97 protein-coding genes and 9 pseudogenes are annotated in these 96,514 nt (G+C 45.7%); 37 read left to right on the plus strand and 69 right to left on the minus strand.

From position 1 onward, the window contains the following. Positions 1-215 precede the first annotated feature (215 nt). The 4 genes from H6F66_RS17060 to speD all read right to left on the minus strand — a co-directional run bounded on the left by H6F66_RS17060 (position 216) and on the right by speD (position 3,726). Positions 216-626: an EamA family transporter gene (locus tag H6F66_RS17060; protein ID WP_190423470.1), complete on the minus strand. Its 411-nt coding sequence runs from the start codon at positions 624-626 to the stop codon at positions 216-218. Positions 627-746: 120 nt separating this feature from the next. Continuing rightward, a complete protein-coding gene (locus tag H6F66_RS17065) occupies positions 747-1,745 on the minus strand; it encodes a cache domain-containing protein (protein ID WP_190423471.1) in 999 nt (332 codons plus the stop codon). A gap of 30 nt (positions 1,746-1,775) precedes the next feature. Continuing rightward, positions 1,776-3,263, minus strand: a complete 1,488-nt coding sequence (locus H6F66_RS17070; protein WP_190423473.1) for an SET domain-containing protein-lysine N-methyltransferase — start codon at positions 3,261-3,263, stop codon at positions 1,776-1,778. A gap of 61 nt (positions 3,264-3,324) precedes the next feature. Next, entirely contained in the window at positions 3,325-3,726 is a 402-nt protein-coding gene (gene speD / locus H6F66_RS17075; protein WP_190423475.1) for an adenosylmethionine decarboxylase, read from the minus strand. Positions 3,727-4,178: 452 nt separating this feature from the next. Here speD and H6F66_RS17080 point away from each other — a divergent pair, with 452 nt between their 5' ends. Next, positions 4,179-6,458, plus strand: coding sequence for an ATP-binding protein (locus H6F66_RS17080; protein ID WP_190423477.1), 2,280 nt, complete (start codon positions 4,179-4,181; stop codon positions 6,456-6,458). Here the strand turns inward: H6F66_RS17080 and H6F66_RS28965 are convergent. The 5 genes and pseudogenes from H6F66_RS28965 to H6F66_RS17095 form a co-directional block, all read right to left on the minus strand. Beyond that, on the minus strand, positions 6,442-6,573 hold the full coding sequence (locus tag H6F66_RS28965) for a hypothetical protein (RefSeq protein ID WP_277873944.1): 132 nt from the start codon (positions 6,571-6,573) through the stop codon (positions 6,442-6,444). The two genes, H6F66_RS17080 and H6F66_RS28965, sit on opposite strands and share 17 nt — an antisense overlap. A gap of 18 nt (positions 6,574-6,591) precedes the next feature. After that, positions 6,592-7,167, minus strand: a complete 576-nt coding sequence (locus tag H6F66_RS17085; RefSeq protein ID WP_190423479.1) for a hypothetical protein — start codon at positions 7,165-7,167, stop codon at positions 6,592-6,594. 300 nt (positions 7,168-7,467) lie between these two features. Further along, positions 7,468-8,040 (minus strand): GNAT family protein, encoded by a 573-nt coding sequence (locus H6F66_RS17090; protein ID WP_190423481.1) that lies wholly within the window; start codon positions 8,038-8,040, stop codon positions 7,468-7,470. Positions 8,041-8,261: 221 nt separating this feature from the next. Continuing rightward, positions 8,262-8,366 (minus strand): annotated as a pseudogene (locus tag H6F66_RS28460) (TetR/AcrR family transcriptional regulator); the annotation flags it as partial. A 57-nt stretch (positions 8,367-8,423) separates the two neighbouring features. Then, a pseudogene (locus tag H6F66_RS17095) lies at positions 8,424-9,026 on the minus strand (TetR/AcrR family transcriptional regulator); the annotation flags it as partial. A 52-nt stretch (positions 9,027-9,078) separates the two neighbouring features. Here H6F66_RS17095 and H6F66_RS17100 point away from each other — a divergent pair. Further along, on the plus strand, positions 9,079-10,071 hold the full coding sequence (locus tag H6F66_RS17100) for a Rieske 2Fe-2S domain-containing protein (RefSeq protein ID WP_190423485.1): 993 nt from the start codon (positions 9,079-9,081) through the stop codon (positions 10,069-10,071). Between the two features lie 230 nt (positions 10,072-10,301). Here H6F66_RS17100 and H6F66_RS17105 read toward each other — a convergent pair whose 3' ends face one another. Then, the gene (locus H6F66_RS17105; protein WP_190423487.1) at positions 10,302-11,165 is read right to left on the minus strand and encodes a neutral zinc metallopeptidase; all 864 of its coding nucleotides are present in this window, start codon (positions 11,163-11,165) and stop codon (positions 10,302-10,304) included. Between the two features lie 353 nt (positions 11,166-11,518). After that, positions 11,519-12,772, minus strand: a complete 1,254-nt coding sequence (locus H6F66_RS17110) for a glycoside hydrolase family 10 protein (RefSeq protein WP_190423489.1) — start codon at positions 12,770-12,772, stop codon at positions 11,519-11,521. Between the two features lie 409 nt (positions 12,773-13,181). On the opposite strand from H6F66_RS17110, the gene H6F66_RS17115 reads away from it, so the two are divergent. Then, complete coding sequence (locus H6F66_RS17115) at positions 13,182-13,448, plus strand: type II toxin-antitoxin system ParD family antitoxin (protein ID WP_190423491.1); 267 nt, start codon at positions 13,182-13,184, stop codon at positions 13,446-13,448. Further along, complete coding sequence (locus tag H6F66_RS17120; protein ID WP_190423493.1) at positions 13,445-13,744, plus strand: type II toxin-antitoxin system RelE/ParE family toxin; 300 nt, start codon at positions 13,445-13,447, stop codon at positions 13,742-13,744. Before H6F66_RS17115 ends, H6F66_RS17120 begins: the two co-directional genes overlap by 4 nt. Before the next feature lie 142 nt (positions 13,745-13,886). On the opposite strand, the pseudogene H6F66_RS17125 reads toward H6F66_RS17120, so the two are convergent. Further along, positions 13,887-14,072 (minus strand): annotated as a pseudogene (locus H6F66_RS17125) (hypothetical protein); the annotation flags it as partial. A gap of 143 nt (positions 14,073-14,215) precedes the next feature. On the opposite strand from H6F66_RS17125, the gene H6F66_RS17130 reads away from it, so the two are divergent. Together H6F66_RS17130 and H6F66_RS17135 are read left to right on the plus strand one after the other, a co-directional pair. Next, entirely contained in the window at positions 14,216-14,527 is a 312-nt protein-coding gene (locus tag H6F66_RS17130) for a CU044_2847 family protein (protein WP_190423495.1), read from the plus strand. Between the two features lie 27 nt (positions 14,528-14,554). Further along, positions 14,555-16,231 carry a serine protease gene (locus H6F66_RS17135; RefSeq protein ID WP_190423497.1) on the plus strand — a complete coding sequence of 559 codons (1,677 nt, stop codon included), beginning with the start codon at positions 14,555-14,557 and terminating at the stop codon, positions 16,229-16,231. Positions 16,232-16,562: 331 nt separating this feature from the next. On the opposite strand, the gene H6F66_RS17140 is transcribed toward H6F66_RS17135, so the two are convergent. From H6F66_RS17140 to H6F66_RS17155, 4 genes are all read right to left on the minus strand, one after another. Further along, entirely contained in the window at positions 16,563-18,227 is a 1,665-nt protein-coding gene (locus tag H6F66_RS17140) for an FAD-dependent oxidoreductase (protein WP_190423638.1), read from the minus strand. Between the two features lie 165 nt (positions 18,228-18,392). Continuing rightward, a complete protein-coding gene (locus tag H6F66_RS17145; protein WP_190423499.1) occupies positions 18,393-19,487 on the minus strand; it encodes an alkene reductase in 1,095 nt (364 codons plus the stop codon). A 433-nt stretch (positions 19,488-19,920) separates the two neighbouring features. After that, positions 19,921-20,319 carry a transcriptional regulator gene (locus H6F66_RS17150; protein WP_190423500.1) on the minus strand — a complete coding sequence of 133 codons (399 nt, stop codon included), beginning with the start codon at positions 20,317-20,319 and terminating at the stop codon, positions 19,921-19,923. Beyond that, on the minus strand, positions 20,303-20,602 hold the full coding sequence (locus H6F66_RS17155; protein ID WP_190423503.1) for a type II toxin-antitoxin system HigB family toxin: 300 nt from the start codon (positions 20,600-20,602) through the stop codon (positions 20,303-20,305). Before H6F66_RS17155 ends, H6F66_RS17150 begins: the two co-directional genes overlap by 17 nt. Before the next feature lie 260 nt (positions 20,603-20,862). Between H6F66_RS17155 and H6F66_RS17160 the strand changes: the two genes are divergently transcribed. Beyond that, on the plus strand, positions 20,863-21,498 hold the full coding sequence (locus H6F66_RS17160) for a Uma2 family endonuclease (protein WP_190423505.1): 636 nt from the start codon (positions 20,863-20,865) through the stop codon (positions 21,496-21,498). A gap of 75 nt (positions 21,499-21,573) precedes the next feature. Here H6F66_RS17160 and H6F66_RS17165 read toward each other — a convergent pair whose 3' ends face one another. The 5 genes from H6F66_RS17165 to H6F66_RS17185 form a co-directional block, all read right to left on the minus strand. After that, positions 21,574-21,912, minus strand: a complete 339-nt coding sequence (locus H6F66_RS17165) for a XisI protein (RefSeq protein WP_190423507.1) — start codon at positions 21,910-21,912, stop codon at positions 21,574-21,576. Next, positions 21,897-22,316: a XisH family protein gene (locus H6F66_RS17170; RefSeq protein ID WP_190423509.1), complete on the minus strand. Its 420-nt coding sequence runs from the start codon at positions 22,314-22,316 to the stop codon at positions 21,897-21,899. Before H6F66_RS17170 ends, H6F66_RS17165 begins: the two co-directional genes overlap by 16 nt. Before the next feature lie 32 nt (positions 22,317-22,348). Continuing rightward, entirely contained in the window at positions 22,349-22,543 is a 195-nt protein-coding gene (locus tag H6F66_RS17175) for a hypothetical protein (RefSeq protein ID WP_190423511.1), read from the minus strand. Positions 22,544-22,796: 253 nt separating this feature from the next. Further along, on the minus strand, positions 22,797-23,153 hold the full coding sequence (locus H6F66_RS17180) for a hypothetical protein (protein WP_190423513.1): 357 nt from the start codon (positions 23,151-23,153) through the stop codon (positions 22,797-22,799). 147 nt (positions 23,154-23,300) lie between these two features. Beyond that, entirely contained in the window at positions 23,301-26,519 is a 3,219-nt protein-coding gene (locus tag H6F66_RS17185) for a hypothetical protein (RefSeq protein WP_190423515.1), read from the minus strand. Between the two features lie 298 nt (positions 26,520-26,817). Here H6F66_RS17185 and H6F66_RS28970 point away from each other — a divergent pair, with 298 nt between their 5' ends. After that, complete coding sequence (locus tag H6F66_RS28970; RefSeq protein ID WP_277873946.1) at positions 26,818-26,940, plus strand: hypothetical protein; 123 nt, start codon at positions 26,818-26,820, stop codon at positions 26,938-26,940. 26 nt (positions 26,941-26,966) lie between these two features. Here the strand turns inward: H6F66_RS28970 and H6F66_RS17190 are convergent, their stop codons facing one another. From H6F66_RS17190 to hflX, 3 genes are all read right to left on the minus strand, one after another. Continuing rightward, positions 26,967-27,923: a hypothetical protein gene (locus H6F66_RS17190; RefSeq protein ID WP_190423517.1), complete on the minus strand. Its 957-nt coding sequence runs from the start codon at positions 27,921-27,923 to the stop codon at positions 26,967-26,969. A gap of 290 nt (positions 27,924-28,213) precedes the next feature. Continuing rightward, positions 28,214-28,504, minus strand: coding sequence for a hypothetical protein (locus H6F66_RS17195; RefSeq protein ID WP_190423519.1), 291 nt, complete (start codon positions 28,502-28,504; stop codon positions 28,214-28,216). 321 nt (positions 28,505-28,825) lie between these two features. Beyond that, positions 28,826-30,538, minus strand: a complete 1,713-nt coding sequence (hflX, locus tag H6F66_RS17200) for a GTPase HflX (RefSeq protein ID WP_190423521.1) — start codon at positions 30,536-30,538, stop codon at positions 28,826-28,828. 321 nt (positions 30,539-30,859) lie between these two features. Here hflX and H6F66_RS17205 point away from each other — a divergent pair, with 321 nt between their 5' ends. From H6F66_RS17205 to H6F66_RS17230, 6 genes are all read left to right on the plus strand, one after another. Continuing rightward, positions 30,860-31,756, plus strand: coding sequence for a poly(R)-hydroxyalkanoic acid synthase subunit PhaE (locus tag H6F66_RS17205; protein WP_190423523.1), 897 nt, complete (start codon positions 30,860-30,862; stop codon positions 31,754-31,756). Between the two features lie 7 nt (positions 31,757-31,763). Continuing rightward, positions 31,764-32,819: a class III poly(R)-hydroxyalkanoic acid synthase subunit PhaC gene (phaC, locus tag H6F66_RS17210; protein ID WP_190423525.1), complete on the plus strand. Its 1,056-nt coding sequence runs from the start codon at positions 31,764-31,766 to the stop codon at positions 32,817-32,819. A 196-nt stretch (positions 32,820-33,015) separates the two neighbouring features. Continuing rightward, entirely contained in the window at positions 33,016-33,303 is a 288-nt protein-coding gene (locus H6F66_RS17215; protein ID WP_206755800.1) for a hypothetical protein, read from the plus strand. Positions 33,304-33,376: 73 nt separating this feature from the next. Continuing rightward, positions 33,377-34,090: a Crp/Fnr family transcriptional regulator gene (locus tag H6F66_RS17220; RefSeq protein WP_190423528.1), complete on the plus strand. Its 714-nt coding sequence runs from the start codon at positions 33,377-33,379 to the stop codon at positions 34,088-34,090. A gap of 143 nt (positions 34,091-34,233) precedes the next feature. Continuing rightward, a complete protein-coding gene (locus H6F66_RS17225) occupies positions 34,234-34,941 on the plus strand; it encodes a Crp/Fnr family transcriptional regulator (RefSeq protein ID WP_190423530.1) in 708 nt (235 codons plus the stop codon). Between the two features lie 220 nt (positions 34,942-35,161). Beyond that, positions 35,162-37,333, plus strand: a complete 2,172-nt coding sequence (locus tag H6F66_RS17230) for a P-loop NTPase fold protein (protein ID WP_190423532.1) — start codon at positions 35,162-35,164, stop codon at positions 37,331-37,333. 20 nt (positions 37,334-37,353) lie between these two features. Here the strand turns inward: H6F66_RS17230 and H6F66_RS17235 are convergent, their stop codons facing one another. Together H6F66_RS17235 and H6F66_RS17240 are read right to left on the minus strand one after the other, a co-directional pair. Further along, the gene (locus H6F66_RS17235; protein WP_190423534.1) at positions 37,354-38,832 is read right to left on the minus strand and encodes an MFS transporter; all 1,479 of its coding nucleotides are present in this window, start codon (positions 38,830-38,832) and stop codon (positions 37,354-37,356) included. Between the two features lie 181 nt (positions 38,833-39,013). Continuing rightward, positions 39,014-40,546 carry an MFS transporter gene (locus H6F66_RS17240; protein ID WP_190423536.1) on the minus strand — a complete coding sequence of 511 codons (1,533 nt, stop codon included), beginning with the start codon at positions 40,544-40,546 and terminating at the stop codon, positions 39,014-39,016. 826 nt (positions 40,547-41,372) lie between these two features. Between H6F66_RS17240 and H6F66_RS17245 the strand changes: the two genes are divergently transcribed. Continuing rightward, on the plus strand, positions 41,373-41,915 hold the full coding sequence (locus tag H6F66_RS17245; RefSeq protein ID WP_199295350.1) for a Crp/Fnr family transcriptional regulator: 543 nt from the start codon (positions 41,373-41,375) through the stop codon (positions 41,913-41,915). 446 nt (positions 41,916-42,361) lie between these two features. Here the strand turns inward: H6F66_RS17245 and H6F66_RS29405 are convergent. The 13 genes and pseudogenes from H6F66_RS29405 to H6F66_RS17310 form a co-directional block, all read right to left on the minus strand. Beyond that, a pseudogene (locus H6F66_RS29405) lies at positions 42,362-42,526 on the minus strand (recombinase RecQ); the annotation flags it as partial. Between the two features lie 585 nt (positions 42,527-43,111). Beyond that, positions 43,112-44,536: a cation:proton antiporter gene (locus H6F66_RS17255; RefSeq protein ID WP_190423538.1), complete on the minus strand. Its 1,425-nt coding sequence runs from the start codon at positions 44,534-44,536 to the stop codon at positions 43,112-43,114. A 94-nt stretch (positions 44,537-44,630) separates the two neighbouring features. Beyond that, positions 44,631-44,810: a hypothetical protein gene (locus tag H6F66_RS17260; RefSeq protein ID WP_190423540.1), complete on the minus strand. Its 180-nt coding sequence runs from the start codon at positions 44,808-44,810 to the stop codon at positions 44,631-44,633. Positions 44,811-44,957: 147 nt separating this feature from the next. Then, the gene (locus tag H6F66_RS17265; RefSeq protein ID WP_190423542.1) at positions 44,958-45,290 is read right to left on the minus strand and encodes a hypothetical protein; all 333 of its coding nucleotides are present in this window, start codon (positions 45,288-45,290) and stop codon (positions 44,958-44,960) included. Between the two features lie 93 nt (positions 45,291-45,383). Continuing rightward, positions 45,384-46,517, minus strand: a complete 1,134-nt coding sequence (locus H6F66_RS17270; protein ID WP_190423544.1) for a sodium-dependent bicarbonate transport family permease — start codon at positions 46,515-46,517, stop codon at positions 45,384-45,386. 134 nt (positions 46,518-46,651) lie between these two features. Next, positions 46,652-46,862: pseudogene (locus tag H6F66_RS17275) on the minus strand (SulP family inorganic anion transporter); the annotation flags it as partial. Positions 46,863-47,649: 787 nt separating this feature from the next. Next, positions 47,650-48,309: a Na(+)/H(+) antiporter subunit B gene (locus tag H6F66_RS17280; RefSeq protein ID WP_190423546.1), complete on the minus strand. Its 660-nt coding sequence runs from the start codon at positions 48,307-48,309 to the stop codon at positions 47,650-47,652. Further along, positions 48,306-48,899 (minus strand): DUF4040 domain-containing protein, encoded by a 594-nt coding sequence (locus H6F66_RS17285; protein WP_190423548.1) that lies wholly within the window; start codon positions 48,897-48,899, stop codon positions 48,306-48,308. The genes H6F66_RS17280 and H6F66_RS17285 overlap by 4 nt, the downstream gene beginning before the upstream one ends. Beyond that, positions 48,892-49,170: a monovalent cation/H(+) antiporter subunit G gene (locus H6F66_RS17290; RefSeq protein ID WP_190423550.1), complete on the minus strand. Its 279-nt coding sequence runs from the start codon at positions 49,168-49,170 to the stop codon at positions 48,892-48,894. Before H6F66_RS17290 ends, H6F66_RS17285 begins: the two co-directional genes overlap by 8 nt. Continuing rightward, entirely contained in the window at positions 49,167-49,418 is a 252-nt protein-coding gene (locus tag H6F66_RS17295; RefSeq protein ID WP_190423640.1) for a hypothetical protein, read from the minus strand. Before H6F66_RS17295 ends, H6F66_RS17290 begins: the two co-directional genes overlap by 4 nt. Positions 49,419-49,426: 8 nt before the next feature. Further along, the gene (locus H6F66_RS17300) at positions 49,427-49,816 is read right to left on the minus strand and encodes a Na+/H+ antiporter subunit E (RefSeq protein WP_190423552.1); all 390 of its coding nucleotides are present in this window, start codon (positions 49,814-49,816) and stop codon (positions 49,427-49,429) included. Then, positions 49,813-51,246, minus strand: coding sequence for a cation:proton antiporter (locus H6F66_RS17305; protein ID WP_190423554.1), 1,434 nt, complete (start codon positions 51,244-51,246; stop codon positions 49,813-49,815). Before H6F66_RS17305 ends, H6F66_RS17300 begins: the two co-directional genes overlap by 4 nt. Continuing rightward, complete coding sequence (locus H6F66_RS17310; RefSeq protein ID WP_190423556.1) at positions 51,243-51,578, minus strand: NADH-quinone oxidoreductase subunit K; 336 nt, start codon at positions 51,576-51,578, stop codon at positions 51,243-51,245. The genes H6F66_RS17305 and H6F66_RS17310 overlap by 4 nt, the downstream gene beginning before the upstream one ends. Before the next feature lie 312 nt (positions 51,579-51,890). Between H6F66_RS17310 and H6F66_RS17315 the strand changes: the two genes are divergently transcribed. The 3 genes from H6F66_RS17315 to H6F66_RS17325 all read left to right on the plus strand — a co-directional run bounded on the left by H6F66_RS17315 (position 51,891) and on the right by H6F66_RS17325 (position 55,045). Beyond that, on the plus strand, positions 51,891-53,000 hold the full coding sequence (locus H6F66_RS17315; RefSeq protein ID WP_347269398.1) for an AAA family ATPase: 1,110 nt from the start codon (positions 51,891-51,893) through the stop codon (positions 52,998-53,000). 114 nt (positions 53,001-53,114) lie between these two features. Continuing rightward, positions 53,115-53,633 (plus strand): DUF29 family protein, encoded by a 519-nt coding sequence (locus H6F66_RS17320; RefSeq protein ID WP_190423560.1) that lies wholly within the window; start codon positions 53,115-53,117, stop codon positions 53,631-53,633. 65 nt (positions 53,634-53,698) lie between these two features. Further along, a complete protein-coding gene (locus H6F66_RS17325; protein ID WP_190423562.1) occupies positions 53,699-55,045 on the plus strand; it encodes a pentapeptide repeat-containing protein in 1,347 nt (448 codons plus the stop codon). Here H6F66_RS17325 and H6F66_RS17330 read toward each other — a convergent pair. The 5 genes from H6F66_RS17330 to H6F66_RS17350 form a co-directional block, all read right to left on the minus strand. After that, positions 55,011-55,208: a hypothetical protein gene (locus H6F66_RS17330; protein WP_190423564.1), complete on the minus strand. Its 198-nt coding sequence runs from the start codon at positions 55,206-55,208 to the stop codon at positions 55,011-55,013. The two genes, H6F66_RS17325 and H6F66_RS17330, sit on opposite strands and share 35 nt — an antisense overlap. A 129-nt stretch (positions 55,209-55,337) precedes the next feature. Further along, a complete protein-coding gene (gene gorA / locus H6F66_RS17335) occupies positions 55,338-56,678 on the minus strand; it encodes a glutathione-disulfide reductase (RefSeq protein WP_190423566.1) in 1,341 nt (446 codons plus the stop codon). 214 nt (positions 56,679-56,892) lie between these two features. After that, positions 56,893-57,288, minus strand: coding sequence for a hypothetical protein (locus tag H6F66_RS17340; protein WP_190423568.1), 396 nt, complete (start codon positions 57,286-57,288; stop codon positions 56,893-56,895). 116 nt (positions 57,289-57,404) lie between these two features. Then, positions 57,405-58,436, minus strand: coding sequence for a hemerythrin domain-containing protein (locus H6F66_RS17345; RefSeq protein WP_190423570.1), 1,032 nt, complete (start codon positions 58,434-58,436; stop codon positions 57,405-57,407). 247 nt (positions 58,437-58,683) lie between these two features. Continuing rightward, on the minus strand, positions 58,684-59,481 hold the full coding sequence (locus H6F66_RS17350) for an alpha/beta hydrolase (RefSeq protein ID WP_190448008.1): 798 nt from the start codon (positions 59,479-59,481) through the stop codon (positions 58,684-58,686). A gap of 435 nt (positions 59,482-59,916) precedes the next feature. On the opposite strand from H6F66_RS17350, the gene H6F66_RS17355 reads away from it, so the two are divergent. The 3 genes from H6F66_RS17355 to H6F66_RS17365 all read left to right on the plus strand — a co-directional run bounded on the left by H6F66_RS17355 (position 59,917) and on the right by H6F66_RS17365 (position 61,313). Further along, a complete protein-coding gene (locus H6F66_RS17355; protein ID WP_190423573.1) occupies positions 59,917-60,450 on the plus strand; it encodes an HAD-IIIA family hydrolase in 534 nt (177 codons plus the stop codon). Between the two features lie 15 nt (positions 60,451-60,465). Next, positions 60,466-60,711, plus strand: a complete 246-nt coding sequence (locus tag H6F66_RS17360) for a hypothetical protein (protein WP_190423575.1) — start codon at positions 60,466-60,468, stop codon at positions 60,709-60,711. A 230-nt stretch (positions 60,712-60,941) separates the two neighbouring features. Continuing rightward, positions 60,942-61,313: a nuclear transport factor 2 family protein gene (locus H6F66_RS17365; RefSeq protein WP_190423577.1), complete on the plus strand. Its 372-nt coding sequence runs from the start codon at positions 60,942-60,944 to the stop codon at positions 61,311-61,313. 269 nt (positions 61,314-61,582) lie between these two features. Here H6F66_RS17365 and H6F66_RS17370 read toward each other — a convergent pair whose 3' ends face one another. The 3 genes from H6F66_RS17370 to H6F66_RS17380 all read right to left on the minus strand — a co-directional run bounded on the left by H6F66_RS17370 (position 61,583) and on the right by H6F66_RS17380 (position 62,899). Then, the gene (locus tag H6F66_RS17370) at positions 61,583-61,936 is read right to left on the minus strand and encodes an ester cyclase (protein ID WP_190423579.1); all 354 of its coding nucleotides are present in this window, start codon (positions 61,934-61,936) and stop codon (positions 61,583-61,585) included. A 202-nt stretch (positions 61,937-62,138) separates the two neighbouring features. After that, entirely contained in the window at positions 62,139-62,594 is a 456-nt protein-coding gene (locus H6F66_RS17375; protein WP_190423581.1) for a DUF4383 domain-containing protein, read from the minus strand. 98 nt (positions 62,595-62,692) lie between these two features. Next, positions 62,693-62,899 (minus strand): chlorophyll a/b-binding protein, encoded by a 207-nt coding sequence (locus tag H6F66_RS17380; RefSeq protein WP_190423583.1) that lies wholly within the window; start codon positions 62,897-62,899, stop codon positions 62,693-62,695. A gap of 727 nt (positions 62,900-63,626) precedes the next feature. Between H6F66_RS17380 and H6F66_RS27790 the strand changes: the two genes are divergently transcribed. The 4 genes from H6F66_RS27790 to H6F66_RS17395 all read left to right on the plus strand — a co-directional run bounded on the left by H6F66_RS27790 (position 63,627) and on the right by H6F66_RS17395 (position 65,127). Beyond that, positions 63,627-63,971: a hypothetical protein gene (locus H6F66_RS27790; RefSeq protein WP_199295352.1), complete on the plus strand. Its 345-nt coding sequence runs from the start codon at positions 63,627-63,629 to the stop codon at positions 63,969-63,971. Next, the gene (locus H6F66_RS17385; RefSeq protein ID WP_199295353.1) at positions 63,928-64,521 is read left to right on the plus strand and encodes an alpha/beta hydrolase-fold protein; all 594 of its coding nucleotides are present in this window, start codon (positions 63,928-63,930) and stop codon (positions 64,519-64,521) included. The genes H6F66_RS27790 and H6F66_RS17385 overlap by 44 nt, the downstream gene beginning before the upstream one ends. A 39-nt stretch (positions 64,522-64,560) precedes the next feature. Further along, the gene (locus tag H6F66_RS17390; protein WP_190423585.1) at positions 64,561-64,863 is read left to right on the plus strand and encodes a hypothetical protein; all 303 of its coding nucleotides are present in this window, start codon (positions 64,561-64,563) and stop codon (positions 64,861-64,863) included. A gap of 78 nt (positions 64,864-64,941) precedes the next feature. Next, positions 64,942-65,127, plus strand: coding sequence for a hypothetical protein (locus H6F66_RS17395; RefSeq protein WP_190423587.1), 186 nt, complete (start codon positions 64,942-64,944; stop codon positions 65,125-65,127). 14 nt (positions 65,128-65,141) lie between these two features. On the opposite strand, the gene H6F66_RS17400 is transcribed toward H6F66_RS17395, so the two are convergent. From H6F66_RS17400 to H6F66_RS17445, 11 genes and pseudogenes are all read right to left on the minus strand, one after another. Beyond that, positions 65,142-66,434: a hypothetical protein gene (locus H6F66_RS17400; protein ID WP_190423589.1), complete on the minus strand. Its 1,293-nt coding sequence runs from the start codon at positions 66,432-66,434 to the stop codon at positions 65,142-65,144. A gap of 340 nt (positions 66,435-66,774) precedes the next feature. Continuing rightward, a complete protein-coding gene (locus tag H6F66_RS17405; protein ID WP_190423591.1) occupies positions 66,775-66,963 on the minus strand; it encodes a hypothetical protein in 189 nt (62 codons plus the stop codon). A gap of 30 nt (positions 66,964-66,993) precedes the next feature. After that, positions 66,994-67,956 (minus strand): annotated as a pseudogene (locus H6F66_RS29410) (aldo/keto reductase). A 323-nt stretch (positions 67,957-68,279) separates the two neighbouring features. Then, a complete protein-coding gene (locus H6F66_RS17415) occupies positions 68,280-69,308 on the minus strand; it encodes a chemotaxis protein CheB (protein WP_199295354.1) in 1,029 nt (342 codons plus the stop codon). A 429-nt stretch (positions 69,309-69,737) separates the two neighbouring features. Continuing rightward, a complete protein-coding gene (locus H6F66_RS17420) occupies positions 69,738-71,330 on the minus strand; it encodes a DUF262 domain-containing protein (RefSeq protein ID WP_190423592.1) in 1,593 nt (530 codons plus the stop codon). Positions 71,331-71,480: 150 nt separating this feature from the next. After that, entirely contained in the window at positions 71,481-71,714 is a 234-nt protein-coding gene (locus H6F66_RS29415) for a hypothetical protein (RefSeq protein WP_347269399.1), read from the minus strand. Beyond that, positions 71,651-71,791 (minus strand): hypothetical protein, encoded by a 141-nt coding sequence (locus tag H6F66_RS28475; protein WP_242019262.1) that lies wholly within the window; start codon positions 71,789-71,791, stop codon positions 71,651-71,653. Before H6F66_RS28475 ends, H6F66_RS29415 begins: the two co-directional genes overlap by 64 nt. A gap of 144 nt (positions 71,792-71,935) precedes the next feature. Next, on the minus strand, positions 71,936-72,604 hold the full coding sequence (locus tag H6F66_RS17430; RefSeq protein ID WP_190423595.1) for a halocarboxylic acid dehydrogenase DehI family protein: 669 nt from the start codon (positions 72,602-72,604) through the stop codon (positions 71,936-71,938). Next, on the minus strand, positions 72,528-72,773 hold the full coding sequence (locus tag H6F66_RS17435) for a halocarboxylic acid dehydrogenase DehI family protein (protein WP_190423597.1): 246 nt from the start codon (positions 72,771-72,773) through the stop codon (positions 72,528-72,530). The genes H6F66_RS17430 and H6F66_RS17435 overlap by 77 nt, the downstream gene beginning before the upstream one ends. A gap of 15 nt (positions 72,774-72,788) precedes the next feature. After that, the gene (locus H6F66_RS17440; protein ID WP_190423599.1) at positions 72,789-73,970 is read right to left on the minus strand and encodes an SDR family NAD(P)-dependent oxidoreductase; all 1,182 of its coding nucleotides are present in this window, start codon (positions 73,968-73,970) and stop codon (positions 72,789-72,791) included. Positions 73,971-74,449: 479 nt separating this feature from the next. Further along, entirely contained in the window at positions 74,450-74,983 is a 534-nt protein-coding gene (locus tag H6F66_RS17445; protein ID WP_190423601.1) for a vitamin K epoxide reductase family protein, read from the minus strand. A 27-nt stretch (positions 74,984-75,010) separates the two neighbouring features. On the opposite strand from H6F66_RS17445, the gene H6F66_RS17450 reads away from it, so the two are divergent. Then, positions 75,011-75,175 (plus strand): hypothetical protein, encoded by a 165-nt coding sequence (locus tag H6F66_RS17450; protein ID WP_190423604.1) that lies wholly within the window; start codon positions 75,011-75,013, stop codon positions 75,173-75,175. A gap of 204 nt (positions 75,176-75,379) precedes the next feature. Further along, positions 75,380-75,787 (plus strand): response regulator, encoded by a 408-nt coding sequence (locus H6F66_RS17455; protein WP_190423606.1) that lies wholly within the window; start codon positions 75,380-75,382, stop codon positions 75,785-75,787. 46 nt (positions 75,788-75,833) lie between these two features. On the opposite strand, the gene H6F66_RS17460 is transcribed toward H6F66_RS17455, so the two are convergent. Both H6F66_RS17460 and H6F66_RS17465 read right to left on the minus strand, forming a co-directional pair. After that, positions 75,834-77,060, minus strand: coding sequence for a sensor histidine kinase (locus tag H6F66_RS17460; RefSeq protein WP_190423608.1), 1,227 nt, complete (start codon positions 77,058-77,060; stop codon positions 75,834-75,836). 426 nt (positions 77,061-77,486) lie between these two features. Further along, positions 77,487-77,768, minus strand: coding sequence for a hypothetical protein (locus H6F66_RS17465; RefSeq protein WP_190423611.1), 282 nt, complete (start codon positions 77,766-77,768; stop codon positions 77,487-77,489). 379 nt (positions 77,769-78,147) lie between these two features. On the opposite strand from H6F66_RS17465, the gene phaA reads away from it, so the two are divergent. The 5 genes from phaA (at position 78,148) to H6F66_RS17490 (ending at position 83,926) form a co-directional block, all read left to right on the plus strand. Further along, positions 78,148-79,338: an acetyl-CoA acetyltransferase PhaA gene (gene phaA, locus H6F66_RS17470; protein ID WP_190423612.1), complete on the plus strand. Its 1,191-nt coding sequence runs from the start codon at positions 78,148-78,150 to the stop codon at positions 79,336-79,338. A gap of 494 nt (positions 79,339-79,832) precedes the next feature. Further along, the gene (locus H6F66_RS17475; RefSeq protein ID WP_190423614.1) at positions 79,833-80,870 is read left to right on the plus strand and encodes a hemerythrin domain-containing protein; all 1,038 of its coding nucleotides are present in this window, start codon (positions 79,833-79,835) and stop codon (positions 80,868-80,870) included. Positions 80,871-81,081: 211 nt separating this feature from the next. After that, the gene (gene phaB / locus H6F66_RS17480) at positions 81,082-81,810 is read left to right on the plus strand and encodes an acetoacetyl-CoA reductase PhaB (RefSeq protein ID WP_190423616.1); all 729 of its coding nucleotides are present in this window, start codon (positions 81,082-81,084) and stop codon (positions 81,808-81,810) included. A gap of 83 nt (positions 81,811-81,893) precedes the next feature. Then, a complete protein-coding gene (locus H6F66_RS17485) occupies positions 81,894-82,748 on the plus strand; it encodes an alpha/beta fold hydrolase (protein ID WP_190423618.1) in 855 nt (284 codons plus the stop codon). 158 nt (positions 82,749-82,906) lie between these two features. After that, positions 82,907-83,926: an SDR family oxidoreductase gene (locus H6F66_RS17490; protein WP_190423620.1), complete on the plus strand. Its 1,020-nt coding sequence runs from the start codon at positions 82,907-82,909 to the stop codon at positions 83,924-83,926. Here H6F66_RS17490 and H6F66_RS17495 read toward each other — a convergent pair. Continuing rightward, complete coding sequence (locus tag H6F66_RS17495) at positions 83,910-84,059, minus strand: hypothetical protein (RefSeq protein WP_199295356.1); 150 nt, start codon at positions 84,057-84,059, stop codon at positions 83,910-83,912. The genes H6F66_RS17490 and H6F66_RS17495 overlap by 17 nt on opposite strands. Positions 84,060-84,299: 240 nt before the next feature. Here H6F66_RS17495 and H6F66_RS29420 point away from each other — a divergent pair. After that, positions 84,300-84,546: pseudogene (locus H6F66_RS29420) on the plus strand (SDR family NAD(P)-dependent oxidoreductase); the annotation flags it as partial. A 38-nt stretch (positions 84,547-84,584) separates the two neighbouring features. Here the strand turns inward: H6F66_RS29420 and H6F66_RS29425 are convergent. Next, a pseudogene (locus H6F66_RS29425) lies at positions 84,585-84,758 on the minus strand (IS5/IS1182 family transposase); the annotation flags it as partial. A gap of 290 nt (positions 84,759-85,048) precedes the next feature. On the opposite strand from H6F66_RS29425, the gene H6F66_RS17505 reads away from it, so the two are divergent. Together H6F66_RS17505 and H6F66_RS29430 are read left to right on the plus strand one after the other, a co-directional pair. Further along, positions 85,049-87,511, plus strand: coding sequence for a hypothetical protein (locus tag H6F66_RS17505; RefSeq protein ID WP_190423622.1), 2,463 nt, complete (start codon positions 85,049-85,051; stop codon positions 87,509-87,511). 465 nt (positions 87,512-87,976) lie between these two features. Then, positions 87,977-88,078 (plus strand): annotated as a pseudogene (locus H6F66_RS29430) (IS5/IS1182 family transposase); the annotation flags it as partial. A 54-nt stretch (positions 88,079-88,132) separates the two neighbouring features. Here the strand turns inward: H6F66_RS29430 and H6F66_RS17515 are convergent. Then, on the minus strand, positions 88,133-88,360 hold the full coding sequence (locus tag H6F66_RS17515; RefSeq protein WP_190423624.1) for a hypothetical protein: 228 nt from the start codon (positions 88,358-88,360) through the stop codon (positions 88,133-88,135). A gap of 136 nt (positions 88,361-88,496) precedes the next feature. Beyond that, a complete protein-coding gene (locus H6F66_RS17520; protein ID WP_199295357.1) occupies positions 88,497-88,985 on the minus strand; it encodes a DUF6335 family protein in 489 nt (162 codons plus the stop codon). A gap of 511 nt (positions 88,986-89,496) precedes the next feature. On the opposite strand from H6F66_RS17520, the gene H6F66_RS17525 reads away from it, so the two are divergent. Continuing rightward, positions 89,497-90,504 (plus strand): SDR family oxidoreductase, encoded by a 1,008-nt coding sequence (locus H6F66_RS17525; RefSeq protein ID WP_190423626.1) that lies wholly within the window; start codon positions 89,497-89,499, stop codon positions 90,502-90,504. Positions 90,505-90,841: 337 nt separating this feature from the next. Here H6F66_RS17525 and H6F66_RS17530 read toward each other — a convergent pair whose 3' ends face one another. Continuing rightward, positions 90,842-92,557 carry an NAD(P)H-quinone oxidoreductase subunit 4 gene (locus H6F66_RS17530; protein ID WP_190423628.1) on the minus strand — a complete coding sequence of 572 codons (1,716 nt, stop codon included), beginning with the start codon at positions 92,555-92,557 and terminating at the stop codon, positions 90,842-90,844. A gap of 108 nt (positions 92,558-92,665) precedes the next feature. On the opposite strand from H6F66_RS17530, the gene H6F66_RS17535 reads away from it, so the two are divergent. After that, positions 92,666-92,839, plus strand: a complete 174-nt coding sequence (locus tag H6F66_RS17535; protein WP_190423631.1) for a hypothetical protein — start codon at positions 92,666-92,668, stop codon at positions 92,837-92,839. Between the two features lie 79 nt (positions 92,840-92,918). On the opposite strand, the gene H6F66_RS17540 is transcribed toward H6F66_RS17535, so the two are convergent. From H6F66_RS17540 to H6F66_RS17555, 4 genes are all read right to left on the minus strand, one after another. Beyond that, positions 92,919-93,311, minus strand: a complete 393-nt coding sequence (locus tag H6F66_RS17540; protein WP_190423632.1) for a hypothetical protein — start codon at positions 93,309-93,311, stop codon at positions 92,919-92,921. Positions 93,312-93,625: 314 nt separating this feature from the next. Then, positions 93,626-94,162, minus strand: a complete 537-nt coding sequence (locus tag H6F66_RS17545; RefSeq protein ID WP_190423634.1) for a nuclear transport factor 2 family protein — start codon at positions 94,160-94,162, stop codon at positions 93,626-93,628. A gap of 118 nt (positions 94,163-94,280) precedes the next feature. Next, a complete protein-coding gene (locus H6F66_RS17550; RefSeq protein ID WP_242019265.1) occupies positions 94,281-95,237 on the minus strand; it encodes an SDR family oxidoreductase in 957 nt (318 codons plus the stop codon). A 139-nt stretch (positions 95,238-95,376) separates the two neighbouring features. After that, positions 95,377-96,219 (minus strand): AraC family transcriptional regulator, encoded by an 843-nt coding sequence (locus H6F66_RS17555; RefSeq protein ID WP_190423636.1) that lies wholly within the window; start codon positions 96,217-96,219, stop codon positions 95,377-95,379. Between the last annotated feature and the right edge of the window lie 295 nt (positions 96,220-96,514).

The following is a 96,514-nucleotide window of genomic DNA, read 5'->3' on the forward strand; positions in this document are numbered from 1 at the left end:
AGAACGGGGAAGCGAACCTTAGCCAATGCCACAACCAAAATCAACCTTTGCTTCATCAGGTTAATGATTAAGAGGCTTTCAGCCACTTCTTAAGATGTCAAATGGGTTCTATAGGCGCTAGGGCGCGATCGCGCCCTAGCAATTAACTTAAAGTTCCCGCCTTTTATTAATAACTAGCTCAAAGACTCGTTACAACTAGCTATTTTGATAAATCCCTAAGCCGTCACTAAAATCATTGCTAAAATAGCCAGCGCAATTCCCACGCTCTGCTGGAGTGTGACTGATTCATGCAATATAAATACCGCCAGAAGGATGCTGATAACGGGGTAAAGAGCAGACATCGTTGCTACCAAAGTAACTGGGCCTTTAGAAACTGCCATGAGGAAGCAAAAAGCACCTAGAAAACCCAGCATCCCCGTGGTTATAGCAAATGCAATCCCTTTAGGATGTACATCCAGTTGGAATCGTGAAGAAACGAGGACGATTATTCCTAATATTAAAGCGCCTACTACTTCGTAAACAATCGCGCTTTTGGGCTGCAAATAGGTCGTGGTCAGTTTAGGAATAAATCCCCAAAATCCCCACACGACTAAAGCGCCTAATGTTGGTAAGATCCACCCTTGCATTATTCAACAACCTCACATTCAAAGAATAATTAGACCGTTTAATCTTTGTAGAGACGTGCCATGCCCGTCTCTACAAAAGAAATGTTACTGCTCACATTAAAGCAGGATGGCTATCCGCAATCAAATCAAATCAGATTTAGGTACGCCAACAACCACAAGCCAGTTCAATCCATATTCCTCTTGCCAAGGAGTTACATAAACAAACTGATGATCACCGTTTAATGAGAAATCAAACTGTTGCTCCTGAATTGTTTGAAAGTTGTTAAACCGTTTTTGCAACTCTTCAGCAATGGAACGAATTGCTAGATTTGGCGTGTTGAGAGCATTAAACCGTTCCAATCTGCCATCCACTCTATGCACAATGGAATGCTCATCACCGCTGCCGACTAACATTCCATCGCGCTCCATAATAAAAACTTGTCCAGAAGGAGTAACTTTCAGGGTACCCAGAAACTTGCTGATTTCGCTTAGCAGCACATCAACAATTGCTAACCCAAACAGCTTGCCATCTTTGTCATAGAGTGGACGTTCGGCATTAACCGCAACATAATTTTGATAACCGACATTAGAAGAGGTATCTTCAGGTTGCACAGACTGTTCATCAGCAACTTCTACATCATCAATATCAGCCGTGAAGATGTGAGTCCAAATCGGTTTACCTGCCTCAAGTGCCTGCTTATGCCAAGGCTGCGACAGAGCATCATAATCATAGCTTTGGATTAGATGGGTGCGGTTTCCTTGTTCATCGGTTGCATAATCGCAGCCTTTGAAATTCCGATTTTCGTAAACCGACAATTGTGTTCTCTCAATCCATCTTCCAGCGCCTGATTCTTTACTGCCGTCAGTTAAGGCAAAACCAATATAGCTAATACTGGGAAAGATTTTAGCAAGCCTCCATAAATGTTGCTCGCAAGCGATCGCATCGTTGAGATCCAGTTGACCCGCAGCAACTATGTCTGCATTCAGTTGATTCAGTTGGTGGGGTAGCGCCATATACGCGGTCAATCGTTCGCTGACACGCTGACCAGCTTGGCTGATTAATTGATATGCCAAGTTATGGACTGCTTGGGTCAATTCCACTTCGGCTGAGTTTGTTTGATGTTGATCTGTCATTTGCATACAGAATTTTGTTGGTATCATTGACAACTATCAAGGCTGAGTGGAAGCTTCCAATACCCGTTGTGCAAGCATTTCTGTCTGCATCAGATTTAGGGAATAGGTGGAATTTTTTCTCGGTTTGCAACAAGATGCGAATTGAATGTCTCCGCGACATTTAGGAGATCCACACATACACTGAAATCCTTCCATGTCTTCACCGCAGAATGCAGCAAAGTCTACGGTCAATTCCTCACCCGCTTTGATATCCCGTAGCGCAATCAGATCGAGTCCCTGATACCCGGTGTTGGGGTCACAAGAGTGGTTTTGTAATATCCAGTTCCCAGGATTTGAGTCACGCAAAACCAGAATATCTTCACCCAAAGGATAAATATAACGCAATAGAGATCCTTGCTCTGCTTCAGTCCAGCGAGATTGAACGTGAGAACGGGTGACAATGCGTTGTGTTCTTGCTTCTCCTGGCACGATCGCATCGCCAGTTTTGAAATCCTGAGTCGCAAAAATGCCATAAGTTGCGATCGCACTTTTTCCTACGCGATATTTCTTTTGACGGCGCTGGTGTCCAGTAATTCCCTCTGCAATTATCTGGTTGAAAAATCCCGCGTGACCTGCTGGCTCAAATTTCAGAATATAATCCGCTACCGTTTCATGACCCTGAGTACCAAAAACAGCGCAAGGAGAATTGACTTCTAAGAAAAAGATTTCTCCATTCTCGTCAACTCTCAAGTCAATCGAAGCATAACCACCCTGATTCATTTCCAAAAATAGCCGTCTAGCCGCATCTCGCAAACTTAATTCAAGCTGCGGATCGTCACAAGGAACATAGCATTCTGGATGACTTTGGCGGAGTTTTAGATCGTAAGATTGAAAATGCTCATCCTTGGGCGGAACAAACTCGATTGGTTGATACACAATAGGCGAACAAGCATCGTCTGGGTTAGCAACCAAAAGCACTGTGAACTCGCGTCCAGCAATGTACTCTTCAATCAGGATGGTGTCGAAGTCAGCAATTAATTCAGTGGCTTTGCTTAACAGAGCCTCTTTTGTAGTTATATGCGATCGCGCATCAATTCCCAGACCATCTCCGGATGCTGCTGGCTTGACAAACAAAGGGAAATTTAGTTCAACAGAGGCATTCTCTACATCAGTCAGCGTTTCGGCAACCCAAAAGGCTGGCGTATCAACTCCTGCAAAATAAGCAATATGCTTCATTTCCTGCTTAGGAGAATCATACAAAGTTGCCGCAGAACCCGTGTACGGAAGTTTCAGCGCTTCCAATGCGCTCATTACCTCATGGCAAGAAGGAACATCCCAATGTCTATAACCTCGGCAAAGATTGACAAAGATATCGTAACCCTCTTTCTTCAACTCTTTTAACTGACGGTAGATCGTCGCTTTATTGAGAAATACAGAGTTTACTTCATCTTCTGGTTTTAGATTGGGAAAATAACTCGGTGAAGTGTAGGAGTCAAAGTTTACCGTTGCTTGAGAATAGTCAGGTTGCAGAACGCATACTTTCATTTTGGAAATCTCGGAGAGTTGTTTGGTTTGTGGAGTTCTCAAAGTTGGCGCTACTTGACTTCTAAGCTACAGACTGAAGCAAACAAGCTGAAGTGCTTGTCGAGACTTTTAAATTGCGACCTCGTGTAGCCTCAGCATAGGAAAACTGAGATGGCTCAAAGTGAAGCTTTAGATAGTCCATCAGGCGTAACACTTGAAGCGAACCATCTGAACAATGAAAGATATCAATTGAGGCATGACCCGTCTCAGGATAGGTATGTATCGAAACATGAGATTCGCTGACGATCGCCACTGAAGTCACCCCAATTGGATAAAATTTATGGCTGAATAGTTGCACTAATGTAAAATTGGCTACTTTCAATCCTTCTCGCATCAGTTCTTCTATTTTGTTTAGATCATCTAGAAGTTCTGTGTTACGGCAATCACTGAATTCCACAAGAAGGTGAGTTCCACAAAATTCCATACCTAATTACCTACGACTTTGCTTGCATGACCCTGATTGAATTAGCCCCAAAATCCCCGCCCAGCACTGAATAACCTGGAAGTACGTTCACCTAGGTCTAACGGTATAGCCACGTTATCAGTGCCAGCAGCAGAAAATCTTGTGACCTTATTAGTAGTTTTCCCAAATCAGCAATCAAATTCACACTAACTTCACAATATTTCAATTTGTTTTCCCAAATCAGCAACCAAATTCACACTAACTTCACAATATTTCGATTTGTTAAGCTGCAAGGACTGAATCCTCACCTTGGCTTTGTTGGGGTAGAATGGGGTGTTTTGGCATTGCTGCATGATTAACTTGACAATGCCATTCAGCCTAAAATTGAACGATATCTTCAAAAGCCGTTAGGAAACTAACCTATTTGGGAACTCTAAAATTATGTATAACGTTGTGTTCTCTGAGTAACGCCAATGAATGCCAAACCTGGCTATGCTGCTAAGGCTACTCAACAGTTCCCCCTGCGGCTGATTGTGATAGTTCCCTTTTTATTACAAATATTTGCAGCGGTAGGGCTAGTTGGCTATCTCTCATTTAGAAACGGGCAGAAAGCAGTCAATGACCTAGCTAATCAACTAATTGACAAAGCCAGTCAGCAGGTTGACGAACACTTGGATACTTATTTGGCACTGCCACAGCAGTTGAACCAAATCAATGCAGATGCGATCGCTTCTGGACAATTGAATCTGAACGACCCCAAAGCTAGCGAGCAGTATTTCTGGAGTCAAGCTAGAGCATTTGAAACCCTTAGCTATATTGGCTATGCTCTACCGAATGGTGCCGAATCAGGCGCTGGGCGTTGGGTTAATGGCGTGAATCTCCTGGTTTATGAAAATCTCCCTGGAAATGGTGCAGCATCGGATTACACCGCCGATCAACGGGGAAATCGGAAAAGCCTTGTGCAGAGTTATCAGGCTGATCCTTTATTGCCACCAGGAGTGAAAGACATTATCAAAACAGGTAAGCCAGCTTGGGCTGCTATCTACACATACGCATTTGAGAACACGGTACAGATTACGGAAGCAGGCAAGGCAATACAAAACCAAAATGACACTTCGGATGTTGGTCTTAATTACTATGTTGCAGTTCCTGCTAGATATCCGATTTATGACGAGAAGGGCAAGCTACGCAGCCTTTTGATGGTAGATTTGCTGCTAACGAATGTGAGTGAATTTCTTCGCAACCTGAAAGTTAGCCCTTCCGGACAAATTTTTATCATGGAACGCGATGGCTTGCTGATTGGCAGTTCTAGCACTAAACCAGTGGTACACAAAGTCAATGGTGAGACAAAACGCCTGAGTGTGCTAGAAACCCCAGATCCGTTGATTCGTGCCGTAGCAGAAAAATTAAAACAACAATTTAATAATTTTAAAACCCTTCAAAATACTCAAGAAATTGAGGTGAAATTCAACGGGCAGCGTCAGTTTATTCAGGTAACTTCCTGGCGCGATCGCTTTGGCTTAGACTGGCTGGTGGTTGTCACCGTGCCGGAATCTGATTTCAATTCCCAAATTAATGCCAACACTCGCACAACTATTGTCCTGTGTCTGGGAGCGTTGGCAGTAGCAACGATTTTAGGAATCTACACATCACGCTGGATTACTCGTCCGATCTTAAAGTTGAGCCAAGCATCCGAAGCGATCGCTACTGGGCAGTTAGACCAAACGGTGGAAACTACCAACATCAAAGAGTTAGATGCGGTGGCACAGTCCTTTAACCACATGGCTTCTCAGTTACAAGATTCCTTTAACGAACTGGAACAGACTAACGCCGAATTAGAAAATCGAGTTGAAGCAAGGACGGCAGAACTCTCACAAACCCTTACTGATTTGCGGCGTACTCAAGCACAAGTAATCCAAACCGAAAAAATGTCCAGTTTGGGGCAATTGGTCGCTGGAGTAGCGCATGAAATTAATAATCCGGTCAACTTTATTCATGGCAATGTCACCTTTGTCGATGAATATGCTCAGAATCTTCTAGAGTTAGTGCAGCTTTACCAGCAGGAATATCCCCTTCCCACACCTGCAATTGAAGCCAAAATTGTTGATATAGATTTAGAGTTTATCAACCAAGATATGTTGAAGTTACTCTCATCTATGAAATTGGGGACTGAACGCATACGAGAAATTGTTAAATCGCTAAGGACGTTCTCTCGATTGGATGAAGCGGACATGAAAGAAGTGGATATCCATGAAGGAATTGAAAGTACGCTGCTGATCTTGCAACATCGGCTAAAACCAAAACCAGACCGCCCAGCGATCGCAGTGATTAGAGACTATGGAAAGTTGCCCCTTGTGGAGTGTTATCCGGGACAACTCAACCAAGTCTTAATGAATATCGTGGTAAACGCGATTGATGCACTCGAAGAAACCAAAGCCAATTGCACATATCAGGAGAAAAAAGACCATCCCGATCAAATCACTATCTCCACTTCAGTGATTGATTCGCAATGGGTGCAAATAGCGATCGCGGATAATGGAGTTGGTATTCCCCAAGACGTTCAGCAACGCATATTCAATCCCTTCTTCACAACTAAACCGATTGGGAAGGGAACGGGGATGGGGATGTCCATCAGCTATCAAATTATTACGGAAAAACATGGCGGTAAATTGGAATGCTTCTCCACTCCTGGTGAGGGAAGCGAGTTTGCGATTCAGATTCCCATCCGTCAACAAGTTAGCGTTGCTGTCTAACGGCATTCAGGGGATGCGAGACGGACTGAGCAGTATAACTATGAATGAGTGCCAGTGCGATCGCTCTGGCTTGATCAAGAATGCGATCGCATAAGTGAGTTTTTGCTGCACGCACTCCTATACTTCCCAACCTCTAGTCGGGTAATGCGAGTCCAGTTCGAGGATCGCGGATATAAAGCCCTAAAACTAACGATTCCATAACCGTATCCCACACGGGGATTAAGCGATCTGCATCGTCCACCCAGTAGTCAAAAGTAATCAGACACTGAACACCAGAACCTAGTCCAATACAGATTCGCGAATAAGCTTCGCGCTTTTCTTCAGGGTCAATAAATTTGAATTGAGTCCAAACGATACGAGCAGTTTGACGCTTGAGTTGAATAATTTCCCCTGGCGCTAGAGGCTGACGCTCATCATCTTTAACCACCTTCTTTAATAGGGGAACCAGGGGAAAATCTGCCCAGTTGCCAGGAGGCAATAAATTAAAGGAAGCTTCTAAACGAGCATCATCATTCGGTGGCTTTTTGTCTAGAAACCGGAATGACTTCTCATCCGGTTCAAAATGCCAATCCTCAGGGACATCGAAGCGCAACGCTCCTCGTCCTGCTACAAAGATCCGAGTTCCGGGCTTTGACTTCCAGTTGTGGTCTTCTTTTAGCTCTAGGGTTTCCTTGAGCCATTGGAGATTGTGCTTTTTCTTCTTAGACATAGCCGCCCCAGTGTTGACCTCCCTTTTATTTTGCCGTAGGTTGGTTTTAACTGTAGATGTTTGTTGGTGCCATGCCTGACGACAAGCCGCTCAAGCGTCTACGGTCATCAACCTACCCTAAGCCATCTAAAGACCCGCTCAACGTGGAAATTGCCGTGTTTCGGTGCGACTGTATCCTTGAATATAGGGCATGGCTCCTGTTGCTCCCACACTCGCTCCTAACTCCTCCACCGATGGCGGCACACATGAACGTTGGTATCTAAGTCAGAGTCCTAATGAGAATTAGGTTAAGGTCGCACGCTAACACAACCCCTTGTTCGCCTGCTGTTCTTCAACCTTTGCTTCCCATTCCTGCTTCAAGATGCCGTATACGAGGGTGTCGTGCCACTGTCCCCGGATGCTCACATTCTCTCGCAACCGACCTTCTTGGCTCATGCCAAGCTTCTGCGCCAATGACACCGCCCCTCTATTTTCAGCGATACAGTGTGCGTAAATGCGATGCAGGCCAATCTCTGTAAAGCCAAAGCGCAGTAGCAGGCGACCCATCTCAACCGGATAATTCCGGCCCCAATGCTCAGGAGCCAATTCACACCCAATTTCTGCTTCTGGGGCATCGGGATGGCTCTTACGGATGCCGCAGTTACCAATCAGCTTGTCCTGTTTTTGTAGAGCTATTGCCCACTGATACCTCCATCGGGGCTTCTCCTGCTGCCACTGGAGGAAGCGATTAACGAAGGCACGAGCGTCCGCCTCAGTGCGCCCGGACTCTGGATAAAAGCGTTGGTATGCACGGGTGGATTGATATGCTAAAACGGCTGGCCAGTCGGCTTCCGTAAATTCGCGCAGCAGCAGGCGATCAGTTTGAAGAAGCATGACTAAATTCCGAAGTTAAAACCAACTTCAACTTCAGTTTACCTACCACAAAAACCTACTGCACGGCTCAACGCAGTACCCAGTGGACTAATTCTTATTTACGCGATCGCAACCATGAATAAGAGATAGCGATCGCGCTTTGGGGATTGCGATCGCTTTTTTTGGTGTGTGGCGTAAGGGCGATTGATACTGCTAGCTAACGAGGGTCAGAAACGCTGGAAATTCTCCACAAACTGTTTCCCGCATTCCTTACAGAGATAGCATTGCTTCCCCCTTCGATACCCGTTTTTAGATAACTGCTCAGATTGACAAAGCGGACATTTCATTACTTTCATTACATCGCCCAGCCGACCGTCCCCTACATACGGCTCTAAATATGACACCAACAAGTCCTCAATCTGCTGCACCAACTGTTGACGATGCTGTTGCTCTGGGTTGCGAAGTGCCGACAGAAGAACAGCATTACTGCTGTGGACGCAAACCTCTGCCAGTAGACTACATTGCGCTTTACTCAATGCCGAATTTCTTTGCTTTAAGAGACCAGCCATGAAGTCAATTGCTTCTTGAGTCATGCTTTCATCGATCGACTGGAAAATCTGGCGAGATATAAAAAACTGCACAAACACCACCCGTGACACAGGCTGTTCAAACATCTGTGCGATCGCGCTGACCAATCCATGAATCATCTGTCGAAGTGGTAATCGAACCATCTCTGGCGTATCTGCCCTCGACCACATGGCCTTAACACTCTCGGTATGGCGTAATTCCATCGCATTAAAAATGGCAGCTTTATCGGGAAAAAACTGATACACAGACCCAATCGCCGTCCCCGCTTTGGCTGCAATCAAATGGGTGGTTGCAGCTTCATAGCCCACCTCGTCAAACACTGCCGCCGCTGCATCCAAGATTTTTTCGACCCGTTCTTTACCTCGCTGCTGTTTGGGTTGACGGCGCAGACTGCTTGACGAATGTGAATATTCTGTCATATTCTAAAAACACGACGGATTTCTCACAATTTTATCTCTACCGGAGAACATTATGCAGTCTATGCTTTTCGGTGCGCCCTGGTTGTTGGCGCACAAGTCGATGTTGGTAGTGAACCAACCTCGGAAAATTTCTCTGTATGGTAATGATTATGTAATGTGGAAAGACGCTGCTGGAGCAATCCATGCCCTGCCGAATGCCTGTCCTCACATGGGAGCAATGTTGTCAGAAGGATGGTGCGAAACACACATTGATGGTACGAGTACGGTCGTCTGCCCGTTTCATGCCTTGCCGTTTGATTCAGAAGGATGCACCGTTTTGCCGGGATCGGAAAAGAAAACGTTGCCTCAACTGAAACCTTTAGAGTTAACAATTCAAGGAGATTTCATCTGGTCTTACGGCGGATACGAGCCAAAAGTGCCGATTCCCACAGTGCTGAATGAGATTGCAGATACCTACTACTTTGTCGGGCATACCGCAGATACAAGTGTAGAGACTGATTTGCTGACTATGTTGCTGAATATGCACGACTATAATCACCAAAACGGTACGCACCGGGAATTATTCCGGGTTACTAATGTGGAATTTCATCAATTCATTGACAATGGGCATCATTCCCATGCGTTTTATGATATGCCCACTGCCCCTTATAGCTTGGCAGAAAAGCTGAGAAAACCCGATTTATTTCTACTCCCGACAAGCATCAAAGCCCACCTGGAAAACTACTTCCCATCTATCGTGATTTTTCATGGTGAAATGCCATTAGGTAAAGCAGTCCAGTGTCACATCTTTGTCCCAGAAGCCGAGAACCGCACAAGGACTTACATTTTGCTATTTGGTCAAGCCAAACACCCTGCCTTTAAGCTATTTGGCAGGGCATATCTCAAGTTTGGCAAAGTGGTAGTTGATCAAGATGCTGATATTTTGGGTAAAATTTATCCGAATACGCCTCAGAAAATTAAACTCAATAATGAGGTGGGTATGGACTGGGTGCGGCGCAATTTTCAAAGTTTCCCAAATGTTGTGGAACCTAATCTTTCAAAGTAGACGGCGCATACCTCTTCAATATTATGGTAGTTGTTCGTTTCAGCATCACCTCATTGTGATAGCAAGCAGAAGTCTAGAAGCGATCGCATTTATCTTGTGTTTGTTGAGTGCGATCTCACACATTGATGCATTATCACTCATCACCCTACCCTAAGCCATCCAAATATCCAATCAACGCTTCATTAAGAATGCGATCGCTTCCTACTAAAATTCAGAACACCATAAAACGTTTAAGGATTTGCTGCTGCAAAGGTGTTGCATTGTGCAGGATCTCCCGTCTGAATACCCTGCTTAAACCAGCGGACTCGCTGCGCTGAACTACCATGCGTAAAAGAATCCGGGACAACACGCCCTGTGGACTGACTCTGCAAGCGATCGTCGCCAATACTGCTAGCAGCATTCAGCGCCTCTTCAATGTCGCCTGCTTCCAAGATTTGCCGGGAACGATTGGCATGATGCGCCCAGATCCCAGCAAAACAGTCTGCTTGCAACTCCAACCGGACTGAAAGTTGATTCGCCTCAGCGCGACTAGCTTGACGCTGTAAGGTACGAACTTTACTCGAAATTCCCATTAAATTCTGGACATGATGCCCAACCTCATGAGCAATTACATACGCCTGGGCAAAGTCTCCGGGTGCGTTGAGCTTATACTTCAAATCCTGATAAAAACTTAAGTCAATATAGACTTTTTGATCGGCGGGGCAATAAAACGGCCCAACAGCAGAATTTGCAGAACCACAAGCCGACTGTACCGAATTTGAGAAGAGAACTAACTTCGGCTCGACATAGTTTTCTCCGTTTTGGCGAAACAGGTTCCCCCATGTATCTTCTGTATCTGCCAAGACAACCGAAACGAAATCAGCCATGCGATCGTTCGCAGCCGTTGATTGTGTTCGAGGAGACTGAGAAGAGGTGCGATCGCTCGGTACTTGTTCTTGTCCCTGCTGCAACACTGCACCGGGATCGCCCCCCAAGAGGGCAACAATCACCGCCAGAACGATTGTCCCAATGCCACCCCCAACTAGAGGGCCAGAAACCCCACCCCCGCGCCTGTCCTCAACGTTGCTGCTTTTACGACCGAATTCCCAGCGCATAGCTTCAAGTCTCCAAACTACTCAACCCAGCAGAAGTAAGTAAGGTGCTATTTCACCTAACCCAAATTTTTCGATAACCCAATAAAAATATTAGCGATCGCCTTCATCTAGATCCTCTGCCAGAGGGACGGCTCTAATTTATAGTTAGTCTTACTTAGGGAAGGCTGAATCGTGGTCAAACAGTAGGGGCATGGCACTGACGGGGTGACAACCCCGTCAGGTAATCAGCTTTATTGATAGGTTGAGAGCAAAAAGCGATCGCTTGCTTCATTCACGCAAGCGATCGCTCGTATCGGTGGATTTTGACTGCATGGAGGCAAAGCAAGCAATAGCTTGCTTACAAGATTGCCAGGTTATCTAATTGCAAAGCGGGAAGCCGGGAAGTTGAAGAGACTTTGAAAATTAGATTGCCGTTCAGCTATGGGTTCTGGTGCATCGTCCCAAAGGCTTTCATAATAGAAGAAAGTTACACCCAAACCGCGATCGCGAGCTGCCCGCACTTTAGCCTGAATCAGTTGCATCGAAACAGGCTTCCTTCTTAAGCCTGTGAGGACACCAACTCCAGTGGGAATTTTTTGTTGCACTTCTTGAATTTCCGGGCGGATGAGCTGGTCGAGAAAACTTTGCAGATTGGGACGATAAACTTGCACAATTAACTCATCCACGATATCTTTTCGCACCCAAGTCAGCCAATCTTGCAGATAAGTATTGTAAGCAGTGACGTAGGGATTAGGCGCAACGGAGAAAATGGCGTTGGGTTTTCTCTCTTTTACGGCTTTATTGAGCTGTGTCATGAATGCTGTGATTTTATCTGCACGCCAGCGCACCCATGCAGGATCTTTAGGATTGGAAGGCGCATTTTTCTTGGTTTCCTGTTTATACAAAGCAAGCGTGTAGCGATCGTAGCCAAATTCATTGGGCAAACTGGTGTGATCGTCAAACTGAATACCATCGGCATCATATTTAGTGACGACTTCCAGCACCAGATCAGTGATAAATTGCTGCACCTCTGGATGGAACGGATTGAGCCACACAACTTCACCCGCAGCGCCAATCCAAGTTTGGCTACCATCACGGCGTTGCGTAATCCAATTAGGATGTTTTGATGTCAGTTCCGATATCGGGGGAGCCATGAAACCGAACTCAAACCAGGGAATCACTAGCAAGCCTTGGCGATGGCCTTGGGCAATCAAGTCAGCGATGATATCTTGTCCCTGTAAACCTTTGCTGACAAAAGATTGAATGCCTTCCCGTTCTGCTATGGCACTCTCGTAAAGCGTATAGCCAGAATTCCACACTACAGGATAGATTGTGTTGAAGTTTAGCTGCGCCAGTTGACTTACAGCATTTTGCAGTTTGGGGCGATCTCTGAGGATTTTAGTGTCATTGTTGGTCATCCAAACGCCGCGAATTTCCTGAAAATGTTTCTGAGGGGTGGCTTCTGGTACTGGGCTTTGCTCGATTGCTTCTAGTTCTGGCATTGGGCTTTGCGCGATCGCAGAGATGGGGTGGCCAGCCAGCAATACGGCGATCAATGATGCCAGAAACATTAACAAGAGATACTTGAGCGATCGCCACCAACCTTTAGGGATGAAATGCAATTTCATAAGTTTGAATGATATGTTAGCTACCCGATCGCTTAGCCTAGTGATGAAATTAACGATTAATAGTCTACAGGTATTTATATATACTAAAAATTTGATTATTAACAGGAATCATTCAATCAGTAATCTGGAATTGTTGTATTAGGAAAACTGAGGCATCAGGGTATTTTAAGTATAATTACGGACTACGCTCTATCAAACATTATTAGCGATCGCCTTCATCTAAATCCTTTGCCAGAGGCAGTTGGAGCTATCATTTTTATTCCAACTCGCTCCGTCAGTGCGATCGCACCTGCTGTTCACCTTACCCTTGCCTTACACGATCCCGCTAGAAAGGCGAGTGAGGGTTAATGTGCGATCGAAAGCAATCATGTTCGACTTAAAATAGTGGATAGCTTGATAGAGGTTTTTTATGAGCATCAGCCTCACACCCAACCAAGAGCGCTTTATTCAAACCAAGCTTCAAGCTGGAAAATACCGCTCCGCAGAAGAAGTTCTTGAAGTGGCCCTACGCTTGCTGGATGAGTACGATCGCGCTGAAACTGAATGGGTGGAAGATGTGCGAGAAAAAATTGACGCGGCAATTTCGGCATCAGACCATACACCACCGATTGACGGTGAAACTTTTGTAACCCAAATTCTAGAACGGTTTCAACAAGCTCGTCAGGCACAAGAATGAGTCGCTACGTTATCAATATCCTCGCTAGTCGCGATCTCAGTGAGATTGCCGATTACTTTGCCGAGACTAGCATTGAAGCGGGTGAGCAATTTTTCCGTGAATTCAACCGTAAGTGTCAGCAATTAGTTTCTTTCCCAAATAGTGGTAAAAGCTACGCAAAAGTCCGCGCTGACTTGCGAGGATTGCCTCTTGAAGGTCATATCATTTTCTACAGAGTTTTGGATGATGGCATTGAAATTTTGCGTGTTGTGAGTGGTCGTCGCAACTTTCCGTCTCTTTTTGAAGAGTCCGATTAAAACACTCTCTCCAATAGCTGTAGAGGTAGGTGATGATAAACCTTGTTGGAGACGCGATCTCACTCACCACACCAACAAGAGCGATCGCTTCCTCTGTTTGCTTTCTTTACCTCAACCAGGTACTTACAGCGATTGCGTGTACCAGCAGATCGATTGGTAGTTGCCCCATCTTGTTGTCAGCACCCCGCCGCTTGAAGGAAAAGACTGATTGCATATCCTCCACCTTCATCAACAGGAGTTTATTATTCAGCCATGCAGATAGGTTTAAAGCCTATTCTAGGGACGTTTCTTACGCGACATCGCATACAAAATGCCGGATGGAGTCCAATGTTACCTATTCTGTGGACACTGTTGGTCAGCGCTTTGCTTGAATAGAATCATAGAGACAAGGTGTTTCTATGATTCCAGCGTTGCCTGAATGCAAAATTTTGATTAGCCTGGAATATGATGGGTTTTTACACAGGTAAATGAATGCGTGAAAGCGAGATGACAACAGAAAAAGTACCTGTAGAGCTTCCTAACGGTGCAGTGATTAATATAGAAGTTTCGGAATCAGGTAGGATAGATGTAGCTTTTGATACTTTTCCTTTCAATGATATTGCTACTGCATTAGAAGGAATTACAACTGCCCTTAAAGACACCTTAGAGAAAGCTAAACCTCAAAAAGCAAGTGTTAAATTTGGACTTGAGATGAGTATTGAATCTGGAAAACTAACTGCTGCTATTGTTAAAGGCTCTGGAAAAGCCAATCTGGAGATAACTTTGGAGTGGGGGAATCCGTAGAAACTTAAATACTCTGATGACCTTTATATGTCTTTAAGGTTAGATCAGCTACTGAAAGCTTGCACAGTAAAAGTAGAAATATCGAAAGGAAAGAGTTATGGTACTGGTTTTTTCTTTGCACCTAAACTTATTTTAACCTGTGCCCATGTAATCAAGAAGTCTGTTGGCGAGTTTGTTGAGATTTTTCCTGATGGTTACGCTCATCCTATTCAGGCACAAATTAAGCATTGCTTCTCTAAAGAAATTGATTTAGCAATCCTTCAAACTTACGTAGAAGATAGTTTTCCTTGCGTCTACTTAGGAACAGGAATTCAACCACGGGATTTATGCTACACGTATGGCTACACTGATGATAAGGAAGGTTTCCCTGAAGGTGACCCGGTCACTCTTGAGTGCGAAGGACTTACAGGAGGTTCAATTCAGCGAATTAAGCTAAAGGGTGGTCAAGTTCGACCAGGATTAAGTGGTTCACCTTTACTAAACCAGAGTAGTGGTAAAGTCTGTGGAGTTATTAAATTTAGTCGTGGACTAAGCTCTGATTTGGGAGGTGGAGCAGTACCAGTAGATTTAATCTTCTCTGAATTACCAGCTCTTGAAAAGCTTCATAACGATTTTCACAAATCTGATACACGCTGGTCAGAACTTTTAGATTATGATGCTGAAGCTTTTGACTCAGATTGGACTTATTTAGATTGGGGTTGGCAAAGATTTGGGAATTACTTTAAAGCGCTGTGGTTTCTCTTAAAGGTAGCTTTCAAATGGATTATTTTAGGCTTGAAAGCTCCAAGAGCCTTTCCACTAAGAACAATAACATCACTTATAGAGCATACATTCAAAGGTGATTTAGGGCAGGAAATTAAACGCCAACGCAAAGAACTCACTCACAGATTAAATTTGGAAGTCGATCTAGAAGGTTGTGGACAGGCTAAAATTCTGAACGAGCTGGACTCCCAAGCAGGAGTTCTTACTCAACTAATTGATATGTTAATTAGCGAAGATCAAGATTTAGCAAGTACATCACGCCTGCTGTGGGTTACAGAAGTGCTATACGAACAAAGAAGTTTGATTAGAGAACTCAAGAAAAATGACGGGAATTCTTATCCACGGCTTGAATCTTTTAAAAAGCGGTTCAAGATATTTAATGAGGCAGAAGATAATAATTATATAATTGCCGATAGAATTGTAGGTAAGTTGGTAGTTCGGCATACCAATAGTAATTTTATCTTAGAACACTCTTTTAAATCTTTCCTTATTGAGTTACTAGAAAGGATTAAAGATAATCCTAAATTAACTTTAATGTATACTGAAAAAATATTTATTTTTTTAATCCCAAAGTTCAGGGATTTAACTCCAAATGCTGCATCTTCAATAGAAACAATTTTAAGTGATTTAGAAGAAGAGATTAAGAGAAACCCTAAGCTAAAAATTATAAAAAAGATTCAATTGCTTTTGGAAGCTGTTTCCGGGGAGTTAGTTCAAGGTGGGCCCTTCAGGGCATTGAATCAAACAGGTGTTTATCACTTTAGTAGAAAATGTAATCGTTACCCTGAAAGAGTAAAGCCAGAGGAAATGAAAGAAATCTTGTGCTACAACACTCGTAAGGAAGCAGAGCAAAAACATAGAGCCTGTAAAATTTGTTTGAGCTTTGAGAGTTTATCAAGCAACGATATTGAGTTTATGGGAGAGGAGCCAACTGCATATTGAGCATAAATATTGTCCTCTTCCTCACATTTATCTAACTCCGGCAATGATAAATGCAAAATTAGCATTTGAGCATCTGGAACGTAGCATCAAGAAAATCTTGAAAGAAGCTAGAGTATGGTTGCCCTTCAGTGAGAAGGCAATCACCTCCAGTACGCTAAGTGATCGCTAACCTCTCAACCGCTATCTGTAATTGTCAAGCGATCGCTTTCCCTTAATCAACAAAGCGATCGCTTGTATGGTTTATTTTAGGGCGTTGATGAAAGGGTGAACACGTTAATGCTTCCCTGAATGCCTGGAAAAGCATTACTTTTTCGAGCCAGCCAATTTTCCATCACACAACTTTACTCAAATATTGATGGACAAACTGAACGCAAATTGAACCTTCGCCCACTCCCGAAGCTACCCGCTTCACCGAACCATGACGCACATCGCCCACTGCAAAGACACCGGGAATATTCGTTTCCAGCAAAAACGGATCGCGCTCCAGCGTCCATCCCTTCGGGCGGTGTCCATCCTGTTTCAAGTCTGGCCCAGTGATGATAAAACCGCGCTCGTCTCGCATAATGGTGCCATCTAACCACTGAGTTCGCGGTACTGCGCCAATAAAAATAAACAGGGAAGTGGCCCCAACAGTTTGCATTTCCTCAGTCATAGTATTGGCGATAGTAAGACCTTCTAAACTCGTCTCGCCTTTTGCCTCAACAACGCTGGAATGCACCTGTACTGTGATGTTCGGTGTCGCCTCAATCTGGTCAATCAGGTACTGAGACATACTCTTAGTTAGAGAGTCGCCCCGCACCAACATCGTCACCTGGCGGGCGTACTTAGAAAAGTGCATCGCCGCTTGTCCGGCTGAGTTTGCCCCACCAATGATGTAAACATCTTCATCCTGACAAGATAGCGCTTCTGTCTGGGCTGCACCATAGTAAACACCTGCCCCGGTCAGACGGTCAAGCCCCGGCACATCAAGCCTTCGCCACGACACGCCAAGCGCCAGAATCAAGGCGTGACAACTGATTTCGCTACCATCTGCGAAGGTAATAAAACGATACTGGTCTTGGACGCGAATGCCTGTTACTTCTTGGGGTGTGAGAATTTCCACGCCAAAGCGTCTCGCCTGTGTCACTGCACGCCGCGCCAAATCGCTTCCACTTAAACCGACTGGAAAGCCGAGATAGTTTTCAATCCGGGAACTTGTCCCAGCTTGTCCGCCTGGGGCTTCTCGTTCCACCATGACGGTGTGTAGCCCTTCGGATGCGCCGTAGACTGCTGCCGCTAGGCCTGCGGGGCCGCCACCAACGATAATTAGGTCATAAAATGGCTTTCCAGCTTGCGTCTGTAACCCAATTTTCTCGGCAACTTGTATGTTTGTTGGCTTTTCGATTTTCGTACCGTCGGGGAAGAGGACAAGGGGCAGGTGTCGCTGATGACAGTCGGCGTAGGTAATGAGTTGTTGTGCTTCTTGTGATAACTCGATATCCAACCATTCAAAAGGTACTTGATTTCGAGCCAGGAAGTCTTTAAGTTGATGGGAATGGGGCGACCAGCGGTTCCCAATCACGCGAATGCCTTCAAAGGGCGGCCGGAAGCTTGCCAGCCAGTCATCGAGTAAATCGTCTAGAACTGGGTACAGGCTTTCCTCTGGCGGGTCCCAAGGCTTCATCAGGTAGTAATCGATCTGGGTTGTGTTGATGGCGCGAATGGCTGCATCGGTGTCTGCATAAGCGGTGAGCAAGGCGCGTTTTGTGTTTGGGAATAGTGAGAGTGCTTGTTCGAGAAATTCTACCCCGGACATTTGCGGCATTCTTTGATCTACTAGAAACAGCGCCACCCCTTGGTTGCGGAGTTTCAGTTGTTGCAGTGCTTCGAGTGCTACTGCTCCCGACTCGGCACGCAAGACGCGAAAGCGATCGCCATATTCTCGCTGTAAGTCGCGGGCGATCGCTCTGAGGACTTCCGGATCATCATCAACTGTCATAATTACGGGTTTAGCCATAGTGCGATCGCTTTCTCCCTTTCCCTTGTTGGTGGCGTATCCGTCAGTGCTTTCGCTGTCGAAACAAGCGATCGCTCTCGTCCAGTTTTTACAAGTTAGATGAAACTGCGTCAATACTTCTCACGGTAGAGATTGGGCTTCCCCGATGTCATCCTTACCCTTATGTTAATTGTGCTGAAGTTCTAAGAATGGGTAGTCGGTGTATCCTTTTGCATCTGGGGCGTAGAATGTCTTCGGATCTGGCGTATTTAAAGCCGCGTTCACTTCAAAACGTTTTGGTAAGTCAGGATTTGCCAAAAACAATTTGCCAAAGGAAACCAAATCTGCACCTTTGCTGGCAAGAATACTATCTCCTTTCGGATGATCGTAGCCGCCATTGGTAATCAAAGTTCCTTTGTAAATCGGGCGGAAGATAGGTGTTATCGGGTTCAGAACATCGCGGCTTGCCAAATCAGTTTCATTTGCTTCCATCAGGTGGAGATAGCCAAGATTAAAGCTGTTGAGGGCATCTATTACATAACCGAAGGTTGCTTTTGGGTTTGAGTCGTACATCCCGTAAAATGTGTTACTCGGTGAAAGCTTAATCCCCACTCTATCTGCACCCCAGACACTTGCGACGGCTTCGACAACTTCTAGAACAAATCTGGCGCGGTTTTCAATTGAACCCCCATATTCGTCTGTGCGCTGGTTGGTGCCATCTTGAAGAAACTGATCGATCAGGTAGCCAAAAGCACCGTGAAGTTCAACTCCATCGAATCCAGCAGCGATCGCATTTTCAGCACCTTTGCGGAATTGTTCTATAATCTCTGCAATTTCGGGCGTTTCCAATGCGCGGGGTGTTTCCATTGGCACCTTGCCTATAGGGGTGTGCAGTTCTCCGACAGGTGCGATCGCGCTTGGTGCAACTGGCAACTCCCCACCTAGCAAAGAAGGATGGGAAATCCGTCCACAGTGCCACAGTTGCAGAAAAATTCTCCCTCCTTTCTGATGTACCGCATCCGTAACCAGCCGCCAACCCGCAACTTGTTCTGAGGAGTAAATGCCCGGACAGTTCATGTATCCCAGGCTAAGGGGCGAAACCATTGTACATTCGGTAACAATCAGTCCTGCACTCGCCCGTTGTGCATAATATTCGGTCATCAGCGAGTTTGGGATGCTTTCAATTGCCCGTAAACGAGTCATTGGTGCCATCACCATTCGATTTGCAAGCGTGTAAGGGCCAAGCTTTACAGGTGAGAAAAGATTGATATCTGAATTCACTGGCTTAATCTCCCTAAATAGAGGCAACTATTAACTCTAAGAGCAGCTTCAGCGATCGCAACCTCATAAAGATGAAACTCATTCTCAGCAATCTCTGCATAATATTTATAACTGAGTTTCAATATCCAAAATCAGGAGATTTTGTTAAAGTACGCCATGTACAAGTTTTATTAGCCCTCCTTAAAAAGGGAGGACAACAAGTGCGATCGCATATCGCCCGTAGGTTGTGGTTGACCAAGGAAACCCACCAGTTTTATACTTCGTCATCGCTGGTATCATTAATGCGATCGCTATCCTCGCCAATCCTGAAATGCGATCGCAGTTAAGTTAAACACACCCAGCAAGCAAGATTTTGGGATGATGGATAGTATTTTTCCAATGGTTCAGAAAGATTTATCCGTCGAACATCAAGCTCAATAATTTGACAAAAGCATCAGATAAACAGCGTCGGCGATACTTTAAAGTAATCGCCTAGCGCCTTGGCTTGTGCCTTACTAATTGAGCGCTTGCCATTCACCACCTCGGACACTACGCCACTCGATCCAATAACACCCACCAAGTCAGCTTGACGAGTACCACTGGATTCCAGAATGTGTTGGAGGATTTCATGAGGCGAAGATTTATCTATTGGATACTTCTGTGACTCATAGGCTTCAATCAGCGTCACTAGCAACTTATGCAAAGCTCGCTCCTCTGGAGTCCGATTTTTTGCAAACGTAAGCCGTTCTGTCACTGCCAAGATGCGATCGTACTCCTCTTGTGTCTCAATCACTTTGGGAGCGACTTCAGCTAGTAGATTGCAATAAGCAGCTTGATCAAAAGTAAGGGTCATTTTTCCAGTTGCCCTTGTCGTATTCGGCATGAGTTAAAAAGTATTTGTAGTAAACCGTTTGGTTTTCGTAGTCGATACCGACAATTAAGCGATAGTCATTGCCTTTGATGTTGAAGACAGTGAAGTTGCCAACGGCTTCAGCATCTCGGTAAATCTTACGAACGTCCTCCAAGTTTTGCCATTCTGCCTTGTTGACGGTTGCGTACCATGCGTCGATTTGCTTTTTGACATCGGGGTACTGGTCAGCATCAGCGCGGAGGTTGCGAACCGAAATTAGGTGCATTTGTCTTTACTTTCATATGCGATAAATATATAAATTGTTCTTTTATACTCTCGTTTTGAGAGGCATCTGTCAAGATGCGATCGCTCCATCTAAAAGTTGCTGAGATCGGGTGCAAGGTGGATAGTGGGTGAGCAGTATAGTGCGATCGCGATAGTAAAGCCAAGCAGATCAAATATCGCCTGTAGGCTGGGTTGTGCATTGCGAAACCTAACATCTACTAAAGAGCGATAATGATTCTTAAGTGATCGAGCAGGCTGGCGATGATTAAGGTGATCGTTAAACCAAATGCTATCGAACTGCCAGCAGGGGCAGTGGTAAGAGTCCCTGGAACTTGGCAGGATTATCAAGCAATGCTTGAACATTTAGGCGATCGCACTTCCCCTCGCATCAAGTACCGCGATGGAGAACTATTACTCATGGTTCCTTTGCCTGAACATGGTAAGCAACTCGACATTATCATGGACATGGTAAAGGTGTTGCTACGCCATCAGGGGCTGAGGTTCGACTCTTACCATGAAACCACGATGGATTTGCCTGAGCATAGTGGTGTCATCCCTGACCATTTTTTCTATATCGGTGAGTTACCAGTAGTGGGAAAACGTCGAATTGACTGGAGTAATGATCCGCCACCCAATTTGGCAATTGAGTGTGATATTACTTCATTCACCAGCGTTAATGATTATCTGCCCTATCGAGTCAGTGAACTTTGGATCATCCGCCGACAGAAAATTGAAATTTACCAGTTTCAGGATGAGCGCTACATTTTAGTTCAGCAGAGTCAATTTTTCCCTGGATTTGACTTGAATGCCATCTTTACCGAGTGCATTTCCGATGCTTACCAATTAGGATCTGGCGCGATTGATAAATTAAGCGATCGCTATCCTCGCCAATCCTAAAATGCGATCGCTGCATTTGGCGTTGATGTTGGACGGGAGTAGATGTTGGGTTTCCTGGGTTAACTGAATCTACAATCAAGCCACTGCAAAGCCTGTATACTCCCGTATTTTGGGATGGCGAAACCCAAGTACAATATCTTCTTTAGGAACGCCTGCTTCTAGTAAATCGGTAGCAATACCTTCTTCGGTATCATCATATTGAATCCAGATTTTATCATCAATTAAATCTAGGTGAATCGGCGTAGTGTGTAGATACTTGTCGTCATTCCAGCCAATATCCAAGACTAAGTAGCGTCCTCGTTCATCATCAAATAGAACTTGAGAGTTATAACTGTCAGGCAGGGAAGCTCGATATTGGGCGTGTTCTTGTAGTATTTTTTTAATGATGTCTCGGTAGTTCAATCGGGTATCCATTGCGCGATCGCCTCACTTTCATCATCAAAGACAATCAACCTAATAATTTGGTTCTTTAGCAGAACTTGTCCTAATTCTATGGTAAATACGCTGTTGAAGGTAGGACGAGAAACGGCAAGATAGAGAATTCGCTCTATACCCATTTCATTAAGGATTTGGCGATAGAGGACATACTGCCCCAAAGCTTGCTCCAAATCTTTGACATCAGACTGTCCGACAAAACTCTTGACTTCAACAACAATTTTTTGGAGTCCTTTTTCGGCACTAATGAGGCGTTCTGCACCGAGGTCGGCAGATAAGCGCTTCTTGCCTATTTGCAATGGAAATGGATCATGGGTAATTGTCCAACCATCCTTTTGTAAGGCACGCTTAACTGTATCGTGGTAGATGTCTCGCCTCGCCATGCTGAATTTATAGGGTTTGCTATCTTCCTAGCTTAGTGCGATCGCTGCATTTGGCGTTGATGTTGGACAAGAGTAGATGTTAGGTTTCCTGGCGTTAACCAACCTACGGTGATGAGCGATCGCACTCCGCAGCGATCGCAGATGTCCCTCACGGTAATTGGCGCGTCTGATGGGTTGATGATTCCGGTTGAATCTTCGGTAAAGGGCTGAGAGTGGTTGATTGGCACTCTAGATTGATTAGCTTCCTCAAGGAAGAGGATGAGACATTTGGGGGAGGGTTTTGGCTGTAGTTCAGTTTCGCGATCACTGGGTGGGGTTACAGGTCGTCATCATATGATTCCAACTCGTGGTTGACTCTGGCTATCGCTAAGAGGAATTTGCAAAAAATTCTTACACTATAAGCGCTTGAGACTATCAAACTAACCACTTTGACTACAAAGTGCGGCTTTTATTTGGGGTATGGGATTAGCTATGAGTGTGTCAACGTTGCTGGAGCTTGACGCAGCGCTGCTGGTAGCTGAACATCCAGCAACTACTAAAAGGAATCTCGATGAGTCGTCTCAAGACTTTCTGTTGATTTACATAACTAACTGGTGTGTGTTTCTCAGTCCGTATGGCAGTGTGGTTCAAAGCTCCATCCTCATCGAGGCGGTATAGGTCGAGCGTACCATCAGACTTATACAAACCAGCAACCATTACGGGTGCTATATGCGCGAGCCTCAGCAAGGCATCGGCTTTGCTTTCGTCGATGATAGCCGACGTGAACCTACCGCAACTGGTCAGTCGCACCGATGAGTTGATGATGGCGACGGTTTCACCACTGGCGCTTTTGACCATACCCCAAATATATGCAGGATTTTGTAGTCAAAATGAAGAGTCAAACGCAGCGTAAGCTTTATCTATCAATAGCTTGGGCGAAATCCACTGCACTGATTTAACTTTCGGTAGTGTAACTGTCTGGTCGTCTGTATCTATTGCCCTCGATCAGGTTGAGCTTTTAAGGGACTTACCCTTAACCCTCACCGATATGCTCCCATCACTCATCAATGAGAATTCCTCACTGTACGACTGTTCATAGTCAAACAGCCGACGAGATTCTTCATTCAATTTATCCTTCTTTTGTTTCGGTGTCTGAGCTGGCAGCAAAGATCCATACTTCCGCAAGCGAGTGCGGTTTTTCCCATTTTGATAACTGCGGTAAGTAGGATATAGCTTTGAGTCAGAAGACCTTTTTACTTTCTGAGGACATAGCGCACTGTCATACTCTTCCAGCATTTGTTTGTAGTTGATATGACAGTTATCATTATCCACTTCACCGTTCTCGCCTAAGCACAAGTGATATCGCTCTGCCGACAAACCATATTTCTTTCTGGCTTTTCCATGTTCTTTTCTGAATTTTTCGTATTGATCGTGCGTGCGGAAGGTGAATTGATAGAGTTGGAAGGCTTGAAAACTCTTGACCTTTGGCTCATAGTCCCCAGGTATTAATATTGAATACTTGTAATGAGACTCGTATCGCTGTTTATAATCTCCACACGATACCATCTCATAGTCGGTATAAGGCATCGGAATTGTAACGCGCTCTGGATTATGGCATATATCTTGCAGGTAGTATTTTGTAAATACTTCCTTTCCTTTTCCTTGTTTAGTCTTATGACTTCGACGCTTAATAATTGGCTCGTTGTCTGGTTTTGGGTATGACTTCGGCGGCGTCAAGAGATAGTTTGCTGCCCCATCGGTAGTAAGGCTGGTGTATAAACCTTTAGATTCAACTTCAAATTTAAGCTTATCTATAAATTTTTCGATAAAATCTTTGGGGAAACAAGCTTTAATATGTTTTGGAATTAACTCTTCATCTATACATTTAAGTAGAGGATGTCGTTTAGGTTTGCCATCATCGTCATACATCTGGCAGTGTTCAATGAAACTTGATTCACCTTGACGTAACTCTAGAATATCAGCATCGCGCCATTGATAACTCTTTGCATTCCCTATAGCCGCCCAATTCCAGCCTTGGCGGCAGCGCTCTTCAGCAGTCTGACAAGGTAAGCGATGAACTAAGTGGTGGCGTGAGTGAAGAGGTTGAGGTTTATACCGTGTGTTTCTTCCCACCAGCACACGATTCAGACACCAGGACACTCCATCAGTTATCGTTTGAAAGCCTCCCAAAGCCGTTTCCAAACACCAAACCATCAAGCGAACATCGCTGGTTACATTGTTGGCTACGATGGGATTACAAATGTCGAAATTTCTGCTGGAGAACGCACCGTAAATTGTGTTGTTCATCAGCTTGTAAAGATTATTCATTGCTTCGCTTTCATCCGTACCTCCCTGACTTTTCTTCTTATTTTCGCTCCGTAATTTGATAAGTTTATTAACAAGTATTTCTCCTAGTGCAACCTTTGTCCATTTTTGCTCTTCATCGAAAGTATCCAAATTTTCGGCTAAATTTTCTAAAGGTACAAATTTGTCTTTGGGATAGTAACCTCCGATTAAAACTTTCCCATTCTCTTTGATATACTTTCTAAGTTGAGGCGTAGCAACGTAATCTAACCAATAAAAAGTAGAAGTTGTAAAGGGCGATTGAATAACTTGATGAGTATAAATACGGGTGTCGCTAGGCTCTATACTCTCCTCTTCATTCAAATATTTTGACGTTCTGTATGTCACTGATGGAAGAAAGTTTTGCGACTCTGGTAGTTCTCCCCCTTCAACAGTTACATAAACAAGTTCTAAATTTTCTGCTGCATTCCCGCGATGTTTTTCTATGTATTCTTTAAGTGGTATGTCTCTAACTACTTCTAAATAACCCAGTGGAAGCTCACGCTGTTTTATAACTGTTGGATAAGCTTGCTTAATATCTGAGTCGCAAATAACTTCCTTCTCATCAAACTTAGAAATATATAAAGGTTGCCCACAGCAAGTTCGCCCGCCAATTACTTTTGTCAGCAAAAGCTTTTCATTTAGCCTATTTTGTTTTTCTTTTTGGGATTTTCTGTCTTGCTTGCCTCTAAATTTTTCTGATACTTCATTTTCAAATAATGCTTGTAAGTGCTTAGAAGAACCATACCGCATTAATTTTTCGACTAAATCTTTAATTTTTATTGGAGCAATTTCTGGATTAACTTGTTTAACTTTATTAATAACAGCAGATTTTAGTAAATTTCTAACTGTAGCACCAATTGTCAGCTTCGGAGGTTTAAAATCTGGCACAGACAAGTCATGATAGACTGTTTGCATCTTTTCATTGTATTTCACCAAAATGTCATAATAGATACATTTTGATTTGGCAAACCCTAAAAAACGCTCCCAGTCACGCTCGTAAATATCTTGGATGTTATCTTCATCTTCTTTGTTAATTTTGGGTATGTATATTGATTTAACATTAGAGGCAACTTCTGATAAATCTTTGCCATTCCCGTGAATAGCACATACATCTATAAATTCGACACTGACTTTAAACTTTTGTCTAATTGAGGAACAACCGGAGTCCGTCGAAAAAATTGGTGCTATTAACAGGTAGGGAAGTTCAATAGATTGATTTAACCAGGTCTTATTACCTGCGTGCAAGTATGAGTTTGATTCATTGAGAAATCCACTTTTAACTTGCTTTAAAAGTTCTTGAAGTCCAGCCCCACCTACTCTGGATTGGCTCTTAGCCTTATCTAGTGTGTAGCGACGGAAGAGCTTAAAGATACTTTGTTTTCCCGAAAAGCAATAAATGACAATGTTGAGCGTTGGGTAATGTTTCGTCTTTGCCTCATACCAATCTCTTCCATGCAGAATTTTTACTTCAAAGTCAAGTTCTTCTATAAATAACTGTAAGGGTATGAAGTCTAATTCTGCTTTAATTAGCTTTGCTTCTGGTTTTGGAGTAATTGAATAAACTAAAGTTTTCTCAGGAGAATCCATGCTTAGCAGGCACATCTGAACGGTTAGAAGTTTCGATGGAATCTCATCTCCCTTGAGAGGTGTATTTATTGAAATTGTTTTTGAAATTGGCTGAAATTCAGCAGCTAGATTGATTGGAAAATGAATAACAACATCTTTGGGTGACTTTTTATTTTGAAGCGAAATATATTGATTAATAACGTCTTTATAAGTCATCCCTTTATTGAGATCAAATAAATTGTCTACCTTATCTGCTTTACAAAAGAAATTTTTATAATCATTGTTTCGGCAAGATTTTTCTCGATTCAGCATAAGGAATAGGAATTATATGGTCTTTGCAGTTTAATCCCTTACTGCCTTTGTGGCAGCCAAGCTCGCATAAAGGGGATCGCGCTCTCCCAATTGACAGCTTATCAGTAGGTTGGTTTGAGCGTTGGAAACGCAACACTAGCTATGTAATGGTGTTTGATGGCTCCTCGCTCTAGCTCATCACATCCTATAGGAAAGAAACCTAGTTGATCGTGCCTTGGTAAAAGCTCTAATCAATTATAGTGCGATGATCGCAAATCGCCCGTAGGTTGGGTTTCCTGCGTCAACCCAACATCTAATTTTGTTAAAATCCAACCCTTCTAGACCCACCAAACCCACCAGTTTTATACTTTCTCATCGCTGGCGACATCAATGCGATCGCTCCCCTGGTGCGCTTTGTGCGATCGCACTCGATAAGCTTTGAGAGAATAAGGAGCGATCGCGCTCTCGTTAGTCTTTCTTTTTTTTATCTTTTTTCTTTTCCTTTTCTTTTTCCTTGTGCTTTTTCTTTTTGTCTTTACCTTTAGTTTCTTCTGCTGCTCGTAAAATCAAATTTCGAGCCACAGTTTGGGTACCCGTATGCTCGTAGTAATTAGTGGACATATCCAGAAAGGCAGCTAGATAATCCAACTTACTATCAGCAGTATTCATAAACTGTTGTAAGTGAGTAACAACGTTTTCTGGCGTTAACCCATGAGATGCAACAAAGTTACTCATCCAGCCGTTAACTGAGGCAAAACTCTCACCAATGAAGCCTAATTTACCAGCCGTAGTACCGCCAGGAATTGCAGTGTTGATACTTTGATAGGCTGTATTTCCTTCTAATTGCGAAGGATTGAGCTGAGCGAGAATTGATTGAGCTTTGAGGATGAAGTCAGGGCCAAGAGGAATCAATCCATCAACGGCAACTAGCGCCGCCATCCGCATTATGGATTCATTGTGATAGTTTCCTAAAGAAGTTCTAAATGCTTCAATGCTGGTAGGAATTCCGTGCAACCGACAAAAGGCAATCAACTCTACTACCAGCTTTAGGGACAAATCAATGGCTTGTACAGTATCAGGTTTGGGAGTAAGCTGGTTTAAAAAATTCAAGAAGCTGATTTTCTCGCCAACTTTGTTCGCCAGTGCTGCTGCACCGATAGCGCTATCGGCACGGTCAATTGTTTGGTAAAGCCATAAGGTTTGTTGATAAACTTCCGTTGGATCGTTGTACAGCGCGATCGCTCTGTCGCCAATCTCCTCAATCAAGTCTCTGTCGGTAACACCTGTCACCGCACGGATGGTGTTTTCAAACCCCACGACGTTTTGCCACTCACCAGGAACGACAAAATCGAGCGATCGCAGCATATAAACGGTCATGCTGCTAGTTGGCAGGGTATCCACCAATTTAGAAATAGATTGACTCACGATAGCTCCTTTTTCTAGTAGATGTTTACCTCTCTATAGCAATCCTATTTGCGTTGTGAGCCAGCCCTTCAGATCCCGGACTTCTTAGAGAAGTCCGGGATCTCGCATTCACGAATCATTTAGGACTGCTATAACCTAATTTTTAGGAGTAAGTGCCTTTTACAAAAAGTTACAGAATTAATCTTAACTTGCCAGCGCGATCGCAACAAAGCCCATAGATTGGGTTGGGCGTTGGAAACGCAACCTCTGTTTTGTTCAACTGCTGTCGGAGCGCAAATTATTTGTTGTTACTACCGTTGGTGAATGAATGCTCGGAGTGAAAACCAAGCAACGGCAGCAAGGGGAAGGACAATACTGATACCAATGGCGGCCCCTTTCAATCGTTGTAGCGAGAGTACAGTTAATTTGATACCAAACACTGTCACTACAGTGTTTGTCCATTCTTCTAGTTGATTTGGAGAACTGGTAGGAACCAGAACCATAATCGAAAAAAACAGTGCCAGATAGAAAGCTAAAAACGCTGCTCCACCACCAACTAGCGCCAGAGTGACTTTTTTGACTATCTGAAGAATTTCTTCCATCGCCTAAATACTTGAAATAAATCGGAAATTCGTCACGTCCCCTAGGATAGCGAAGAATGCACAAAAGCGATAGCGAAGCGATCCGCCGCAAGACAGATCGCCCTTGATAAATTTCGGGAAGATTAAGCAGAGTGCGATCGCACTCTGGTTCATCTTTCTTTTTTTCCTTTTTCCTTGTGTTATTTCTTTTTGTCTTTGCCTTTACTTGTGCTGGTCGTAAAATCAAATTCCTCGCTACAACTTGCCTAGCCGTATGCTCGTAGTAATTGGTTGACATATCCAGAAAGGCAGCTAGATAATTCAACTTACGAGCAGCAATATTCACATTTTCATAAGTGGAGTCTGTGAACCAGCTTCGTCAATTAGTTGCACCAATCGCTGGCGTAGCGTCTCTAAACCTAAGCGTCCAGTTGCGGAAATAAACACGGCTTCAGGAAACTCTTGTTGAGCTAAAGCCAAGTTTTCGCTATCTACTTTATCGACCTTGTTAAAAGCAATCAAAGCTTTACCAGGAAGAGTAGGCATTTCTGCTAGCACATCCATCACTGAACGGATATGGCTTTCCCAAGCTGGATGGGACACATCGACCACATGAAGCAACGCATTCGCCTCAGTTACTTCCTCCAGGGTGGCGCGGAAAGCATCCATTAGAGGTGGCGGGAGTTCGTGAATAAACCCTACCGTGTCTGTAAGCAGAAGAGACCTCCGATCTTGAGTGTTTGGATCTGTAATTACCAGTTTTCGCGTTGTCGGGTCGAGGGTGGCAAATAGTTGATTTGCTGTATAAACTTCGGCATGAGTCAACGCATTTAGTAGCGTCGATTTACCCGCATTGGTATAACCGACTAACGCAATAGAGGGAATTTCTTGCTGTTGTCGTTGTTGTCGCAACCGGGAGCGATGGGCTTGTAATTGGTTAACTTCCTGCTGAAGTTGGGCGATTCGGCGTTGAATCGTTCGCCGCTCAGTTTCTAGTTTGGTTTCACCCGGCCCTCTGGTACCAATTCCGCCTCCAAGCCTGGACATTTCCCGACCTCGACCCCTGAGCCGAGGCAGCATATATTCCAGTTGCGCCAGTTCCACTTGCAATTTACCCGCTTGGGATTGAGCGCGTTGAGCGAAGATATCCAGAATTATTTCAGTTCTGTCTACGACTCGGATGTTAATCTGCTCTTCCAGGTTTCGTGCTTGGGAAGGAGAAATATCTCGGTCAAAAACGATTAAGTTGGCTCCTAGCTGATAAGCACGTTGGGCAATTTCTTCAATTTTTCCTTGACCGACAACCGTTTGAGGATGGGGGCGACTTCGCTTTTGTTGTATTGTTTCTAATACCTCTCCTCCAGCACTATCAACTAATCGAATCAGTTCTTCAAGTCCATCTTGAAACCGTTGGGGAGACACGTCCTCGGTCATCAACCCAACCAGTAACACTTTGTCAGAATCGGATTCAATTACTTGGAATTGCGATTTTCCATCGCTTGATTCAGAGAACTCGATTTCCCATTCATCAACTAAGTCGTCAAAGTCTTGTTCGTTCAGCTCATCTAGGCTGAGGGGAGGAGAAACAATCCAAGGCGTTTCTTGTTCGGGTACAAGGTGAGCTAGGTAAGCTTCCTTGACTAAGCCTGTGGCTTCACCGTCCCGTCGTCCCGCTCCGTTGCCAGTGGGGATTAACACCAAAGCGTCTAAGCGCTGCCGTGCCATTGCTGTCAGTGTGGCTGGGTCAGGTGGCTCTAATTTAAGTTGAGTGGCAATGCAGCGAATCCCACTCAGGCGTTCCGCGCTATGCCGGGGAAGGTCTTGGGGCGGGATTTGAGTTTGGCTTGGCGTACCGACTGCAACTCGGATTACTTGCCCACGCCGATTGAGGTAGCAGCAGACGGGGTGGTGAATCTCTGTACTGATTGCTGCTAGAGTTTGGGCGAATTCGGGAGTAGTTAGGCTATGGGAGGGTTGCCGTTGCTCGTACAGGCGCTGTAGTTGCTTGATGTAACTAGATTTTACTCCTTGTATATTCCCGTAAATGGTTTCCATAAGATCGGCTAGAAAACTAGCGCATTAAGTTCATTGATTTAATAATTACTAATTTTTTTTATTGACTAAATCTTCCCTTTGGACTAAGTAGGGGTATGAATCGGCGGCTGACCAACATAGGATTAAGTTAAGCATTCTACATCTAGGAAACAGAAGGTCGCCGAACTCTATCTAACCAAGCCGAAGTGGAAGGCTGAAGACGTTATTTTTGAGATTGGCCAACGCTGTTGGCAATCCGGTTATAAGGCAATAAATGGTGATGAATAGCACAATTACACACGTACCAAGCTGCGTGCTGATTCTCACAACGAGAAATGGGCTATGCAAGTAATATGCGATCGCATTCCCACTAATCATACCTACGGTGACGAACTTGCCACAGGAAAAAATCTAAGATTAATTTTGCCCACTTACGTCACCAATAGTTCAGCAACAATGGAAAAAGACGCTACTTACTGGGTCGAACAGACTGAGAATCTGGTGAAAACGTGGGCTGAGACTCAAAAGAAAATTCGGGAAAGCTGGATTGATTTTATTAAACCTGTGACAACTCCCGAAACGCCTGCTACAGTCAACGGTATTCAAAATCAGGTCGAGTTATGGCTTCTTTATGCGGAGGGGCTGCAAAAGTTAGGTCAGTGGGTAGAACCACTGCGCCAGTCACTAGAAATGGTAACTCAGGCGATGGGCGGCGATGTTGCATCAATAGAGCTGAACAACCTCTACTGGGACTATCAACAGACTGGCAACTTACTGCAAAGCCCAAGTCTGGGATATACCCGTGAGTTCAACAACAAACTGCTTAAAAGCTTTGATGCCTGGACAAACTTCTATAAAGCGAGCTTTGACTATCAGCTAGTGCTGGTCGATGTCTGGATGAGAGCCTTTGAGCAGCTGATGCGATTGGCATCCTCCCAGGAAAAGGGCGAAACGCTTCAGAACTGGCGGCAATTTCAGCAAGTCTGGAGTAGGGTATTTGACCAGGCATTCGCACAGACGTTCCGTTCAGAGAATGCCCTTGAGATTCAGGGGAAATTCTTGAATGCAGCCATGACCTACAGGCTCCAGCAGCAACAGCTAATGGAAGTGTTTCTGAAGATGAATAACTTACCAACTCGCAGCGAAGTTGATGAAATTCACCGCAACGTCTACGAGCTGCGTAAGGAAATCAAAAGCCTTAAAAAAGCTTTAGGAGAATCCCAACGCAGCGAGTCTTGAGGATGCAATGCACGATTTTACCGAGCTAACCCAAAAACTGTTTAAGGGTGTCGAGAGCTTCAGCCGCCTGCGCGAGGAGGACATTCAGATTGGGGTGACACCCAAGGAAGAAGTTTATCGGGAAGATAAGGTGGTGCTGTACCGCTTCACACCAAAGGTGGAGCATTCGCTGAATATTCCTATCCTCATTGTTTACGCTTTAGTCAACCGTCCCTACATCGTCGATTTGCAGGAAGGGCGATCGCTTGTTGCCAATTTGCTCAATCTTGGCATGGATGTATATATAACTGACTGGGGTTATCCCAGTCGAAGCGATCGCTTTTTAACTCTTGAGGACTACATCAATGGTTATATCAATAACTGTGTGGACGTAGTACGCGATCGCCACAACTTAGAGCAAATCAACCTGTTAGGCATTTGTCAAGGGGGCGCTTTTAGTCTCTGCTACAGTTCCATTTACCCAGAGAAGGTGAAAAACCTGATTACTATGGTCACTCCGGTTGATTTTCACATCCAGGAGGGACTGCTCAATGTTTGGGGTGGAAGCACTCTAGGATCACAAGCGCTAGACGTGGATCTAATGGTAGATACTCTGGGTAACATCCCCGGCGACTTCATGAACTTAGAGTTTTTGCTGCTGAAGCCGTTCCAGTTAGGAATTCAGAAGTATATTGACCTTTTGGATACTATCGAATCAGAGGACAAGCTGCTCAACTTTCTCCGCATGGAAAAGTGGATTTTCGATAGTCCTGACCAAGCTGGAGAGGCTTATCGACAGTTTATGAAGGATTTCTACCAGGGAAACAAACTGATTAAAGGTGAGGTCGAGATTGGAGAGAAGCGAGTGAATCTGGAGAATATTCGCATCCCGATTTTGAACATTTACGCCGAGCAAGATCATCTAGTTCCCCCAGCATCTTCCTTGGCTCTTGAGAAGTACATTGGGAGCGAAGACTACACCGTGCGTTCCTTCCCAGTTGGGCATATTGGGATGTACGTCAGCAGTAAAGTGCAGCGAAACCTTCCTCCAACTATTGTCGATTGGCTTAAGGTGCGAACCTAGAATAGTTGACGCTATCTAAGTTTGCGATCGCGAGTGCATTCCAATGCAAGCAAAAATATCTGGCGATTGAAAAGATGTTGTTGGTCTAGCGAAGGTTGTGACCCCTCCCCTTGATCGGAGAGGGGCTTCCGGACTCCCCCTTCCCTTGCAGGGAAGGGGCTGGGGGGTTAGGTCTTCCGAATTCGCCAACAACATCTTGAAAATCGCAGCTATACAAACGAAGTCTGTGGGCAATTTACTTTCATTGGGATGCTCCGCGATCGCTTTCCAGAAAGCTGCGCTAACGCGATCTACTGTAAGCAGCAGCCCCCTTGCTAACGCCTCGCTGACGCTAACGCGATCGCAACCCTTTATAATCCCACCTCTTGGCTCTGTGCCGCCTCTACCGCTTGCGGTAGAGGCGGCACAGAATTTCAGTTTGCTACAATATAAGAGCCAGGTTCTAACTTACTGGTCATCAAACACCTCAAGACATTCGGACTAGGGTATAAATTCCTCTCCCCGTGCCGTCAGTTGTTTCTTGCAACGGGTTAACCCTAGGAGATTCGTAATACCCAATGTCTAACGCTTCACCCCAAGCAGTCAATCGACTGCTTGCTGCTCTGCCTCTGGCTGAGTACCAACGCCTTCTTCCCAATCTAGATCAAGTCTCGCTTTCTCTTAAGCAAGTCCTTCAAGAGGTTGGTGAACCAATTGAATATGTCTATTTCCCCCAGAATGCAATAGTTTCTGCGCTCACAACGATGGCAGATGGCTCGATGATCGAAGTGGGCTTAGTGGGTAATGACGGAGTTACAGGTATGCCCGCCGCTTTGGGAGACAACATCGCAACTACAACCGCGATGGTGCAGCTAGCAGGCGCTGGCATGAGGATGAAGGCAAGCGTGCTTAAAAGCGAGTTTGGGCGGGGTGGTGTACTGCAAAGTCTGCTGCTACGGTACATACAAGCACAGCACGCCTTCGTCACGCAAAGCGCTGCCTGCAATCGCCTCCATTATCTGGAGGGGAGACTTGCTCGTTGGCTACTGCTCGTCTGTGACCGTGTAGGGTCAAACGAGTTGCAGCTCACTCATGAATTTCTCGCCCAGATGCTGGGTGTACGACGTGCGGGTGTCACGGAAGCGGCTCACACGCTTCAACAGTCAGGACTGATTCGCTACACCCGTGGCAATGTTACCATCCTGAATCGGGAAGACTTGGAAGCGGCTTCGTGTGAGTGTTATGAAATCATTAACGGCGAGTACGCTAGGTTGCTAGGCACAGACGGTTAATTATGCAGCATACAAGAGCCAAGTTCTAACTTACTGGTAAATAAACACCTTTTGACATTCGGACTAGAGTCTAAATTCTTCTCCTGATACTGTTAGTTGTTTTTTCTAAAAACATTCAAGGCGAGGAAATTCCTCGCGACCTCATGCCCAAAGTTCCACTCAAACCAGTCAATCGGCTGCTAGCCACTCTGCCAAAAGCTGAGTACCAGCGCCTTGTTCCACATCTAGAAAACGTTCCGCTTCCTCTCAAGCAAGTCCTTTACAAAAGAGGCGAATCAATCGAATACGTCTATTTCCCCCATCGTGCAATAGTTTCTTTGATTGCGACTACGGAAGAAGGCTCGAACGTCGAAGTCGGCATAGTGGGTAATGACGGAGTTACAGGTATGCCCGACCTTTTGGGAGACAACATCGCGACCATAACCGCACTCGTGCAGCGAGAAGACTCAGGCATGAGGATGAAGGCAAGCTTACTTAAAACTGAGTTTGGACAGGGTGGTGTACTGCAAAGCTTGCTGTTGCGGTACACGCAAGCCCTGTACGCTCTAACCTCACAAAATGCGGCTTGTAACCGCCTGCATCAAATCGATGAGAAACTTGCCCGTTGGCTACTGCTCGTCTCTGATACTGTAGAGTCAAACGAGTTGCAGCTAACTCAAGAATTTATGGCTCAAATGCTGAGTGTACGACGTCCGGGGGTCACGGAGGCGGCTAGCCGCCTTCAACAGGCAGGACTGATTCGCTACCACCGTGGCAGAATAAGCATCCTGAATCGACAGAAATTAGAAGCCGCTTCCTGTTCGTGTTATGGAATCATCAAAAGTCAGTACGCTAGGTTGCTAGAACACTGACAATGTGTTCCTTCTACACAACCAGCCTTAATGCTAATGTCCATCGAACAGTAGACAAGAGCAGAGCTTCATTGATGATACTTTATGGGCATTGGTATAAAGATAAGCGATCGCATAATTAGGACGTAATGCAACACCCCACACTCAGCACGCCAGGGGGGTGTTAATTAAACGAACGTTCAATGGCAAGGACACCTTAGTTAACAAAGAGAGAGACTGCATGGCTCAAACAAAGAACGATTCAAAGGTCTTGCCAGAGGATTTTAGTGACCCATCGGCAGACAACGCCTTAATCGAGCCGAAACAAGACCGATTAGGATATGCACCCTTTGCCAAACATCTTGCAGACAGTATTTGCCAAATGAACTTTCCTGAAGGGTTCGTTATTGCAGTTTACGGTTCCTCAGGTTTTGGCAAATCGACACTATTGAACTTCTTAACGTACTATCTCCAGCAAAAGCCAAAGAACGAACAACCTATTATCGTCCCTTTTAATCCCTGGTTATTTTCAGGGGGCGAAGACATCACAAGGCGCTTTATTAACGAATTACAGACAGTTTTGAGCAAATTCAAAGCTGTCCCCAAAGGCTTCATAAGTCGAATAACCGATCTTGCTAAAGTTGTTTCTGAAATTCCTCTTCCTTATGCTCAAGCTAGTAATGCACTCGTAAGATTATTTGACGATAAAGAAAAGGAGACTTCTGACTTAAAAGAAGAAGTCGAAGATACACTCGAACAGCAGCATCCGCGAATCGTAGTAACCATTGACGATATTGACAGGCTCTCCGCTGAAGAGATTAGTCAATTATTTTATCTTATTAAATCAATTCCCAACTTTACTAACGTTGTCTATTTGCTTGTTTTCGATCAAGAAGTTGTCATCAAAACCCTTGGAAATACACAACCTATACCTGGAGAGACCTACCTTTCGCAGATTGTTCAAGCTTCTTTTGAGTTACCCCTCCCAGATAAAACCTCACTCCGCAGGCTACTTTCTGAAAAACTCAATGGCATACTGGCTGACACGCCAAAAGAACTATTCAATCAAAATCGCTGGGGCAATGTTTACTTACAAGGGATAGACCACTTTATTACCAATCCCCGCGACATTGTTCGCCTGACCAACCTCTTAACTGTGACATATCCAGGGGTAAAAGGTGAGGTAAATTCAGTTGATTTCATTGCTATTGAGTCCCTGCGAGCCTTTCGCCCAATGATATATGACATAATCCGCAAAAATCCTACATTCTTTGGGGGAACCGCAAAGACCAAAGGTTATCTAATTCCGACATTAGACGAAATCAAAGATTTTCACCATTCGTGGCTGGCTCAGTTTGAAAATGAGGATAAAGAACCAATCAAACTGCTGCTATTGCACCTTTTTCCTAAATTAGAAGCCGTTTGGCGTAATACCTCCTCCCCTGCACAAGACGAGTCAATATGGCGCAAGCAATTACGTATTTGTAGCTTAGATATATTTCCCAACTACTTCCGCCTGGTACTAACACAAGATGAATTCTCTGATGCTGAGATTAAAGCAATCTTTGCCTTGGCAAAAGATGCAAACGCATTTGGGGAAATTCTTGTAGAACTCGCTCATCAAAAACGCTCTGATGGCACGACGCAAGTTCGGGCATTTCTTGAACAGCTTGAGGATTACACTGAAAAAGAAATTCCTACCCATTGCATTCCTTCAATTGTGAAAGCTTTGTTGGATGTCGGCGACCAGCTTTTACCTCCGGAAGACGAACCGCAGGGGATGTTTGATTTTGGCAATGACATTAGAATTGAACGCCTTATCTCTCAACTGTTGCGTCGGATTGACGAACAAGCACGGTTTGAAACCTTGAAAGAGGCAATGTCAAACGGTAACGCCTTATCCATAATTGTGCGCGAAGTAGCAACCTTGGGTCAGGAACAAGGTAAGTATGAAGCCGATGAATCTATCCCCGAAGAGGAATGGCTCCAGAGCGTAGAACACCTTAAAGAACTTGAAGAAATAGCCTTGAAGCGGCTGCGAGATGCTGCACAACAAAACTCCCTGCTGGAAGCCCCAAAGCTATCTGAAAAATTACACTATTGGCAAAGTTGGGCAGGAGAAGAGGAAGTCAAGCGATGGGTTGAAAAGATTATTGATAATGACGAAGGGCTAGTTAATTTCTTGGAGAAGTTCCTGCAAAAAGATTGTAGTGAGTATGGGTCGGACGGGACGCAGAAAACAGGCTACAGACTTGACCCTAAGTGGGTTGAACCCTATCTCGAACCATCCTTGATCCTTGAGAGAATTAGCCACCTCGATGAAACAAGCGAGTTAACAGAAGATCGGAAAAATGCGATCGCGCAATTTATCCGAGAATGTGAGATGCGGCAGCAGGGACAAGACCCGGATTAGGCAAGGGTTTAGGAGCAAACTTATTCCTTTGCTGCAATCAGCTTTGTTGGCTGTGTGACTGGGAACAGGACTCGCATTAGCTGACCCAGAGGCATAGAACGCTGCTCATGAACAAAAACTAAGGGCAGCAGGGCAAACAGGCGCAGGACGGCTGACAGAGCAAACACCATTGGTAAGCCACCCAAATTAGTCACAGTCGCGACATAGCCACCAATGCTAATTCCGATTGCTCCAGTGATACCAGGAACCGCCGCCGCAACAGCAAAATAAATTGACTGATTGCGTAGCGGTGTCACCGACATCATCAGATTACCACTGCACAGGTCAATCGCCGCCCACGTCGCACCGCCGAGTATGTGCAACAAGGGGAACCAAACCCAAAGGAAAATTGGAGCAGTTCCAGCTTCTAGCCACAGTAGAGGTGTCAAAGCCACCAAAATTCCTACCATTATCATCAGCGGGCGATTGCCGATCCGGTCAGCCAGTCTACCCCAGAACATCAGCATCAGCAAGTTAGCACCAGCTCCCAAGCTGCCATAAAGCGTTACCACGCTCACATCTAGCTTGAGATCGCCCAGCAAGAAGAGGTTAAAGAAGGGAGCGCTGACATTAACCGCGAAACTCCACAAGCCTGAGTAAAGAAGAAACCTCAAAAAATTGGCATCCTTGAGGAAGCTAAAAACTCTCTCCCCGGATGCCCCTTGCTCTGTATCCTCAGCGGCGGCGTGTACTAGCTTTGGGTTCACATCAGTCATCAAGAAGTGAAAGCCGAGACTGATTATCCCCAGCACAATTCCCACAACCAAGACCACACCGAAGCCAGAGAGCGCTCCACCGGGCCACTTCGATACCGCTACACCCAGCAGCGGCACGCTGATGAGATTGGTCAAGTTCACAACACTATTGCGGAAGCCAAAATACCGCCCCCGCAATCGCTCTGGTACTAACACAGCTACCCAGGTGAAAAAGGAAGCACGACCCAAAGCTTCCAAGATATTAGCCACCCAGATAATTGCCAATGTCAACAGCACCAACTGGTGCGGCTGGATACGAGATGTGCTGACCAACCAAATCCCTGGCACAATTAGCAACCACAGCAGCCGCGAGGTGCCGAAAATCAACAGGGAATACCAGTTGCGGCTGTTGATGCGGTCTCCCAGATAGGCTCCCAGGGGTTGCAATAGATTCGTCAGCTGGGCAATGGAGGCGAACATACCAATTTCAACGGCACTGGCACCAAGATCCAGCAAGAAATTACTGAGCAACGCGCCGCCGATAATACTGTAAAAGACCGTAGCCAAGGCTCCTTCGGTCGTTAATGCCCGCAGGCTTGTCCGAATTTCTGCCTTGGGAATTTTAAAGGGCGGCTTTGCAGGAAGTACCGTCTCGGATAATGCCTTATCCTCTGGTTGGACTTTTAATCCTAAATCTTTCTCGGTTTGTTGAAATTCAACTACTATTCCTGCCCCGTTTAGTAATCCTGTAGATAGAGGATTCATGGGTATATTTCTGTAACATACGCTACATTATACCCGAAATAGAAAAATTTACTTTTTTTGTTTCTTGAAACATCCCCACTAAGATAGATTTCGTGACAGGTTTGGGTATCAAAGAAGGCGGCTCTCCTCCCATCTCTTTTAAAATATGGGAGGAGAGCCGCCTAGTTCATAGTTCATCATCTTAAGACTGAGCGGATGAGCTTGCAGGTGAACCTTCCTTTTCAGATTCTATTAATGGTAATGGTTTCAAACTGGTGCGTCCTGCTTGAATTGCTCCTGCTTGCCGCTTGAGTGTTGGGATCAGGACTTTCATTAGCTGACGCACACGCACAGAGCGCCGTTCGTGAACAAAAACTAAGGGCAGGAGGGCGAGAAGCCGCAGGACGGCAGACAGAGCAAACGCCGTAGGCAAGCCACCAAAATCAGTCACAGTCGCGACATAGCCGCCAGCAGCGATTCCCATTGCTCCAGTAATACCAGGAACCGCCGCCGCGATCGCAAAGTAAATCGACTGATTGCGTAGCGGTGTCACTCCCATCATCAGATTACCGCTGCATAGGTCAATCGCCGCCCAAGTCGCACCACCCAAGATATGCAACAAAGGAAACCAGGCCCAAAGGAAAATTGGAGCGGTTCCAGCTTCTAGCCACAGTAAAGGCGTCAGAGCCACCAAGATTCCCACACTTATCATCAGTGGGCGATTGCCAATCCGGTCAGCCAGTTTGCCCCAGAACATCAGCATCAGCAAGTTAGCACCAGCTCCCAAACTGTTATAGAGCGTTACCACGCTCACATCTAGGTTGAGGTCTCCCAGCAAGTAGAGGTTAAAGAAGGGAGCGCTGATGTTAACCGCAAAGCTCCACAAGGCTGAGTAAAACAAAAACCTCAAAAAATTGCCATCCTTGAGGAAGCTAAAAATTTTCCTCCAGGGCGAGCTGTGGTCTGTATCCGAATCGGCGGCGTGTACTAGCTGCGGATTGACATCAGTTATCCAGAACTGAAAGACGAGGCTGAGTGTTGCGAACACAACTCCCAGAACCAAGACTGCACCGAATCCTTGGAGCGAACCACCGGGCCACTTCGATACCGTTAGACCCAGCAGCGGCACGCCGATGAGATTGGTCAACGTCACAACACTATTGCGTAAGCCAAAATACCGCCCCCGCAATCGCTCTGGTACTAACACAGCCATCCAGCTGAGAAAGGAAGCACGACCCAAAGCTTCCATGAAATTACTCAGGCAGATAATTGCCAATGTCAACAACACCAACTGGCGCGGCTGGATACGAGATGTGCTGACCAACCAAATCCCTGGCACAATCAGCAACCACGGCAGCCGCGACGAGCCGAAAATCAAGAAGGAATACCAGTGGCGGCTCTTGATTCGGTCTCCCAGAAAGGCTCCCAGCGGTTGCAGCAGATTTGTCAGTTGGGGAATCGAGGCGAGCAGACCGATTTCTACTGTACTGGCACCGAGATCCAGCAAGAAATTACTGAGCAACGCGCCGCCAATGATACTGTAAAAGACCGTAGCGAAGGCTCCTTCGGTAGTTAATGCCTTGAGGCTTGTCCGAATTTCTGCCTTGGGAATTTTAAGATCCGGGGTTACAGTTGCAGGCAGTTTCGTCTCTGTTAATGCCCTATCCTCTGGGATTTCCTGAATCGGGAGAGGACTCGCTTCTACTAAAATCTGATCTTCTTGTTGCCCGAACATACTGTATAGCAATATTAAAAGAGTTAACGGGAACTAAATCGCTACCTTCATCTGAGAGCATTTCCGACAACAAATCTCTTAAAAAATGCTTTGTTTAAATCCTATAATGGCAACTTTTTTCCTATAGGGCTAATTACTAAACTCTATAGTTTCATAACTCTACCAAAAGGTGTACCAAAGCAGCCAAAAGTTTGATTTTATACGCACTTTTAATGAGGTTTATTATTCATTAAAAAATTGATGTTCTAGATTAGGTTAATATACTGTGGTCTATCAGGCATCCTTCTATAGAATTATTATTTTAATGAATCAATTTTTAGTTTTAAATTAGGAGGGTTGCTTGAACTATTCTAGCGTTAATCATTAGATGTCATTTCTCAAGAGTGCTTTCTTTAAGACCTCCCTCCAACGATTGTCGATTGGCTTAAGATGCGAGTCTGGAACAGTACCCCCACCTATTAGCGCGGTGCCGCGTCTACCGCTAGCGGTAGACGCGGCACCGACTTTCAATTATTTAGCATAAAAGAGCCATCTTTTCAGTTCCTAGTGAACAAACCCCTTTTGACATTCGGACTAAAACCTAAATTCTTCTCCTGATGCCGTAAGTTGTTTTTATAACAACGATTCCATGAAAAAATAGGAGATTCCTAATACTCGATGTCCGAAGCCTCACCCCAGGCAGTCAATCGACTGCTAGCTGCTCTGCCAGATGCTAAGTACCAGCGCCTTCCCATCTAGAGTTCGTCTCGCTCTCTGGGAGGCAAGTCCTTCACAAGAGGGGTGAATCAATTGAATACGTCTATTTCCCCATCGCGGAATAGTTTCTTTGCTGTCCACTCCCGAAGAAGGCTCGACGGTCGAAGTCGGCTTAGTGGGTAATGAGGGGATAGTGGGTATCCCCGCCGCTTTGGGAGACAACATCGCGATCACAACCGCAATGGTGCAGCTAGCAGGGTGTGGCATGAAGATGGAGGCAAGCTTACTTAAAACCGAGTTTGACCAGGGTGGCTCACTGCAAAGTTTGCTGCTGCGGTACACGCAAGCGCTGTACGCTCTAGCCTCACAAAACGCTGCCTGCAACCGCCTCCATCAGTTCGATCAGAGGCTTGCCCGTTGGCTACTACTCGTCTGTGACTTTGTAGGGTCAAACGAGTTGCGGCTGACTCAGGAATTTATCTCTAAGATGCTGGGTGTAAGACGTTCGGGTGTCACGGAGGCGGCTAACCGCTTTCAACAGGTAGGGCTGATTGGCTACAACCGGGGCAGAATTACCATCCTGAATCGGCAGAAATTAGAAGCCGCTTCCTGTTCGTGTTATGGAATCATCACAAGCGAGTATGCTAGGTTGCTAGGCACTGAGAAGAGTTGAGAGCTGTTGTTAGATGGAGATGCGATCGCGATCGCATCTCCGGCGCTCTGGGCGTTCCCTTACTCAATGCTGATCAAAGTCGTTGTCTCACAATCTGTTCAGAGCTAGATGAGCTTACTTGTGTTAGACACTCGCGCCACCAGTACCTCTAACCCTAAGGCTCCCAGTGCTGTCGTCATAGCGGTAAGCGAAGCTATGCCGAAGGCTATCGCACCCCACTTTGCCATAAGGTGAGTTTCCAGCCAGGTAGAGTAACTGTTAGCCCGTGACTGCTTGCTAAAATCCCCCTCAACTTGATCGAAGCCTGCGATCGGCTCAAATAAATTATCGGGAGCATCTTCAGACTTCGGCTCACTCGTTTCCTGTAGCTTAAAGCCTGCTCCCGCTTGCAGCAGCAAGGTATCCAATAGACCTCCTGCATGACTCATGAGCCATGCAGGAGGTCTAGTAGAGTTGACCACAGCCGCCTCACCCACATCTTGCCGTGCGATTGACTCAATCTGATCGCGTTGCAGAGCAATCAGCGGTGAAATCACCACAGTCGAACCGGGAATTAAAAGACCTGCGATCTGGTAAATTGCTGATTTCCCGGAACCCGCAGATTCAGTCATTCAGTCCGCGCAGGCGGACTTCGTTGAATAGAAGTCGCAACTTCTGCCCCCCTTCTTCTTGTTGGCGAAGCCTGCGCGTTGGCTTTAGCCTCGCGTTAGCGATAGCGCATAGGGGGGTAAGGGGGGTTGGCGTAGCCGCGATTTTCAATCGCCAGGTATTTTTGCTATGCAAATTTCTCACTCTGTGGAAGAATGCTATCTTTACTAATCGCAAACTCCTAGGAGAATTTTCCACCCTTCTAAGCAGAATAATTGCTACGGCTTCATCCAACTTCTACCCAAAGCCTAGCTCTAGTATTAAGTCAGTCGGTAATCGTAAATACAAATAACTTCTAATATACGCTCTTTGACTAAGTTTCCTTTTTATCTAATAATTTCTCATTTTATTTACAGATTCTAGTGAATCTCATTTTTAGATATCTTGCATTTATAGGCATTCGCAGGATTCACACAAAGCATTATGGCTGATCTGATTAAGCTGCGTAGCAGCATAGTTCATAGTTCATGGTTCACTGCGTAGAACGCCATGAACTATGAATGGCGAATCCCACGTATTTCAGTCGTGGGAGGCGCTCAAGGCATAGGCTAAGATTTACCCGCTAAAATTGGTTCCTCACTCGAAGGTTCTCCTGTGCTTGGGGGTTCCACTGGCTGACCAAAAGCGATCCGCAGAAACGGTGGTGCCAGAAATGTGGTCAGAATCACCATGACAATAATAGATACCTCCAACGGCTTATCCAGAACTCCACTTGCAGAACCGATTCCGGCAAATACTAACCCAACTTCACCCCGTGGAACCATGCCAACCCCAATCGCTAATCGATTGATTCCGGGCTGACCAAACACCACCCAACCTGTCACCACCTTGCCGACGATGGCAACCACCATCAAAAATGCGGCAATCAAGAGTCCGGCACGATTTTCAGGCAGCGTCGGATTCAACACGCCCAGATCGGCCCGCGCTCCCACAGTCACAAAGAAGATTGGCACCAGTAGATCGGCGATTGGCTTCACCAGTTCATCCAACTCATTGCGGGCATCGGTTTCATCCAGAACCAAGCCAGCGGCAAAAGCACCCAAAATCGCTTCTAGATGAATTGCGCTGCCCAGAAATGCCATGAAGAAGGCAAAGATAAATGCTGGCATGACAACGTTGCCACGGGTTTTAAATTTCTCCACAATCGCAACGAAGGTTTTGTTGAAGATGCCACCTAACAGAATGGAACCAATCAGAAACGCTGTTGCACTCACAATCAGGTAGATGACATTAGAAACATCAATCTCACCCGTTTTGGCTAAACTGGCGACAACAGCCAGGACAATGATTCCCAGTACATCATCAATAACAGCAGCACCAACAATGATCTGACCTTCTTTGGATTTAAGCTGTCCTAATTCAGACAATACTTTGGACGTAATGCCGATACTGGTTGCCGTCAAAGCAGCACCTGCAAAAATTGCTGGAATTGCGGGAACATTGAATAACATCATCAAGCCAACGGTGCCAGCAGCAAAGGGAACTACCACCCCTACACAGGCGACGATCACAGCTTGAGTACCCACTTCTTTCAGCTGTCTGAGATCCGATTCCAGACCAATTTCAAACAGCAGAATAATCACGCCCAATTCAGCCAGCACTGAAATGACTTCACTCTGAGACTCATATACACTCGTGAGGGCTGCGGGAGACAGATGATTAATCCATTGCAGCACGGTCATAACCGCTGAGTCTGCGGCGGAAAGTCCACTTTCGGGAAAGATGATCAGGTGTAAAGCAGATACCCCGACAATCACCCCTGCCACCAGTTCACCCAGAACTGGTGGAAAATCTAATCGTTTAGCCGCTTCTGCGCCGAGTTTACTGGCGAGATAAATCACCACTAAACTCAGCAGAACTCCAGCCAGAACAATCGGTGAATTTTCTGCCTCGACAGTTGCCAACAAGGGCATGGGAACAATCAGGGATGCCATCCCAGAACTTAAAGCTGTCATTGTATGGTTCAAAAACATGATTAGGTTGTGGTGGTAAAAACGATTTAAACCTGATTTGAATTAGAGGCAACCGATTGCTTACGGCACGCTACGCGATCGCCAGCTATCAGCCCTACCCGAAATCGCAATTGGGCTGTTGCCGTATGCGCTCCAGTTTAATCAAGCGTTCGCCATCTGCTGACGTAGGAAAGAACGAGGCTGCTGCATGAGAGGATAAGCTTGATTGTCGGTGCTTTCTGACTCTCGGTTCACAGCGTCCAGGACGTTCTGGAACGGGTTTGTGTACAATCATGGCGAGTAAAATGCGATAGATTTTAGGACAAAGGGAGCCAGAGATACCAAACCATTTGGGCATCATCTAAATCGACTAACGTTTTGAGTAACGGCCACCAAAACGCCGGGGTCATGCCCCGGCTTTTTAGGTCTGTGTCGTCTCGATTCAACAGCCGTCTGGTCCACAGAAACTGTGCCCGTACAGTACCTCCGCGTCACAGATATAGATCATGCCCGCAAAATCGAGGAAAAACTTTATTGCGACCTGATCCGCAATATTCTCGGCCATATCCCGATCCGGGGTGAGCACCTCGAATTTTATATTCGCATTGGTGTCAGAAACGCTTGGTTGTCCCGACGAGCGCACGTTGCGACTGCCTTTACCGCCGGTTTCCAGAACCGTATAACCGGTTGCCCCGGCTTCTTCGATGATATCGGCGATCTTTTTCAGCAGAATCTTTTCCGTGACGATGACGAGCTTTTTGGCTGGCTTTGCCATGTTGGTTACCTCCTTACCGTAATTGATCTTATATATTGAGTCGCTTGGTCTGCCGGGTCAAGGGAGGGTCGACAGACCGCGACCCGTCTGGGATTAGCTGCCGCCGATCGCCTGGGCAAGCCCGAGGAAGAGCGGTATTGCCAAGCCAATCGCAATGGGTGTACCGATGGCTGTGGATGCGCCGATGTAGGCGGAGGGATTGGCCGACGGAATCCCGGCTCGCAACGTGGGCGGACCTGAGATGTCTGAACTGGAGGCGGCGATGACGGCCAGGATCACAACACCGCCCAGGCTGAATCCCGTGGCGTAGTGGGCAATCATGCCGAGACCGAAGGCGATGAACCCATGCACCAGCGGTGCCACAACGCTATACACGACGTACCACTGGGCTACCTTGCGCAGTTCGCCAAGTCTTGACCAAGCCTCCATACCCATGACCAGCATCAAGATCGAAAGCAAGCCGCGGAAGAGGGGGTCGTAGAAGCTTTTATAGACACTTTCCGGCTGGGTGAACAGGCCAAGAGCAATGCCGAGCAACATTGCCGATAGGGCAGGACCCTGGAGGCTTTCCTGCACGATCGGCCATATTTTGACCCGATTATCCGCAGACTGCTGCTTTCTGAGATACTCTTGCCGGCTGCTGGGATAATCTTCCTGATTGGGATAATCGCCTGCTGCAACGGGCTGCTTGCTGAGATACTCCTGCTTGCTGAGAGACTCGCCTGCTGCCCTACGCTTCTTCTTGTGGTTGAGATAAATGTTGGCCACCACAATCGCCGTTACGAGCGCTGGGATATCCATGAAGGGATAGAGTGCGGCAGCCCATGCCTCGTATGGCATTTTTTGCTCTTCCAGGAGCGTCAGGGCGGCAGCCATGGTAGAGCCACTCACAGCACCAAACAACCCCCCGGTCGCAATCGCATCCACGGTGTTGACCTTCGGCAGCTTGGCTAACGTATAGCGTGCGATGAATACAACAAGAATCCCTACTGCTACAGCAAACGCTGCGGGTAAAATCATCTCCGTTAGGTTGGAATTGCGGATCGCCTGACCACCGGTCAGACCGATTTTCATGAGCAGCATAAAGACGATGATCTGATTAATCGCCTCTGGAATTACCAATTCGCTACCAAGGGCGGCAATGACCATACCACCAATCAAAAACCCGAGTGTTGGGGACTGCAACTGCTTAACGAAGTCCATTAAAAACAAGGAGAAAAAATCCATGAATACTTCCTTCTCCTCTGATGAGGAGTATTGCAATAAATGAACTAAATGAACTTTAGAGGGTTAAAGAGAGTAAGAGTGAGGCGCTTCACCCCTACAACACAGGTGTTGCACGAGAACCTATAGACAGGGCTTACGGTCATTGCCCCGGTCGGTTCAGAGATCAACGTTGGGATACCGCCAAACAGGGCGGCAAAAAAGCCGCCACAAACTGCCCCATAGAGTCCGCCGAGGGCCCCCACCCCCAAAGGCCAGAGCCAGGGGTAATGAGACAATGGCAGCCGTGACACCTCCGAAGATGTCACCCCGCAGGTTATTAAAACGAATACGATTGGTAATTGACATAGAACAGTGAATGAATAGTAGGGCAGTACAGACTTTGAACAATTGAGCGATCGCAAGACAAAAATTTTGGCTTTTTAATGGAATCAGCAATAGTAGAACCGAGCAGATTTAAATAAATATCTGCCTCTATGCCCTTAGCAATTCCAATCTTGTAAATCATTTAATTCTTCAATGTTTTTTAATTTACTCTAAATAGGCATTCTTTAATCAATAAGGAAGCCAATTATCCATTGAAAAATCTTAGCTTTCCTATAGATTAGAGCCACCAAACCATCGGTTGATGATTCTCTGTATACAGGGAGATGTACTGAATGATGATTAATAATGTGAAATCTCCTGTCATTGATGCGGGGAATGAGCTTAATCTCCGATAGCACAATTTCATACTGAATGCATCAGTTCTACATACTTCTTCTAGTTATATATTTCTCTTATCAAACCAACATATTATTAATATAGGTAAAGCTGCTTTGCTGAAAACTATAACAGCAGTAAGTAAGTCAAAAGAATCAGCCCTATAAGAAAGATTAATTAAAAAGGGCAACGCCAGTAACATAGCCACTGAAGCGGTTACTAATAATCCCCCACTTTTACAGCATCAACTGATACTCATCCTAATTCTCTGTAAAGATGCGCTTAATAAATCAGTAAATATTTTGCGGTTGCTGACTTTGTTTTTGCAAAGCTCACTCCCACCCAAACTTAAAATGATGGTCGGAGATGAGAGTGAGCAGGGTCTGCACTCACTATTTTGTTCAAAATGATAATTGCTGGAGTTTAATTCCCCTCACAACAATCCCCGATAATGAATAAAAACCAAAATCGCCGCCCAAGAACCCAACGCAACTTTTACTGCGACTAGGATGTTCAGCAGGGGGATAACCCCGCCGCTAAAAAGTGCGCCCAACTCTCCGTGCGGTAATTCTAATCCGGCTAGAGTTATCACAGACAGGACGATGAAAATCAGAACCGAAACCTTCTCCCATATCGCGGCGTTCCAGCGCTTGTAGATGTCCTGCATCCACTCCGTTGATGAGGTAATCGCCACAAGTCCGATCGCGGTTCCGCCTGCCACTCCAGCTGCAAAACCACCGCCCGGACTCAGATGCCCCCGAATCGCCAGTTCGATACCCACCAACGCAGCAATTGTTGCTCCCAGACGCGCCATAACAATCGATGGTTCATCTGTAAACTGATAGATTGTGCAGAACGGCTTTTCATCCGCCAGCAGAAACTTTGCACCCATTACCGCGATCGTAAATACCACCACTTCAAAGATCGTGTCATACAGCCGATTCCTGAGAATGACAGCCGTAACTGCATTAGGTACTCCACTCTCTTGTACAAGCGTTTGGACGATCGAGAGCGATAAGTCCGGTGCCGGATTGGGCATGATCAGGAATTTGACGAACAGCGCTATTCCCGCTGCAATGTAAACCCATTTCATTTATGTTTCTCCCCTGAGTCTGGTGCATTTACAAAGGTCAGGCTTGTCGCTGGTGATGAAAGTTCGGTTCGCATGATGTCATAGAGGCGTTGAACCCTAGTTGTGGTGTGATAGGGTTGCTTTTCGTCCTCAGTCGCTACGGAGTCTTGATTATCGTACTCTCCTCTGGCACACGTTGCATGGACTTCTTTCTCCATCAAGGCTCGATGCAAAGCCTGTGTATTCGTGTACGGGACTACCTCAAGACGCATATAGTGTTTGCTAAAAATTGTTCTTAAGTCATCCATCAGTTGCCCAAAATGGGACTCGTCATCTGTCTCAATTGCCCCATCTTCAAGTACACCAAGACGCATCACCAGCGATGAACGCACAGCGATCGCATAAAGCGTAATCGCCAGCAGAGTCCCCATCAAGGCTTGCGTCAAAGCCACATCCGCCGCACCCAAAACCGCAAATACTAATGCTGCCACCGCTCCCAGTATTCCCTGCACTACCAGAGCATGGTAAGGATTGGTCTGAAGTACCAGCATCAACGCGGACAACGGCAGCAGGGCGGTTATGACATAGATATAGATATAGCTATCATTCATGGCTACCTCCACTGCTGGAACAGTAAGCTAACACATACCCCAGCACAGTATTCCAGATTGCCAAGGTGATAATGCCAAGGATGAGCAGAGGCCATTCGCTGGGTATCTTTAGGAGCAGTCCGACGATAATGATCATGCTCCCTAGGGTATCGGCAACCGAAAGAGTATGCAGCTTGAATAATACCGATCGGTGACCGATCAAGGGAAAGGTTCCCCAAAACCAGAAGAAAATTCCTATACCTATGCAGGTATAACTAAGTCCGTTGATCATAGTTCATTGATTCGTTTCAGGACTTGTGCCAACAACATTAATCCGGCATTACCTACGCTCAGAATGATTACCCCTGTAACACCGAGCATCCAATCATCCTGTAAGACGGATACGACTAGAATCATGATTGATGTTTTGGTCGCAATACTGGCAAATGCCAACATTTTTTGCCAAATATCATCATCTTGCCAAGCCTCGTACATGGGTATGAGCAGAGCCAGAATCATTGCAATCAGTGCCCAGTTCAGTGCCAAGTTCATGCCTTTCTCCTCCGTCGTACCCAGTGGACTTCGTACCAGCCATTTTCGTGGTATTTCAAGACAATGGTTGTGGGCGTAAAGGTGATCAGAAAGATATCCAGGAAGATGAGTCCAGGTGTCCGTCCAGGTTTGACTCGTTCCATCGTCACCTCTTCGTAATTGTGGGGACGGAGGATCATTTCAAAGGCTTCCTTATATGCCTGCGGAATCGCCACGAGGGTTTCCCATAACGCCCGCAGCCAATCCTGTAATGCTTCCGGGGTTTTGGGGCGTCCCGGTAATAGGAGTGCGACACTTATGCCGATGATGATATTTGCCACGCTCAGATTAGCAGTGAGCAAAAACCAGATGGCTAGTCGCAATATCAGATTCAGATGTCCTATCATGCCATCACCATCCAGAAGAGCAGGAGCAACATTAGGCTCATTCCACCGATTAAATGCTCAAATTGCTCCACAACACGGGGCAGCTTGAGTACGACTCGTTTAAAAATCAAAAGATACGCCAACCAGCCAAGACCGATGGTTGCCAGTGGTTTCACGATATTCGCAATGGTATAAGCCTCGTAATAGGCAATGTTTGCCACAAACAGACCACCAAGCAGCAGGATCGCCGCTGGCCAGAAACCGGGCTTTACGACCTCCTCGCCGTCTGCTTTATGGGGCAAGAATATGAATTTGGCAAATGAGATGGCTGTTCCCAAAGCCGCAACGTTCATAGCGATCGCTTGCTCCGGTAGAAGATTCTTCGTCGTCAACACCTTCGCCCCAAAGCCAGACAACAATGGAAAACCTGAGATCGAGAAGCTGGCGATGACCAAAGCAATCCAAAGCGTTGTATTGAGCGGCTTATGTTGCAACTCCTTGAAATTGCGGCTCGGTAAAGCACCTGCAATCAGGAAAAGTGCCGATTTGACCAAGCCGTGTGTCAGCGCATAAAAGCCACCTACCACTGGGGCCGCGAGGATAAAGCCCAACTGCGAAATCGTGTGAAACGCCAGCATCCGCTTGGTATCTTTTTCAAAGACGGCATAGAATACGCCTAGCAGCGCTGTCCCCACTCCGAAAATCCGGATGAGTGGATCGAGTTCATCCACCATCAGCGCACAACGCACTAGGGGATAGACTCCAGCTTTGACCACAACTCCCGACAGCATCGCAGACACTGGTGTCTCCGATTCGGAGTGGGTCAATGGCAACCACAATCCCGATACAAAAATTCCCCCCTTAACCAATAGTCCCAGAAAGATCAGGGCAAGCGCCTCCGGTGGTGCTCCGCGCAAACTGGCAAAACTAAACGAATGATTGGTCTGATAGGCTAGCACCGCACCCACCAGATAAAACAGCATTGCCGTGTTGCTGATAAACAGATAGCGCAAGGCAACCCAAATCGAGCGATCGGTGCGGGGATAGGCAATCAAGAGAAACGCGGCAATCCCACTGACCTCTAACGCCACGTATAAACTGATAAAGTCCGCACAGGCGAACGCGGCATTGATGCTGCCATGCAAGATGATGGCTTGTGCATAGAAAAAAGCTGTTTTATCGCTGTGCCAACAGTAGAGAATGACTGCGGCTGTTACTAGCGCATTGGTCAATATAAAGTAGCCGCTTAACTGATCGACGATTAATGTGACGCCGAAATGATCTAGTAACTGTAGTGTCAGTGGCGACTGAGTGACAAATAGCTGCAACGCATATGCAGCCGAAGCAAAAGCTGTAAACAGTGCGAGAGTTTTGTCAAGTTTGGGGAACAGATAAATGGTGAACCCCAAAAAAAACGGTAGTGCAATCCATGCGATCGTAATGGTATTCATGGCGTATTGCTCTTCTCGATCTCGTTGGTTTCCAGGGTGGGATTATCCCGTGCCAGCTTCATGACACCGACCAGCATTACGCACTGAATTGAAAAGCCGATCACAATCCCCGTCAATATCACTGCCTGGGGAACCGGATCAGAGTAAGGGACATTTGTGCTGTCTGAAATAATAGGCGTGAATAAGCCATCTCGCGATGCAACCAGTACGTAATAGGCGATAACCCCCGTACTCATGACATCCATAGAGATGATCTTCATAACCAGGTTCTTTTTAAGGATGATGCCGAAAAATCCGCAGAATATTGTTGCGAAGACGAATGCTTCTAACACGGGAATTGCCTATGAGTAAATGCCTGTCAAATGGTGCTAAAACATATATAGCACTTTTCAATAGTGCTAAAGAACATTAACACTATTGAAAAGTGCCAGGGTAAACTATAGACTCATGCCACACTAACTTGTTGGTTTGAGCTTGAGATCGGGTAGGATAAAACACGCAGCAATAGCCGGATGAGAGAATCGATTGGCAAATCAATGCTTAACCTCAGCCCTGACTCGCCCACCGATACAGTGGGCGGCTTGCCAACGAGTCAAGGCGTGCCGCCGGAAGGTTTCTACACTTGGGATCGGGACGCTAAAGCCGTGAATCTTGTGGATTTATCAGCACCGTTTCAATTGATCGGGCGGCAAGCGCAATTCCAGCGAATTACCCAAGTTTTAGCCCGTGATGGCGACCTACTAATTGCTGGAGTGCCGGGAAGCGGACGGCGGACTCTGGTACGGCGGGCAGCTCAGGAAGTTGGAGTTAAAATCGTGGAGGTTGACTGCATCCGGGTTACTGATGGTCAGCGCTTCGTGCAACTGCTGTGCGAGAGTATAGACCAGACATTTCAAAGTGCAACGGCTCAAGCTTTCATGCGAGAGTGGATTGAACGCAAAGCAGATGAATTATTTGTCCTGCAAGACGAAGGGAATGGCAGAGAGCGGCTGAAACCCGTTCGGGTAGAAGATCAGCAGCAGCAATGGAGCGCATTTGAGGTATTACTCGATCTCCTGCAAGGGTTAGCCGAATCTTCGGGCGGACGGGTGGTGCTGATTTTGGAAAGCTTTCCCCATATCCGCTCTTGGGATCGCAATGGGGTGTGGGAAACATTTTTGCGGAAAGAAATCGAGCGCCAGACTCAGGTGAGTTATGTACTGGTGGCAACGATTGCAGAAATCAGTCTTCATGCGGATGAACCGGGGAATCATTTGGAAATCGTGAAGCTGGCTCCCTTAGCTAATGATGTTGTTGCTGCTTGGGTTCAGGAAGTTTTGCATGGCGAAGGGTTGACATTCGATCCGCGATCGCAAGCGCTCGAACTCTTTGTCAATGCGGTGCAGGGACACTTAGGCGATGCTTCGGCACTGGTGCGCCGCCTCAAGTCGGTACGAGTGTCTGACGGGCTAATTCGCGATTGGCACGTCCAGCAGGCAATCCAAGAACTGCTAAGCGACCTATCGATGGTCTTCGAGTCATTACTGATGCTGCTTCCAGCTAATCAGGCGCATCTGTTGGAGTCTCTGGCGTTAGACCCTACTGACAAGCCGCAAAGTCGAGATTACATTAACAAGCATTACCTTTCGAGAGGGGGTAGTCGGCAAGGTGCGATCGCGGGATTGCAGCACAAAGGCTTGATTTATGGCTCCGAACAAGGCTATCGACTGGCTCTACCTCTGTTTGCATTGTGGCTTCGCCAGCGCTTGAGTTGATACCAAATTTAGTAGACCGAAAAATGAGAGCGATCGCGTAGGGGGTAGTGCGAGATGTGAAGTGACTGAATGCTATATTCAGCCTATCAGCGCCTATCTGTGAAGGTAGCAATTATGACTCAGGAACTAATCGACCTAAGAACTAGCATCTTAGAAGGACGCTATGCAGATGCTTTGGCGATTGTGGATGAGCTGGAGGGGATGAGTAAACAAGCAATCCTCCGTAATATCGAATCGTTTCTTGTCAGGATGCTAGTTCACTTGATTAAAAACCAAATTGAGCAGCGTTTAACCAATTCCTGGGTAGCTTCAATTTCAGATTCTCTCCGACAAATTCAAAAATTAAATCTCAAAGAAAATAAAACCTCTTACTACATCAAGCAAGATGAATGGGAGGCTTTTCTAGAAGAGGCAATTGAGGCGGCAATTCGTCCGGCAAGTGTGGAAGTTCTGGATGGTGCTTATAATTCCTTTCAACTCTCAGAGTTGGTGGATAGAACAGAGATAATGATGACGGCTCAGAGATTGCTCGATCTAACGTATGAACATTCAGCAAAGACTTTACCAGCAATCATTGATGAGAATTTAGTTCAGCTACTAGGTGGGGAAGAGTGGAAAGAGGGTAGGCGATAAAAGTGGCTCTCTTGCTGCTTTGTTTAGGGTTTACGGCTGATATAGCTAAAGTACAACACAAGGTTATGGGTTGGAATGAAAACAAAACAGGCGAACAAAGTAACGGATTGAAGATTGAAGTAGCAATATTTATTCTCCTTATTATTGGAGCTATAGTTATTAGTGGATTTTGGTTAGGCGTAGGTTGGCCTGATGAGCTGCCAGATAACTTCTCTAATCTACTAACAGTAGAAGCAGTAAAGGAATATCTTGATTACAAAGAACGACTCAGGGCTGCTCGGCTACAGTTCCTCACAACTATTGCGGCAAGTTTGGGTGCGATAGGAGTTGTCTTTAATCTTTATTACACGGGAAAGCGGGAGGAAGCTTTTAATAAAAGTGCGATCGCTGCCAATAAAAGTGCCGAGGCTGCTTTAGAGAATGCAAAGGCTGCCAATAAAAGTGCCGAGGCTGCTTTAGAGAATGCCAAGGCTGCACAAGATAAACAAATTACAGAACGCTTTACTAAGGCAGTTGAACAGCTTGCCAGTCAAGAAATTGCAGTCCGTCTGGGGGGGATTTATGCCCTAGAGCGAATTGCTAAGGATTCGGATAAAGACCACTGGACAATCATGGAAGTTCTAACGGCTTTTGTGCGAGAGCCGCCTCCTTTAAAGGTTCCTTTAGAAGAAGAAAAACCACTCCTAGAGCTTCCTCCTCATATTCAAAAGATAAAAGATGACAAGCCCCCCAAAAAACTTCGCATTGATATTCAAGCTGCTCTTACCGTTATCGGAAGGCGTAATTGCAAGAACGAGGAAGAAAATCAGAGACTTGATTTACATAATACCGATATTCGAGGGGCAGATCTCAGTGGAGCCAATCTCAAGAAAGCAAACCTTAATGCAGCAATTCTGGAAGGTGCGATCCTTGTTAAAGCTGACCTGGAGGAAGCATACCTCATGGGAGCCAACTTAAAGAAGGCAGACTTAAATACAGCAATCCTCGACAGTGCGATCCTTACTCAAGCCAATTTGGAGGGAGCATACCTTACGGGAGCCAACTTAAAGAAGGCATGGCTGGAAGAAGCTATCCTCAAAAGAACCGAACTCTCTTTTGCTGACCTAAAGGAAGCACAACTCATTAAAGCTGACTTGGAAGGCGCAATCCTTATTGAGGCTAAGCTGGAGGATGCAAAACTGAAAGACGCTAACCTACAAGGGACAGACCTGAGTGAAGCCAACCTGCAAAGAGCAAATTTCATCCAAGCTAACCTACAAGGGGCAAACTTGAGTGATACCAACCTGCAAGGGGCACGTCTCAAAAGAGCCATAAACCTTGAATCTGATCAGATTGAAAGGGCGAACGGAGATAATAAGACTTCCCTACCGGACCATCTTAAAGCGCCGGAACATTGGATAGAATCTGATTGATACACAGCAGTAATGCCAGCAGAAAGCGATCGCATCTCCTCTCTTCAGTAACGAAAAGAACGATCGCTGCTACAGCACATCGAATATTGTAGGAAGACATCTCACATGGGCTGGCAGAAGCGATCGCATCTCTCCTCCTCTGCAACGAAAAGAGCGATCGCACTTTGTCTAACACTCTATTGAAGGGAAGCGATCGCCGTTTCGGGTTGGTGGATATAATAGCGATCGCTCACAAGCATTACTTGTCCACAGGGGGAGTCTCCAAGGTGTGATCGCAGGATTATCGGTAGGATTAACGCAGAGTGAGAAACTCTTCGGCAATTGAAGGATGAATGCCGATGGCTTCATCGAAATGTTTCTTGGTTGCGCCTACGCGGAGGGCTAAAGCCAGACATTGAATAATCTCTATCGCCCCTTCACCGACCATGTGAGCGCCTAGCACCCGATCTGAGTGACTATCTACCACTAACTTGACGAGGGTTTTCTCATCCCGGTTCGTCAGACTGTGTAAAAGAGGGTGAAACCTGGAGCAATAGCATCGTACATCACCCAGTTTTTCATGGGCTTCGGCTTCACTCAAACCAACCGTAGCCGCCTGTGGGTGGGAGCTAACGGTTGATGGAACGTATTCATAGCAAACTGTGTGGGGGTTGTTTCCAAATTGACTATCAGCAAATGCTCGACCTTGAGCGATCGCAACCGGAGTAAAATTAATTCGATTGATACAGTCCCCAACTGCAAAAATATTCGCTTGGGTCGTTTGGTTGTACTCATCCACCACAATTGAACCGCTTTGGAGCTGAATACCAGCTTTCTCCAGACCCAAGCCACTGTTATTAGGGGTACGACATCGAGCAAACAGGACAGTATCCACGCTTAATATGTTTGCGTTTTTTCCTGACAGGATCAAATCCAGCTCATCGCCCACACGTTTAACTTCTTTTACCGCAGTGTTTTCGAGAATCTGAATCCCTCGCTTGGTCATCCCCTCTTCCACCGCTAAGGCAATATCTTTATCAAAAGCAGATAAGATATGGTCTTCAAGAAATATCTGAGTAACTTGGCATCCGAGATTATTCAGAATCCCCGCTAATTTCACGGGAATATAGTTACCGCCGATGACTGCAATATGCTTGGGTTGCTGCTTGAGATTAAAGAGTTGGCTGGAAGTGATGATATTTTCACTTCCCGGTATCTCTGGTTTTACGTCTTTTGCTCCCACCGCAATCAAAATTTTGTCAGCAGTAATTTTGCGTCCTGCAACATCTAAGGTATGAGCATCTACAAAGGTGGCTTTACCCTTAATCAGCGCGACTCCTGCTTTCTCAAGTTTTTGATTGTGTACCTGGCTCAGACGATGGATTTCCCGCTCCTTAGCGGCAATGAATTGCTGCCAATCAAAGGCACATTCGGCTTGATTCCAGCCATAGCCTGCTGCAACTTGAGAATTATCAGAAAACTCAGCAGCAAAGGACATTAGCTTTTCAGGAATACAGCCTCGGATGACACAAGTACCCCCGACTGAATCCTGTTCTGCGATCGCAACACGAGCGCCATAGCCAGCCGCCCGTTCGGAAGCAGCCAGTCCTCCGGGCCCCGCACCAATTACAAGAAGGTCATAATCAAATTTCATAACTCAATCGGCTTATATTTACCGAACTTATGCTAAAGGTTTGTTTCTAAGAGGATGTCTGAAAAGTCATAATCGAGACGCTTCTAGGGTGGAGATCCCCCATTGAAAAGGGGAGCTGGGGGGGATCAAAAATTGTGGCACTTCTGGGACATTCTCTAAGGTTCAATCACCTCTAAGCCTGAATAGAAAGTTTCTTGTTAGCCCTTCTGAATATTCACTCCAACGCTGGTTTATTCTGAGCGTAAGAGTATAGAAATATACTGAAGAGAATCGCAAAAGTAAGGTCAATGACACCTGGAATTAGATAAAGTGGGTGAACATTGCCTATCAAAGTTTGATAAGCCAGCACACCGAAGACAGAATATTGCGCGTAAGCTCCAAGTTTTACAATTTCACGATTACGGGAAATGTCCTGACTGACCCACCAATATCCAATTCCGATCACAAATACCAACACGACAAACAGTTGTAAATACTCAGGATTGGTGAGGGGTTTCTCACCAATCAACTCGCGAATCCATCGGTCAGCAAATAGTAAAGCCAGAGATTCAATCCAATTGATCACCGCTTTGATTTGAAATATATACTTCCACGTCGTCGGATTATTCATAGTTGCACAAATCCCGAAAATGCTTTTTGATAAAAAGGTCTTAGTTGATGGTTAGAAGGGTCAAGATATAGCTAAGTTTTCCTTAGCTATCCACTTCATTTTTGATTAGCTTGCTATTAAGCATTGGCAGCAGCCATCTGGTCTTGTAGCTGGCTTTTAGCCGTTTTGAACTCGGTAGCCATTTGCTTTTGCTGCTCGTGGCTGAAGTTTTCTTTGATTAGGGCGAATACATCTTTTTCTTCTTGATTTATGTGATTTCGCGTCGCAGTTCTTAACTGCTCAATTTTGGCTTTAAACTCAGATGAAGCAGGATCTAGAGGCTTAATTTCATCTAACATCTCCATCACTTCATCGGTTTGCTCGTATATTTCCTGCGTATGTTCGTAATACGGACGAATTGCCGGGTAGAGAACTTGTTCTTCGGCTGTACCATGAACCTTTATATCTTTGTACAGTTGTCCAAAATACTCTTGAATTTTTTGAGGATCGTCAGCACCTAAAATTTCCGCGAATAAGGTATCGGCTTTAGTATGATCCATGCGGAGGAGGTCGCGGATACTCATCTCATCGTCGGTGCGCGTCACCACACTACCAGCAACGCCTGTTAAGGCTGCAACCGCATCTTCAACCCGCGCCCACAGTCCCTGCTTTGCGTCTTGTCCTGTGAGTTCGCGAACACCCAGAATCTCTAGAACCCCTTTCAGTTGCTCTTGATGAGCGCGGTTTTCAAAGTTAACTGCATTTAAAGGAGCGATCGCAGCTTCAATATCAGCACCAACAACTTGAGCAGCTTTGTGGATTAGCAGCCCAGTCATGGTTTGCTTATGCTTGAGCAATTCTTGCTCAAATACTTTTTCAAACAAAGTTAGCTCAGAGCCTTCGATTAATTTCTGAACTTCCTCTATGAGCTTCTGGGTTGTTTCCTTAAGCTCACTCTGGACACCGTACTGAACGATCGCAGTATCGATAACACCCAGGTTTTTGCGATCGCTTTCGAGCATATCCTGTAGGCGCTTGCGAATATCATCATCAGTACAATCCTGAATTAATTTCTCTTCGTTGTTAATCAGCAAATTTTGTAGCGCTTTCATATCCGCCAGTTTTGTGGCAATTGCAAGGCGCTTGGTGTCATCAAGAGTGGATACCATTTTCATTACTCCTTTACGTTATGACCTGCCCCAATAGTTACAACGTCGTAAGATTGCATTTGGGAGGCTCCTTCTCCGGAAGAATCTCTTAGTCTTAAAGCTAAAAAGTATTCAAAATTACAGCTTCATCCTTAGAGCCTGTCTTACCTTGACCGAAGGAATAGTTTTGGGTTAAGCCTGGTTGTTACTATCACTACAACTCAGATTTCATCATTTATTTAATAATCTCGATTGAAAGAACTATTTTTCAAGCAATCCCAGGAGTTTCCATCTTCTCAACTTCAGTTAAAAAATCAAAGATAGTTGGTACAAATCTTTCTGGACGAAACATCGCCCATTCATGATGTTCCCCTTGAGCAGCGATCAGCCTAGCACCTGGGATGCCTTGTGAAAACTCATAAGCTAATTGCACGGGAATAAAGCGATCGCTTCCTCCCCACAAAACCAAAGCCGGAGATTTAATCTGTGGTAAGAGCGGTCGTAAATCCTCGTTGAGTGCAAGCCGCGTGCATTGAATCATATTCTGAGTATTAAATACCCAGTTGTGAAGCATAGCTCGGTAAAATCGCAGCATCGGGATAACTCTTACCTTTGGAGTTTGCATCACCATGTCAATCGATCTCCCAAGTGCCACCTTTGGTAATGTGCCGAGCGGAATTCCCGTACTGTCTGAGATGATGAGGCTACTAACCAAAGATGGTCTTGTGGCGGCTAGGGCGATCGCTATAGATCCTCCCCCTGAGTGTCCGATTGCATGGACTTTTTGAATGTTCAATGCTTCTAGAAAAGAAACGATGCAATTGACATAGCTAGCGGAATCACGAGCGCATTTCGGATAAGTGCATTTTCCAAAACCCGGTAGATCGGGCGCGATCGCGCGATACCGTTGGCACAGAAATTTTAAGCTTTCGCGATAGGGTGCAGTGGAAATTGTCCAGCCATGCAAAAACAGGATGGGATCTGAGTTTGATGCCTCTCCCCCCTCTAAATAAGTCGTCCTGTAGTCTTCTAAATCGATTTGCTTTTCGCTCAAGTCACAATTCACTAAACAGTCCCCTTGCTCAAAGGATTTAGCCAACCAACATCACTTCCGTTTGGTTTACGGGTGACGGGGTTGCTGTCAATACTTCGTCAGCGGAATCAACCAGCACTAATTCCAGCTTGCGCCGCACATCTTCCACTAGCTCAAGTTAACCCTATAGCACTTAATCGATGCCTACCTTCATCTTTGGGATGATTTTAAAAATTTTTTCAGATAATTTGTAGGTGATAAAATGTGCTGATGTCACCGTTTAGATGATTACAAGAAAATAGTTTCTCCATTATTTGTATTTTTAATTACACATTAAATTAATAGTCTAATCATGAGGAAGATAGGCTGATAGGTCGAGCGCCTCAGCAGTGCATACCATTAGCTAGAGGAGAAGCAATGGAGCGCCGTATAGGATGTTAATAAGACAGGGAATTTCATCAAGGAACGATGAGCTTATTACTAATAGACCTAGACGGCACGCTCCGCGAACCACTCAGCGGACATCAACACTTCCAACATCCCAAAGATCAACGCATTATTGCAGGTGCTGATATTGCTCTTCGCACCTACAAAGACGATTGGATTATTGTTGGCATCACCAACCAAGGTGGAGTTGCCGCTGGTCATAAGTCTATGCAACAGTGCATCAAGGAACAGCAATACACGCTTGAGTTATTCCCATTGAGAGAAATCTACTTCTGTCCCGACTTTGAGGGCAGAAAATGTTTCCGCGTCACTCATCACAATGTTCATAACCACAGCCAAACCAAGTGGTCTGGACAGTACCGCAAACCGCAATCGGGTATGTTGCAACTAGCAATGGTTAGACACAAACACACCCCGCAAAATTCTTTATATGTAGGCGATCGCCCGGAAGATGAACAAGCTGCCCAACGGGTAGGTGTAAGCTTTCAATGGGCATGGGACTGGATCGAGCAACATCAAGAAGCGATCGCTCCCAACCTTACACAAGTAAAGTAACAAGAGAGAATACTCATGGAACGAGAGATTACAGATAGCGACGGCATTACCTGGACGTGTATTCAAGCCTATTCTGGGCTTTCCAACAACGCAGAAAAGCAGGATGCGGCTCAGGTTAAAGGACAGGAGGATAGCTACTGGGTAGTCTGTACGCCTAGTGGCGGCGCAAAGTCGGTGCGGCTCAAACTTGAGGGCGAATGGGAAAAATCCTACTCTGATGAGATGTTGCTGGATGAAATTCAAGCACAGCAGGAGGTATGACCACCGCAAAACCAAGTAGTCTGGGCAGTACCGTAAAGCGCGATCGCGTATGTTGCAACTGGCAATGGTCAGACACAAACACACCCCGTAAAATTTGCTGTATGTAGACCATTGGTGGCAAATTAGTTAAGCCTGTATGCCATTTGTCAAGGGGATTTTATAAGGCTAAGCTGAATGTCTCTTGAGAGTAAAAACTAAATTTTCCTCAATGTGTAGAGGAGAAATCTTCAATGGAAAATATCACGATTGAAAACCTGGAAGAAAAACTACGGCAAGCCATGCTAAGCAGTGATGTTGCTGTGCTGGATGAACTGATTGCCGACGACCTGGTTTGGACGATGCATACAGGGAAGGTGGTCAACAAGCAATTCGATCTGGAAATGCACAGCTCAGGAATATTTAGGTTCACTTCGTTGGATATTAGCGATCGCCAAATCCATTTTTATGGCGATTGTGTCGTAGTTACTCTCAAAATGGACGCTGCTGGAATTTACAATGGTCAAGCTTTCTCAGAAAACTTTCGCTTTACTCGCGTCTGGGTACAGCGACAGAACCGTTGGCAAATCGTAGCAGGTCATGTCAGTCAAGTGATTCCTCTTTAATCCAATCCCCTTGACAACTGCCACAAAGGCTTAACTTGTCACCCATGTATGTAGACGAGTTTTTGGCTGGTCTGGATACCTAACAATACCCAGTATTAAGCCGTGGTTTCTAGGTCTAGCACAACAAGGTACATGACTGACGAGTGACTGAGTTCAGCAAGCTGCATTGAACTAGACCAACTAACGAATTGTACAGTTGCACAACTCGAAGCTTACGATATGGGTAAACCAAGCTGCATGAACCAAGTGTGCTTGTCTAGGTAGCCGCGTTAAAAATGGATTTTGCCATTAACCACATGAAAGAAGCCACAGCCACGCAGCGTAAAACTTTTGCCAGTTGGTAGGTTGCCACCAAGCTCGCCTAGAAATGTGCCGCCACCAGTCCACTCGATGATTGCCCAGTCGCCATCCTCAAACAGATTCTCAACGTGCGTGTAATTGTCTGGAAAGGCTTGGAAGAAGGTAACAAAACTCTCAAGCAATGCCTCACGCCCACGAAGAGGATCGCCAAAGGCAACTTGATGGTTCTGTGCGTCTTCATGATAAAGCTCGATAAGGGCGTGAGGGTCACGAGCGTTATAAGCAGCAACCCAGTCTTGGAGAACTTGCTTGGGTGTTTTCATGTTTGGTTCCTTAATGCCAGCTATCATGTAACCATATAAGGCTTCCAACACGTATCTGAGCCACGCGCTAACGATCGCAAAAAAAAGTAGTCCTTGTTAGACTACTTCTGCATCATATAATAAGTGCCAAAGAGCGCAGATGAAAGAATTTTCAACGTAAGCAGCATTAGAACACTTTCTCTGGTTTGAGAAGGTATTCTTGTTACACGCTAGGTTGAGCATTCGATGAACTCGACATACCGATTTCTGCTGACTTCACAAATCCGAAGTAGAAAGCGATCGCAGCAGTAAGGGCATTGAGCCAGATATTATTTCCAAAAAGTGGTGTAAGCCCAAACAGAGTATTTGCAAAAGGCAGCAATCCTAAAATAGCACCTGCTGCATAGAGGAGAGCGAAGATGCGATTGAACACAATTGCTCCGCTTAAGCTAGTAAATGCAGCAATTCCCCAAACACCCACTAAAATGCCAATTGCATTATGAAAATAGTTGGTGGGGAATACACCGAATATATAGCCAAAGCCTGGTTCGGAGGTAAACTCAGGAGAAGCAGTGAAAAAACTAGGCACAAATCCAGCTAAGCCAAGTAACAAGAAAAGGGAACCTAAGCATAGAGCGCTGTAACGAATTGAGGAATCTGAAGATTTTGATGTTTGCATGGCAATATTTTGATTTTCAAAAAATTTAGTGTGGACTAAAAAAGTGTTTTACTGCTGTTAGAGAAACAAAAGACAGCTTGTAACTGACAATTCAAGTTCTAGCGAACCAAGTGGAGTACATCCCGAAGAACGCTATAACCAGCCATATCCCAAAGAAGATAGGCAACAAAACCAAGCATTGCTAGGCGACCGTTCCATAGCTCTTGCTGTGGGTTCCAGCCAAAAATCCAGGCATTGCGATCGGCACCGTTGTAAGCTGGAGCGACCGTAGGGGTTTTAGCAGTATTGATGGTTGAAGTCTTCATAATGAATAGTTCTCAATGACGTTGCTTCAATTTCATGCTATCGAGTAGATTTGCTGGTATTGTCTACCATTAGGATTGCATCCTATCTATATCTAAAGATTGGATTTGTAACGCTCAAATGTTAATATCGGCACAAGAAAAAGTATTCTTAATTTACGGACAACATCTCGATTACTGTTGTTACCTCATCCTACTGATGACACAAGCTATTATGAAGCCAGTTTGTAAAAACGAATACAGTCGCCTTGACTTTACGCTCCTACCTGAGAAAGGCGTTGCAAAAAGCCCTAGCTGTTAATCTTGTTTGGTAGAGACAATAGCCATCGTTATCTAACTTTTAATAACATTTTAAAACCATTATCTGGACTGCGAGCTGTTTTGCTCAGCCGCTTTAGGGGAAAGGCGAACAGCCACCACGCTTCCATCTGAAACATTGCGCGCACTACTACTGCCACGGGAGAGAGATTTGTTGAAATTCTTAATCCCCTGAAGAAGCAAATTTAGATACCCCATCAAGCGACTTATGAATATCAAAAAAATCGCCTCTAGGTTATAGCCGATTACCTGAAAGCTTATCAACCTACAGTTATTTATTTTCGTATTTTCAGATCAGCTTGCGATCACAGTTTCTTGCCGTCCGGCATACCCCCGAAAGCATTTTCCTTTTTTACCTTACAAGGAACGCTAACTATGGCTAATCGAGAACATTTTGCTTATCTAGTGCAAGATGTCATTGGCTCTCATTGGTGCCGGGAGAAAAATTCACTTTTCACAACAGGAGAAGCAAGGGCATCATGCTGAAGCAGAAAACCGACATCGGTTCGCGATTAAGGCGAAGGCACCTACTTGGAATGTTTTTGGTAGGCATCACTGGCGCGATTGGATCAGCCTGTACCACCAAATCTATGGAGAGAATTACATCAATGAGAACAGACAAACCACAGAATCAGGATCAGGCATCTATAAACGGACGCCTGCTGGCGCGACCAACGCAGCCGACGGGAACGGCACCAAGCGGTCTGCAACCATTGGGACTTTCCACCAAGCGCGACGGACTCCTCTACGTGCCTAAAAATTACCAAGCTTCCCGACCCGCACCACTTGTGGTGATGCTGCACGGCGCAGGCGGCGACGCACGCGGCGGTCTGACTCCGTTCCAAAACCTTGCCGATGCCACTGGACTCATCCTGCTGGCACCTGCCTCGCGCCGCCAGACGTGGGATGTGCTGGTCGGTGGGTACGGCCCGGATATCGCCTTAATTGACCAGGCGCTGGCGCAGACGTTCAGCCGCTATGCTGTAGACCCCACGAAGATTGCGATCGCGGGCTTCTCCGACGGGGCTTCCTATGCCCTAAGTGTCGGCATCACCAACGGCGACTTGTTCAGCCATGTCATAGCGTTCTCGCCCGGTTTTATGGCACCCGCTTCACAGGTTGGCGAACCGCGGCTGTTCATCTCGCACGGCACGGGAGACTCTGTTTTACCGATCGATGTTTGCAGCCGTAAGATAGTGCCGCAGGTGCAGCGTGCTGGCTACGATGTGGTTTATCGGGAGTTCGACGGCCCCCACACAATTCCTCGTGCGATCGCAGACTCTGCACTGGATTGGTTCACCACGTAGCGGGGCATTCTCGTAGAATTCTAGATTTATCAACCCTAAATGAACACGAAAGGCACCGTAGTATTCGACATCATCGGCACCTGCTTCAGTTTGGACAAGCCCCGCCAGAGATTGGTAGAGCTAGATGCTCCCCCTCATGCTCTGGAACTGTGGTTTGCCCAAACCTTACGAGATGCTCGCCCTCTCCCATGCAGGCAGCTACCGGACGCTCAAGGTGCTGCCTGCGCTGTGCAAACTGCTTTCATTAATAAGGAAGAGAAGGACTATCTCGGTGTTTACCCGCAACCAGAGATAATCGCTAGTGATTTAGTCGAAGCAGCGAACCGGATCGTGGAGGAATGACACGCCCGTTAAGGTGAATACGGTTGGCTATTGTCAGGAATTTATAAGACTTTCCTCTTCAACTGGTGCTTATCGAGAGTGCCATTGGGCTATTGTGGTACGGATCAAGTATGTGTTGATGTGTTGGGTTTCCTCCGTCAACCCAACCTACAAGATTTGCGATCGCAGACATGGTATAAATGTTGGCAAAAAGCAGATGTTGGATTGACGCAGGAAACGCAATTTACAGGATATGCGATCGCACTAACGCCTAAACTCCCGTAGCAAACAATTCAAATCTATCTCTTCCTTACACTTAATTTCAATAAAATTAGCTGACCCTCATGCTTAACAGCAAGCGTTTGGCTATCTGGACTAAAAACATAACTGTCATATCCATTTTCATCTGGAGTCCAAAGTTCTTGTCCGTCTCGGCTCCACAACCTCAGCCCATCTTTGAAAACACCAGGACTGAAAACACCAGTACCAGGAAATTTACATATAGCAGCAATTATCTGGCCATTAGAGCTAAAAGAAACAGCCTCGCAAGAGTGATGGTCTATATTCTCAAGAATATTCCACAAGGATATTCTAGGCAAAGTTTGAATTCTCTTTCCATCTTCTGCATTCCAGAGCGTTACCCCGCTTGACCCAGCCGTAGCAACTATCTGGTTATCCGGACTCCAACTTATACCCCGACTATAAGACATATCAAGATGTTCAAAGAAATATAGCAGTTTCCCCTGATAATTCCACAGTCTAGCCCCTTGAGGATGCAAGGTTAAGATAGCAGTATTATTTGAATTAGGTGCGACATCGGCAACCATTAAAGTTGATAAATTTCTAAGCAACTTTCCTTCTTGGCTCCATAAGTTTACGTTGCCACTATCGATAGTAATGATTGTTCTTCCATCTGGGCTAAAATTAACGTATTCAAACCAGCCATAACCTTTAGTAGAAACTCTCAAAGGAGTAGTCAGACCGCTTCTCTTAAGAATCTGAAGCTCCTCCCCAGAGCGACTCCAAAGCTTCACCTCTTGAGGACTAAGCGTAGCAATAGTTTGTCTGTCTAAGCTAAATCTGAAAGCCTCAATTGTTTCTTTGTGGTGAAGAGTCTGAATTTCCTCACCGTTAAGATTCCAGAGTTTCACTTCCTTGTTGCCACGAGCAACAATCATCTTCCCATCAGGATGAAAATCTACAACAGGAATATGATAATAATCCTGAGTTATGAAGGGTGATGTCCACAATTGCTTTCCTTGAGTGTTCCACAAAGTCACCCCAGTATTACTAGCAGTTACCATCAGTTGCCCATCTGGACTAAATACGAAACTCTTGATTTTAGCTTTTGTTGTATCAGATGATAATGTCCGAATTTGTTCCGCTTCAAGATTCCATAGAGTCACTTTGCGGTCATTATAAGTAGCAATTATTTTTCCATCTGGGCTAAATAGGAAGCCGTTAATCACAGACTGATGTATTCGCCCAAGCTCAATAACTTTCCAAGTTTCACGAGTTTTAAAGTAAATCGTAGCAGCGATCGCAACTAGCGAAACTATAAATATAATTGAATTTTTTTTACAATTAAGCATTACAACAACACCCGGTTACAACTATAAATTGGTATTAGATTAATACCAATATAGACTTTTCTCGGGCTTGCCTCTGGATTTTTGGGAGCAACTCTGGAATCTTTACGAAAACTTTACCGGAGTGGTGCGATCGCTAAGCTTGCAGTGTATATCAGTGGAATGTAACACATCAGACCGATTTGAAGATAAAGCAATGAGCGATCGCCCCACTCATTTCAAGGTGAATAGACTAAAACATTTGTATCCCAGGAAATCCTGTGCCATAGCGATTAGAAAGTCTAGGCTGATGCACCGCTTTAATCTCGGCCCGAAAGCCTGTCTAACTTCTAAACACCGTCGTTCATTTAGCAGTCTCTTGAACAAAAAAATCAACCACATCCTCCAACGAACCAGTGCGCTTGTACAGGTCACGTTGCCGTGCAGCACCGTTCGCTTGCTGCATCGTTTCCTGTGCGATCGCATAGACTTCATCCCATTCCCCAAATTCTTCGATGGTGTTGATGTCGATTAGCGATCGCGGACTCCGCACTAGACTGGTTCACCGTAGAGTGTTCTGCGATTACGTTGGCATCAGTTGCTGGACGCGCTGTGGCTCCTCTCCCAGCCAATCTAGATTCTGGGCGGTGCTGTCGAAAATTGATGAAGTTTTGAATGGCTCAAACTCGCCGCGTGATGCGGCTTCTGCCGTTTTTGCTAACAGCGATCGCACCTGCTGGTCATTCATTGGCTGGAACGTCCGCACCGTCTCAAACGCTTGATCTAGAATCTCCATGCTGTCAATTCCCATAACCACAACCGATGTAGGTAGATTCAGCGCATAGTGCAGACACTCAATTGGCGTTACCGTATTTGACCGCAACAAAATCCCGTTTGCCATGCTTTTCATGCCAAGAATGCCGATGTCCTGTTTAACCAGTTCTGGCACAACCAGCTTCGCAAAGCTTCGGTAGTGTGCATCCATCACATTGAGGGGCAACTGAGCTGCATCAAATTTAAACCCATAACTGGCTGCAACTTCCAGCATATGCAAATGAATCTGGGGGTCTTTGTGTCCGGTGAAGCCAATATATCGGAGTTTGCCAGCTTCCCGCGCCTCAATTAAGGCGGCATTTGCCCCTTCTGGATCGAAAACTCAATGCGGGTCCTCGAACCGAAGAATTTCATGGTGCTGGACGAGATCGATGCAATCAACCTGCAGGCGTTGCAGTGATTCGTCTAGCTGTCTTGCGGCATCTTTCTTGGAGCGACCGTCAATTTTCGTCATCAGGAATACTTTGTCTCGGTAGCCATCGCGGAGAGCTTTTCCCATGCGAATCTCGCTGACTCCACCGTTGTAATCCCAACTGTTATCCATGAAGGTGATGCCGCGGTCGATCGCAGTGCGAACAATCCGGATACCCAGTTGCTCATCAACATACTTCAATCCGATGTGCCAACCACCCAATCCGATCGCAGAAACCCTCTCTCCTGTGCTGCCAAGAGTTCGGTATACCATTTCTGAGTTTGACGTACTTTGTGACATCTGTTCTCCTTGTTTGGCAGCTATTGCTTAACTGCATATAGCTATGATCAAATTCAAACGCAAGGAAACGTTTACAACATCTTGCTTGAGACACACTAGAACAGAGTATTGGCAATTTAGGAGGTGTGAAGTAGTTGGTTGAGTTGATGCGTTATGCGATCGCTCGTGAAGAGGAGATACCCGACTTTTTTAAAAAGTCGGGTATCTGAACCCCTAACATCTCACAACTCAAATAGAATTGCTTGTAACTCATTTCCAAGGCATTAAATTAGAACCAGGGGAGGCTTTAGATCCATTGATTTCGGTAAGTTTTTGGTCGATTGCTACTCATACGCCTCCGGGTTAGTTACCTTTTCGTGACTTAGCGTTTCGTGGCTCATCAGCGCCTGCCTAACTAGGCTAGCTCGCCTATTTGCTTCTTCGGATTTCTGTAAAAAGCGTTCCGCCATCTCACTATCGTTCGTTTCGCACAGATGTTTAGCCATGTGGCTCATTAACATTTGGCTCTCCTCGATCCCGCGAAGTGTCTTCCAAAGTGAGGCTTCAATAGACTCTGTTACTTCTACAAGCAGAGAATTCAGGGAATAGGCGTGCCCTGTATGGCAACGAAAACGGATATGGTTGCCTTCTTTCATTTGCAGAAGCATCCCGTGGCACTCTGGACAGGTATAGGGAGAGAGCTTCCCAAGCTTCATGATGCCGCTCTCAAAAGCATTGTCTTCCCGCGCCACTTTGACTTCTATGTCCATCTGCTCAGACACCAGATGTTCTCCTTCCTTCTTGACGGCTTCGTTTGTCATATGAACCAATAAAGCGCCCATTTCGGCGACGGGGACGCAGTGATCGACCTCTACCGTTTTCATCGCTTGTATAGGCATGGAAGAGTGAAGTGCATCAAAAGGGTCTTGGACAATCGCTTTCCCGCCTTGCTCTTTCACCGCGTACAGCCCAGATGCCCCATCATCCAGCATTCCAGTTAGAACCACCCCGATCACTTGATTTCCATAGCACCGGGCGGCGGAGCGGAACAATACGTCAATCGAGGGACGAAAGCGATTTTCCTTAGGTCCCTTCGTTACTCGGATATGCCCCGATTCGACAAGCAGGTGGTGATCTGGGGGAGCAACATAAATCCGTCCCGGTTGGATTTCCTCCTTGTCAATTGCATGGGCGACTGGCAAGGGGCAAACCCGATCCAGGATTTGGGGCAACACACTTGGATACGCTGGGGCAATATGCCAAACAATGAAAATAGCAGCCGGAAAATTGGAGGGGAGTTGAGCAACGAGCTTTTTGAGCGCTTCCATCCCTCCCGCCGATGCTCCAACGACGACGATATCAGGCTTTATCACTTATCTTTCTTTACTAAACGCGATTACTTTGCACAATTACTGGTTTTTAGCGAGAGTAGAACGTATCTACACACTCAAGTCCAGTCCTTTGTCAATGGTAAAAATAGTAGGTCGTATCATCTTGTAAGCTAACAGCAAAAACTTATAGGCTGCTTGCTCTTGTTCTTTTCTTCCAGCTTAACGAAACTCGCCTTTGTATAGCAGAGGAAAAAATGGTCGCTAAAAGCAACTGTCTTATGATTGGTCAATCTAGGCAAAGTTCTGCGTCCGCCGACAATGGCACCTGCGATCGCAGGATGTTGCAGCGTATGAGCGATCGCTAATTTACCACCGTTTTAATGGTTTCTATCGCGATCGCCATTATTACTACCTGATATCCGCACTTCAAAATTACTGATCTGAGTGATAATTTTAATGAATGTACTATGGTTAACTCAGGGAATCCTGAATCAATTTCTTAGCAAAAATTGCCAGTAATTTTGAACGTTGATTTAAAAAATCTTGGAAGTCATCATTAAATGTATTTGATGGACAGAAGGAATGGCTTAAAATCTCATTTAAGGAATCTCCGTCAGGCATTAGTTTAAGATACTCTGAAGGCTTTTTACGACCAATTTTTTTATTTTCTGACGTACTCAAAAAACAGAGATTAGCTAGACAATTAATACTACTTTCTGAGAACCCGTTATCCTTCAGATACGCTCTGGGATAAACGTGATGAAACTCTGTTTTATTGTACTTTTGCAGAACTCTATCTAAATCAACTGAAGAACCAGACAATAAAGATTTTGGATTGTTGTTAGCAAGAAGCAAAATAAAAGTTTTAGTATTGGCATTCTTGAAGCTAAACTGATTGATCTTGAAAAATTTTTCATTAACATTACATGAAAATTCGCCCAGCTCACTTATTTCACCATTTTTTAGTTTGAATACTTCTTTAATATCGCCTATAGTAGTCTTTCTGGTTTGACTGCTATATCTACCCGTGAAGCACGATCTCCAGAACCATTTTGTCAATCTATCATAAACTTTTGAGTCATAAGATACTTCTTTGCCATCAGGCTCTGCAAAGAAAACAGCCAGAGGAATTATCAGCGCTGAGTATGGTAGATTCTTGAGCGCTGCAATCTTTAGTTGCTTTCTCATAAAATCAATAGCACCCAAAATTCCATTTCTTACTTTTGGAAATGCTGCTCGAACCTGCTGACCATTCAATTCCAGTAATTTATCCGGAGTAGGTTCCTCTTTCAAGATAGCTGCGGCACACCTCAAAATAAGATCGGAATCTTCACCAACTTCAGAAAATCCGAATTCTTCGAGGTCTTCCTTTAGCTCTCTGAAGCTCTCTAACAAGTCAAAATTTTCATTCCACGTCCATGCAGAGAGTAACTGGAGAGTATCTAGTGCTACGCCCAACCTATTTATTCGTTCAAATACAATTGCAACAGTGGCTCTATTGTCTGTCTTGAGAACTTGGATAGGAACAGACACTTCCTTAAACTTCTCTTGTAATTTATCTAATCGTCTGATTTGTTCATTATTAAATTGAGCTGTCGCTTCTCTGTATTTAACAGAGTCAAATAAAACGTTTAATGGAAAGTGCTTTTCTGGAATTACCTGGTTGTCCTGTAGAGCAAGGAATTGGCTTTCTTGTACATTTTCATCTGCTTCAAGGTCGAAATATATATCAAGCCATCCATTATCTAGAGTTGGTTCTAGTTCAGTCTGAAACACAGAAAATATTGATGTGAGCCTTTGTTGACCATCTAGTACATAGTCTATCGGGTAATCTTCTCTAGGATCTGGGAGTTCAAAGTGACCAAGTTTCTTTTCTATGGCAAGCTTAGACTTAGTTCTCCAGAATAGTAACGAACCAAAGGGATATCTCTTATAAATACTGTCCATTAAGTACGCAACGTTATCCATTTTCCAGACAAAACCACGCTGAAAAGCAGGAATTCGGATGCTGCCACTATTTACCGAATCCAGCAATTGCCGAATAGAATATGGTTGGTATTCCATAATTTGATGTTCTCTAGTTTTCAGCGGCAAGTATAACACTTATATTTGATTTCCCCTCCGGATCTTTACTCCCTTGTCTGCCCTCTCCAGCCAAGCAATCAGTTATCGATGATTGATCGGGCGAGTGCATCTGGCTGATTTTGGCAGAAGTCAACAGGAGAATCGCAATCCCCAACTTATCCAAATAGCTGAGCCAAGGGGGATAGGGGGGTAGGTATGGCTTGTCCGAGAACTATTGCTTACACGCCTACCGGCTGAAATATTTTGCTGCTGAAATATTTTGCTGAGGAAGGTTTTAATTTCGTTGATTTCATCTTCACTTAAGCGGAATTCGGCTGCACCGATGATTCCTTCAACTTGTTTAGCGCTGCGTCTGCCGACAATGGCACCCGCGATCGCATAATGTCGCAGAGTCCAAGCGATCGCAGCAGAGAAGTTGCGATCGCTCTGACGCGCTCCAATTTAGCGCAGTAACTCGACTAACTCCAGGTTGCATGACAAGTTTGGCTCTTGGCTCAGACTAGGTGACGCCAGTCATCAAGAGTTAAAGCTGTACGAGACTGTGTAGCAACTATGTTGTTTTCCTCTGGCGCTGTTCTATTAAATCAAAGTTTACTGACGGGTTTAAGATTTGCCAGACCCATGTGAAATAGGGCATCTTGTACAATCAATTCCGGCAAGATATCCTTGAACATTTCAACCGTCTGCTGAATCTGCTCAAAATCTTCGGGATTGTCCAATAGATCGCGCACTTCCCGCTCACCAATCGCCACAGCAGGACGGAGACGACTGGCAGCTTGCTCTGCTCGGCGGACAATATCCTCCTTGAGCAGCTGATATTCTGGTCGCTCCCGCCAACGCTTGATGTCTTCCCATGCTGCCAGGAAAAATGGAGACCATCGGGCTAATGCCTGGTAGTCGGAGTTGACAATCGGTACACCCATTGTTTGTTTGATGTCTCGATATACTTGTTGCATTTGGGCCGACATCTCCCGAACAGACTGTTCGCCTATCAGTTGGATTTCTGTGTGCTGATATGAATTGGCTCCGCGACGAGCATTGCCATTACCTTGCTGACCAACCACTTCGCCTGCCAAAGTTCGGCTCAAGGCAATTTGCTGAATCAGCAATTGGGGATTACCAAAGGTGAACGCATTCAGGACTCTCTGGATCTGATGCCGTTGTGCTTCGTCCATATCAATTTGATAGCCTGGTTGATACCAATCGCTGGTATCGCGGTAAATCCGCTCGGTAATCGCGATCGCGCTTTCCAAAAAAGTCCGGTTTGCGTCGCGGTTTGAGACACTCCCAAAACAACTGCATCACTGATGGATACATGGCATAAGTACGCCAGGAAGCAGGTGTCCAGGGAATTCCTAACGTGGATTGAATGTCGCTTAAACCAGCTTGAATTTCAGCGGGTGCTTGGGACGGTTCGATCAACGGGAATGCCGATTGCTAGTCTTCTGCGATCGCTGGTTCCGGCGATGGCGATCGCGCAGTGATTCCAGAGGATTTAGCCTCTGTTGCGGAGACTTGTTGTGCTTCTACCTGTTCATGCGATCCAGTTTCAACCTGCCCATTTGCTCCCGCACCATGTGCCTTCTCGGCTGCAATCTCGTTGTTTCGACGTGCTGCTCGTTCGCTCAAGGTGGTTAACACGGAAGGCGACAGAAATGAGTGACTGTCTTTTCCCAAAGCGCGTTCGGTACCAATGCCACCTGTTCCAGGTAACAACCGATTCGCCCAACCCAGCAGCGTAGAATTAAGCCCTGGAAAGAGTGCAAAGAGTTTGGCACTTAACCAAGCTGGAAATGGCACAATTACCTCTGCATCACCATGTCGAAATGCAGCAATCGTGTGACGAGCAACATTTTCAGCACTGGTCGAGATCAAAGGCAAGGAATCAGCAATGCTGAACCAGGTATACTCCTTGCGGTGCTGACCTTTAAACATAGCGTGGTCTATCACGCCTGTGCGGATGAAACCGGGACATACTGTTGTAACAGGAATCCCGTCTTTTGCCAGTTCTGCCCGCATCCCTTCAGACAGACCCGTTAAGGCAAATTTGCTGGCACAATACGCCAACATATGCGGAGAAACTACCTTGCCACCGATGGAAGAGATATTAACGATGCGTCCAGCCTTTCGTTGACGCATCTCTGGAAGAACTGCATACGTAGTGTATAGCGGTGCCCAGAAATGCAGCTTCATCAAGTCGTCGTAGTCCTCCATCGTCAATACGTCCATTGGCCCCACAAGGTCGGTGCCTGCGTTGTTAATGAGGATGTCGATCTGACCGAAGCGATCGCGCATCTGCTGCACCATCTGCTCAACTTGGGATTTATCGGTGACATCGCAAGGCAAAGCCAATACCTGTCCACCTTGCTGCTCTAATTCATTACGCGCCCTTTCTAGCTCTGCGCGATCGCGCGCACAAATTGCCAAACGCGCTCCTTGCTGCACCAACTGGCGTGCCATCACCAAACCCAGTCCGCGAGAACCACCCGTCAGCAGCACCGTCTTACCTGTGAGATCGTATTGATGGTGTTCGCGCCACCATCTTCTCACTGCCCAAAGTACAACCAGCAAAGCGCCGACGCTCATTGCAATAAGAATAAGAGAATTCTGACTATCCATAGGAGATTTACGCGGATTCCTGCACTACTGAACTATTTGCATCTCGTTGGGATTAAATACCTCAGATGTGCCGTGTCGGTATACTAAACCGCTGCGTTCACCTTGACCCCAAGAGACTAGAGGCTGAATTTGTGCATCTCCACGGTAGATAGGAACCAGACAGGGGATGTAGCGTTTCAGCCGTTAACATCCTCAATCCTAGAAGGCTAGACTTCTCCTCTCCTCTGACTAATGGGTTGTGATACTGAAGCGACTGCTGAGTCTAATGGGAGAAGTTAGTCTTAAGTTGAAATGTACTTGTGAATACAAGTGTTGAGCTTTTGGGTGGGTTAAACCAGCCAAAAGCCCAGATATATTGAAGCCGATATATTAAGCTAACCAGGAGACAGACCAGGAGTCTAAGCGCTGGTAAAAAGGCTCTCAAGAAGACTAACTGCACTTCGGTGCTTGGTGCTTTCCTGGTATCGATTACTGTGCTTTTACTGTGCGTCGTCTGCGGTGTTCTCGTCGCCCTGTCCGAGCAAGGTACGAGTAGCGGCAATTACTTCAGGCGCTGCCAGCACTAGAGACGTTAACGAGCAAACCGTCGCCACCTGGCAGTACTCGCAAAAGGCTTTGTTCTCGCTCCACTCTTCACGAGCTAGCTCAAGATTAGTCACCACGTCAATCAGGATCTTGATACCCATTGCAATGGGTAAGATCGGGTTGCGCCTAGCGCGATCCAGACCACCAGCGGAAGCCAGCCAAGCGGTGATGGCGTAAGTAAACACCATTATCGGGCCATCGGGTGAATTAAATTTGTTGTAAGCATAGTTAGATGCGTCAACGCGGTCTGCATCAAAAAGCTTTTGTCCGGGAGGATCGGGTAGGTGACTAACGATCCCGGTTTGATATAGCGTCACCAGCTGCCCCATCGAACCTCCCAGCATAGACAAGCCGATAATCGCTCGCCGTCGGCTCATGTGAGGGTTTTGTCCTTTCCGCAATTCCTGACTTAGTTGTTGTGGCTCCATGAAGCGCAATCCTTGATAACGTATGCGTTGACGGTTACATCAGCTTGCACGGAGCTTTACAACGACGAATCGAATACGCAGTATGTATTCTATTCATCAGCGATCGCGCCCGGTGCTGATAGTCGAATAAATTCCTTACCATTTTTACGAATCAGTTTGATGCGTACCTCTTACGCTGGAGGTACTTCTTAAACGCTGCGTTTGATAGGTTGTGGTATTCAAAAGTACAAACTGGCTTAATATCAGATTCTTTTTTCCTCCCACTCTTGTCCGTTGGTTTAAGCAGAAACTCCCCTAAGGTAGGAGGTTATCTAAAAAGCAAACAACTACTATTTGGAAGATTACAAGATTTAAAACCTTTTATAAGAGTCTTTACCCACAGGGAGGGTTGATTTTATGGTGCCGTCTCCAGCTCAAGCTCAACGCATTTTATTGGTAGATGATCTAGAGGATAATGTATCCCTCCTAGAGGCGATTTTGGCGGAAGAAGGGTATGAGATTGATAGCGCTAGAAATGGTAAGTCAGCGTTAGCCAAGATAGAAGCATCGCCACCGGATTTAGTGTTAATGGATGCCATGATGCCAGGAATGGATGGCTATGAAGTAACTCGGCGGATTCGGGAAAATCCAAAACTCCCTTTTATTCCGATTCTTATGATTACAGCAAGTGAGAGCGCTAATATCCCTCAAGGATTAGAGCTAGGAGCAAATGACTTCATTCGGAAGCCAATTGATTTTGAGGAGTTAATGGCAAGGATTAAAGCATCTTTGCGATTGAAAAGTATCGTTAATCCTGCTCAATAATTCCAAAAATTATACAAGTTAGAGAAAAAACAGATAATACCAAAACTCAAGAAATTGATTCCAGGGTTTTCACTTCTAGCGGCAAGATGACGGTGAAGGTGGAGCCAACTCCAACCTGGGATACTAGCTCAATTTTGCCTTGCATTAGGTTTACCAGTTGGGCGACAATTGCCAAACCTAAGCCAGTGCTATCGGGTATGCGATCGCTAGTTCCAGCTTGAAAGAAGGGGTCAAAAACCCGCGCCTGGTCTTCTGGAGAAATCCCAACTCCAGTGTCAGTCACCGCAATAGACCAGTGGTTATCTGATAACATCTGACACGTTAATTGGACACTTCCTGCCTCCGTGTAGCGAATTGCGTTGCTTAGAAGATTCGTGACAATTTGCTGTAATCGCAACGAGTCTGTCAGCACTTTTTCAGGAGCGCGTGCAGCGGAACTATCGGCGCTAGCCGAATCGCAATTAACCACCATTTGTAGCTCTTTGGCAGCAGCCAAAGGCTCCAACATTTCAACTACATTGTTGATTAAAGAGCGTACATCTATTAGTTCTGGGTGCAGTTCTATCTTCCCTGCCGAATACCGGGCGATTTCCAGGGTATCGTTGATCAGGCGAAGTAAGTGTCTGCCATTGCGTAGCACTCGCTCAATATGTTCCAGATTGGGAAAATTGTCTTGAACTTCAACATTCTTTCGTGAAGAGCGTAAAATCAGCTCCGAGTAGCCAATAATCGAATTTAGAGGATTTTTGAGTTCGTGGGCTAGTTGAGAGAGATTATTCTGATTCGCTTTTACCAAGCGAGTTAGTTCTTGATTAGTTAACTCTACTTGACTTTGCACCTGCTGTAGTTCTTGCAATCGCTCCTCTACATAACTTTTGAAGCATTGGGCAATGGCTTCGTCGATGGTCGCGTCAATCACATTGTAAGCTCGCATTACTTCGGGAACCGTACCCTCTAGTAAATCTGCCTCTAAAGTGGAAAAAATTGTCTGGCGCAGTAGACGATACTCTCGCGCAATTTCTGTGGGAGCGAAGCCTTGTTCAGCCCGCAGAACGCCATGATGCAAACTGTTCTGGACGATGCACTGAATATCGTTTTCCTGCGACTGGGAAAGCACAGTTGCCATCGCCTTTAGCACATCGGGAATATGATTCTGTATCGCTGAGCCTGGTAAATCGTCAGTGCTGGAAATCTGCCTATCCGAGCGGACTGCTTCAACCCAGTTTTTGGCGATCGCGTCTATTTTTTCAACAAGCAATTGACTAAAATCCATTGTGGCAAGAGACGTGGGGAAGAGCAGGTCAAAAACCTTCTTGCCATCATTCTACATTGAGCGATCGCGCAGTTTAGTCGGTCGAGTACACTTTAAAATATTTTTTCCAAAGTTCAGCACCGCTTTCTGACTTTTGTATGCAAAAGTACAAAGCTGCTTAACATTATGTCCTTTCTATAGGTAGAGGATTAAAGAAATTACTAAGTTTAGTTTAGTCTATGGCTTGTTTAGTAAATTGAACATTTTGATGTATGAATGAATATAAAACTTTTTTCAGAAAACTGTTTTATACTAAAAAAGCTCCTAAGAAATGCCTTGGGAAGCTTTATTAATCTTTTGAGGATGTTTGGAAAGTAGATAATTTTCCAAACATCCTCTAAAAAATTTAGAGCCACTATCTATGTGACTCAAACACAACTCTAAGAGTTACTCAGACTTTTTGAGCTGCGTATTCCGCATCGTATTGAAATATGCGTCCCACAATTGCTTCTGAGTTTCGATGGAGAGACGAGCCACTAAAGCCTGGAATTGCAAAGAACTTGTCAGCACTTCTTCCTGAAACTTCAGAGTTTTCTCGAAGGTCTCGCGATAGTTTGGCGTGTTGAAACCTTGCATGGTCGGCATGGTAGAAGTCCAGCTCTTGAAAATACCGCTCTGTAATTCGCTTAACTGCCTGGTAAATTGCTCAAAATTATTTGCCCAATCCATTACTGTTACTCCTTTTACTTTTTTATTGGATGCTGATTGTCTTGTCCACCATCTTAATCAAATAATAATTGGTAATTAGCTCTAATGGATGATTTATAAATAAAGTATTTTTTTTAAGTTTATTGTAAATAGAAATTAAGAAGACTGTCTTTTGATTTTTAGCATGGAAACTTTGCTAAGAAATCCCTCTATGACAGTCAGATAAGCGGAGAAATATGGGTAGAGTCAGTTCCATGAAGCCATACCAACTGATAGCTTTAGCTCGACTTTGTATAAATAATGAAACCTTCCTAAAACTAAGGAAATTAGCCTCAATAAACATCCCGCTTTAAGTTGGTATATCTGGACGACGTGACATTGTAAAAAATAATGAGGATGTATGCAAGAAGTTTATATTGTCTCGGCAGTACGCACGCCGCTTGGTCGGTTTGGAGGTGCCTTAGCGGGTTTATCCCCAGTAGAATTAGGCGCCCACGTCATGCAAGCAGCGTTGGATCGGGCGGAAGTTTCGGGGGAAGCTTTAGACCTGTATATCTTTGGTAACGTACTCAGGGCGGGACACGGGCAGTCTTTGCCCCGTCAGGCAGCTTTCAAAACCGGGATTCCCCAGACGGTGAACGGGTATGCAGTGGATATGGTGTGTTCGTCGGGAATGATGAGCGTAATGAACGCCGCCACGGCTATTCGCTCTGGCGAAGCGGAAATCGTACTTGCTGGCGGCATGGAATCCATGTCCCAGGCAGGGTTTTTCCTATCGCATCGAGCTAGATGGGGGTATAAAATGCTACTGGGTGCGCCAGAGCAACTCAGGGATATTTTACTTGAGGACGGTCTTACCGATTCCACGACTGCCGAAACGATGGGAGAGCAAGCTGAGCGGCTGGCAGAAGCTTACCAAGTAACGCGGGATGACTTGGACGAAGTAGCGCTATATTCACAAGCTAGGGCAGCGATCGCAACCGAGAACGGCTGGTTCAAAAACGAGATCGCACCAATAGAAATAGAGGGCAAAAAAGGTTTGCAACTCGTGGACAAAGATGAGGGAATTCGCCCCGAAACCACCTTGCAGAGCCTTGCCAAGCTAAAGCCTGCTTTTAGGGAAGATGGGGTGTTCACGGCTGGAAACAGCAGTCAGATATCCGATGGAGCCGCAGGTTTAGTTTTAGCAAGCAAAACGGCGGTGGAACGCTATAAACTCAAACCTTTAGCTCGCATCCTTGGGGGAGCGTCGATAGGTGGAGAAACTTGGCGCTTCCCGGAAGTTCCGATTCTGGCAGTCAATAAGCTTTTAGACAAGCTCAAGATGAGAATCTACGACTTTGACTTGTTCGAGAACAACGAGGCTTTTGCTTTAAGCAGTGTGCTGTTCAACCGAAAGCTGGGCATTCCTTACGAGAAGCTGAATGTCTATGGAGGAGCGATCGCGCTGGGGCATCCCATCGGCGCTTCCGGGGCGCGAATCATCGTCACGCTGCTCAACGCCTTGCAGGAGCGAAATGGACAGTTCGGGCTGGCATCGGTGTGTCATGGTACTGGTGGAGGGACTGCGATCGCAATTGAGCGGCTTTGATAATTGACACTTCCAAGACATTTAGAGGATGTTTGAATTATCTATGTGCCGCTGAAATCTTGGAGATCCCCCCAGCCCCCTTTTTAAGGGAGGGAAATCTTCAAAGTCCTCCTTTTTAAGGAGGATTTAGGAGGATCTCTAACCCATAGCGTTTGAAAAAGCACTTTTCAAACATCCTCTTACAACGTAAAGCCGTAAAATTCTTGGTTCCGTAATCTAACTCAGCTTTTCGTGAGCTAATCCAAAACATCTAACCTGGGCTAGGTGGAAGAGAACTGAATTAACGACAAAATCAAGATATTCAATGTTTTTGTCGCTTGAAATAACCCATTTCCAGAACTAAGGTAATGGTGTTCATTCGGGTTCTCAAAGCAAGGGGTGAACAACGCCTCTAAAAGCTCTGTGAGTAATATTTGGGAAACTCCTATTGAGCTACATTACCTCTGCCGGGAAGCGGGTATCAATCAAATTATTTTCCTACAGGATAACAAAGCATGGTTACAACGATAGACGATACAAAGCGGATGGCGATTGGCGAAAGATTGGCAGACCTGAGAGCCTTTCAAAGTTTAATCATTTCTAACGATCAAAAACTCATAGATGCCTGCCCTTATGAAGATGTTCGCGAACGTCTCCAAAATATGCTTTCTGATGACCAGAAAAACCTGGGCATTATAGACACTGTAATTGTTCAATACGGCATTCAATCTGAACCGAGTGCTGCAACCAAGATATTTATTCCGCAGTTTGAAAAGATGATGTCCGGCGATGAGTTTACCTATTATCAGAAACTCATTCACCACGAACTGATGAAGCATGGTCAAGCCATGAGTGGAATCATGATCCACAAAGCCGCTCAGGTTGTAGGGGCTGATATTGAAGTGGCAATTGGGCCTCTGAATACTGTCAACTTCGAGGGTCGCGCTCACCAAGAACAGCTCAAGGGGATGCTCGAACAGGTGGGAGTCCGCGAAATGACGGGTCAAGACGCGCATCAGGGACTCTGGGCAAGGGTGCAAGATGCAGTTGCTGCCCTATCGGGTGTAGCTGGTAGCATAACCACCCAAAACACTGACAAGCAAGATATGAATATCCAGACCCTTATCCGGCTGGATCACGAGAAAGTGAATACACTTTTCACTGAAGTTGGAGCGACGAAAGATCCTCAAAAACTTCAAGAGTATTTCGGGCAAATCTACAAAGATTTATTAGCACACGCTCAAGCAGAAGAAGAAGTAGTGTACCCGAAAGTACGCTCGTTCTACGGCGATGACAACACTCAAGAGCTTTACAATGAGCAAGCGCAAATGAAGCAGATGCTCGATGAAATTAAGGCGATTGACCCTGCTAATGCCGACGGGTTCAGATCAAAAATTAAAGACTTGATGGATGTGGTTGGCGACCACATTCGCCAAGAAGAATTTACGATGTTCACGGCAATTGACAACAATTGCACCGATGAGCAGAAAGAGCAAATGGCTACTGAATTCAAAGCTGCCAAGAGCAAGATTCAGCAAGAAATGTCAGCCTAATTGCAATAATTCGCGACTCCTATAGCAGTCCTAAATGATTCGTGAAGCCGAGATACCCGACTTCTTGGAGAAGTCGGGTATCTGAACCGCTGATTCATAACATTGATAAACATTTGTTGGGTTTCACTGTCGCTCAACTACAACTGCAAATATTGGCGCTAAGCGGCGAAGACACTGAAATCAGTAATAGAAATAGGGGTGAAAGTGGCTCATGGTTTCTTTGGGACTGGAAGATAAAGTCGTCTTGGTAACGGGTGGTAATCGAGGGATAGGAGCCGCTATCGTCAGTCTGCTGGAGGAGCTGGGAGCTAAGGTAGCTTACACCCACCGCAGTATTAGCTCTATTAATGGTCAGCATGGAGCGATCGCAATCCAAGCTGATGTAACCGACAAGGCAGCGATGGAAGCCGTAGCAGAACAGGTTGAACAGAAACTAGGGTCAATTTATGGGATTGTGGCGAATGCTGGGATTACCCAAGATAACTTTTTTCCCAAACTGACGACCCAAGACTGGGATGCCGTAATTGACACTAACTTGAAAGGAGTTTACAACACCTTGATGCCCGTTATCCCCAAGATGTACGAGCGGAAAGAAGGCTCTGTGGTTTGCGTTAGCTCAATTTCCGGTGAGCGAGGAAACATCGGTCAAACTAACTACGCCGCAACCAAGGCGGCTGTGATTGGTTTAACCAAGTCCCTCGCTTTAGAGGCGGCTCGTTATGGGGTACGAGTCAACGCTGTATCACCGGGATTTATTGAGACTGATATGGTTAAATCGGTGCCAGATAAGGTGAAAGAGCGCATCGTGTCCGAGATTCCGCTTCGTCGCTTCGGCAAGCCAGAGGAGGTTGCTTGGGCAGTTGCATTCCTGCTTTCGCCGAGTGCTAGCAGCTACGTCACTGGCGAAGTGGTGAGAGTCAACGGCGCTTATCACACTTGAGGGCAATAGCGATCGCATTGGGTTGAATGCCCATTCAATACTAATAATTAAACTTCATTATTTAGATAGGATTGGAGCTAAGCGTGAAAACAGAGGTTGAAGAGCGGCGAATCAATGTAAGCGGTTTAAGTATCCGCTACTTTAAAGCAGGCGATGATGGTCTACCGTTAGTGCTGCTACATGGAGATAGTGCCAGCGCTCTTGATTGGTCTTGGGTGCTTCCCAACCTGGGAGCTACCTATCGCGTCTATGCGCCGGACTTTCCCGGTTTTGGTGATAGTGCCAAACCATCCCTGGAGTATACGCCAGAGTTTCTTAAGCAGTTCTTGGTCGATTTTCTTGACGCGCTTGGAATTGAGCGGGCGGTGCTGGTTGGCAACTCCCTAGGCGGTCAAGTTGCGTTACGCTTTGCCCTATCCCGTCCCGAACAAGTCGCAGCTTTGGTGCTGGTAGATAGTTCCGGGCTTGGTTACGCAGTTACCCCGTTGCTGTCCCAACTAACTTTACCTGGGTATGGGGATGTAGCGATCATTGGGTGCCAAACGCCTCCTGGTGCTAAGATGCGGTCTTGGTTACGGGCGACGCTGTTTTTCGCTCACCCCGCGCAGGCTCCCAGTGTGTGGATAGCAGAGCAAGAGCGAATGTCTCAGATGCCCGGTTTTCTTCAAGCTACTCTGACCTCGCTGCGCGCCCAGCTGAATGTATTTGGACAGCATCAAGTGTTTCTCGACTCTCTAGGAGAGTTACCGATGCCGACTCTTGTCGTGTGGGGGACGGAGGATGTGGTTCTCCCGAAAGAGCAAGCTCACGACGCGGTTAGCCGCCTAAAGCAAGGACACCTCGCCTTAATCCCCGATTGCGGTCACTTACCTCATGTCGAACGCCCGGAAATTTTTAGTGCTGAGTTGAGCCAGTTTCTCGCTGGAGTTGGTGCTTAGAAAACTGTCAACCCTGCGGCTGATGTAGGCACGCTTGCTCTGGCGTATTTATTGGGTAGAAGTTGAACTCGTAGATTTCAATTAAATCAAACGTTTGTAGATTGACTTCACCTCCAGAGGTGAAGAATTTTTAATGAGGACTTTAAGGAGTAGCATTGATGCAACTGAAGCCAATCAATCAGCAGGTCGTTGCAGTCGTGGGAGCAAGCAGCGGCATCGGGCGGGAGACAGCACTCCAGTTTGCCAAGAAAGGGGCAAAGGTGGTCGTTTCAGCTCGCAGTGAGTCGAAGCTAGCGTCCTTGGTAGAAGAGATTCGGGGCTTTGGCGGTGAGGCAACTGCTATCGTCGCTGATGTGACGGTATTCGAGCAAGTCAAAGCGATCGCAGACCGTACTGTAGAGGTGTACGGGCGACTCGATACCTGGGTGCATTGCCCTGCTATTGCCGTCTATGCCACTTTCGATAACACAACGCCAGAAGAGTTCAAGCGCGTCATTGATGTCGGACTGATCGGGCAGGCACACGGTGCAATGGCAGCACTCCCCCATCTCAAGCGTGAGGGGAGAGGGGCGCTGATCCATCTCTCTTCAGTCTTGGGCAGGCGAAGTCTCCCGCTTCAAAGTTCCTACTGCACTGCAAAGCACGGTATGGAGGGATTCATCGAAGCCCTGCGCGTCGAACTGCAACATGAGAAAATACCCATTAGCGTCACGAGTGTCAAACCCGCCGCCGTCAACACACCTCTGTACAACAATGCCCTCACCAGGCTAGGTGTGAAGCCAGCCAGCCTACCGCCTTTTTACGAACCGGGTTTGGTCGCTGACGCGGTTCTCTATGTTGCTGAACATCCAACTCGTGACTTCCTGGTTGGGGATGCAGCTAGAACCCTAGATTTGCTTCAACGGCTTTCGCCTGGACTGGTAGATTCCATATTGCAGCGGGTTGCCTTCAAACTCCAGCGCACCGACGAGCCAAAGTCAGACGATGCGCCAAACAATCTTTATGAATCTATCCCAGCCAATGACCGGGTTAAGGGAGATTTTAGCAACTTAGCGATACCGAGCGTTACCGACTGGCTGGATAAAAATCCCGTTTTCAAGTGGGGTGCCTTGGCAGGTGTTGTTGCACTCGGAGCGGCCCTGTTAACCCTGCCAACAGAAGTCACTCTCCCTCACTAGCTGCTGTTGAGCGTTCGGCATCTTCAGTCTCTTCCTGATAGTCCGTTGCTTCTGCTTCTTCCGACATCGGCGAAATAATTAGAGGGTTGCTTGCCGAATCGCCTAGATTAACATAGGCATCTGGAGCTGGCATCGATGGTGTATCTGGTGTATCAATGTTTCCAGTGATTTCTAGGTCTATTGGTCTGGTGTCGGGATCTGGGAAGTATAACGTTTATTTCGCTATTGCTTAGTATGATGTAATTATTGAAAAGTTGATTTTGTAGATTGCAATTAGACCAAATGTTCTAGAAAAACTTTACCTTTAGAGGTGAAGTTTTTGGCATAAAAACTTTAAGGAGTTGCATTAAGGCAACTAAAATCAATAAATTAGCTGGTTGTTGCCGTCGTTGGGGCGAGCAGCGGCATCGGGCGCGAGACAGCCCCTCAGTTTGCTCGTCGTGGGGCAGAGCTAGTATGTCTCGGCTCGTAGTGAGTCGAAGCTAACGTCCTTGGTGGACGAGATTCGTACCTCTGGAGGTGAAGCAACGGCTGTGGTAGCGGATGTGTCGGTATTCGAGCAGGCCAAAGCGATCGCAGACCGTACTGTAGAGGTGTACGGGCGGCTCGATACATGGGTAGATTGCCCCGCTATTAGAGCTGATTCGTAAAGAAAAGCTTAAGTGGTCAATCGCTTGAGCATAAGGCGGATTAGTGAGCCATAAATCATCGCTTCACGCAAGTGAGTGTACAACTCATAATCCTGGCTCAATCGCCGAAACCGATTAAGCCAGCCGAAGGTACTGTACATTAACGAGCTATTTGTCAGGTAAAAACATTTGTTGTCTTGCTCGAAATACTTGTATTACCAAGCTTGAGCCAGGACACTAGCTGTTTCAATTGGACAAATGAATGTTTAATGTACAATAACCTTAAAAAATGAGAAAACCTTAAGAATTATTTCATCTAGCTTGGGTATGATAAAGTCGGTGTATTTTACTAAGGTTATCAGTCAAAGCCAGGACAGCAAGGGGGATCTGAATCTGACAGGGTAGTTTGCAGACACGCCCTAGCATGTCCTGCTCAATAGATAGTAGTCCAAGCTACAACTTCTCAAAACGGCAAAACTATTTAGGAAACAACATGACACTTCTAACCATTGACACCAAAAACAGTTGTTACGTTATTGACGCTAACGAAATGAACCACCTGCAACAAAATGTTGCTAGTTCTTTTACTTTGGAAAAAGGGACTTTTGATATAAAAATTACCAGTGGTCGCTATAGTTATGCTCAGAGTGAAACTGAAGGCGAACCTTTGGTTGTACTTTGGATATATGGGGTTGATGGCAGTACATTTATTAATAAAAACACAGGCGATGAAACAGGTGCAACTTGGACAACTTTAAACGGATATAACAAGAAGTTGCAGTTGGAAGTCAAAGAGCGAACTGTTGTCTGTGCTTTGTTCTTTGATGTGAATAATAAGGGCAACAAAGGAGAGGTTAAGCTTTTAGTTAGCGGCAATAAAGCATTCTTCAATCCTCAAACTATAACAGTTGATAGTAAGAGAAACTGTTATCCTCTTGATGAAAAAGTTTTATCCGAACTGAAACAAGCCAATTCCAATTTTATTGAATTGAAACCCGGCAATTACAAGATAAAAATTCGTGAGAGCAACGCTACTTATTGGTCTTCTTCGCAAAAATTTCAATTAGAACCTTGGGCTTTGCTATGGATTAAGGATGGAAAATTTGTTTCTAATCTTACGGGTCTTGAAGTTGAAGAAACTTGGTGTTCGCTCAACGGTTTACAAGACGAATTCATTTTAGAAGTCAAAGAAAAAACCACTATTTTAGGATTTTTCTTTGATACCTACAAAGAAGATAACAAAGGACAAGTTGTTCTAGAAATTAGCACAGTGAGTAAGGCTGTAGTAGACGAAGGCTATAACAAGCAGCCGAAACCGCCAGTAACAGGAGTGCCAGACGGTAATGTAGATGAAGGCAATGTCACTGTTGTAAGCACTGGTGGTAGAACTAGCACTGGAGGAACAGGTTCTACTATCAGTAGTGGAGGAGGTCGCTTCAGCGGAGAGAATGCTTTCAGCTTCAGTTTCGATCAAGAGCAAATGGAGCAAATGTGGCAAGAGCTGGCACCCAGGTTTGAAAGCTCAGTAAGCATAACGGAGCAAAAAGACGAAAATAAACAAGCCTACTGGGAAGGTCTTGAAAAATCGATACTCAAAGGCTATCAAAGCCAAGCTAAGACACTTGCTATGCAGGTAGCACGGCTTGAGTTCATGATGAAGACTCTCATACAACAAACTGAGGTAAATTTTGACCAAAGCTTCCAAGGTTGGTCTAGTTACTTTAATAAAAATCTCAATGACCTGTTTATTACCCGAATTCCCAGAATAGTTAGTGACCAAGTTCATCTGGCAATTACTGAACAAACCCAAGAAATTAAAAATTTAGTGATTCAACAGATCCAAACAGAACTTAATGAGCGTGTTGAGTCTGTCGTCAATCTGAAAATTACTAATCAAGCTCAAGAAATTAAGACTTCAGTCATTCAGCAAATGCAAACAGAACTGGAGCAGCGCATTGAAAACGTCGTCAATGTCAAAATTGCTAATCAATCTCAAGAGATTAACACTCAAGTCATTAACCAGATATCAAATGACATTGACCAGCGCATTGATAATGCAGTTAATGTGAAAATTGCTAATCAATCTCAACAGATCAGTAATCAAGTAATTCAGCAGATACAAAACGACATCGATCAGCGCGTTGATAATGTCGTAACCCTAAAAATTTCCGATCAAACCCAGAATGTTAAAAATCTGGTGATTCAGCAAATGCAAAGCTACATTGAGCAACGTATTGACAATGTAGTTAACCTCAAAATTGCTAATCAAGCCCAAGAGATTAATACTCAAGTTAGTCAGCAGATACGTAGCGACATCGATCAGCGTATTGATGCGGTAGTTAACCTCAAGATTGCTAATCACACGCCGAACATTAAGAGCCTGGTAGTCCAACAGATTGAAGCTGATTTCGATCAACGTATTAAGTCTGTAGTTAACCAATCTACAGGTAACAGTGTTCAGTTAGTTGTTAATAATGTTACGAACGAGCTTGATAATCGCATCAATGTCAGCTTAGACAATAAAATTGTCAACTTCCGCAATGAAGTATCTACGCTCGTTAAGAATGAGGTTAACCAAAACTTCACAGAATCTCTCAAAACAACGATTCTATCAGATATCAAAAAACAGCAGTTCTACATTGATATGCAGTCAATTAAAGCTGAGGTGGAGAACTTCTACGCCCGTTTAGGACAGTTTGAGAGTCAGTTATATTTTCGTATTGAACAGGGTGATACCCAACTTTATAATTGGACTCTCGAACAACTTATTGCCCTTCAAGGTTGCTTAACCGACCGCCAAGCTCTGGTTGAGATTTTTGAGGTCTTCGCCAGTAACCTTAAAGACCAACTAAATGGTGCTGAATGTGTTGATCCTAATCGGTTTACCCCTTGGGTAAGAAGAACTTCGCAAGCACAAATTGATCCTCAGCAGCCTCAGCAACTGCCAAACGCTTAATTATCCCCACTACCGCTCCCTACCGCTCCCTTCAGCAGGACGCGGTAGGGAAAAAGTGTATAAAAGCTCACCTTTGAGCTTTGTCTAGTCAGGTGCAAGATCTGAGTTTTAGTGTTCTTCAAATTAATAAAGTACAGATTGTTTGTAGGGGCGGACGGCTGTGCGCCCTTATCGCTCTTGTGTAACTCTGGGTGGAGGATAATGAGCTAAAACAGCTCAAAGCTAGAACCCGTCTATGACAAAGCCACGTCTAGCCAAGGCAACAGTGCAATTTGTGGATGATTACTGCCAATGGTTAAAACCATTGAGATAGAGAGCTGATATCAAAGCTTTGAAAATTTAACAGCATCCCGCTCCAAGTTGGCAGTGCTACTTAAACGCTGATTCGTAAAGAAAATCTAAACAGCTTTCGGACTAATGTTCGTCAGGTTCTAGGCTAAATCAAACCTAATTCTATGAGTGCCGATGAGTCCCCTGCCTGAGATTGCCAATCCTCAACGGAAACCCTATGCGAGCGGCCTGAGTGATACGGAGTGGGAAGTGCTTAAGCCTCTGCTTCCAGCACCTTAGCAAGTGTTGTCGTACTCGGAGCGATCGCCCTGCGAACCCTGCCAACAGATGTCACTCTCCCTCACTAGCTGCTGTTGAGCGTTCGGCATCTTCAGTTTCTTCCTGATATTCCGTTGCTTCTGCTTCTTCCGACAGCGGCGAAATAATTAGAGGGTTGCTTGCCGAATCGCCTAGATTAACATAGGCATCTGGAGCTGGCATCGATGGTGTATCTGGTGTATCAATGTTTCCAGTGATTTTTAGGTCTGTTGGTCTGGTGTCGGGATCTGGGGTTGCCATAAACTGCTCTTAGTAGGATTAATCTAGATTGATAATTTTTTTCTAGGAGTTCCCTGATTGCAAGGGTTCACTCGAATCTTTGACCAAGCAATCGGTTTGAATCGCACAGAAAATGCGATCGCACTCCACACAATACTCAATGCTCCGGATAATCTTCCGCAGACATGGGGTCTAACTCCCATCGACCAGCGTCGCGTGACTCCAAAATATCGTTTGTCTGAAGCGATACGCCGTCGTCATAATCAAGCCCAACAGCAACTCCGAGTTCGTCAACAACATTCTGATCTGGAGTAGCAACAGTTCCCCCTACGGCTTCGTCACCAACCGCTTCCGCCTGATCCCAACGAGCATCAATATCACCGCCGGTTAGTTCTGGGCCAGCTGATGTGTACTGCTCCATGCGATCGCGCATGGTTCGTCCGCCAATTTCTAGCCCCGGCTCTACCGCAACACCCGTTCCCAAGGATTCAGTAATTGCCTGGGGTAAATCTGAAATAATGGGTTCGCCAGTATCTTCTACGGGTATATCTGAAACCAGGTCAGTATCTTCGATGGGTACATCTGAAAGATTGCCTTGATCCCTTATCTTGGTTTCCTTGTCTGCTTTCCTAGTTTTATCAGCCATAATGCTTTATGTGAATCCTGTGAATGCCTATAAATGCAACATATCTAAAGATGAGATTCCCTAGAATCCGCATATAGGATGAAAATTTATTGATTTCCTGAATAAAAAACTCAATTTTTAGCGCCAGCTAAAGCTCTTTGTATCTACGAACACTTACTAGCTTAATAATAAACCCTGCTTTGGGTAGAAATTGGCTGAAAGCATAGTAACTATTCTCTTTAAAAGCACACAAATTTGTCTGAATAGTTATAAATAGATTCAGCAAGCGATCGCGGCATCCAATATGCCCCTTTTAACTGATGAGGAATAAGGCAAGAGCCTAATTTTTGATTTTTACAATATCCAGAGCGCTTTTAGCCATGCTTAAGTACAATGTTTATTTCGCTATCGCTTAGTATGATGTAATTATTGAAAAGTTGATTTTTTAGATTGCAATTAGACCAAACGTTCTAGAAAAACTTTACCTTTAGAGGTGAATTTTTTAGCATAAAAACTTTAAGGAGTAGCATTAATGCAACTAAAACCAATCAATCAGCAGGTTGTTGCCGTCGTTGGGGCGAGCAGCGGCATCGGGCGCGAGACAGCCCTTCAGTTTGCTCGTCGTGGAGCAAAGCTGGTTGTCTCGGCTCGCAATGAGTCGAAGCTAGCGTCCTTGGTGGACGAGATTCGTACCGCTGGAGGTGAAGCAACGGCTGTGGTAGCGGATGTGTCGGTATTCGAGCAGGTCAAAGCGATCGCAGACCGTACCGTCGAAGTCTACGGGCGGCTCGATACGTGGGTACACCTCCCTGCTGTCGGCATCTTTGCCACCTTCGACAACACCACACCAGAAGAGTTTAAGCGCGTCATTGATGTTAGCTTGATGGGGCAGGTATACGGTGCGATGGCGGCGCTACCCCATCTCAAGCGAGAGAGACAGGGGGCGCTAATCCACATCTCTTCAATGGAGGGCTTGCGAAGTCTCCCTTACCAAAGTGCATACTCCGCAGCAAAGCATGGGATCGAGGGATTCCTGGAAGCGATGCGCGTCGAGCTACAACATGAGGGCATCCCCATCAGCGTGACGAGTGTGAAACCAGCGGTCATCAATACACCCTTCTGGAATAATGGTCTTACCAAGCTAGGCGTGAAGCCGTCAGGGATACCCCCCTACTACGACCCCAGGCTGGTCGCTGACGCGATCCTCTACGTTGCCGAAAATCCAACTCGTGACTTCTTGGTTGGGGATGCAGCTAGAGCGCTAGATGCGCTACAGCGGCTATCGCCGGAACTGGTGGATTCTTTGTTGCTGCTGGTTGGTTTCCAAGCCCAACGCACCAACGAGCCGAAGTCCCCAGACGATCGGAACAACCTTTATGAGCCTGTTCCCGGCGATACTAGAGTTGATGGAGATTTTAGCAATTTGGTGATACCGAGCGTTTCTGACTGGCTGGCTAAAAATCCCGCTCTCCAGTTAGGCGCGATCGCTAGTACCGCTGCATTAGCCTTCCTCGCAACACAAGTCTTCAAAGAAGAATAAATTTAGGACGAAAGAGCCAACTACATTAGGCTCCAAAAATCGTCAAAAGTTTGCTATACCTGGATTTTTCGGTTTTTATCTGACTCAATAATCCAGCGTCTGTCAAAGTAATAATCAGCTTTCTAGCTATTTACCCAGAGGCGGCGACACGCGCACCCTCTGGGTTTCTGCTAAAGATTAAAACCAATTGAATCAGTCTTTGTGGCACTCCCACAGCTAAAAGCGATCGCATTTGAGCCGACAAGCGCACCGAAAAAATAACCTTGGTAGCTGATAACCCTTTGGGTTAAGCAAAACGCCCCTACAATCGGCTACCAAAGGATTACTCAGGCGGCGCTTATCTTGGATAACGCTCTACCATTCCCAAAACAGGCGTTACGTCCGATTCTGCCACCTTAGAAACCAAAAATCCTTCCGTATAAATCTGGGGATTCACTTCTGCGATTTGGGTATAAGATTGGCGAACCTGAGCATTAACTGCAACAGTTTTTACATCGTACATTTGCATAGCCATCTTGGGGTATACGCCAAAACCGATAATCAGCACCAGAAAGCAGGCAGCAATAAACACTTCACGAGGTCTAGCATCGGTAAATTCTGCATCTATCGGCAAGGTACAGTTTGTACCAAAGCAAACCGGCTCCTGATTTCCCTGACTCTTCAAGTCTGCATCAGTAATGTCGCAGGTAGGCGCAATGTCGCAGGTAGGTACTGCACCAGAATTGTAAAATACCTGTCGCAGCATCGAAAGCAGATAAATTGGCGTCAGGATGACACCCACAGCGGCTAGAAAGACTGTCACAGTGCGGAAAGTTGAGCTGTAGATATCGCTAGTTGTCACACCGACGAAAACCGCAAGTTCGCTAGCAAAGCCACTCATCCCCGGCAGAGCCAACGATGCCATCACACCCATTGTAAACAGGGCAAACACAGTGGGCATTGCCTGAGCAATCCCGCCCATTTCTTTCATCGACATCGTGTGAGTGCGATCGTAAGTCACTCCAGCTAAAAAGAATAGTAATGAGGCAATCAAACCGTGAGAAATCATTTGCAGCATTGCGCCGTTGATTCCCAAGTCAGTAAAGGACGCAATCCCCAGCAGGACAAATCCCATGTGAGAAACCGACGAATAGGCGAGGCGACGCTTCATATTCGTCTGGGCAAAGGAGTTAAATGCACCGTAGATAATATTGACAACGCCCAGAATCGCTAATACAGGTGCAAAGTAAACGTGTGCATCAGAAAGAAGTCCTAAATTGAGGCGAATCAACCCATATCCGCCCATCTTCAGCAGTACGCCGGCTAATACCATCGATACGGGAGAAGATGCCTCGCCGTGTGCATCCGGTAGCCAGGTGTGCAGGGGGAAAACAGCTAGTTTGACACCAAAGGCAACTAGCAATCCTGCATAAAGCAGCAGTTCTAAAGTAAGGGGGTAATCCTTTAAGCCAAGTTCGACCATATCGAAGGTCAGATTGTCGCCGTAGAAGGCCATTCCCAGACCAGCGACCAAAATAAAAATAGAAGCGGCGGCGGTATATAGTAAAAACTTCATCGCGGCGTACTGACGCTTCTGTCCACCCCAAATCGAAACGAGTAGGTAGACGGGAATTAGTTCTACTTCCCACATAATGAACAGCAGCAGCACGTCTTGGGCGACGAATACTCCTACTTGTGCGGAATACAGCACCAGCATCAGGAAATAGAAGAGGTGGGGTTTGAGATTGACTTGCCACGCCGCAAATATTGAGAGTGTCGTGACTAATCCTGCCAGAAGCACAAGCGGGGCTGAAACTCCATCAATCGAAACCGCCCAGTTCAAGCCTAACTGAGGCAGCCAGGTATATTTCTCTACGAGTTGAAAAGTAGCGCTCGTTGGATCGTAATGCTTCCAAAAGACGTAGCACATCAATACAAAGTCTGCGATCCCCACGCCCAGTGCATACCAGCGCACACGCTTGCCGTCTTTATCAGGCAGAAAAGGGATAAGCAGTGCAGCAACGAGTGGGAGCAGGATAATCGCGCTAAGCCAGGGAAATTGATCCGCTATCATGGCATTAGGAAAAAATACTTATTTGTGTATGTGATTATCTTATTAAACTTTGTAAACACTTATTTATAAATATTTCTTGTAGATAACTATAGACGGATCTATAGGTAGTTGAGCCACTTCAGGGTCTGGTATGGGCTAGCAGCAAAAGAGAATGCGATCGCTCTTTTCTCGTGGAGTCTAACTGGGAAGATGCGATCGCTTCGTCCTATTTTAAATACACAATTTACTGATTTTGTCAAGTGCGTTAGCGTGATCGCATTTTGGCAGGATGAGGAAATGTGATCGCACAGTGAGAAGCTCTGATGGAAGTGGCAGTCAAAAAGGTATTAGTTGCTTAGAACTCAGAATCTCCTTCTAAGTATTATGATTCATCAGAGCAAACTATATCTAGAAGCTCAGAAGCTAACGATTCCATTAGCTTTTTTGTTTCAGAGGAGAGCATATTACTATCATCATCTACCCAAGAAGGTTCTTTTGAATCTTGTCTAATTCCCACTTGGGTTTGTGCATCAGTCCAGCCTACATCACCGATATTTTCTGCTACTCCACCATTAACATAAACTATCCAAACTAGCTGATAGTCCTTTGTTCTAGGAACGGGAATGTCATTTTGGTAAACTTCAATAGCAGATAATTGGGATTGCCAAATATGGTATCCTTTGTACTGTTCTGGAAAAAAAATATAGTTAAATTGGATGCTTGGGTAATACTTTTTAATCGTAGCTGTTATTTTATTTATTGTATCTTGCTTCATTAAAATCTCAATTATTTCAAAATTTAATAACTATTGACAGCATAACAAACTAAGCGGCTGAGTTATCAATGTTGTAGAGATTACTCAGATAGCCCAACAAGAAATTAGATAGAACTTAGCCAAAATTCCGTAGGCTGGGTTTAGTTCCTCAACCCAGCAACCCCTATAGGGCTTTGGGTTGAACGATAGTGAAACCCAACCTACTAGCTAAAATCGGTTGAAACGGGTTCAAACCTCGCCCCGCAAGCTATAGCTTACTTAAGCTTCTCGCTGTGAAATTTATTTCCAGGCTCGTTGCCTGAGTGCCATTCCTATTAAGCCAGTCGTTCTGGCAGGGGTTTGAGCGGATAAACTTTCCAGAAGAAGGCATCTGCTGCGTGTTGATCGCCGGGAAAATTCACAGCTTCGACAATGCGATCACCTTCAATTTTGAACAACAATACCCAAAGCTGATCGATATTGTCCCGTTCCATGTTGCTCCAGCCTCGATGAACATCGACAACATACGAGTCATTACCGCCCAAAAATAAGACCTCAGCCCGAAATTTGGCTAAGCCGAGCTGCTGGAAGAAAGCTAAAACTTCATCTACACCTCGCTTGGTTCCAGCTAGTGGGTGATGTCCGGGAATTGTCCAAGCAATATTCGGAGCAAAAATTTGCCGGACGGTTCCTAAGTCCCCTTTACCGTATGCCTCGTAGTAACTTTTAATAATTGCAACATTGGAATGTTCAGTAGAGCTAGCTTCTGCTGAAGCTTTCTGCCCTAATAGATTCTGGCTGCCCAAAAGAAACGAAAAACCTGCAACTGCACTCAAATTCAAAAACTTTTTTCGAGTTTGTTGATTAGCCATATAGTAACCAGATTTGATGTATAAAAATTAACGAAATGCTCCAGGCAAGAGAGGACGGAGAGAAAGAGAATTTGATGAATTAGGATTGCTATAGAAATGATTTATTTAGCAACTGCAACTACTTTGTGAGGTAGCCACCTGTTACGTCAATGTCAGTACCAATAATGCAGGTGGGGTCAGCAGAGGAGAGCCACAAAACGGTTTTTGCAATCTCTTCTGGAGCTACTAGCCGCTTGATGGGGTATTCGTTGGCAATTTGTTCTTCGGAAAGCTTCCAAGCAGCCATTGCCCGTCGCAGCATTGGCGTATCCACTGCACCAGGCGAGATGGAATTAATGCGGATGTTTTTGTCTGCATACTCCAAGGCTGCAACTTTAGTTAAAGATGCGATCGCGTGTTTGCTGGCACTGTAGGGTGCGATGGTTGCAAAGCCGACATGGCTGGAAACGGAAGCATTGTTGATAATTGCACCACTCCCCTGCTTGAGCATAACGGGAAGTTCATATTTCATAGATAAGAAAGTACCTGTTGCATTGGTCGTCATCACATTCATCCAGTCTCCTAACGACTGTTGGGCAACAGTATTCGGAGAACTCTCAATTCCGGCATTATTAAAAGCAATGTCAATCCGACCATATTTCTGAACGCAAGTATCGATAAATGCTTTAATTTCCTCTTCCTGGCGGACATCTACTTTCTGATAGCTTGCTTTACCGCCTTGAGCGTTAATTTCTTGGGCAACCTTCTCCCCCAGTGCTTCCCGGCGACCGCAAAAGTGAACGGTTGCCCCTTCCTTAGCAAACGCCCGTGCGGTTGCTTCCCCAATACCTGATGTGGCACCAGTAATTAGAACAACTTTACCTGCAAACCTGCCTTCTGGCTTAGCGGAAACTTGCTGTGCAACAGCAGACTGTTGTGTATTTGCATCAACCCGTCCGCCAACCGTCATGGCAGCAACACCTGCCAACCCTGCGCCACCGTAAAGCATCATGCGACGGCGGCTGACCCCTATAGTTTTTTCACGACGAGGGGTTTTAACATCACTAGAGGCGTTGTGTTCAAAATCGTTTGTCATTTTTGCTTTCCCTAGCTTTGCTTCAAGTCTGCAATTGGCTCTTGTATTATCCAAAGCTTAGAAAAGATAAAATGTACATTCACGACCGATTCTTGCTGTCGTTTATGCTAATCTTGCTTTTCTGCGTGCTGCAATAGCATTAAAGACTATCCCGATAGCCTTTAGGTGTTGTACCTGTGGCTCTACGAAATTGGGCAGTAAAGTGGCTTTGATTAGAGAAACCAACCCGATATGCCACTTCAGCAACGGGAAGACGGGTTACAGACAACAACATTTTTGCTCGTTCCATCCGCCGATGAGTAATGTAGCGATGCGGTGGTTGACCTGTGGCAGTTTTAAAGGCACGAGCAAAGTGAAAGGGACTTATATGCACAACACTAGCCAAGTCTGCAATGCTCAAATTTTCAGCCAGATGTTCTTCAATAAAATCTTTGACTAGGCTCAACCTGGGGGTGTCAAGCGCTCCATCTTGTAGAGCTGGCGAAATCCGTGTCCCGCTATAATTTCGTAGAAGATGAACCGCTAATAAGTTGGTCAGGGACTCAGTATAAAGTTTCCCAGCTAAACCGCCGTTGAGCATTTCGGACTTGAACAACTGCGCCAAATGCAGGATGGTTGGGTCTGCAAACATGACACGGTAATCAATTTCAACATTGCTAGACAAAGAATTTTCTGCTGCTACTCGACTCAGCAAGTTTGGGTCTAGCATCATGTGAACGCACTCACTCGGTCGCTGTGAGTGTAACCAAACAAACTCGCACGATGAGTAGAGGAAAACACTTCCGGGATGCAGCGATGTTGTTTGGCTTGAACCTCCATCAACACACCACGTCACGCGCTCGTGGGGAGCAAAGGCGACACCGACAAGGTGTTTGGGCATCGTCTTATCGTTCTCACCAGGTGGTGTCAGGGAATACTCAACTGTGATGCTATCCCATTCGGCTTTGAGGCTAGACCCTACTTTAGGTTTCAATCCGGGCATGATTTTTACCTCTGCTGATAGGCTGAGAGCAGGGATTCCTGTCAGGAACGCAAGCGTACCGAAGGCGAAGTGAAAGCGAGCGGATCGGGTTTGCTTTTGATACGAAGCAGTATCCTCAATTCAAAGTCAGCGTGTCAAGAGGTGCTTCTTTGGCTAACAGAGGAAAGTTCATGTTTTAACCTTATAGAACCCATTTGACATCTTTTACTATCTTGAAGTACAGTTACCGCAAAAGCCGTATCCAGCAGTCATGCCGTACTCTAGCAGCCTAACAGACGAAGAGTGGGAAATCCTT

Source organism: Trichocoleus sp. FACHB-6 (genome assembly GCF_014695815.1).
GTDB lineage: Bacteria > Cyanobacteriota > Cyanobacteriia > Cyanobacteriales > FACHB-T130 > Funiculus > Funiculus sociatus.

Coding starts and splice junctions, on each gene's coding strand:
- H6F66_RS17420 (WP_190423592.1), bottom strand. CDS start 71,330: ATGGAATACCAACCATATTCTATTCGGCAATTGCTGGATTCGGTAAAT.
- H6F66_RS17400 (WP_190423589.1), bottom strand. CDS start 66,434: ATGCTTAATTGTAAAAAAAATTCAATTATATTTATAGTTTCGCTAGTT.
- H6F66_RS17180 (WP_190423513.1), bottom strand. CDS start 23,153: ATGGTCAAAAGCGCCAGTGGTGAAACCGTCGCCATCATCAACTCATCG.
- H6F66_RS17340 (WP_190423568.1), bottom strand. CDS start 57,288: ATGAATAATCCGACGACGTGGAAGTATATATTTCAAATCAAAGCGGTG.
- H6F66_RS17240 (WP_190423536.1), bottom strand. CDS start 40,546: ATGTTCGGGCAACAAGAAGATCAGATTTTAGTAGAAGCGAGTCCTCTC.
- H6F66_RS17235 (WP_190423534.1), bottom strand. CDS start 38,832: ATGAATCCTCTATCTACAGGATTACTAAACGGGGCAGGAATAGTAGTT.
- H6F66_RS17380 (WP_190423583.1), bottom strand. CDS start 62,899: ATGAAGACTTCAACCATCAATACTGCTAAAACCCCTACGGTCGCTCCA.
- H6F66_RS17105 (WP_190423487.1), bottom strand. CDS start 11,165: ATGCGCTGGGAATTCGGTCGTAAAAGCAGCAACGTTGAGGACAGGCGC.
- H6F66_RS17155 (WP_190423503.1), bottom strand. CDS start 20,602: ATGCACCTAATTTCGGTTCGCAACCTCCGCGCTGATGCTGACCAGTAC.
- H6F66_RS17100 (WP_190423485.1), top strand. CDS start 9,079: ATGCAGTCTATGCTTTTCGGTGCGCCCTGGTTGTTGGCGCACAAGTCG.
- H6F66_RS17120 (WP_190423493.1), top strand. CDS start 13,445: ATGAGTCGCTACGTTATCAATATCCTCGCTAGTCGCGATCTCAGTGAG.
- H6F66_RS17300 (WP_190423552.1), bottom strand. CDS start 49,816: ATGATAGGACATCTGAATCTGATATTGCGACTAGCCATCTGGTTTTTG.
- H6F66_RS17130 (WP_190423495.1), top strand. CDS start 14,216: ATGCGTGAAAGCGAGATGACAACAGAAAAAGTACCTGTAGAGCTTCCT.
- H6F66_RS17160 (WP_190423505.1), top strand. CDS start 20,863: ATGATTAAGGTGATCGTTAAACCAAATGCTATCGAACTGCCAGCAGGG.
- H6F66_RS17290 (WP_190423550.1), bottom strand. CDS start 49,170: ATGATCAACGGACTTAGTTATACCTGCATAGGTATAGGAATTTTCTTC.
- H6F66_RS17090 (WP_190423481.1), bottom strand. CDS start 8,040: ATGCTTCTTCAAACTGATCGCCTGCTGCTGCGCGAATTTACGGAAGCC.
- H6F66_RS17115 (WP_190423491.1), top strand. CDS start 13,182: ATGAGCATCAGCCTCACACCCAACCAAGAGCGCTTTATTCAAACCAAG.
- H6F66_RS17140 (WP_190423638.1), bottom strand. CDS start 18,227: ATGGCTAAACCCGTAATTATGACAGTTGATGATGATCCGGAAGTCCTC.
- H6F66_RS17230 (WP_190423532.1), top strand. CDS start 35,162: ATGGCTCAAACAAAGAACGATTCAAAGGTCTTGCCAGAGGATTTTAGT.
- H6F66_RS17205 (WP_190423523.1), top strand. CDS start 30,860: ATGCAAGTAATATGCGATCGCATTCCCACTAATCATACCTACGGTGAC.
- H6F66_RS17525 (WP_190423626.1), top strand. CDS start 89,497: ATGCAACTAAAACCAATCAATCAGCAGGTTGTTGCCGTCGTTGGGGCG.
- H6F66_RS17455 (WP_190423606.1), top strand. CDS start 75,380: ATGGTGCCGTCTCCAGCTCAAGCTCAACGCATTTTATTGGTAGATGAT.
- H6F66_RS17360 (WP_190423575.1), top strand. CDS start 60,466: ATGGAACGAGAGATTACAGATAGCGACGGCATTACCTGGACGTGTATT.
- H6F66_RS17365 (WP_190423577.1), top strand. CDS start 60,942: ATGGAAAATATCACGATTGAAAACCTGGAAGAAAAACTACGGCAAGCC.
- H6F66_RS17505 (WP_190423622.1), top strand. CDS start 85,049: ATGACACTTCTAACCATTGACACCAAAAACAGTTGTTACGTTATTGAC.
- H6F66_RS17370 (WP_190423579.1), bottom strand. CDS start 61,936: ATGAAAACACCCAAGCAAGTTCTCCAAGACTGGGTTGCTGCTTATAAC.
- H6F66_RS17465 (WP_190423611.1), bottom strand. CDS start 77,768: ATGGATTGGGCAAATAATTTTGAGCAATTTACCAGGCAGTTAAGCGAA.
- gorA (WP_190423566.1), bottom strand. CDS start 56,678: ATGAAATTTGATTATGACCTTCTTGTAATTGGTGCGGGGCCCGGAGGA.
- phaA (WP_190423612.1), top strand. CDS start 78,148: ATGCAAGAAGTTTATATTGTCTCGGCAGTACGCACGCCGCTTGGTCGG.
- H6F66_RS17445 (WP_190423601.1), bottom strand. CDS start 74,983: ATGGAGCCACAACAACTAAGTCAGGAATTGCGGAAAGGACAAAACCCT.
- H6F66_RS17375 (WP_190423581.1), bottom strand. CDS start 62,594: ATGCAAACATCAAAATCTTCAGATTCCTCAATTCGTTACAGCGCTCTA.
- H6F66_RS17390 (WP_190423585.1), top strand. CDS start 64,561: ATGAACACGAAAGGCACCGTAGTATTCGACATCATCGGCACCTGCTTC.
- H6F66_RS17355 (WP_190423573.1), top strand. CDS start 59,917: ATGAGCTTATTACTAATAGACCTAGACGGCACGCTCCGCGAACCACTC.
- H6F66_RS17085 (WP_190423479.1), bottom strand. CDS start 7,167: ATGTCTAAGAAGAAAAAGCACAATCTCCAATGGCTCAAGGAAACCCTA.
- H6F66_RS17550 (WP_242019265.1), bottom strand. CDS start 95,237: ATGACAAACGATTTTGAACACAACGCCTCTAGTGATGTTAAAACCCCT.
- H6F66_RS17490 (WP_190423620.1), top strand. CDS start 82,907: ATGCAACTGAAGCCAATCAATCAGCAGGTCGTTGCAGTCGTGGGAGCA.
- H6F66_RS17540 (WP_190423632.1), bottom strand. CDS start 93,311: ATGAAGCAAGATACAATAAATAAAATAACAGCTACGATTAAAAAGTAT.
- H6F66_RS17345 (WP_190423570.1), bottom strand. CDS start 58,436: ATGGTATCCACTCTTGATGACACCAAGCGCCTTGCAATTGCCACAAAA.
- H6F66_RS27790 (WP_199295352.1), top strand. CDS start 63,627: ATGTCATTGGCTCTCATTGGTGCCGGGAGAAAAATTCACTTTTCACAA.
- H6F66_RS17220 (WP_190423528.1), top strand. CDS start 33,377: ATGTCTAACGCTTCACCCCAAGCAGTCAATCGACTGCTTGCTGCTCTG.
- H6F66_RS17260 (WP_190423540.1), bottom strand. CDS start 44,810: ATGATTGTACACAAACCCGTTCCAGAACGTCCTGGACGCTGTGAACCG.
- speD (WP_190423475.1), bottom strand. CDS start 3,726: ATGGAATTTTGTGGAACTCACCTTCTTGTGGAATTCAGTGATTGCCGT.
- H6F66_RS17320 (WP_190423560.1), top strand. CDS start 53,115: ATGACTCAGGAACTAATCGACCTAAGAACTAGCATCTTAGAAGGACGC.
- phaC (WP_190423525.1), top strand. CDS start 31,764: ATGCACGATTTTACCGAGCTAACCCAAAAACTGTTTAAGGGTGTCGAG.
- H6F66_RS17270 (WP_190423544.1), bottom strand. CDS start 46,517: ATGGATTTTTTCTCCTTGTTTTTAATGGACTTCGTTAAGCAGTTGCAG.
- H6F66_RS17280 (WP_190423546.1), bottom strand. CDS start 48,309: ATGAAATGGGTTTACATTGCAGCGGGAATAGCGCTGTTCGTCAAATTC.
- H6F66_RS17185 (WP_190423515.1), bottom strand. CDS start 26,519: ATGCTGAATCGAGAAAAATCTTGCCGAAACAATGATTATAAAAATTTC.
- H6F66_RS17080 (WP_190423477.1), top strand. CDS start 4,179: ATGAATGCCAAACCTGGCTATGCTGCTAAGGCTACTCAACAGTTCCCC.
- H6F66_RS17255 (WP_190423538.1), bottom strand. CDS start 44,536: ATGTTTTTGAACCATACAATGACAGCTTTAAGTTCTGGGATGGCATCC.
- H6F66_RS17555 (WP_190423636.1), bottom strand. CDS start 96,219: ATGCCCGGATTGAAACCTAAAGTAGGGTCTAGCCTCAAAGCCGAATGG.
- H6F66_RS17110 (WP_190423489.1), bottom strand. CDS start 12,772: ATGAAATTGCATTTCATCCCTAAAGGTTGGTGGCGATCGCTCAAGTAT.
- H6F66_RS17440 (WP_190423599.1), bottom strand. CDS start 73,970: ATGGATAGTCAGAATTCTCTTATTCTTATTGCAATGAGCGTCGGCGCT.
- H6F66_RS17285 (WP_190423548.1), bottom strand. CDS start 48,899: ATGAATGATAGCTATATCTATATCTATGTCATAACCGCCCTGCTGCCG.
- H6F66_RS17070 (WP_190423473.1), bottom strand. CDS start 3,263: ATGAAAGTATGCGTTCTGCAACCTGACTATTCTCAAGCAACGGTAAAC.
- H6F66_RS17060 (WP_190423470.1), bottom strand. CDS start 626: ATGCAAGGGTGGATCTTACCAACATTAGGCGCTTTAGTCGTGTGGGGA.
- H6F66_RS17460 (WP_190423608.1), bottom strand. CDS start 77,060: ATGGATTTTAGTCAATTGCTTGTTGAAAAAATAGACGCGATCGCCAAA.
- H6F66_RS17195 (WP_190423519.1), bottom strand. CDS start 28,504: ATGGAAGAAATTCTTCAGATAGTCAAAAAAGTCACTCTGGCGCTAGTT.
- H6F66_RS17520 (WP_199295357.1), bottom strand. CDS start 88,985: ATGGCTGATAAAACTAGGAAAGCAGACAAGGAAACCAAGATAAGGGAT.
- H6F66_RS17530 (WP_190423628.1), bottom strand. CDS start 92,557: ATGATAGCGGATCAATTTCCCTGGCTTAGCGCGATTATCCTGCTCCCA.
- phaB (WP_190423616.1), top strand. CDS start 81,082: ATGGTTTCTTTGGGACTGGAAGATAAAGTCGTCTTGGTAACGGGTGGT.
- H6F66_RS17165 (WP_190423507.1), bottom strand. CDS start 21,912: ATGGATACCCGATTGAACTACCGAGACATCATTAAAAAAATACTACAA.
- H6F66_RS17225 (WP_190423530.1), top strand. CDS start 34,234: ATGCCCAAAGTTCCACTCAAACCAGTCAATCGGCTGCTAGCCACTCTG.
- H6F66_RS17475 (WP_190423614.1), top strand. CDS start 79,833: ATGGTTACAACGATAGACGATACAAAGCGGATGGCGATTGGCGAAAGA.
- H6F66_RS17170 (WP_190423509.1), bottom strand. CDS start 22,316: ATGGCGAGGCGAGACATCTACCACGATACAGTTAAGCGTGCCTTACAA.
- H6F66_RS17325 (WP_190423562.1), top strand. CDS start 53,699: ATGGGTTGGAATGAAAACAAAACAGGCGAACAAAGTAACGGATTGAAG.
- H6F66_RS17135 (WP_190423497.1), top strand. CDS start 14,555: ATGTCTTTAAGGTTAGATCAGCTACTGAAAGCTTGCACAGTAAAAGTA.
- H6F66_RS17545 (WP_190423634.1), bottom strand. CDS start 94,162: ATGGCTAATCAACAAACTCGAAAAAAGTTTTTGAATTTGAGTGCAGTT.
- H6F66_RS17265 (WP_190423542.1), bottom strand. CDS start 45,290: ATGGCAAAGCCAGCCAAAAAGCTCGTCATCGTCACGGAAAAGATTCTG.
- H6F66_RS17150 (WP_190423500.1), bottom strand. CDS start 20,319: ATGACCCTTACTTTTGATCAAGCTGCTTATTGCAATCTACTAGCTGAA.
- H6F66_RS17305 (WP_190423554.1), bottom strand. CDS start 51,246: ATGAATACCATTACGATCGCATGGATTGCACTACCGTTTTTTTTGGGG.
- H6F66_RS17515 (WP_190423624.1), bottom strand. CDS start 88,360: ATGGCAACCCCAGATCCCGACACCAGACCAACAGACCTAAAAATCACT.
- H6F66_RS17495 (WP_199295356.1), bottom strand. CDS start 84,059: ATGCCAGCTCCAGATGCCTATGTTAATCTAGGCGATTCGGCAAGCAAC.
- H6F66_RS17065 (WP_190423471.1), bottom strand. CDS start 1,745: ATGCAAATGACAGATCAACATCAAACAAACTCAGCCGAAGTGGAATTG.
- hflX (WP_190423521.1), bottom strand. CDS start 30,538: ATGGAAACCATTTACGGGAATATACAAGGAGTAAAATCTAGTTACATC.